Raw genomic sequence first — 98,799 nt, forward strand, 5'->3', positions numbered from 1 at the left:
TTTAATATGATTTGGTACACGTCAGTTTATATCGCAACTAAAAGATTTATGTTTTCTGTTATTTCACCAGGATGGACGTTATGGTATTTATTAAGTTTATTTTTTTGGAGGATTTCATTAAAATACTTAGTTAGATTTAAGAATATACTTATAGGGAGTTTTTTAATTGGAGCAGTGATAGGAGTAATACCAAGTGTAGGAAGCATGTTATCTATATCTAGGACTATAGTATTCTTACCTTTCTTTCTCTTAGGATATTATACAAAAGAAGAGCATTTAAATAAAATAGGGAACTTTAATAAATTATTAGCTATACAAGGTATTACAATTGTTCTTATATTTACTATATACATAGTTAATGTAGATTTATTTGATTACAAGTTTCTATATTACTCATATTCTTTTGAGGAACTTGGAATGTCATTAGGAATTGGAATAATTCTTAGACTTGTTTTATATGTAGCAGCAATACTATTTAGTATTTGTGTTATAGCATTGGTCCCAAAGAAGAGGAAGCCATTTACTAATTTAGGAAAGGCTACTATGAATATATATGTGTTCCATATATATTTAGTAATTTTAGTTTATCTCCTTATACCAAAGTGGAATATTGGAATAGTTCATAATATATTAATACTACTATCTCCGTTCCTTATTATTTACATTTTATCTAGAAAAAGTACTAATAAGGTTTATGAAGGAATTTTTTATCCAGTGAATAAAAGTATTGATACTGGAAAAAAATCTTATAAAAAATTTAAAGAAAAATAAAAAATTATATAAAAATTAAATTTCTATTATTTAAGAGGCTGGCTAAAACAGCTTCTTTTATATTTTTTACACACTAAATAATATATATTAATTCAAATAAAAAGTGTAAATTCCATAAAAAAATATATTTACAAGTGGATATATAATAACTATACTAGTGTATATACACTAGTATAGGGGGATTAAATATGGAAAGTAGTAATAGAATCAGAAAAATGGTATTTGCAGCAGTGCTTACAGCGATTGCAATTATTATACCAACACAATTTGGATTTTTAAAAATAGTGCTAGGACCTTTTACAGCAACTATAGCATCACACGTACCTATGTTTTTAGCAATGTTAATATCACCATCAGTTGCAATATTTGTAGGGCTAGGGTCAGCGCTAGGATTCTTTATAACAGCCCCAGCAGTAGTTGCTGCGAGAGCTGCAATGCACATAGTAGTAGGTTATGTTGGAGCGCTAATAATTAATAAAAATAAGAATTTTAAAAAGGCGATTATATTAACAGCACCAATACATGGAATTCTAGAAGGATTAGCAGTTATTCCTTTTGGTGTATCAGCATATGAATTTATAGTAGTTGTAGTTATAGGTACTATTCTTCATCATCTTGTTGATGGTGTATTATCTTATTCACTAGCTACTGCTTTAGCAAAAGCAAGAAGAAAAGATCTTTATGAAGTATTTACAAGCGAAATAGTTTAAGAAAAAATTTAATAATAAATGTTTAAAATATATATAAATTAAAGCGTAAAATCTATAATATAATATATAAATTGTAAACACATTTAAAATAATAAGCATAAAGGGAATAGACTTTCCTTTATGCTTATTATTTTTATCTATTACATTGCTTTTGAATATTTCATTATTACTATGCCATCTTCAATATAATAGGAATTAAGATTTAGGTCTATTTTAGGATTATTATCTAGGAACAACCTTCTTCCTTTGCCTAAAATAGTAGGTATTATTCCTATAATATATTCATCAATTATATTGTCCTTAATAAAGTTATCAATAAGGATTCCACCACCGAATAAATATATATTCTTACCTTCATTTTTTAAATCCATTATAGTCTTACATATATCTCCACTTATAAAATGGTAGTTATCATAGTCATTAATTTTTTCAGAAGTTGCAATATATACTTCTTTTTCTTTATAGTCTTCATGAAATCCTTGAATGCAACAATTTTTACCCATAACTACAATATCAATGTCTTCTAAAAATTTTTCAAAATTAAATTTAACTTCTGTATTAAGAGAAGAGTTGCCATCTCCAACCATCCATTCAAAGTCACCATCTTCTTCAGCTATATAACCATCTAAGCTCATTGCCAAGTTTAATATTATTTTTCCAGTCATATTATTTTACTCCTTAAATTTTTATCTCCATAGTATTTGTAAAAAAATTATATCATTAAATCTCTTTTTGTAGTTATTTATTTATATAAAGTAGACAATATGAATATTAGAAGTTTATAATTTATTTAATAAATAAATTATAATGGGGGCTTAAAATGATTAGAGAAATGGAATATAAAGATATTGATAGTGTTCTAGATATATTATCTGAAGCTATTAAAGAAGGTAGATCAACATTTAAGAGAAGGACACCTACAGTAGATGAATGGGATAAAGGACATCTTCAGGAATGTAGATTTGTTAAAGTAATAAATGATGAGGTAGCCGGATGGGTTGCGTTATCTAAGGGAAAGTTAACATCACCTGCTTATGATGGGGTATGTGAAGTAAGTATTTATATATCTTCTAAATTCAGGGGGCAGGGTATAGGAGATGAACTACTTAAGAGAGTTATAAAGGATAGTGAAAGATTTGGATATTGGATGTTAGAAAGTATAGTATTTTCTTATAATGTTGCAAGTATTAATTTACATATAAAAAATGGTTTTGAAATAGTTGGAACTAGAAAATCAATAGCGAAGGATATATTCAATAATTGGCAAGATGTTACGCTTTTAGATAGAAGAAGTGATTATTATTAAATGAGGTAGGCAACTTGCTTGCCCTTTTTACGTCGTATAAATTCACGGGATAAGATAGAAAAATATAAAAATTATAGTATTATAGTTATTTAAAAAATAAAGTGATATAATTCTTAAATAATGTAAATAATTACTATATAAAAAGGTTTGGAGGAAGAAATATGGACAATACATCGTTAATACTTGAAGGTGGAGGAATGAGAGGAGTTTACTCTGCTGGAGTTCTAGATCTGTTATTGGATAAAGGCATAAATATCAAGTATTGTATAGGAGTATCAGCAGGAGCATGTAACTGTGTTTCTTATATTTCAAAACAAAAGAAGAGAAATTATAGGGTTAACATAAATTATATTAATGATAAAAGGTACTTAAGTGTGAGAAATCTAATCAAGACTGGATCTGCTTTCGGAATGGATATGCTATTTAATTTAATACCAAATGAGCTAGAACCATTTGATCATGAAACTTTTATAAAATCAGGAACAAAGTTTTTTGTTGGAGCAACTAATTGCGAAACAGGGCTTCCAGAGTTCTATCAAATAAATGACTTTAATAAAGATGGATATGAGTCTTTAAAGGCTTCTATATCCCTTCCTTTTGTCGCAAAAGTAATTGAATATGATAACAAAAAGTTAATGGATGGGGGTATAGCAGCACCTATACCTATTCAAAAGGCGATAGATGATGGTATTGAAAAGCATGTAGTTATTTTAACACAACATAAAGGTTATAAAAAAAGCAAAACAAAGATTATGCCAGTAATAAAAAGAAAATATAAAAATCATACTGGACTTATAAGCGCTATGGAAAATAGATATAAGATTTATAATGATACCTTAGATCTATTAGACAGATTAGAAGAAGATGGAAAATGCTTTATCATTAGGCCAAGTAGACCTTTAGAAGTAAGTAGATTTGAAAAAGATAAAAATAAGTTAGAAGATATATATAATAGAGGATATGAAGATGCAAAAGCTCTTTCAGATGAGCTTATTAAGTTTTTAAATTAAAACTCGTGGAGGTAAGTTTATGAGAATATTTCATATGGGTGATTGGCACATAGGAAAACTTGTTAATGGATTTTATATGACTGAAGATCAGGAGTATGTAATTGAGCAATTATATAGAGCTATTGAAGAAAAGAAGCCGGATGTAATAATAATTGCTGGCGATTTATATGATAGGTCAGTTCCGCCAGTTCATGCAGTTGAATTATTAAATAAATCATTAATAAAGATAGTAAAGGAATTAAATACTAAAGTGATAGCTTTAGCAGGAAATCACGATAGTAATGAAAGAATAGAATTTGCTAGTTCACTTTTATCAGAAAGTGGACTATATATATTTGGCAATTTAAAAAGAAAAATAGATAAAATCACTTTAGAAGATGAGTATGGAAAAGTTAATTTCTATCCAATACCTTATGCCGATGTTCCATGTGTTAGAGACTTGTTTGAGGACGAAAATATAAAAAGTTATGATTTAGCTATGGAGAGGATAATATCAGAAATATCTAATGATTTTAATGAGGCAGAAAGAAATGTAGCTATTGCCCATGGATATGTTACAGGTATTAAAGGTGATGGGGTTGAAGAGTTAGTAGAAAGTGATTCAGAAAAGCCACTATCAATAGGAGGTACTGAATATATTAATTCTAAGCATTTTGAAAGATTTAATTATACAGCTCTTGGACATTTACATGGTCCTCAAAAGGTGGGTAGCGATAGGATAAGATATTCAGGATCTCTTATGAAGTATTCTTTTTCAGAAGTAAAACAACGTAAGGGAATAACAATAGTTGATTTAGATAAAAATGGAGATGTTAATATTGAAATTTATGAATTGAAGCCTAAGAGAGACTTTAGAATAGAAGAAGGAACTTTAGAAGAAGTTTTAAATAGATATGATAAGAATAATGAAAATAATGAAGATTATATAAAGGTAGTTCTAAAGGATAAAGGTGAATTATTGGATCCTATGGCTAAGCTTAGAGCAGTTTATCCAAATGTTATGGAACTTACTAGAGAAGTGAAGGTATTAAGAGAAGGCAATAGAAGAGTTGCTAGTGATATAAAACAAAAATCTAATATTTCATTATTTGAAAGCTTTTATAAAGATATAATGGATGAAGTTTGTACAGATGTTGATATAGATATTATGAAGAGAGTTATGGAATCTGCAGAAAGGGGAGAAGAATAATGATAATCAAGAAGATGATTATTTCAGCTTTTGGACCTTATGCTGAAAGGCAAGAACTAGATTTTGAAACTAACCTTGATGGTAAAAATATGTTTGTTATAACTGGTAATACAGGAGCGGGTAAAACGACTATATTTGATGCTATAAATTTTGCATTGTACGGGGAGGCTAGTGGGAGTGAGAGAGAAGGAAAGTCATTAAGAAGTGATTTTGCAGATCCAACTACACCTACAGAAGTTGAGCTTTGGTTCTCTTTAAGGGGAAAAGATTACTATATAAAAAGATCACCACAATATTTTAGAGCAAAGCAAAGAGGAGAAGGATTTACTGAAAGTAAGCCTTATGCAGAAATTAAATTAAAAGATAAAACTATATCTGGACCTAAGGAGGTCACTAGACAAGTTGAAGAAATATTAGGAATAACTTGTGATCAATTTAAACAACTAGTAATGATTCCACAAGGAGAATTTAAAAAATTATTAAATTCTGATAGTGATAAGAAAGAAGAAATATTTAGAAAGATATTTGGAACTAAGATTTTTTCAGATATTCAACAAAATGTGAAAAATGAAGCAAATAACCTTAAAAAGTCTATAGAAATAGTTCAAAGAGATAGAGAAAATAGGATACGTTCTTTTTCATGTAGAAATGAAGAAGATGAATTAATTAAATTAATAAATAATAAAGATTTAAATATTAACTTAATTTTAGATATGTTTAATCTTTCTATTAATAAAGATAAAGAAGAAGAAGAAAAGTTAAAGGAAAAAATAAATAGAATTAATGATGAAATTAATAATATTTCTAAAAATCTAGCTTTAGCGAAAGAAACAAACAAAAAACTAGAAGACTTGGAAAAGTATAAAGCTGAACTTGATAACTTAAATTTATTAAAAGATGAGTATAAATTAAAAGAAGAAAAATTAAGACTAGCTAAAAAGGCACAAACAGCTTTATCCTTTGAAGAAAAATATGAAGAAAAGAGAAAATCTCTTAATAAGGTAAAAGAATCTTTAAGCTTAAGTGAAGCTAATTTATTAAAGTATAAAGAAGAGTTAGAAAAGGCAGATTTAAAGTTTAAAGAAGAAATTAATAAAGAGCCTCTTAAAAATCAATTAAATAAGAAGCTAGATGAAATAGAAAAGTTAAAAGAAAAATCTTTAAATTATTCAACTAATAAAGAAAAGTTAGAGCTTCTAAAATCTCAATCTAAAAATGTTAGTGAGAGAATTGTAATTATTAATAAAAGTATAGAAAAAAACTCTAATGAAATTAAGATTCTATCTGATGAATTAGAAAAGATAAATAAACTAAAAGAAGAAGTTAATAAGTTAAAAATAGATGAGATTAATTATACTAGCAAGGAAGAAAAATTAAACAACCTTCTTACATCTTTAAATAAATGTATAAAAGAATCTTTAAGACATGAAAAGGGAAGTAATTTTTATGAGAAAGCTAATAAGGATTACTTAGATAAGAAAGAAGTATATGAAAGATTAGAAGATATTTTTAGAAGAAATGTCGCAGGAATATTAGCGAAAGAATTAAAAGAAGGAGAAACCTGTCCTGTTTGTGGTTCAACCCATCATCCATCATTAGCAGTTCTTGAAAATGAGAGTATAAATGAAGAGGGTGTAAAAGAAGCGAAATTAAAAGCAGAAGAAGCTTATACAACTAGAGAAAAATATTATAGAGAACTTACTAAAATTAAAGCTGAAATAGATTCTCTTAAAAATGATTATATTAAACCTTTATTTGTAGAAATATTTAATGAAGATACTAGTGAGGATTTAAATATTTGTATAGATAAAGTTAATAGTATTATAAGAAGTAATAATGAAGAGTTAAATAAGGTGAGAACTAAGAAAACTGAGATTGAAAAGGCAGTTTCCAAAGAATCAGAAAAGAATAAGCATAAGAAGGAAATTGAAAGTAATAATGAAATATTAAGAACTGAATTAGAAGCCAAGAATAATGAACTTGTTAATAAACAGGGAGAAGTTAAAACTCAAGAGGCTAACTTAGAAAATATAATAAAGGAATTTAATGGAGAAATTAAAACTATAGATGTTTTAGAAAAAGAAGAAATTCATATTATCAAAACATTAGAGAAGTTAAAGGAAGATTATAATAATGCTGAAAAGTACTTTAATGATACGAAAACTAACTTCGATAAAGAAAATGGGAATAAGATCTCCTTAGAATCTCAATTAAAGACTTCAGAAGAAGAGTTAAATGTTGCTTTAGAGACCTTTAAAAATAAGGTTATTGAATTAGGGTTTGATGGATATAAAGATTACTCTGAAAATAAAATTACAGTAGAAGCACTAGACTCACTAGAAAATAGTATAAATCAATATAATATTAAACTATATAATGCTGAAAAAGTTTATAATATTTCAGTTGAAGGATGCAAGGACTTAAAATTTGCAGATATTAATGCTATTGAAGAAGTTTTAAGATTAAAAAATGAAGAGAAGAGTAAAGAAGAAAAGTTAGAAAAAGATATTTATTTAAGAATAAATCAAAATATTAATATTCTTGAGGATTGTAAGAGGTTTAATAAAGCAATAGAAGCTGATGAAGAGAAATATAAAAATGTTGGGAAATTAGCTAAGATAATAAATGGGGATAACCCAAGGAAGATAAGCTTTGAAAGATATGTTCTAGCAGCATATTTTGAAGATATTATTTCTGCTGCTAATATAAGATTTTCACAGATGACCTGCAATAGATTTTTACTATTAAGAAAAGAAGAACTTGGTGATAAGAGAAAAGGACAAGGCTTAGATCTTGAAGTTTTTGATAACTACACAGGAAAATCAAGAGATGTAAAAACTTTATCAGGGGGAGAATCCTTTAAGGCATCTCTTTCTATGGCCTTAGGCTTAGCAGATGTGGTTCAAAGTCATTCAGGTGGAATACAACTAGATACTATGTTTATAGATGAAGGGTTTGGAACATTAGATCCAGAATCTCTAGATGCTGCAATTGAATGCTTAGTAGATCTTCAGGATGATGGAAGAGTAGTTGGAGTTATATCTCACGTTCAAGAATTAAAAGATAGAATAGAAGTGAAATTAGAAGTATCTTCAACTAACCAAGGAAGCAAGGCAGAATTTAGAATCTAACGATAGTGAATAAGTAAAAAGTAAGAGTGAATAAGTAATTAGGAGAGTAGATAGGTTTTTAAAAAATATAAATTTATCTACTCTCTTTTGATTTATAGTTATTTTTAATATCTTAAAAGTAAAGAACAGGTTGACCAAAATGTTCCAATAGACCATAGAATTACATTATCGCCTCTTTTTAATTTTCCGCTTTCAATGGATTCATATAAAGCTAGGAAAGGAGAGGTACAACCTGTGTAACCATATTTATCTCCTATGTAAGGAACTTTATCAGGAGTTACGCTAAATTCCTCTAAGAATCCATCTCTCATTCCTAAAGCAAATTGAGATATGCAGTATAAATCTATGTTATCTAGCGATAAATGATAATCATCTAATAATTTATTAATGCTTAATTTTGCTTCTTTAACAGAAAAGCTACCGTCAAATGGTGTCCAATTAATCATTTTTTCATGAGGGTTTATATCTTCATATATATTAGTCATACCACAAGAAGGATATTTTACCATATCCCAATTATCACTATTAGTTAAAGAATGAGAGCCAAGGAAGTCTGAATCCTTATCGGTTTTTTCTAATATTACAGCACAAGCACAATCCCCAAATATAGGATATGTTAATTCATCATTAGTACTACAATGGCGTGACCAACAGTCTGATCCAACAATTAATGCTTTTTTAAAATTATTATTAGTTTTTAAAATTCTAACAGCGTTATCAACTGCAACTATCATTCCTGCACAATTTACATTTGTATCTAAAACCATACAATCTTTTTTCCCTTTTATTGCATTATGAATCATAATAGCTTGTGGAGGCATTGTGTATTGTGGAATAATTGAAGAGAATATAATTAAATCTATATCCTCTCCTTTTAAGTAAGCTTTATTTAAAGCATTTTCACATGCTTTTATAGCCATTGTTATGTTATTTTCATCTTTATTGTTTATAACGTATCTAGTTTTCCTTCCATAAGCCTCTAATAATCTTCTAATATCCTTATCTTGTTTAAAAAAGTGTTCAATATAAAAATCATTAGAAACTTTGTTTTCAGGATGATAAATACCTACTGAATTAATTCTTATGTTGTCCATTTCTTCTCCTTTTCTAATCTATAATATTTTTAATAACTCTTATAATATATCGAATAAGAAGTTTTAAACTAAATATTACCAAAAATAAAATGTGTAAAGCAAAACAACTTTTTATTTGAATTTCACTTTTTTTATTATAAAATTAATATACATAGTAAATATTTATAATATTGAAAATTTTATGACTAATTTAATCTGAAAAAGTATATATAATGGGGAGATGTTTATGGAAAATGGGAAAGGTAATAGATATGGATTATTTGCATCTATACTTATAGCTTTAGGACCTATAATATGGTTATTTATTAATATATCTAATAAGGATTATGAGAAGATAACATTAAATGTAGTTGCTATTATACTTACATTTACTTTATTTCTATTTAACCTTAGAGCTTTTTTAAAAACATATGAGAAGAAAAATAATATTGCCTTAGAAATTATAAAAAATATAGTTTCATTTATATTTTTTATTTTGCTAATAGCAACAATGATAATTCTATTTATAGCATTTTATTTAGTAATATCAATAATACAGAAAGAATTGTTTGTAAAAGGAGATTATATGTTTTATCTTGTAAAATCTCCATACTCATATTTATTATATTTAATATTTTTTATTATAGCTAATTCAATAGCAGAGAAAATATCTTCTGCAAAAAAAGGATTACCTTTTTTCAATAAATTTGATAAATTTATTGCATTATCATTAATTCCAATTATATATATACTACTTACTAGTATAGTGGTAGTAACAGAAGAGGGGATTTATGATTATAGTTTCTACAATTTAAAGGGTAAAAAATATAGCTTTAGTGATGTAGAGTATGTAGATACTGGATTTAATGATGGATGGACAAATAGGGGAGAATTTTTTTATAATATTCAGTTTGAAGATGGTAAAAAATTAAAACTAGCTTATCCATCTTCATCTCAATTATCAGTTAAATATGAGCATGATACGTGGCAAGAATATGTTGATATAGATAAATATATTATGGATGCTGGAGCAAAAAAAGAGTCCAGTGAAAATGGAGTTGAATATGTAACTATGGATAAGGTTTATGTGGATAAGTTATTAAAGGTTGTTAGGAATAAGTAGGGATTAGGTAATAGTAAATAAGTAAGAAGTAATGGTGAATAACTAAAAAATAAGAGTTAGGGACTATGGGAAAGGACCATATCAGAAATTTTTGTTAGCAATAGGGGTAGGTTTATTGACAATATTAGTAGGAGGTATTACTCATGTTAAAAATTAGATATGTAAAAATAGAAGATAAAGAATTTTGGTATAGTCTTGATAAACACCTACCAAAGATTGAGTTTGATAATAAAATTCGCAACAAGCAGGGCTATGTTTTGTTAAATGACGATAAAGCAATTGGTTTATTAAGATATAATCTATTTTGGGATAATACACCATTTTGTACAATGCTTTTTGTTGATGTGAAGTATCAAGGCAATGGTTACGGAAGAAAATTGATGGAATATTGGGAATCGGACATGAAGGATCAAGGATATGGAATGCTTTTGACTTCCACACAGGTAAATGAAACTTCACAAAATTTTTATAGAAAATTAGGTTATAAGGACTGTGGTTGCCTTATAATTGATATTCCAAAATATGAACAACCGATGGAAATGTTTATGATAAAAGGAATATAAATTTTAAGTTGTCTGTGAATTAAAATGCCAACAAACTCAGTTTGTTATAACAATGATACCAATAAAATATCCAAAGTTTTTGGGAGCATATGCAGGCTTTAATAGTGATGGACTAAATGTGCTTAAATATTTAGTTAATAAATCATTAGTTAGATAAATGGAAATTTGGATGGTATAGGTTATTCATATAGTGGATGTGAGGTATAATAATAACATAAATAATTTATTAGATTGGGGGTAGCTCTTTTGGAGTGGATTGGATGGATTAGTTTAATTATTATACTTTGTTATTCTTCTTATCCAGATAAGGTAAAGAAGCTAGAGAAGAAAGTAAAATTATTAGAAAGAAATGAAAAGGGGGATTTTGAAATGTCAAAGATAATATCATCTCTTGTGGGAGAAAAGTGTAAGATTAAATGTAATGAAACACTTTCTTTTAATGGTTCATTAGATGTTGTAGCAAATGTTCTAGATGTAGATGATGAGTGGATTAAAATTTCTTATGTAGACAAAAAGGGTATTAGTAAAGTAAAGATAGTAAGAATAGAAGTTATTGATAATATAGAATTAATTTCAGAATAAATTTTTTAATTTAAATATTAAGGTCTTTTAAGTTGTGTATATTCATTGCTTAAGAGATCTTTTAATTTGAAAAAAATTAAAAGAAAAACTAATTTTTTATTTTTATAAATCATGTAACTAATGTTACCGAATTAATTTATTAATATCAATATAATGTACCTATGAAATAAATTAATAATAAAACCAAGGGGGATTTAATTCAATGGAAAACAAGATGTTTTGCTTTCAATGTCAAGAAACAGCAGGGTGTACTGGATGTACAAAGTTTGGAGTTTGTGGTAAATCACCAGATTTAGCAAGAATGCAAGATCTTTTAGTATATACAACAAAAGGACTATCAGAAATTACAACAAGACTTAGAAAAGAAGGAAAAGAAATATCAAAGGATATTAATCACTTTATTACAATAAATTTATTTACAACTATAACTAATGCTAACTTTGATGATGAAATATTCTATGAAAGAGTTAAAAGAGTTTTAGAAATAAAGGAAGAGTTATTAAATAGGTTATCAAACAAAGATAATTTATCAGAAGCTGCATTATGGACAGCATCTACAAGAGAAGAATATGATGCAAAGTCAACAGAAGTTGGTGTATTAGCAACTAAAAATGAAGATATAAGAAGCTTAAGAGAGCTTATAACTTATGGATTAAAAGGTTTATCAGCATACATGAAACATGCTAATGAATTAAGTTATGATAATGAAGAAGTTAATGCATATATGCAAGAAACTTTAGCTAAATTATTAAATGATAATTTAACAGCAGATGAATTAGTTGCTTTAACTTTAGAAACTGGTAAGGTTGGGGTAGACGGTATGGCTTTACTTGATAGTGCTAATACTGGAACTTATGGACACCCAGAAATCACAAAGGTTAATATAGGTGTTAAAAATAACCCAGGAATATTAGTATCAGGTCACGACTTAAAGGATTTAGAACAATTATTAGAGCAAACAAAAGGAACAGGAGTAGATGTTTATACTCACTCAGAAATGTTACCAGCTCACTATTATCCAGCATTTAAGAAATATGATCACTTTGTAGGAAACTATGGAAATGCATGGTGGAAGCAAAAAGAAGAATTTGAAAGCTTCAATGGACCAATTTTAATGACTACTAACTGTATAGTACCACCAAAGGATAGCTATAAGGAAAGAGTATTCACAACTGGAGCAGCAGGATTCCCAGGGTGTAAGCATATAGATGGTATAGATGGAGAAACTAAAGATTTCTCAGAAATGATTGAGCTTGCTAAAACATGCAAGGCACCTACTGAAATAGAACAAGGAGAAATCATTGGAGGATTTGCACACAATCAAGTAATGCAACTTGCAGATAAGGTTGTAGATGCTGTTAAATCAGGAGCTATAAAGAAGTTCTTTGTAATGGCAGGATGTGATGGAAGAGCTAAATCAAGAAACTACTACACAGATTTTGCTAAGGCTCTGCCACAAGATACTGTAATATTAACAGCAGGATGTGCTAAATATAAATATAACAAATTAGACTTAGGAGATATTGGTGGAATTCCAAGAGTATTAGATGCAGGACAATGTAATGATTCATATTCATTAGCATTAATAGCTTTAAAACTTAAAGAAGTATTCGAATTACAAGATATAAATGATTTACCAATAGCATTTAATATTGCATGGTATGAACAAAAGGCTGTAATAGTATTATTATCATTATTATATCTTGGAGTTAAGAATATCCACTTAGGACCAACATTACCAGCATTCCTTTCACCAAATGTAGCTAAAGTACTTGTTGAAAACTTTGGAATCGGTGGAATAACTAATGTTGAAGATGACTTAAAGATGTTTTTAGCATAATAAGAATATTTAAAAGTAATTATTAAAGTGTATTCTTTTGAATAACAGTTAAAAATATTAAGAAGATGATTTCTGTATTAGCAGAAGTCATCTTTTTTACTTTTTATAACTATCTACTTCTCATAAATTTAATAAATCAATCTTTTAGATTAATTAATATTAATTTTATTGATAAAACTGTAAATAATATTACAGCTACAAAAGATATAATATTTGAGGCATACTGAAGTGGAGATGCTACTCCCTTTATAAATGATCTTATACCGCCTATTGAACTTTGAAATGGAGATGTTTGTAATAACACAAGCATAGCACATCCTAAAATTGCATAAATTAAATTAGAATTTTTATTTTTTAAAATAAAGCACCTTTCTAAAAACAAAATTGAAAATAAATATTCATTCCATGTATCACTATATTATACTAAAATAACCATTAAATGAAATAGGAATATGATTTATTAAGTTTTTTATTTTTAGCAATGGCTCTGTTTATAATTGGACGTTGATTTATTATACTATTGAGAAGGAATTTAAAAATAGAACATTAATAGTTTATTTTCATGTAGTTATAACCCATAATTAATATATAATAAAAATGTACATTAGTTAGCTTTGAAAAAATATACTGTAGTTATTATTATAAATAGTTAAACATAATACTAAAAAACTTAAATAGTTTAGTAATTTTAAGTATGATTATAATTTAGAACTTAATATTATTAGATTACAAAGAAACTTATATTAATAGGGGGATACAAATGGAAAATGAAAATTTGAAAAATATAGTAATATCAATACCTGCCTCTGGAACTATAGATTTAATATATAAATATCAAATACACGCTCATCCTGATAAAGTAGGATATGAATACAAAGATGTGAAATACTATACCTTTAGGAAAAAGGGTGGAATTATGGATAAGTTATTTGAGATAGAAAAAATAATAACTATTAATCCATATAATATAGATGAGATAAAAGAATATAATTTAACATCAGAAATAGAAAATAGATTGAAAAAATATATTGAAGAAAGGCTAAAATCTTTTGAATTTGAACATAAGGGTATTAATTATAAATTCTATATATTAAATTATAAAGAAAAATTAGAACATAACCCTAAAAAACCTAGTCAGAATAATCATTGCTATATAACTTTAGATGAGTTACATAGTGGAAAAGAATTTGTAGATACAGTAAAGTTATCAGAAAGTGAAAGCATATCTATGAATCAACTTAATAATAAAGAAAATTTAATGTGGACATTTTTTTCAAATCCTAAGTATTGGTATGTAGATGATTTTTTAAATAGTGATAAAGTAAATGGTGAAATTTATTACTCTATTAATAAAGACCATAGAGATAAATTTAAAATAGGAGATAGAGGCGTAATAAGAGTAGGAATAGACTCTAGAAATAAATCGGAACTATATGGTAAAGAAAAAATGAAGTCAGGTATATATGCTGTAGTAAAAGTTATGTCTATACCAGAATTTATAAAAGATGATTATAGTGAGTTTTATGCAAATAAGGACGATATAAATATAGAAAAGTGGCGAATAAAAATAAAGATAATTAAAAATTTGATAAATTCTCCAATAATATTTAATGAAGAAAATAAAGTGAAATTAGATCAGGATAAGTATTTAATTAGTGGATTTCAAAGAGCTACAATGCCTTTGAAAGAAGAGGTGTTTTATAGGATACTTAAATTAATTAATTCAAATAACAGTACTAATATAAATAGATATGAAGAAATAATTGATATTAAAAACTTAGGAAATTCAATTGTTGGAATTGAATTTTTAAATGAGATTTATGAAAATACAAATATAGAGCAAAAAGAGAGACTAGTTAAAGTTATAGAAAGAGGGAGAATAGCAAATAAGATAAAGAAATACATAAAGTATAAATGTCAAATATGTGAATCATTAGGGCTGAATCCATATTCATTTAAGAAAAAGAATGGAGAATATTATGTTGAGACACATCATATAATACCAGTTTCAGATTCTAAGAACTCTAAATTATCGGTAGATAATTTGATATGTTTATGTCCGAATCATCATAGAGAATTACACTATGGTAATGTCAAGATTATAAATAATAATGATACGTATGTAGAATATAATTTAGATGGAACACAAGTTAAAATAGATAAAATAAAATTTAATAAATAATATTAATATTAGTCTAAAATAGAGCTTCAGCAATATATAATATTTAAAAGTTCTTAGTGTACACTTTATATTATAGTTTTACGTTAGCTTTTATTTTGTTCATGTGTAATTTATGATAGTATAATAGTGATAAATTGCTAAGTAATTTTTTAGTTAATAGTGACTAGTGAAAGAGTTAAGGAGATTTTTTATGATAGATGTTTTAAAAAAAACATGTTTCTTTAAAGGGATTCCTGAAAATGAAATAGAGGATATATTAAAAAGAGAACTATATTTAGTAAGAGAATATAAGAAAAATCAAGCTATAGCTAATCAAGGAGAAGAATGTAATAGTTTATCTGTAATACTTGAAGGAAAGGCTGTAATACAAACTATATATGAAAATGGCAAAGTATTAACACTAGCAAATTTTAATGTAAGTGATGTATTTGCAGAAGCACTTTTATTTTCAAAGGATAAGGAATATCCTGCAACAGTAATGGCAGTTGAAAATTGCAAAGTGCTATCTTTTCCTAGGAATAGCGTATTAGGAATAATGCAGAAAAATATTAAGTTTGCGGAAAATATGTTAGAATTGTTATCACAAAAAATAGTGATATTAAATAGAAAAATTAATCTAATAGAATTAGATTCTATTAGAAGGAAGATATGCAAGATATTATTAGATAATTATAAGAAAAATAATAGTTATATATATAAAATAGCTTCTAAGAAAGAACTTGCTGAGGAACTTGGAATTCCTAGACCATCACTTTCAAGAGAACTAATTAATATGAAGGATATGGGATTAATAGATTTTACTCTAAAGGAAATTAAAATTACTGATCTTGAAGCTTTAGAAGACGAATTTTTCTTATAATAATTTGGCGGTTTTCTAATTAGTGTTAATTTATAAAGCAAATAAAAAGGTTTTACATCCTATAACCTTTTTATTTGCTTTAATTATTAAAAAACCTTCTCTAGCAACAGTTACTAGAATATTTGAATAGTGCACATAGGACAATTTCATTTGTTTGACTCTCATTTAATCCCACTAAATAGTTAATTACAAAAATTCAATAATGTGTTAATGTATATATAGTATATATAATATTAATCATAACATGATTAATATGTTTGGAGGGGATTAATAGTGGTAAATGTTGTTGTAGGACCGAATTTAAGAAGGATAGTGCGAACTGGTCCATAAAAAGCATGTTTTCCTTCATAATCAAGGGGGAATTACTATTATAAAATTAATTAAATTCAATTATAATTCACAGGAACAAATAGACTCAATCCTTTTGTTAGAAAAAAAGTGCACACAATATGATAAAATAAAGTTAAATATAGGAATCGAACACCTTGCAAAAGAAAATGGAGATCATGCGATACTTTGCTACTTTGATAATGAAATGGTTGGTATTTTAACTTGGTACACAGATGATGGAATTGTAGCAAACATCAACGGGATGGTGCATCCAGAGTATCGTCGCAAAGGAATATTTAGCAATTTGCTTAAGTTTGCTAAAGAAGATATTAAAAAGCAAGGAATAAAAACTTTAATCTATAGATTTCTTAAAGATTCTGAATCTGGTTTCAGATTTGTTAGTTCTTTAAATGTTGAATTTGAAAGATCAGAATACTCTATGACACTTTCTAATTTACAAAATGAAAAGCGTTTAAGATATCTTGATTTATATTTAAGTTCTATGGAACCTGAGGATTTTGAGTTTGCCATAAAGTGCTCATCACAGGCCTTTGGTCATTCGGAAGAATGGTCACGCGAATTTTTTTCAAGGACGGACGAACCAAGTAATAAAACATACATCGTAAAGATAGAAAGTGAAAACGTAGGGCTTATTAGGATTAATTATTTAAGTCCAAATACAGCCGTAATTTACAGCTTCTGTATCATACCATCACATCAAGGAAAAGGAATAGGTCAGGATGTTCTTAGGAAAACTGTAAGTCTTTTGCTTGAAGAACAATGTACAAACATTAGGTTATCAGTAGTCACCAATAATGACCGTGCTTTAAATCTATATAAGAAAGTTGGATTTGAAGTAACTTCAGAATTCAAATATTACAAAGGTGATTTATAAACAGTATTTTCACTATTGTAGAAGTCATACAACTAATTACGAAAATATATATCATATTGAAGATATTAAAAAATCAGAATGTTTAAACTAAAATATATATACAGATTATTAAATATATGTTAGAATTATACTGTAATTTATTTAATGTGCTAAGAGATTTAGAGATAAGCATAAAAATAAGAGTGCTCTTATTTTTATGCTTTTTTGTCGTGTAAAAAGCAAATAATAAGAGGGATATAAGAAATTTTTATGGAGGTATTTATATGTATGATGTAGTAATAATAGGAGCGGGAATAATAGGTGCTTCTATTTTTAGAGAGCTAACTAAGTATAACTTTAAAGTTGCAATATTAGAAAAAGAAAATGATGTTTCAATGGGAACTACAAAGGCCAACTCAGCAATAATCCATGCAGGATATGATCCAGAGTATGGAACTTTAATGGCAAAGTATAATGTTATAGGAAATGAAATGTTTGATGATTTATGTAAGGAGCTTTCAGTACCTTTTATTAGAAATGGTTCATTAGTAATTGCTTTTGATGAAAATGATATGGAAGTAATAAAACATCTTTATGAAAATGGAATTAAAAATAATGTAAAAGATTTGAAGATACTAACTAAGGAAGAGGTTTTAGAGCTTGAACCTAATGTAAATGAAAATATTTATGGAGCATTATATGCACCAACAGCAGGGATAGTTGGACCTTTTGAATATACTATTGCTTTAGTTGAAAATGCTGTGAAAAATGGTGGAGAAGTTAAGTTAAATTCTGAAGTAGTATCAATAACAAAGGATGATATATTTACAATTAAATTAAAAAATGATCAGGAAATAAAAACTAAGTATGTAATAAATGCAGCAGGTGTTTATGCAGATAAAATTCATAATATGATTTGTGAGGAAAGTTTTACAATTAATCCTATTAGAGGGGAATATTATGTTTTAGATAAAGATGAAGGTAAAAACTTTCATAATACTATTTTCCAATGCCCATCTAAACTTGGTAAAGGAGTCTTAGTTGCACCAACAGTGCATGGAAACTTAATTGTTGGACCTAATGCACAGGATGTAGATGACAGGGACTCAGTAAAAACTACTTCTGAAGCCTTAGATTTTATAAGGAAAACAGCTACAAGAACTACTAATAAAATTAATTTCAGAAATTCAATTAGAAATTTTGCAGGATTAAGAGCAGATGCTAACATAGGAGATTTTATTATTGAAGAAAATGATAAAGTAAAAGGATTTGTAGATGTGTCAGGTATTAAGTCTCCAGGATTAACTGCAGCACCAGCTATTGCTTTGGAGGTAATTGATATATTAAAGACTTCGGGACTGAATTTTATAAAAAAAGAAGATTTTAATCCATATAGAAAACAAATTAGATTTATGGAATTACCTATAGATGAAAAAATTGAAATTATCAAAAAAGATAAAAATTATGGAAGAATAATATGTAGATGTGAAGAAATAACAGAGGGAGAAATCATAGATGCAATTAATAGATCCTTTGGAAGAGTTTCTTTAGATGGAATAAAGAGGCGATGCAGACCAGGAATGGGGAGATGCCAAGGCGGTTTTTGTGGACCTCGTGTCCAAGAAATAATTGCAAGAGAGTTAAATATACCACTTGAAAGTATAGTTCAAGAAAAAGATGGATCTTATATATTAACAGAAAGGTCAAGATAGGAGGGGGATTATGATATATGACTTAATTGTAGTTGGAGGAGGACCAGCAGGACTTGCTGCAGCATATGAAGCGTTTGTAAATGGGATAAAAAATATCCTAATTATTGAGAGAGATAAAGAACTTGGAGGAATATTAAATCAATGTATTCATAATGGTTTTGGACTTCATACATTTAAAGAAGAACTTACCGGACCAGAATATGCAGATAGATTTATTAAGCTAATTAAAAATACAGATATAGAAGTAAAATTAGACACAATGGTTTTAGAGATAGAAGAAGATAAAAAGATTCATGCTATAAATACAGAAGATGGATATATGATTTTAGAGACAAAATCTATTATTTTAGCTATGGGATGTAGAGAAAGAACTAGAGGAGCTATTGGTATTTCAGGAGATAGACCATCTGGTATATTCACAGCTGGTGCATCTCAAAGATATGTAAATATTGAAGGTTATATGCCAGGTAAAGAAGTAGTTATTTTAGGATCAGGTGATATTGGACTAATTATGGCAAGAAGAATGACATTAGAAGGGGCAAAGGTTAAGGCAGTAGTAGAACTTATGCCTTATTCAAATGGGCTTAATAGAAATATTGTACAATGTTTAAATGATTATGATATACCCCTTTATCTATCTCATACAGTAATAGATATAATTGGAGATAAGAGAGTAGAAAAGGTAATTATTTCAAAAGTAGATGAAAATAAAAAGCCAATTAAGGGAACTGAAATGGAATTTGATTGTGATACCTTATTATTATCAGTTGGATTAATACCAGAAAATGAATTATCTAAAAAGGTCGGTATTAATTTAGATAATAGAACTAATGGATTAGTGGTAACTGAAAGCATGGAAACTAATATTGATGGGATTTTTGCCTGCGGTAATGTAGTTCATGTTCATGACTTAGTAGATTTTGTGACAGAAGAAGCTAAGCATACTGGGAAGGCAGTAGTAAAATATTTAAATAAAACATTAGAAAAGAAAGATTATATAAATATTAAAAATGGAAATGGAATTAATTATACAGTTCCACAGAGAATATCTACTAATGATATAGATGATAAGCTAACTATATTTATGAGAGTTAATAATGTGTATAAGGATAAGGCTATAAAGGTAATGTCAGGAGATAATACAGTACAAATATTAAAGAGAAAACATTTAGCTCCAGCAGAAATGGAAAGAGTAGTAATAAAAAAAGAATTGTTAAAAGATCTAAGTGAAGAGATTGTAATATCTTTAGAGTAAGTTTAATAAGGAGGAGTAAAATGGAAAAAGAACTAATTTGTATATGTTGTCCAATAGGATGTCATCTTAAAGTAAATATAGAGGAAAATAAGGTAACAGGAAATAGCTGCAAAAGAGGATTAGATTATGGATTAAATGAAGTAAGTAATCCTGTTAGAGTAGTGACAACAACTGTTAAAGTTAATAATGCTAAGTTACCAGTGCTTCCAGTGAAAACTAAAGGAGAAATACCTAAAGGTTTAATATTTAAGTGTATGGAAGAATTGAAGAAAGTGGAAGTTAATGCTCCTATTAAAATAGGGGATGTAGTATTATCTAATATTTTAGGAACAGGAATAGATATTGTTAGCTGTAGGGATTTAAAATAAATTTAGAAAATAAATAATAATAGTTATAAAAGTAAGGTGTAATAATTAAATACCTTGCTTTTTTTATTCTTAGTAAAAATTAACTTTCATTTTACATATTAGTAATAATGTTAGATTTGACAACACCAAATAGTAGGGATAAAATTATATTACCTTTTTGGGGAAAAATAAGAAAAAAGTAGGTGTTGAAGATTATGAAGGCTATTTTAACAGTAATAGGAAAAGATAAGGTTGGTATCATTGCAGGGGTTAGTAATGAATTACTAAAACTAAATATCAATATCTTAGATGTTAACCAAACTATAATGGATAAGTATTTCACTATGATTATGATGCTAGATTTAAAAGAATCCAATGCAAGTTTTGATGAGATAAAAGGCTCATTAGTTGCTAAAGGAGAAAAGCTAGGAGTAAAGGTTAAGATTCAAAGAGAAGAAATATTTAACTCCATGCATACTTTATAATTTAGGATACGGAGGCTAAGATATGAATAGTAATAATATATTAGAAACCATTAAAATGATAGAAGAAGAAAAACTTGATATAAGAACTATAACTATGGGAATTTCTTTACTAGATTGTATAGACTCTGATGGAGATAAGGCAAGAGAAAAAATATACAATAAAATAGTTAGCAGTGCTAAAGACTTAGTTAAGGTTGGCAGAGAAATTGAAAATGAATTTGGAATTCCAATAGTAAATAAGAGAGTTTCTGTTACTCCAATATCTATTATTGCAGGTGCTACTGATGAAACAGATTATGTAAAATTTGCAGAAACTTTAGATAAGGCAGCAGAAGCTGTAGGTGTAGATTTCATAGGTGGTTTTTCAGCTTTAGTACAAAAGGGATATACTAAAGGCGATAAGATACTTATTAACTCAATTCCAGAGGCTTTAGCAAAAACTTCCAAAGTTTGTTCGTCAGTAAATGTGGGTTCCACTAGATGTGGAATAAATATGGATGCAGTAAGGGAAATGGGAGAGATAATTAAGAAGACAGCAGAATATACGAAAGAATCTAAAGGTTTTGGCTGTGCTAAACTTGTAGTGTTCTGTAATGCTGTTGAAGATAACCCTTTTATGGCAGGAGCCTTCCATGGTGTTGGAGAAGCAGATAAAGTTATAAGTGTTGGGGTTAGTGGACCAGGAGTTGTTCAAAGAGCCTTAGAAAAAGTTAAAGGTGAATCTTTTGATGTAGTGGCAGAGACTATCAAGAAAACAGCATTTAAAATAACTAGAATGGGACAATTAGTTGCTAAAGAAGCTTCAGAAAGATTAGGAGTTCCATTTGGAATAGTAGATTTATCATTAGCACCAACTCCAGCAGTAGGTGATTCAGTTGCTCATATATTAGAAGAAATGGGATTAGAAGTAGTTGGAACACATGGAACTACAGCAGCACTGGCGTTATTAAATGATGCTGTTAAGAAAGGTGGAGTAATGGCTTGTAGTCATGTAGGAGGTCTAAGTGGAGCATTTATACCAGTTTCTGAAGATGCAGGAATGATAGATGCAGTATTAAATGGATCATTAAACTTAGAAAAACTAGAAGCGATGACTGCAATATGTTCAGTAGGCTTAGATATGATTGCTGTTCCTGGTGATACACCAGCAGAAACTATAGCTGCTATGATTGCAGATGAATCAGCAATAGGTATGATTAATAATAAGACAACTGCTGTAAGAGTTATTCCTGCTCCAGGATGTAAAGTAGGAGATTTAGTTGAATTTGGAGGGCTATTAGGAACGGCACCAGTAATGCCTGTAAATAAATATTCATCATCATTATTTATTCAAAGAGGCGGAAGAATACCAGCTCCAATTCACTCATTCAAAAATTAATTATTTTGCTTAGCAAAATATAACTTTTGTGTATAATATAAATAGAACAATTATCTAAAGAGAAGACAGTTAATATTGTTTTCTCTTTTATTATTTTAGGGGGATTTATGAGGTGTGTTGTAATACATGGAAGTCCAAGGAGAGGTAATACTTGGGATGTGTTAAATATTGCAAAAGAGGAAATGAGAAAAAAGGGTGAAATTGAGTTTATAGATATTGAATTGCGTAAGGAAAATATACCTTATTGTAATGGATGTTTTTTATGTATTTATAAAGGTGAGGATAAATGCCCACATTATGAAAAGATTAATTATATAGCTAAAGAAATAGAAAGTTCAGATGCTATTATAGTTACTTCGCCTGTATATTCAATGCAAGTTAGTGGAATTTTAAAAACATTTATAGATCATATGTCTTACAATTTCCATAGACCAAGATTTTTCACAAAAAAGGCATTAGTAATTACTACTACTGCAGGGGCTGGGCATATATCTTCAGCAAAGTACATTAAAGATGTTTTGTATTATTGGGGATTCAACTTTGTAGAGATGATGCCAATAGCTTATAGGGGAATGGAATTAAATAAAAAAAATATAGAAGTAATTAAAAGTAAGTCAGGTAAGTTTGCTGAAGATCTAATGTCAAAGAAAATACATGATCCACAAATGAAATCTATTTTTATTTATAATTTGTGGAGAAAATTGGGAGAAAAGCCTTTTGGAGAAGGAGATGCAGATTATAGGTATTGGAAGAGTTCAGGACTTTCTAAATTTGTTTATCATCCAGATATTAAAATAGGAGTTTTAAAAAGAGCAATAGGAAATGTCGCATATAAGTTAATTGGAAATAAGTAAAAATTTGATGATAAGATTAGACTTGGGGGATTAATAATATGGATTTGATAAACTCTATATATCTAGAATGTAGTGAGAGATGGTGGAAATCAGATAGAACTTTCAAATTAGATATGAGAAAATATACTGATAAAGAAAAGAGAAGTAAAGAAAAGAATTTAGATAATTATATAGATTTAATAATTAAAAAAATAAATGAATTTCCTAAAGAAGATAATAAAAAGGAACATTGGGAAAATGAATTTAACAAAATTATTGATAACTTTATAGAAAGTGAAAAAGAAACTTTTAAACTTGGAATAATTAATAAAGGTATTAAGGATGATTTCTTTAATAGTACTAAAAGCTTTATAAAAGAGGCAAAACAATTTGATGAAAATTTGAGTTATATTGATATAGGTCAAGCTATGAGAAATGTCTGGATTGTTAATATACTTCAAGCAGCCTTTGGGGAAAAAGTCCAATTATCTAAATCTATATTTGGTTATAGTATGTTATATCCATATACAGATAATTATCTAGATAATACCAATATAAATGAAATGGAAAAGAAGAAATTTAATTGTAAATTGAAAAGAAGATTAAATGGAGAGCATATAGAAGGTAGTAACTCTCATGAAAAATCTGTTTATAAATTAGTTAGTTATATAGAAGAAGATTTTAAAAGAAATGATTATTGTGAATTATATGAAGCTCTACTTTCCATTCATGAAGGCCAGATAAAAAGTTTGAAGCAACAGGATATCCTTAGTATTCCTTATGAAGAAGATATTTTAGGTATATCTATTGAAAAAGGTGGATCATCAGTTTTAGTAGATGGATTTTTAACTAAAGGGAAGATAGATAAAGATGAAATATATTTTTGTATCTTTTATGGTTTCTTGCTTCAATTAATCGATGATTTACAAGATATTAAATCTGATATAAATAATACTCATATAACTATAATGTCTCAGTTGGTACCTAAATATAATCTCGATAAAATAGTAAATAAATTGATTAATTTCACAGTTAGTCTTTTAAAAGAGGAGAATTGTTTTAAAGGCGAGAATATACCAGAATTAAAAGAACTTATAAAAACAAATTGCATAATGCTTATATTATTTTCAGTAATATTTAGTAAGGAATTTTTTTCTGATGAATATATAAAGGTTATAGATGAATATTTACCATTTTCTATAAAATATATTGAAAAAATTAAATTTAAACTAAGGAAAAAATTTAAGAAAATAGAATTTGAAGAGGCAATTAATTATATATTAGAAATTAATTAAAATGGAGCTGTCTAAACAGCTCAAAAAAGATGTAGAATGTAAAATGTAGCATTATTCATGTATTTTAAAACAAATTAATATTAATGTATTTATTTTAGAAACTCCATAAGGAGTTTCTTCTTTAATTTTACATTATTTATTTTACATTGTGCGATAGCAATATCTTATTCATTAGATAAAGGTAAAGAAATATAGTTTTTAACATTTTCTAAGACAGAGTCGTCACCAACGTACACTATAATATCTCTATCATTTATTATAAAATAAGGGCCTGGGGATAAAAACATATCTCCATCTCTTTTTACTGCAATAATTGTTGCTTTGGTATTGTGCCAAAAATCTAATTCGCCTATACTTTTTCCAACAGCAAAACTATCTTTTTCAACTATACTTTCAAAAGGGATTATGGAGCCTACATTTCTTAACTGTGTAGCAAATTCAATTATATCATTTATATTTTTCTCTAGTTTATCATCAATTTCTTTTCTTTTCTTAATTAGTTCAAAAGTTTCACTATTTAAATATGTAAAATCTGCTTTGGTCTTAAACTTATTTAAAAATTCTTTAGCAGAATTTTTATCATTTATTATGATACCGCTCTTTTCATTAATTGTAACAACATTCATATCTTTTAGTAGAGCTAGAGATCTTCTAATAGTTTCTGGAGATACATTATAAATACTGACTAGTGTTGTTCTACCAGTTATTTTTTCTCCTTCAATAAATTGATTATTTACAATTCTATGAGCTATGTCAACAGCTATCTTAATATAATTAGGCGTTTTAGTTTGTTTAGACAATTTTATCCACACTCCTTCAATAAAAATTCTAACACACAATATAATAAAGTAAAGTATTTATTTGTATGAGTTTAAATCGATAATATCAATAAACAGTAGAATAATAATTACTTTTAATGCAGATAATTTAAATATATGAACAGTTAGGAAATACAACTATAATTTGTTAACTAATTGCCGGAGGTAGCTATTTCATTGAATTTAAATATTACTTATTCTATAATAAATTTAGTATATTAAATAAGAGGTATTTGTATGGAAAAGGATGGTTTATTTTTAGAAAAAGAAATTCTTAAAGAGAAAAGAAAGAAGATTAATGAAGAGCTTTTAGAGAAAAAAAGAAGTTTTGAAGTTATAGATAAAAAACTAAGGCTTTTAAGGAAAGAAGCAAGAGGAAGCTATAATGAGGAAAAAGAAACAACTGAAAAAATATATTCATTTTTAAAAAAAGATATTAGTAATTATGAAGAATCTATGAAGATACCGTATTTTGGAAGAGTTGATTTTAGAGAAAATAAAGCTCAAACAGAGAGTATCTATATAGGTAAACAATCTGTAAGTTCAAGTCAAGATGGAGAAGAAATAGTAGTAGATTGGAGAACACCAGTAGCAGATCTATATTATAGTGGAACAGGTGGATATGCATATTATAAATCTCCAAATGGAATAATAGAAGGTAACTTATCTTTAAAACGAAAATTCTTATTTAAGGAAGACTCCCTAAAGGAAATATTTGATGAAGGAATAAATGAAATTATTGTTAATAGTGGATTAGAAGAAAATGATTTAGTCGATGAGTTCTTAAAAATTAATTTAGAAGAAAGCAGAGGCAAAAAATTAAAGGAAGTAGTAGCTACAATTCAAAAGGAACAAAATGATATCATAAGATGGCCTAAGAATTTGCCTATAATAGTACAAGGATCTGCTGGCTCAGGTAAGACTACCGTAGCATTACATAGATTAGCTTACTTAATTTATAGATATTCAGAAAGCATTAGAGGAAAAGATATACTAGTTCTAGCTCCTAATAAATTATTTTTAGATTATATATCAGATATACTACCAAATCTTGGAGTGGATGAGGTCAACCAAACTACATTTCAGGATTTAGCATTAAAGCAATTAAAGGCTAAATCAAAGGTCAATGGTAAAGATGAAAAATTAAGAAATATTATTGAGGCTAATGATATAAATAAATGTAATTTCATTGTTAATTCCTCAAAAATCAAAGGGACTTTAATGTTTAAAAGTATGATAGATAGGTATATAGCTTTGTTAGACGGTGCTACATTAGATATTAACGATATTATAGTAGAAGATTATGTTTTATTCGGTAAGAGGGAAATAATGAGACTTTATTTAAAAGACTTAAAAAGTTACCCTATAAATAAGAGAAAAGATGAAATTAAAAGATATCTTCTATTAAAGCTAAAAGAAAAAATAGAAGTGCTTTGTTTACAAGTAGATAAAGATTGGGATATAAGAATAAAAGAAGTAAAAAGAGAATTAGAAGATTGTGATGAAAGACGAGAAAAGTTAATAAAGTTATATTCAGAAAGAGATACTATAAAGGAAAATATAAAAAATAATTCTAAGAAAATTATAAGTGAATATTTTAAGAATTGGAGAGGTATAACTTCAAAAGATATATATCATAATCTTTTTAAAAATGAAGAATACTTTGAAATTGCAACATTAGGTAAAATACCTAAGGAACTTTCAGAATTTATGAAAGAAGAATTGGAATATAATAGTGAAAATGGAGTAATAGACGAAGATGATTTAGCTCCACTTTTATATATAAATATGTTATTAGAGGGTGTTGAAGAAAAAGATAAATACTCTCATATAGTAGTAGATGAAGCACAAGATTATAATCCATTTCAAGTTTATTTAATCAATAAGTTAACTAAGGGAAACTCATTAACTTTAGTTGGAGATATAGCACAGGGAATTTATTATTATAAGGGCCTTAAAACATGGGAAGATATAATAGATAGGGTATTTGAAGGTAAAGCTACATATATACAATTAACGCAAAGTTATAGATCTACTGTTGAAATAATTGATTTTGCAGATGGAGCTTTAAGGTCACAAAATCTAAATTTAAAAAATGCAAAGCCAGTATTAAGGCATGGAGAGGAACCAAAAGTAATAAAATGTAATAGTGATAAAGAAGCTGTTAAAAAAATAAAAGATATAATTGCGGAAATAAAAAATAGAGGTAAAAGTAGCATAGCTATCATAACTAAAACATTAGATGAAGGTAAAAAAGTAGAAAAAATAATAAAGAAGGAAACTAGTCTAAAAATTTCCTTACTAAAAGGTAATGAAAAAGAAAATAATGATGATATAGTAATAATTCCATCTTATTTGACGAAAGGATTAGAATTCGATGCTACTATAATATATGATCCAAGTGAGGAAAATTATAAGGATAATATTTTAGATAAAAGACTTCTATATGTTTCATTAACAAGAGCCTTACATTATGAATATATTATAGAAATCAGTAAATTGTCTAAAATGATAAATTCTTAAAAAATTTTAAAACTTAATTAAAGAATATACCAAAGTAAAATATATATATAATAGTAATATTTATGATTGTTTAGAAAATGAGATTATGATAAAATATTTCCTGGAATCAGCGAATATATCGATGTTGGAGGCAGTTATATGGCACAAGAAAAATTAAAAGATAATATATATTGGATTGGAGTTAAGGATCCTGATTTAAAAATATTCGACATAATAATGGAAACTAAAAAGGGAACAACCTATAATTCTTATGTAATTGATGATGAGAAAGTAGCAGTAATAGATACAGTGAAAACTGGCTTTTATGATGAGTTTAAAAATAACTTAGTGTCAGTTATTGGTGATAAAAATGTTGATTATATTATAGTTCAGCATACAGAATTAGACCATAGTGGCTCTTTAATTAAGTTGATAAATGATTATCCGAATGCTAAGATAGTTGGATCTAAGGCAGCTATAACATATTTAAAAAATATTTTAAATAGAGAATTTAATTATGTTGATGCTAAAGAGGATATTAATCTTGGAAAAACTACACTTAAGTTTATTACAGCACCAAATTTACATTGGCCAGATACAATTTTCACTTATGTAAAAGAAAGAAAATTAATATTTACTTGTGATTTTACAGGTTCACATTATTGCCCTGAAGGTGGAATAACATCAAGTTTAAATGATGACTATTTTGTTGAGATGGAATATTATTTTAATTGTATAATGGGACCATTTAAGAAGTTTGTGTTGATGGGACTTGATAAGATTAAAGACTTAGAGATTGAATGTATGGCAACTAGCCACGGTCCAGTTCATGGGGCAAATATTGATAAAATATTAGATCTTTATAGAGAATGGGCAACAGAAGAAAAGATAAATGATAAAAAAATAGAAATATTTTATATTTCTGCTTATGGTAATACAGAAGAAATGGCTAAATTCTTAAAGGGAAAAGTAGAAGAAAAGGGATATATAGCAGATGTGACAGAAATCACATCAATTCCATTGGAAGAAAGTATAGCTAAGTTAGAAAGAGCAAAAGGGTTTATGATAGGATCACCTACAATAAATCAAGATGCTGTTAAACCGGCTTGGGACTTACTATCATTACTTAGTCCTATTATTAATAGAGGAAAGATAGCTATGGCTTTTGGATCTTATGGTTGGAGTGGAGAAGGAGTAAAAATGCTTACATCAAGACTTAAAGATTTAAAGCTTAAAGTAGTTGATCCAGGATTATCCTTCTGTTTTGTACCATCAGAGGAAGATTACAAAAAAGCTGAAGAAGCAGTTAATAAATTTATAGACTTATTATAGTTAAAAAGGATATTGTAAAACTTATTAAAGTTTTACAATATCCTTTAATTTTTCTAGTGGTAATTAGTTAAGAACAACATTCATATAATTAATTAAATATTAAAAAGCAATTTATTTTCAAATTTTAATCCCTAAACCCGTATTATTGGAATATCTATATATTAAACAACTAAAAAGAGGGGGGAAACTGCTTCTTAATAATTGCTACAGCAATTTAAAGGTAGGAAATGTATGAAAAAAGAATTAACTTCACAAGATGTAAAATTTAACTTTAAATTTATTGCAAATAAAGAAAAAGGCAGCGTAACAATGATACCAGAAATAGATGTTGAGTATGAAAAGATTGGAAGAGCCCTTAATATTAGCCAAGAGGGTTATAATATTTATTTGATAGATTCATTTTCAAAAGAAAAGCTAAAAAAACTTCAGTCTTATATAAGGGAGCAGTATAAATTTTTAGAACCTCCAAATGATATTTGCTATGTAGTTTTAGATGATTATAAAAGACCAGAAGTTTTATTTGTTTCTAATGGCAATGGTAATAAGTTAAAAGATGCAGTTGATAGAATAAGAAATAATTATATAGAACTAGTTGAAGAATTTTATAATTCTTCTACAGAAGATGAAAAAGATGAATTAATTGATGAAATACAAAATAAGAGAAATTCTTATATAAGTGAATTGATGGAAATGGCAAAAAAAGATAACTTCGAGGTGAAAGTGACTAATAAAGGTTTTGCCTTTATACCATTAATAAATGGTAAAGTAATAAGTGAAAGAGAATATGATAACTTAGAAAAAGAAAAAAAAGAAGTTATAGTAGCTAAGGCAACTGTATTAAAGAAAAAGGCAGAAGTTGTTTTAGGAAAAATAAAGGATATAGAAATAAAATCTATAACAAAATTAAAGGAAGTCTATAGTGATTTTTTAACAAAAGAAATGGAAGCTTATAAGGATGAGGTGCTTTTTGAATTTATAGATGATGATAATGCTTATGAATATTTAGAAAAGCTATTTATTCTTATGGAAAAAAATATAATAGAATGTTACACGATGGATATAGAGGATGATGAAGAAAAGTTATATGATATTATTAATAATTACAATATTCATTTATTAGTTGATAATAGTTTGACTAATCAGCCACCTGTAATATATGATGAAGATCCAAGTGTAAATAATTTAATGGGATTCTTAGAATATGAAAATCATAATGGAGTATATACAACAGATATTTCTTTGATTAATTCTGGATCCTTATTAAAAGCTAATGGTGGTTGCTTAATTATACGAATGAACTCATTAATTAATAATGGATATTCATATTACCATTTAAAGAAAGCGCTTATGACTAATAAAATAACTTATGATGCATCAAAGTCATATTTAGATATTATTTCAATTAACTCGTTAAAACCTCAACCTATACCTATAAATGTTAAAGTTATTCTAATTGGGGATATGAATACTTATGACACATTATATAATTTAGATGAAGATTTTGGAAAATTATTCCCTTTAAGAGCAGAATTTGATCCTATAGTAGATGCTAATGAGAATGCTGTAAATTATGTAAATCATGCTATAGATAATAAAATAAAAGAAAATAATCTTATGCAAATTACAGAAGAGGGAAGAAAAGAAATTATTAAATATTTAGCTAGAACTGCAACTAGAAAAACTAAAATAAATATAGATATAGCTGAAATTGATAAAGTTATGATTCTTGCCAATTATAATGCAAAGACAAGAAATAGTGAATTAATTGAAGGAGATGACATAAGAAAATTTGCATATTACAAAGAAAAAATAGAGGAAGAATATGATAAGCTTTATAAGGAAAATAAAATCATCTTATCAGTAACAGGGGAGAAAATAGGAGTAATTAATGGACTATCTGTATTGGATACTGGATATCATTCATTTGGTAAACCTGTAAGAATAACATGTATTGCACATAAAGGAACAGGTAGAATAATAGATATTCATAAAGAAAGTAAATTAAGTGGTAAAATTCATGAAAAATCTATAAATGTTATTAGGGGATTAATAAGTAGTATTATAGATTCATATGAAGGAATTCCTGTTGATTTCTATTTAAACTTTGAGCAATCTTATGGAATAATTGATGGAGATAGTGCTTCTGTAGCAGAAGTAATATGTATGCTATCAGCTTTGACAAAGAGACCTATAAATCAAAGTATTTCTGTTACTGGATCAATCAATCAGTTAGGAGAAGTTCAAGCTATAGGTGGAGTAAATGAAAAGATAGAAGGATATTTTAAAGTATGTGAATATATAGATAATTATAAAAATAAGGGAGTATTAATACCTTCATCGAATAAGGATGAATTAATTTTGATGCCAGAAGTAGAAAAAGCAATAGAAGATGGAGATTTTCATATATATACAATGGATACTTTAGATAATGCAATAGAAACTTTAATATTAAAAGAAGGAGAAACACTAGAAGATTTTTATTCTACTTTAAAGGAAGAAATTAAAAAATATAAAACAAAAAAATAAATATATTAGATAGAAAAGAATTAATATCTTAGTAGTATTAATTCTTTTTTTATTTTTTATAATAAAAGGCATAATTATGTTTGACTATGAATAAACTAATATGTTAAAATTATGGAAAAAGAAGGAAATTAATACTGCTATGGAGGAGGTGGATCTCTAAGGCAAATTGCTTTAGAGTAGTTTATATGTATCTTAAATTTGATAAAAAAGATGACAAGCTTATAGTTGGATTGATGGGGGAATTAGATCATCATAGTGCAGAAGAAGTTAGAGTTAAGATAGATGATAGAATAGAAAGAGATAACATAAAAAAAGTTATATTAAATTTTAGTGGTGTAACTTTTATGGATAGCTCTGGAATTGGAGTAGTTATAGGTAGATATAAAAAAATGCAAAATAGAAATGGGAAGTTATGTGTAACTGAAATAAATAGAGCGGTTAATAAAGTCTTTGAGATATCTGGTATGTATAAGATAATAGATGTTTATAGAAATATTGATGAAGCCATAGTGAATATTTAATGGAGGGTTTAAAATGGTTGATAATAAAGTTAGTATTGAATTAATGAGCAAATCCGAAAATGAGGGTTTTGCAAGAGTAGCTGTAGCCGCTTTTGTATCTCAATTAGACCCAACGGTTGAAGAATTAACAGATGTAAAAACAGCTGTTTCAGAAGCTGTAACAAATTCTATAATACATGGTTATGAAAACAAAAAAGAGGGTATAATCAAAATAGAAGCCAGTATAACTGGAAATGAGATAACTATAATTATTGAAGACTATGGCAATGGAATACAAGATGTTGAACAAGCGATGGAGCCATTATACACTTCTAAACCAGAATTAGAGAGATCAGGAATGGGCTTTACTGTTATGGAAACCTTTATGGATAAATTAGAAGTTATTAGTGAGTATGGAAAAGGAACAAAAGTTATTATGAATAAGAAATTTAATACAGTAAGTTAGGTGAAGTAGATGGAAAATGGAAGTGTAAGAAAAGAGGTGTATAATTACGAAGAGAATTCACAATTAATACCTCTAGCCAAAGCTGGTAATCAAGAGGCTATGAATAAGGTCATTGAGATGAATTTACCTCTTGTATCATCCATTAGTAAAAAATTTCTAAATAGAGGTTATGATTACGAAGATATATTCCAAATAGGATCTATTGGTTTAGTCAAGGCTATAAATAACTTTGATGATAAGTTTAATGTGAAATTTTCGACTTATGCAGTTCCTATGATAATAGGAGAAATAAAAAGATTTATTAGAGATGATGGAATAATAAAGGTTAGTAGGAATGTTAAGAGTTTAGCTAGGAAGCTACATTTTGCTAAAGAAGAATTAACGAAAAAACTAGATAGAGAACCAACTATTGAAGAGTTATCAGAGTATTCTAATATTGATAAGGAAGAGATAGTATTTGCCATAGAATCTTCAGTTAGTATGCAATATCTCTATGATACTATTCACCAAGATGATGGAGCTCCTGTATTGCTTATAGATAAATTAAGTCAAAAGGGAGAAGATGATACTGATATGATAAATAGAATTGCACTTAAGGAGGCATTAAGAAGTCTAGATAGTAAATCAAGACAAATTATAATGCTTAGATATTTTAAAGATAAAACTCAAGTGCAAGTTGCAAAAATGCTTGGAATTAGCCAAGTTCAAGTTTCTAGAATTGAAAAGAAAGTTTTAGGAATTATGAAAGAAAAATTAAAAGAATAAAAGTTCATTTTAAATGGAAAAATTATTTAATAAATTATAAAAAGCTTACTATATAAGTGGCTTTTATAATTCTAAAGAAAATTAAAAATTATTACCTTCGCTTTAGAAGGAGATAAATATTATATGCCTGCGACTTGGAGAATAACCAAGGATAAGACATATAATATTTATCTCCTTTTTATTTACAAAAAATTCCGGAGTTAATGTTTCAAAAAGTGGAATAATAAACTTAAAGAATTATAGAAAGGAGTAATCTTATGTCTAAAAATAAAAGACCAAGTGAACAACAAATATTAAAAAAGTTTAAAACTATTGCAGATCAAACAAATCCAAAGCCTAAAATTGCAAGGAATTGTGTAAGAGCTTTTTTAGTTGGAGGAGTAATCTGTACTATAGGCCAAGTATTTCAAGAATTATTATTAAAATATGGATTACCAGAAGATGATGTTAAGATGCTTCTTCCAATTATCATGGTATTTTTAGGGGCATTATTAACTGGAGTTGGAATATACGATAAAATTGCTTCTTATGGAGGTGCTGGTACAGTAGTGCCAATAACAGGCTTTTCAAATGCTATAGTTGCACCAGCTATTGAATTTAAAAAAGAGGGTTTTGTTTTTGGAGTTGCAGCAAAGATGTTTACAATAGCAGGTCCAGTACTTGTATATGGAATAGGAAGTTCAGTAATAATAGGAATAATATATTATGTAATTAAACTATTAACTTAAGGAAGGCGAAGAGTTATGAGTGATAATTCAAATACAAAGAAGATTGGAAAGCAAACAGTTAGGTTAGTGAATCCACCTAAAATTATAGCAACTTATTCGATAGTAGGACCGAAAGAAGGAGAAGGACCTTTAGGTAGCTATTTCGATGAAATTTTAAATGATGATTTATATGGAAAAGAGAGTTTTGAAAAGGCTGAAAGTGAAATGTTGTACAGTGCAATAACTAATGCTATAAAACGTGCAAATATAAAAGAGGAAGATGTAGATTATTTATTTGCAGGTGATTTATTAAATCAATTAACATCATCTTCATTTGCTGCAAGACAGCTGAATATCCCCTTTTTTGGATTATATGGTGCTTGCTCTACTATGTCAGAATCTTTAAGTGTTGCATCTATGATGCTAGATGGAGGATTTGGGAATTATGCTGTAGCAGCTACTTCATCTCATTTTAGTTCTGCTGAAAGACAATTTAGGTTTCCATTAGAATACGGAGCTCAAAGAAGTCCTTTGGCACAATGGACAGTTACTGGAGCAGGAGCAATGGTTCTTGCGAAAGAAGGTGATTTCCCAGAAGTTACCTATGTTACTACTGGTGTTGTAAAAGATTATGGAATTAAAGATCCTAATAATATGGGAGCTGCAATGGCTCCAGCAGCGGTAGACACAATATCAATACATTTGAAGGATACAGGAAGAGATCCTAGTTTCTATGATGCAATAGTAACAGGTGATTTAGGTAAGGTAGGCAAAGAGATAATAAGCAAATTGTTATTAGAATATGGTTATGACATTAGAAGTAATTATTTTGATTGTGGAGATATGATATTTGATGATAATATTCAAAAAACAGATTCAGGCGGAAGTGGATGTGGATGTTCAGCCGTAGTAGCATCAGGATACTTTTATAAAAAACTAATGAGAAAAGAAATTAAGAATTTGCTATTAGTATCTACTGGAGCATTAATGAGTACTACGTCATCTTTACAGGGAGAAAGTATTCCAGGAATTGCTCACGCTGTTGCAATTGAGTTTAAAAATTAGGAAGGAGGATCTATATGCCATATTTAAGTGCTCTTGTAGTTGGTGGAATTATATGTGTTATAGGTCAAATACTTATGGATACAACTAAATTAACTCCTGCAAGAATATTGGTGATTTTTGTTACTGTAGGAACTGTATTAGGTGCCTTTGGAATTTATGATAAAATAGTAGAAATAGGCGGAGCTGGTGCAAGCATCCCTTTGCCTGGATTTGGGAACTCATTGGCGAAAGGTGCGATAAAAGCTGTAGAGGAGAAAGGCTTAATTGGTGCATTTACAGGAGGTATAACAGGTACTGCAGCAGGAATTACAGCAGCAATTTTCTTTGGATATCTCATGGCTTTAATTTTTAATCCAAGGACCAAATAATAATGTATATATAAAATGCTAAATAATACTTTAAAAAAGCAACCTAACAATTTATACTATAATTGTTAGGTTATTGTTATTTAATATGATAATTTAAGAAAGGCGGAATTTAATGAAGAATTATTACGGCAAGTCTTGGATTAAAGTAGTAGAAGAACTTAATAGTAGTCTTCACAAAGGGCTTTATGAATATGACTGTAACATAAGACGAGAGAGCGAAAACAATAAAATAAACTTGCCACATTATAGAGGAGTTTTAAGACTTTTATTAGAAACTTTAAAGAAAAGATATTTACTTATTTACCTAATATTTATTATTTTCTTTTTAGTAAATAAATTTTATATAATGGGATCTATTTCAGTTATCTTATTAATTTTTAATGTTTCAATAAAGATTTGTAGTGCAATTAATAAGGAAAAGGAGATAGATATTCTGCAAAACTTAAATACATCTCAGGTTCTAGTCTTAAGGGAAGGTATTGAGAGATTAGTTGAGGCAGAAAACTTAGTAAAAGGCGATATAATTTATTTTAGAAAAAATTCTGTAATAGCTGCTGATATTAGGATTATAGATAGTGAAAATCTTAAAGTAGATGAAAAAGGAATTACTGGTGATAACCTTATAAAGGAGAAAGACTCAATAAAAATAGATTATACAGTATCTTCTATTAGTGAAATTTCTAATATGTTATTTAGAGGATCATTAGTTAAAGAAGGTTCAGGAAAGGGAATTGTTGTAGCCGTAGGAGAAAATACACAACTTGGCAAACTAGCTAAGATTAGAAGTAATACAGATAATAAAAAGGATATACTTCTGAAAATCATTGAAGATAATATCTTGAAAGTTATTTTATGCTTAATATTAGTACAAGTTATATTGATATTATTATTTCCTGGGAAATTAATAAATAAAACTGAACTTTTTGCAAAGGGTTTATTTGCTATTATTTCTATAGCCTTTCCAATCATAGTTTTATATTATGATAAAACATTTAGAAGAAAAATATTGATAGAAGATAATATAGAGTTAAATAATATTTCATCAATATGCTTATTAAATAAAGTGAAAATATTCTTTATGGAGAAAATAGGTAATGTTTCAAGAGAAGAACTTTATGTAGATAAATTATATACTAATGAACAATTATATAATTCAAATAAGGTTGATATTAGTGATATAAACATAAAAAGACTAATAGATATTTCTGTACTTTGCAATAATTCAAGATATAATAAAGAAAATGTTTTTTCAAAAGGCAATATATTTGAAATAGCTTATGTTAAATATGGAATAGAAAAGGCTGTACATAAAGATAAATTAGATAAGTCAAATAAAAGAAAATTTGAACTTGTTAATTATTCTGAAACAAATATTATTACTACTGTCAATAAGAGTACTAAAGGATGGAGAGCAAATTCGAGAGGAAGATTAGATAATATTTTAAATTGTTGCACACATATTTTAGTAAATGGTATTGAGAGAGAAATAAGTTCTGAGGATATAATGAAAATTAAATTAGCAGATTTAGGCTTTTCAAAAGAAGGATTGCTAACTGAAGCTTTTGCATATAGAAGTTTTAATTATGAACCTTCAAAAGATGAGAATATAGAAAGTAATTTAGTTTTTGTAGGAATTATAGCATTACAAAATCCTTTAATAGATGATGTTGTTGATGACATTAATAGTATGATAGATACAGGAGTCTTACCAATTATATTTACAGATGAAAATATTATTTCAGCTGAATTTTTTGGGAGAAAAATAGGGTTAATTACTAGTCAGGATCAAATTGTATCAGGTATTGAGTTAGAATCATTAACTGATGAAGAATTAATAAAAATAGTATCAAAGGCAAGAATTTACTGCATTGTTAATCCTGAGATCAGAAATAAAATAATATCATTATATAATAATGATGGCTATGAATTTGTTGCTGAAGGAAAAAGTTTAGCTGATTTATCTATAATAAGCTTAGCTAATATCGGTATAGTAAAAGGGAAAGCTTCTATACTTTTAAGGAAGATTGGGGATGTGTTTACGGAGAAAAGTAGTATAAAAGCCTTCTTCGATTTGAAATATAGAGAAAATGAAATAAATGAAGCAATGAAAATAGGATTAAGTATATATGCTATTATCACTATAGCAGAACTATTATTTTTTAATTTTCAATATTACTTAAATGATGGAGTTTTAATTAAAGAGTATTATATATTTATTTTAAATACATTTTTACTAACACCTATAATTCTAATCAATTCACTATGCGGTAATGAATCGTATAAGGGGAAAAAGGCAATTATAAGGGGAGCTATGTTTAGTTTAATTCCCATGGTTTCAATTTACTTTATAAGGGATAGCTACGATATATTAGGTTTTTTACTTATTGGTGGAATGGCTATTTTTGATACTATAATTAGCTGTAGTGTATTTGATAAAGAGAATTTCAAGTTTATTAAGTTGTTAATAGTTACAATTTTAATATATATAGTATCTTTAATAGGCTTAATTGTATTTTGGAAATTTAAATTTGATTTAATAATATCAGTAGTAGGAATATGGGCGTTATTTATTTTTAGTCTGGGAGATTTTATTGTTAAAAAGTGGTAATACTTAAGATGAGGTGTTGCCATTGAAGGATGAAAAGAATAACAATATACTACTTTACATATTTGTAGTTTTTATAATATCGAGTTGTACGTTTTTACTTTTTTATAAAAATAGATGGCTAGCAATAATACTTGTTAGCTGTTTTTTTATATATTTATTATTAATAAAAAATATAGTTTTTGCTATTATATTATCTCTATTTTTTGTAGTTCCAATATTTAATAACTTAATATATTATAATTTGGATGTAAATAATAATGAAGAAGTAAGAATAATATCTTTAAATAGTTACGGGGGGACAGGGGAAGTAAGGGGAAGAAAAGTGTACTTAACTGGTAATTTAAAAGACATTAAGCTAGGAGATAGAATAATAGCAAAAATAGAATTAAATAAGAATATTAGTATTGAAAAAGGATTGATAGGGGAAGGGAAAATTGAAGAATATGAAAAATTAAGTTTGGATATAAAAGGGCATATTTATAGAATGAGAGAGAGTATTTTTAATGCTTTGAGTGAGAAATTAGGAAGTAGAAGAGCTGCGTTAATTACGTCTATGTCTTTTGGATATACTGAATTTTTAGATAGAGAAGATGAAAGTACAATGAAAAATTTAGGAGTGCTACATGCAGTATCTGTCTCAGGACTTCATATGGTTTTAGTTTATTCATTGTTGAAAAAGATGCTAGGTGAAAAACTAGCTCCATTTATAGCTATAATTTATGTTGTTTTTACTGGGGCTGCTATATCCACAATAAGATCTTATATTATGCTTTTATGTTTAAGCTTAGCATTACCATTTAGAAGGACGTATAATCCATTAGCTGGACTGTCTTTAGCTGGGATAATCTTAATTATATATAAGCCTTACAGTGTATTTGAAGTTGGTTTTCAACTCAGTTTTTTATCTACACTGGGAATAATATTATTTAATAAAAAGATAAATAAATTGCTTTATAAGTTACCTAAGATATTAAGAGAGGGAGTAGCTATTAGTTTATCATCTCAAGTATTTACCTTTTCTTTTTTAGTTTTATATTTTAGAGAATTTTCATTAGGTTTTTTAGCAGGGAATTTGATTTTGATGCCTTTAATGAATGCAGTAGTAATTCTAGGTAATATATTAGCATTAACAGTAAAATTTACACTTATCTTTAACTATCTTTCCTTTATTACTTATTATGTAACACTCGCAATTGATTTAATTTCAGATAAATTATTAAGTATTTTGCCAAGTGTATTATATCTAAATGAAATAATTTCAATAAGTTATATTATAATTCTAATAACTATTTATTTTTATAAAAATGGATATAAGAATGTTATCTATTTTCCAATATCAATCATATTTTACTTATTTATAATAATATATAGTCCTATTCCAAAGTTTGAGTATTATAAAGAAGGGATAATTTCAATTAGTTATAAGGGTGAAAGAAATATAGTTGCTATTAAGGAAGGAGTTAATTTAGATAAATACAAGGCAATTTTACTTTCTAATAAGGAATATAAAGATTTTAAAAGGATAAATCTAAATAATAATGATATTAATATAGAAAAGAGTAATAGAGATATTTTATTAAGAAATGGAGTTAATGCTTATATTATAAAGCTATCAAGTGGGAAAATAGATGAAAATTATGATATAATAGACTGTAAATATAGTAACTATGTAAAAATTATTTTATTGAAAAATAAAGTTTTAGTAATTAATTAAGAGAGGTAGATTGCTTTGATAGATTTTGATGTGCTAGAAGGTGAAGTTAAAAAAGGTAAGATTGACAACTCTTATATTTTTTGTGGATTAGATGAAGAACTAATTAAAGAAGGAATAAGCTTAATTGTTAATAATACAGTGGATAAGTCCTTGCTTGATTTAAATTATATAAGATTAGATGGATTAACAACAACTTTCGATGAAATAATGAATGCATGTGAGACCATGCCTTTTATGGGAGAGAAAAAAGTAGTTGTTGTTTATAGAGCAAGTTTTTTAAAGGAAAAAACTGACGCGACCGGAACTAAGGTTTATAATGATATACTAAAATATCTAAAGGACTTACCTCCATATACTGTTTTAATTATGTATTATTTATTTAATGATAAGAGGGATACCCCTAAGAAAAGTAATAAAGTAAAATCTTTAGATAAGGTTTCGAAGGTAGTGTATTTTGATAAATTAAAAAAAGATAGATATTATAAAAAAGTAGAAGAAGTATTTAAAGAAAAAGGAAAAGAAATAGGAAAAGTTGAGTTAAGATATTTTGCAGAAAAAGTTCAAAATAACTTTGATATAATTAGGAGAGAGGCCGACAAGCTTATTTCATATGCTCAAAATAGAACTATAAGCAAGATAGATATAGATAAGCTAATTGCAAATTCCAGTGAAGATGATATCTTCGATTTAATAGATTTTATATCACAAAAGAAGGTAGAAAAAACTTTAGATTTGCTTTATGATTTGTTATCTAAAAGTGATCAGCATATGCTTATAATTTCTAATATAGAGAATAATTTTAAAAGACTTTATGAAATCAAAGTTCTAGTTCAAAATGGATCTGGAGTTAATGATATTTCTAGTAGATTAAAGCTTCCAACTTTCGTATGTGAAAAGTTAATTAATCAATCTAGTAAGTTTTCTATAAAACAACTTCAAAAAATTATGGAAATATGTTTGGAAACAGAAAATAAGATGAAAACAACTGGAGTTGATAAGAATATGGAAATGGAACTTATGATATTTAACATATTTATGACTAAGTAAATATAAATGAAGAATTATTGATAAAAACTCCTACGGGAGTTTTGTTTTTTAAATAAATAATAGCCGATCCAATGGGATCGGCTTCTTATTTGATTACGCCATAGCGTTTAACTTTGCAGCTAATCTTGATTTCTTTCTAGCTACCATGTTCTTGTGACATACTCCTTTTTGAGCAGCCATGTCTAAAGCTTTAACAGCCTTAGGGAAAAGAACCTTAGCTTCTTCTACGTTGCTTGCAGCAACAGCTACTTCAAATTTCTTTACAGCAGTCTTTAAAGCTGATTTGATCATTCTGTTTTGAGCAGTTTTTGCTTCAGTAACTTTAATTCTCTTTTTTGCTGATTTAATATTTGCCATTCTAAATTCACCCCCTTAATAATTTTATTAGGGTCTCTTTGCAGTTTTGGGGAAATCTGCGTTCGAGTTCGTTTTTAACATACTGTATTATATCATTGAAACTTTATAAGTTCAAGTATTAAATTGAAACATTAAGGAAAAATAAAAAGGATAATAGTATTTTTGGGAGGTATTTTTATGATTAATGTAAGGACAGATTTAGCTATAGAAGCTAGAGATATGTACACCAAAGAAAATAAAAGAGAGCTCGATGGAGTTATTGTAGATGAAGAACAAGAAGGCGATATAAAAATAACTACAGTAACTATTGAAAGTGATGAGGCTGGTAAAGAATTAGGAAAGCCTAAAGGTAATTATATAACAATAGATTTTCCTGAATTTACACCTTATGATGGTGAATCTATGGACAATGTTTCATTAGTTGTTGATAATGTTTTAAGTAGGCTAGTAAATATGCCAGAAGAAAAAACTGCACTAGTTGTAGGTCTAGGAAATTGGAATGTAACACCAGATTCATTAGGACCAAAGGTTACAGAAAAAATAATGGTTACTAGACATTTGAAGCAAGTTATGCCAGATGCTATAGATGATTCAGTAAGACCGGTTTGTTGTATATCACCTGGGGTACTTGGTATAACAGGTATAGAAACTGGAGAGATTATAAAATCATTAGTAGATAGAATAAAACCTGATATTGTTATATGTATAGATGCATTAGGTTCAAGAAAGCTTGAAAGAGTGAATAGAACAATACAAATTAGCGATACAGGAATATCACCTGGAGCAGGCGTAGGAAATCATAGGATGAAGATAAATGAAGAATCATTAGGAGTAAAAGTTATTGCTATTGGAGTGCCAACGGTGGTCCATGCAGCTACTATAGCAAATGATACTATAGACCTTGTATTAGATGGGCTTATAAGTAAAGCTGAAAAGGGAAAAGAATTTTATAATATGCTAAAGTCTGTTGATAAACTTGAAAAAAGCCAATTGATAAAGGAGGTATTAGATCCCTTTGTTGGTGATTTAATGGTAACACCAAAGGATGTTGATGCTGTAATTGAAGGATTAGCTAAAATAATTGCAAATGGAATTAACATGGCAGTACAACCTAATTTAGATATGGAAGATATTAATAAGTTTATGAACTAAAAAATTTTTTTAAAAATTATTAATAATTATGTAACTCTCTCAATATACTTATTAGAGGAAGGGGGAGTTGCATGTATTCATTAGGTCAAGGTTTAGCTAATAAGAAAAGAATAAAAAAAGGTAGGAAAATAGGAGCAAGCAATAACTTTAGTGTAGGGTATTTAATTATAATAGCACTCTTTGTAATATTTATTATAAGAGCAAAAAATGTTATAAATAATTATAATGATCCAGGGGGATATGCATACGTTCAGATGCTTAACTTTTCTATGCCGGTAGTTAAAACTCAAGTTTATGATGAAGGTGCATATGTAGAAAATAATCTTTCTTTAAAAAATGTTGTTTTAGAAGCTATTGGAATAAGAGGGATAAATGCGTATAACATAGTTGGTAGAGAAATAGGTCTATTTAGTAATCTATTTGGAGATTCAGCAATAGCATCATCTATAAAACAATTAACACCATTTTCATTGAAGACAGAAAGTATTGCTAGGATGACAGATGAAGAAATTGCTGAATTAAATAAGGTAAGTGCAGCGTATGACCCAAGTTTAAAGAAGACCTTAGATAATTCAAAGATTGAAGTTCTTATTTTTCATACTCATACAACAGAAAATTACTCAGAAAGAGAAAATTTAACTACGGATACTGATTTTAGTATAGTAGGAGTTGGTGAGGTATTAGCAAAAGAATTAGAAGAAGGTTATGGAATATCTGTAATTCATGATAAAACAAATCATAGTGTATCCTATAATGACAGCTATAAGAGGTCAAATGAAACTTTAAATAAGTATATGAATGAATATGGAGATTTTAAGCTAATAATAGATCTTCATAGAGATGGAGTAGATAGTGCTAAAGCCACCCAATTAAAGGATTTATACACTATCAATATGAACGAACAAAACTTAGCTAAGATTATGTTTGTTACAGGACAAAATAGTGAAAGATATGCTGCTAACAAAGCTTTAGTAGATGAACTATATAATACAGCTAATACATTATTCCCTGGAATAATTAGAGAGACTTATGAATATCCAATTGCTGCCACATCAATTAATCATAGTTTAAGTGATAACATGGTATTGCTTGAAGTTGGAGCAAATGTTAATACTGCACAAGAAGCAAAATTAAGCAGTAAATATATTGCAAGGATAATAGCAGAACATTTAAATAGATAAAACATGAATAAAAAATGGTTTTTATGAGCATCCTTTTAGATAGTAAAAATACTAGGGGGTGCTTTTTTGATTAATAAAAAAGTTGTAATTGGAACAATAATTTTCTTAATAATAGTAATATTAGGTTTTATTCAAATTAATATTATTAACACAAAAGCTTTATCACCTATAGGAAATGGTGAAGATAATTATGAATTAGTTAAGGAGGAATTTGGTAAGGATTTTGAAGAATTTATAAAAGATGATGCAGAAGTTAAAATTTATACTCCTAACGAAGAAATTGAAAATACAACTGTCAGAGTTTATAGTAAAGAATTTATAATAAATATGAATAATAAAATTACAGAAAAGTTCTATGAGTTTGGTGGATTTCTATATAATGGATTTAGTAGTATAATGGATAAAATAAGTGGTTCAAGAAATAATAATAAAGATAGTAATAATAATGAGAATAATAATAGTGATGAAGATTTAGATGCAATAATCAATGATTTCTTAGAAAATAAGAAAAATCAATGATTAGAACATATTAACAACTTCATATTTATATTGACATACAACCTAGGCGTTATGTTATAATTTAGCTTGAAAATTATAATGGGGGTGAATTGACTATTAGCTTAGTTTAGCAATAGTTTGATATATGAGTAGTAATAGACAAGAACGTATTAGAAATTTTTCTATAGTAGCCCATATAGATCATGGGAAATCAACCCTAGCTGATAGATTATTAGAAGCCACAGGAACTCTTACGCAAAGAGAAATGGAAGAGCAAATCCTTGATAATATGGAAATTGAGAGAGAAAGAGGAATAACTATTAAGTCACAAGCAGCAAGACTTGTATATAGAAGACCTGATGGAGAAGAATATATATTAAATTTAATCGATACTCCAGGACACGTAGATTTTACATATGAGGTTTCAAGAAGTTTGGCAGCATGTGAAGGAGCTATATTAGTAGTAGATGCAACTCAAGGAGTTCAAGCACAAACACTAGCAAACTGCTATTTAGCATTAAACAATGATTTAGAAATTGCACCGGTTATTAATAAGGTTGATTTACAATCTGCAAGACCTGATGAAGTTAAACAAGAAATTGAAGATATTATAGGTATAGAAGCAGAAGATGCACCATTAATTTCTGCAAAAACTGGTTTAAATATTGCAGATGTTTTAGAAACTGTAGTAGAAAAGGTTCCAGCTCCTACTGGAGATGAGGACGCTCCACTTAAAGCATTAATATTTGACTCTTATTATGATAGTTATAAGGGTGTTGTTTCTTATGTAAGAATTTTTGATGGCGTTGTAAAACCAGGAACAAAAATTAAATTAATGGCAACAAATAAAGTTTGTGAAGTAACTGAAGTTGGTGTATTTACACCTAAGGCACTACCAATTAATGAATTAAGAGCTGGAGATGTTGGATATATTGCAGCTTCAATAAAAAATGTTAGAGATGCAAGAGTTGGTGATACTATAACTGAAGCAGATAGGCCAACAGAAGAGGCACTACCAGGATATAAACCTGCTGTTCCAATGGTTTACTCAGGTATTTACCCAGTAGATGGAGCAAAATATCAAGAGCTTAAAGATGCTCTAGAAAAGCTTCAAATTAATGACGCTGCATTAAGTTTTGAACCAGAAACATCAATAGCATTAGGATTTGGATTTAGATGTGGATTCTTAGGATTATTACATATGGAAATTATCCAAGAAAGAATAGAAAGAGAATTTAATTTAGATATTATAACAACTGCACCATCAGTTATTTATAAAGTAATAAAAACTAATGGTGAAATAATTGAGCTTACAAATCCAACTAATCTTCCTGAAGCAACAGAAATAGATTATATGGAAGAACCAATAGTTAAGGCAAGTATAATAGCACCATCAGATTATGTTGGAGCTGTTATGGAGTTATGTCAAGAAAGAAGAGGAACTTTCATTGATATGCAATATTTGGAAGAAACTAGAGTTTCTATAAATTATGATATTCCATTAAATGAAATTGTTTATGACTTCTTTGATACATTAAAGTCTAGAACTAGAGGGTATGCTTCATTAGACTATGAGTTCAAGGGATATACTCAAACGGAATTAGTTAAACTTGATATTATGCTAAATGGTGATGTAGTAGATGCTTTATCTATGATAGTACCAAGAGAAAAGGCATATGAAAAGGGAAGAGGTATAGCTGAAAAGCTTAAAGAGATAATTCCAAGACAAATGTTTGAAGTTCCAATTCAAGCAGCAGTAGGATCAAAAATTATAGCTAGAGAAACAGTAAAAGCTATGAGAAAAGACGTACTTGCAAAATGTTATGGTGGAGATATTTCAAGAAAGAAAAAGCTGTTAGAAAAGCAAAAAGAAGGAAAGAAGAGAATGAGACAGGTTGGATCAGTTGAAATTCCTCAAGAAGCATTTATGGCAGTATTAAAAGTAGATAAATAATAAATTAAAAATGCTAAGTCCACTGGACTTAGCATTTTTTGATAGATAACTATAAGAGTAAGGTGGTAATATTATTAGAGTATATAAACATTTAAATGTTTATATACTTTATTATATAGAAAAAAGTATTAAGTGTTACAGTGACATTATCTTAGATAAGAGTTATTTATATACTCAAATAAACTTTTAAGATCACAACTTCTACCTATCTCTTTCAAATAATTAATAAACCTATAATCGTCTAATTCGATAAATTTAGATACTCTAGGGCTTATTCTAAAGTAGTTATTTTTCAAAAATTCCCTGCAGTACATATCTTCTAAATTAGTCATCCCATCCATTAAAAGTGCTAATAATGGAGATTTCATCTTAGCGAAAGGATGAAATGACCATTGGAGTATTCCCCACTTTTTAGTGCTCCCTGTTATTTTTTCAGGGCTATCTCCTGTTCCAATAGATAAAAGAACTATATCTTCTATTTTGTATTTTTTTAAAGATGCTAAAGTATATATAAGGGAAATTGCAGTAGGAGAATTGGCAACTACACCTCCATCTATATAATTCTTATATGATGGGAAATATGTAGGTGCAGCCGTACTAGCTAATATAGCATCTATTGCAGTAACATAACTTGTACTATTCTCTGATAAATTGTTAAAGAATACAGGTTGCCAAGAGGTAGTATTTGTATCTCCTAGATAAAATGCTGGAATAAAAATGAATTTTTTAAAGTCATTTATTTTAAAATTCTCATCGAAATAATCTGAAAGTATATTTTTTAAAGCTGTGTTACTATATTTGGGTTTTATAAAATTAAGTTTAGAGTTAGAAAAAACATCTTTTGATAAAACGCTAGAATATAATTTTTTTAAGGTAGCAATAGGAACACCTTTTGCAAGAAGAGCTGCTATTATGGAACCTGTTGAAGTACCTGTAAAAAGATCGATATCGTATAAGAAGTGTGGGTACTTATCAACTATTCTACTGAGAATTTCAATACTTAAAGCACCTTTAATTCCACCTCCATCAAATGAAAGTATTTTAAACTTTTTCATTATTATTACCCCTAAATAATTACTTATATATGATATTCAAAAAAATTTTTATTGACATAAATATAAAGGTAATTAATTCATAAATTTAAAAATATATTTAAATGTAAAGTAAATATGAAGAGGTGGATTTAATGTTAGAGGTAAATAGTAGGGATTTAAAAAAGAAAGGAAAAGTCTTAAGAAATCAAGGGATAATTACAGGAACATTAAAAAGAAAAAGTGGCAATATACTCAATATTCAGATGCTTGGTAATAACTTGGATACATTAATATCTAGAAGTGGGTTGAACATAGTTTTACAAATTAATTTTGGAGGAGAAATAATATCTACAAAAATAGATAGAGTACAAAGAGATGTTTTATTTCATAACATTATAAATGTAGATTTATTAGAAGCATAAAAATGAGATAAATGTTATATTCGTTGCGACCTCGCATTCGCTCCAAGTCGCAGGCATATAATATTTATCTCCTTCTAAACTGAAGGTAATAATTCCTCATTTCATTCAGAATTATAAAAGCTATTAACAGGGAATGTTTTCAGAACTAATCTAAAGAAAAAAATGGAGTTATTGTGATTAAGTGTATCTATTAATTTTACCGTGACTTGGAGTCAATCTGAGGTTATAAGTAAAATTACATAGATACACCTTTTTATTTATAGAAAAGCTTACCTTTCTATTTTTTATTCTTTCTGTATAATAAGGATAAGAGAATTTATTAAAGAAAGAGTTGATAATATGGATAAGAAAAAAGAATTGTCTCTTTATATACATATACCATTTTGTAAACAGAAATGTTTTTATTGTGATTTTCCTTCTTATGCATCTATAGATTACTTAAGGGAAGATTATGTAGATGCTTTATGCAAAGAAATAGAAGATAAGGCTAGTAAATATATTATAAAAAGTATATTTATTGGTGGAGGAACACCATCTTACTTAGAAACCAAAGAAATAGTTAAACTTTTAAAATCTATAAATAAGCTTAACCTTACTGAAAATATGGAGTTTACAATGGAATGTAATCCAGGTGCCTTGGAAGAGGAGAAGTTAAAAGCTATACTAAATGGTGGAGTAAATAGAATTAGTATGGGACTTCAGGCCGTTCAAAATTCATTGTTAAAGGACATTGGAAGAATTCATAGCTATAAGCAGTTTGAGGAAAACTTTAATTTGGCAAGAAAAGTAGGCTTTAAAAATATAAATGTAGACTTAATGTTTGGTCTTCCAAATCAAAAGGTTGATGAATGGAAGGAATCTTTAGAAGTAATTGCTAGACTAAATCCAGAGCATATTTCTGCATATAGCTTAATTATTGAAGAAGGAACAGCTTTTTATAAGCTTTGGGAAAAAGATAAGCTGATTTTACCTTCTGAAGATGAAGAAAGAACTATGTATGAGATAACTAAGGGAATATTAACTAAATACGGATATCATCAATATGAGATATCTAATTATTCTAAAGAAGGATTTGAATGTTATCACAACAAAGTTTATTGGAAATCTGATGAATATTTAGGTCTTGGATCTGCATCTACATCTTTTATAGATGGTAAAAGAATTAAAAATATAGAGAATGTAAAAGAATATATAGATAAAATTAATTCTGGAGAAGAAGTAATAGAGGAGACAACTATAAATACTTTAGAGGATAGTATGGAAGAGTTTGTCTTTATGGGGTTAAGAATTCTTAGTGGAATAAGCGTAAGTGAGTTTAAGGAGAGATTTGGGGTAAATATTGAAAGTATATATAAAGAAGTTATTGATAAAAATATAAATAAAAAATTACTGGTATTAGAAAATGATAAATTAAGATTAACTGAAAAAGGAGTAGAGTTATCTAACTCAGTAATGAGTGATTTTATATTATCTTAAATCGGATAGAAATATTAAGATATATTTAGAAAAATAAAGAAAATAAAGAATAATTTAATAAATTAAAACGAGATTATTTATTTTGTAAATAAATGAAATTGACAAAAAACTTAATAAGGAATATATTGATATTGTAGTCATTAGCACTCGATGATATTGAGTGCTAACAGATAGAGGTGATAATATGGCTATTGATGAAAGAAAAATAAAAATACTACAAGCTATCATTAATGACTATATCATAACTGGGGAACCAGTAGGCTCAAGAACAATAGCTAAGAGATATGACTTAGGAGTCGGGTCAGCTACAATTAGAAATGAAATGGCTGATTTGGAGGAAATGGGTTATTTAGAGCAACCTCACACTTCAGCAGGTAGAGTACCTTCCAATAAAGGTTATAGATTATATGTAGATGAATTAATGGGTACTGGAAGGCTAACTAAGGATGAAGAATTAAAAATTAAAGAATATTTAATTAATTCTGCAATGTATGAGGTAGATAAGATAGTAAAAGAAGCTTGTTCACTTCTTTCAGAACTAACAAATTTAACTACAGTAGTACAGACTCCTTCAGTAAGAAGTAGTTATATTAAATCAATTCAATTACTTCCGATTGATAATTATAATTTGGTTTCAGTTATAGTTGCAGATAGCGGTGTTATTAAAAATCATAGAATAAGAGTAAATAACATGCCAGAGCCTGAGACTATTCAAATGATAAATAATGCTTTAAATGTTAGACTTAGAAACCTAACTATTGAAGAAATTAATTTAGAAGTAATAAATAATCTTAAGCATGAACTTAAAGGTTTTGATGAAGTATTTAATGGTCTTCTACCAGCTTTATATGAAACTTTAAAGGAGTCTAATAATACAGAAGTATTCGTTCAAGGTGCAACTAATATATTTAATTATCCTGAGTACAATAATATTGAAAAGGCAAAGGAGATATTATCTTTAATAAATGATAGAGATAATCTATTAGATTTAATTGAACCTGGTACTGATATTACTATTAAAATTGGAGAAGAGAATTTCTTCCCAGAAGCAAAAGATTGCTCTATTATATCAGCTGAATATTCTGTAGATGGTAGACCTATTGGAAAGATTGGATTAATTGGACCAAAGAGAATAAATTATTCGAAGGTTGTAGCAATTATGAATGAAGTTATGAAAGAACTTAACAAAAGTTTAAAAAATCAAATTATAGAATAAGAGATGAGGTGTTTTTGTGGAGGATATAAAGGAGAGATTAGATAACCAAGTTGATTCAGAAGAAACTATTGAGGTTACTAATGAAATTGAAACTGAGATAATTGATGAATCAAATTCAGATATCGAATCAGATTCAGTAAATTCTTCAGACGATATGGCAGAGGGCTCTTCAGATGATATAGTTGAAGAAAATAATGATAAGGAAAATGAATTAAATATTATGCGTAAGTTAAAAGATGAAAATAAGAAATTAACAAATGAAGTAGATGCTTTAAAAGAAAGATTACTTAGATTAACAGCAGAATATGATAATTATAGAAAAAGAACTTCTAAAGAAAAAGAAGGTATATATACAGATGCTTGTACAGACGTTTTAAAAGAAATGGTACCAGTACTTGATAACTTGGAAAGAGCGATTTCTGTAGAAGGTAGTGTTGAAGATATTAAAAAAGGAATAGAAATGACTATTAAGGGTTTTAAAACATCTTTTGAAAAATTAGGTGTAGAAGAAATAGATGCTGATGGTGAATTCGATCCAAATTATCACCAAGCAGTAATGCATATACAAGATGAAAATCTTGGAGCAAATTCAATAGCAGAAGTATTCCAAAAGGGATATAAAAGAGGCGATAAAGTAATTAGATATACCGTTGTAAAGGTAGCTAATTAAATTTAAGACATATTACAAAACTTTTATATAGAAGATATATTTAGGAGGAAAATAAATTATGGGAAAAATAATAGGAATTGACTTAGGAACAACTAACTCATGTGTAGCTGTTATGGAAGGTGGAGAACCAGTTGTAATCAGTAACTCAGAAGGTGCTAGAACTACTCCATCAGTAGTTTCATTCCAAGCGAATGGAGAAAGATTAGTAGGACAAATCGCAAAAAGACAAGCGATTACTAATCCAGATAAGACAGTAATCTCAATTAAGAGACACATGGGAACAAATTACAAGGTTAATATAGATGGAAAAGATCATTCACCACAAGAAATATCAGCAATGATACTTCAAAAAATTAAAGCAGATGCTGAAAGCTATTTAGGAGAAAGTGTAACTCAAGCAGTTATAACAGTTCCTGCATATTTTAATGACTCTGAAAGACAAGCAACTAAAGATGCTGGTAGAATAGCTGGGTTAGAAGTTTTAAGAATAATAAACGAACCAACAGCAGCTGCATTAGCATATGGATTAGATAAAATGGACACTAACCAAAAGATATTCGTTTATGACTTAGGTGGTGGTACATTTGACGTATCTATCCTAGAACTTGGTGATGGTGTATTCGAAGTTTTATCAACAAATGGAGACACTAAACTTGGTGGAGATGACTTTGACCAAAGAATTATGGACTTTATAGCAGAAACATTTAAGGCTGAAAATGGTATAGATTTAAGAAATGATAAGATGGCACTTCAAAGATTAAAAGAAGCTGCTGAAAAAGCAAAGATTGAATTATCTTCATCAATGCAAACAAACATAAACTTACCATTTATAACAGCAGATGCAACAGGTCCAAAGCATATAGATATGAATTTAACTAGAGCTAAATTTAATGAAATTACTCATGACTTAGTTGATAGATCAATACAACCAATGAAGAAAGCATTATCAGATGCAAATCTTTCATTAAGCGATATAGATAAGGTAATATTAGTTGGAGGATCTACAAGAATTCCAGCAGTAGTAGATGCTGTTAAGAACTTTACTGGAAAAGAACCTTCAAAGGGAATTAACCCAGATGAATGTGTAGCAATAGGTGCTGCTATACAAGCAGGTGTATTAACTGGAGAAGTTAAGGATGTATTATTATTAGATGTTACTCCATTAACATTAGGAATTGAAACATTAGGTGGAGTTGCTACACCACTTATTGAAAGAAATACTACAATTCCTACTAAGAAGAGTCAAACATTCTCAACTGCAGCAGATGGTCAAACATCAGTTGAAATTCACGTAGTTCAAGGTGAAAGACAAATGGCAGCTGATAATAAGACATTAGGAAGATTTACTCTATCTGGAATAGCTCCAGCACCAAGAGGAATTCCTCAAATCGAAGTTACATTTGATATAGATGCAAATGGATTAGTTAAAGTATCAGCTTTAGATAAGGCAACTAATAAAGAAGCTAATATCACTATTACAGCATCAACTAACTTAAGTGATGAAGAAGTTGAAAAGGCAGTAAAAGAAGCAGAAAAATTTGCTGAAGAAGATAAGAAGAGAAAAGAAAAAATAGAAGTTAAGAACAATGCTGATCAAGTGTCATACCAAACAGCTAAGGCTTTAGAAGAATTAGGTGATAAGGTATCAGCAGATGATAAGGCTAAAGTTCAAACTAAATTAGATGAATTAAACAAAGTAAAAGATGGAGAAGATCTTGATGCTATAAAGAATGCTATGGAAGAATTAAATAAAGAATTCTATGCAATATCATCTAAGATGTATGCAGATGCTAATCCAAATGGAGCAGAAGGTGCAGGTTTCGATCCAAACAACATGGGAGGAGCAGGAACAAATAGTGCTCCACATGATGACAATGTAGTAGATGCGGATTTTGAAGTAAAAGACGATAAATAGTTGTAACCTATTAATCTAGTATATATAATATATGAGGGAAGGCAAAAGTCGTCTTCCCTTTTATAAAGTTTAAAAAATGGTGGTGAAAATAGATGGCAAATAAGGACTATTATGCAGCCCTTGGACTTGAAAAAGGAGCTTCAGATGAAGAAATAAAAAAGGCCTTTAGAAAGTTAGCTATAAAGTATCATCCTGATAAAAACCAAGGTGATAAGGAAGCTGAAAATAAATTTAAAGAAATAAATGAAGCATATCAAGTACTTTCAGATCCAGATAAGAAAGCAAAATATGATATGTATGGAACAGTTGACTTTGATGGTAGTGGTTTTGGAGCTGGTGGATTTGGCGGCTTTGATTTTTCTGATATTGGAGGATTTGGTGATATATTTGAAAGCTTCTTCGGCGGCGGAGGCGGCGGAAGAAGAAGAAATGGTCCTCAAAGAGGTTCTGATTTAGAATATACTATTAATTTAACTTTTGAAGAAGCTGTTTTTGGTGTTGAAAAAGAAATATCAATAGATAGAAGTGAATCTTGTGAAACTTGTAAGGGAAGTGGAGCAAAGGCAGGTACATCTAAGAAAACATGTCCAACATGTAATGGTCAAGGGCAAGTAAGAGTACAAAGACAAACTCCTTTAGGAAGTTTTGTAAGCACTTCAACTTGTAATACTTGTGGTGGAAGTGGAACAGTCATAGAAGAGCCATGTACATCTTGTCATGGAAGAGGTCATGTAAGAAAGACTAGAAAAATTAAGGTTAATATACCAGCAGGTGTTGATACTGGAAATGTTATGCCTTTAAGAGGACAAGGAAATCATGGAACTAATGATGGCCCTCCAGGAGATTTATACGTAAGAATTAATGTAGCCCCTTCAAAGAAGTTTGTAAGAAAAGGAAATGATATATATATAGATACTCATATTTCTATGGGTAAAGCCGCTTTAGGAACAGAAATAACTGTTGCTACTGTAGACGGAGATGTTAAATATACCATTCCAGCAGGAACTCAATCAGGCACATTATTTAGATTAAAAGGAAAAGGAATACCTAGAGTAAACTCATCAGGTAGAGGCGATCAATACGTAAAAGTTATAGTAGATATTCCTAAGAATTTAAATGAGAAACAAAAAGATGCTTTAAAGGCCTTCATGGAAGCGTGTGGAGAAAATGTTGGTGAAGGAACACCACAAAAAAAAGGCTTAAAAGATTTATTTAGAAAAGAGAATTAGCGTATGCTAATTCTCTTTTTTGTATAATCATAGATTAATTGTATTTTTGATTAATAATAAACTACTGTGTGTAAACTACATAATAAAATAAAAAAAACATAATAATAATAGTAATGATAATAGGTGATTCTTATTGTTATTATATGAAAATCAAATAAATAGTTAGCTTTTTTAATGTTATTATTTACAGTAGCAGAAATTAGTTAAGAGGTGGCAAAATGGAAAATTTAAAAGAAGTTCTATATGGAGAGATTGAAGGATTTAGAGAAAAAGGTCATAAATTTGTTAATGGTGAAATGAACTTAATGCAGTTTAAACATGACTCTGGAGGTTTTGGGGTTTATGCTCATAAGGGTGGAAAGGAATTTATGATAAGACTTAGAATTCCTTCAGGGATAATGAGAATAAGTGAAATGTTAAAAGTGTATGATTTTGCAGAAAGATATGGATTAGAAAAGATTCATTTTACAACTCGTCAAGCAATTCAACTACACGGATTAAGTATAGATGAAATTTGTGATTTGATGAAGGAAGCTTTAGATAATGACATATATACTAGAGGTGCAGGTGGAGATTATCCTAGAAATGTAGCTATGTCTCCATTATCGGGAGTAGATTCTAAAGAGGCTTTTGATGTTACTCCGTATGCAGTTGCAATAGGAAATTATTTTTTAGAAAGAATTTATACATATAAGCTACCAAGAAAACTTAAAGTTTCAGTTTCAAGTGGAGAAGAAGATGCTGCACATTGTACAGTTCAGGACTTAGGTTTCGTAGCAGTAAATAAAGATGGAAAAGAATATTTTGAAATTTATTTAGGTGGGGGATTAGGACAAAATCCTAAGATGTCAGTAAAATATCAAGATCTAATTGAGCCTAAAGACATTCTATACTATGTAGAAGGTATGGTTAGGATGTTTATTGCTGAAGGTGATTATGAGAATAGAAATAGGGCGCGTATAAGATATATATTAGACAGAATGGGAGAAAAAGACTTCTTAGATTGTTATGGAAAACATGTAAATGAAGTTATGAAAGAAGAAAAACTAGATATAACTGTAGAGCCTAAAGTTTATAATAAAGAAGGAACAGAAATTGAACTAAAGAATTCAAGATTATTCAAACAAAAACAAAAGGGTCTTTACACAGTTTATCTACATCCGATTGGCGGGCAATTGCCAATTAAAGATTTAAAATTAATTATAGATTTAATAAGCAAATTTGAAGATGTTGAGATTAGATTAGCTATGTCTGAAGGTATCTATTTTAGAAATTTAAATGGAAATGAAGCAGAAAAATTATTAGATTTGACTGAAAGTATGGGGGCTAAGACTAAATTTGAACAAAGTATATCTTGTATAGGAATTCCAATTTGTCAAATAGGATTATGTAATAGCCAAGGAACTTTGAATGCGGTTATAGATTATTTTAAAGAAAAAAATTATAGACTAGACATCTTACCTAAAATGCATTTTTCAGGTTGTCAAAACTCTTGTGGAGTTCATCAAATAAGTGCTATAGGCTTTACTGGAAAGAAAAAAAGAGTTGGAGATAAGGTGGATGAATGCTTTACTTTATTTATCGGTGGAGCTTATGGTGTTGGTGATACTAGACTTGGAGTGGAGTATGGAGATCTTCCAGCATCAATTATTCCAGAATTCTTACTTGAACTTGCTAAGAATGTAGAAAATGCTAATTTAGAATTTATCAATTATGTATCTGATAAGGAAGATGAATTTAGAGAATTAGTTAATAAATACGCAGTATAATTCATTTAATATGTTATCCTAAGTTCAAAAGATGTATTTTAGAAGTAATCAATATTTGCAAATAATAGTTATTAGATTTATAATAGATATATAAAATATGGTTATTTTAGAAAAAATTAAAATATAAAATTAATTTAGGAGGAAGATAAATGAAAATGGTAAAGTTTCAAGGAGCACCAATTACATTAGAAGGAAGTGTACTATCAGTAGGAGATAAGTTACCAAACTTTAAAGTTACTACAAACGACTTAGGAGATTTCACTGAAAAAGATTCAAAGGGAGTTAGAGTATTTTTAACAGTCCCATCAATAGATACACCAGTTTGTGATATGGAAGTTAAAACTTTCAATGAAAAAATTGATGAATTAGAAGGGGTAACTTGTTATACTGTTTCAATGGATTTACCTTTTGCTCAAAGTAGATGGTGTGCATTAGAAGGTGTAGAGAAGGTTAAGACTCTTTCAGATTATAAAGATAGAAGTTTTGCACAAGCTACAGGAACATATGCAAAAGAACTTGGATTATTAACAAGAGCATCTTTTGTAGTTGATTCAAATGATAATGTAACTTTCGTTGAGTATTTAGATGAAATAACAGATCAACCAAGTTATGATAAGATTTTAGATGCAGCTAAGTTAGCAAAATAATATGTTGATTTAGAGTCATATTTTTATGTAAATTAATAACAGTATTTAAGACGCTAAGAAATTAGCGTCTTATTTTAGTTTGGAATTATTTAAAAAAAGATATTAGAATAAACTTTTTAAGTTAATACCTAGACAGAAAGTTAACATAAGTGTAAAATATTAAATTAGTCAAATATCTTTGAAAGGACTGATTTTAATGGAAGGAACATGGATTGAAGTTAGAGTTATAACTAAAAGTGAAGCTCTAGAACCAGTTTCAGGAATTTTTTATGGATTAGATTGCAAGGGAGTTGCAATTGAAGATCCAAATGACATATTAGATAGAGAGCAAGGACCACTAACTTGGGATTTTGCAGATATAAATGTATTAGAACATAAAGGTGAAGTAGCTGTAGTTAAAGCTTATTTCTCTGAGGAAGATAATATAAATGAAGTATTAGAATATATTAATGAAAAAATGAATGAACTTAAAGACCTTGGAATAGACACAGGACTAGCAAAGGTTGAAAGTGAAAAAATGTACGAAGAAGATTGGGCGAATAATTGGAAAAAATACTATAAACCTACTAAAATTGGAGAAAGAATAGTAGTAAAGCCTATTTGGGAAGAATATGAAGCAAAGGGCGATGAATTAATATTAGAACTTGATCCAGGGATGGCCTTTGGTACAGGAACTCATGAAACAACAAGAATGTGTATTCAAGCTTTAGATAAATATGTAAAAGAAGATACTACTGTTTTTGATGTTGGATGTGGGTCAGGTATTCTTGCAATTGCAGCAGCTAAGTTAGGAGCAAAAATGGCTGTAGGGGTAGATTTAGATCCAGTTGCTGTTGAATCTGCAAAAGAAAATGTAGAATTTAATAAATTAGATAATATACAAATCTTATATGGTAACTTAGTAGAAGTAATAGATGGAAAAGCAGATGTAGTGGTTGCTAATATAATTGCTGAAGTAATTTGTATATTAACAGAAGATGTGAAGAGAGTATTAAAGGAAGAGGGATATTTTATAACTTCTGGAATTATTCACGATAGGGTAGATATGGTTACGAGTAAGCTACAAGAAACAGGATTTGAAGTAGTAGAAATAAACAAAGATGGGGAATGGAACTGTATAGTTGCCAAATTAAAATAGTTTTAAGGAGATTGTTCGATGCATAAATTTTTTACTCCTAAAGAAAATTTTATAGAAAGTACAGCAAAAATTTTAGGTGATGATGTAAAACATTTATATAAAGTGTTAAGGCTAAATGAAGGGGATAAAATAGTCTTAAATAATTGTGATGGAGATGAGTTTTTAGCAGAGATAAGAACTATTACAAAGCAAGAGGTAATAGTTAATATAGAAGAAAAACTTGAAATAAATAATGAAAGTGATGTTAAGATATATTTATTTCAGGGGTTACCAAAGGCTCAAAAGATGGACTTAATAGTTCAAAAAGGAACAGAACTAGGTATAACTGAATTTATACCTACTTTGACAGAAAGAGTAGATATAAAACTAAAGGGTGATTTTAAAAAGCTAGATAGACTTAATAGAATAGCTTTAGAAGCTGCAAAACAAAGCAAAAGAACTATTATACCTAAGGTTTCTGAACCTATTTCTTTCGAAGAAGCTTTAATGAAAATGAAGTCTTTAGATTTGGTTGTAGTTCCTTATGAAAATGCAGAAAACTTTGGAATAAAAACATTATTTAATGATAAAAGTATTGATACATCTAAAATAAAAACAGTTGGAATATTAGTTGGTCCAGAAGGTGGATTTGAATTAAACGAAATAGATATACTAAAAGAAAATGGTGCTTATATAGTAACTTTAGGAAGTAGAATTCTTAGAACTGAAACAGCAGGTTTCGTTGCTACTTCTTTAGTTCAATATGAGCTTGGAGATTTAGGAGGAAATTAATGATGAAAGTTGCATTTTCTACTCTAGGATGTAGAGTTAACGTATATGAATCAGAAGCTATGGCTGAAAAGTTTATAAGAGAAGGATATGAAGTTGTAGAGGCTAGTGAAAAAGCAGATGTATATGTAATAAATACATGTACAGTTACTAATATGGGAGACAAGAAGTCTAGACAAATAATAAGTAGAGCTAGAAGATTAAATGAAAATGCTGTAATTGCTGTTGTTGGATGTTATTCTCAAATAGCGCCAAAAGAAGTTTCAGATATCCCTGGTGTTGATGTAGTTTTAGGGACAAGAAACAAGGGCGATGTAGTTTACTATGTAAATAAAGCAAGAGAAGAAGGTAAATCACAAGTTCATGTAGAAGGTGTTCTTAAAAATAAAAAGTTTGAAGAACTTAATATTGAAGAATATCAAGATAAAACTAGAGCTTTCTTAAAAATTCAAGATGGGTGTAATAGATTTTGTACTTATTGTATAATTCCTTACTCAAGAGGATCAGTATGCTCAAAGGATCCTAATAAGGTAATAGAAGAAGTTAATAAATTAGCTGAACATGGATTTAAAGAAATTATATTATCTGGAATTCATACAGCATCATATGGATTAGATTTAGAAGGCAATGTGAATCTTATAAATATTATTGAAGAAATAGAAAAAGTAGAAGGCATAGAAAGAATCAGAATAGGTTCTATAGAACCTGCATTCTTTACTCCAGAAGTAATAGAAAAGATTAAAGGCTTTAAAAAACTTTGCCCTCACTTCCATTTATCATTACAAAGTGGATGTGATGCAACACTTAAAAGAATGAATAGAAGATATACTGCAGAAGAGTATGCAGCAAGCGTTGAATTATTAAGAGAGACATTACCGGATGTTTCTATTACTACAGATGTAATAGTAGGCTTCCCAGGGGAGACAGAAGAAGAGTTCAATGAAACGTATGAATTTTTAAAGAAAATTAAACTTACTAAAACTCATGTATTCAAATATAGTCCAAGAAAAGGAACTAAAGCTGCTGATATGGGCGATCAAATAGATGGTAGCATCAAAGAAAAGAGAAGTAAGCTTTTAATTGAATTAAGCAATAAAAATGAAAAAGAATTTATAGAAAAGTACATTGGAAAAGAAATGGATGTTTTAGTAGAAACTGAGCTTAAATCACAGCCAGGAGTATATGAAGGATATACAAGAAACTATATTAAAGTTCATGTACCTTGCACATGTGCCGATGTAACTGGTAAAATAGTAGATATAGAGATAGAAAAAGCAGAAAATGAATATGGAATAGCAAAACTGTTATAGAATGAATAATGCGTAATGCGTAATGCATAATAAAGGAAATAATTCGGCAGAAGCTGAATTATGAAAAATTTTAAGAAACTCAGCCGTGCTGAGTTTCAACAACAATTATCAATTATCCATTATGCATTATAAATTAGTTTGAAGGGTGGTGATTTTATGAGTTGTATTTTTTGTAAAATAGTAAACGGAGAGATTCCTAGCAAAAAAATATATGAAGATGATAAAGTACTAGCATTTCATGATATTAGCCCAGCGGCTCCTGTTCATTTTTTAGTAATTCCTAAGGAACATATTGCAAGCGTGAATGAATTAAACGAAAAAAATGCTGATGTTATTTCACACATATTCTTAGTTATTAATAAGATAGTAAGAGAATTAAACATTGCAGAAACAGGCTATAGAGTGGTTAATAACTGCGGAAAAGATGGCGGTCAAACGGTAGATCATATGCATTTCCATGTATTAGGTCAAAGGGATTTAAAATGGCCACCAGGCTAAATTGTTTCTATCAAATAGTTGACTTTAGGGGTTAACTATTGTATAATATAGCGTGTGTTATTAAGCCCGTAGCTGAGTTAAATTAATTAATTTGAGCTAGCGGAGGGAGGGATAATAGATGTCAGAAATAAAAGTTGGAGAAAACGAAACACTTGAAAGTGCATTAAGAAGATTCAAGAGAAAATGTGCTAGAGCAGGAGTTCTTTCAGAAGTTAGAAAGAGAGAACACTATGAAAAGCCAAGCGTGAAAAGAAAGAAAAAATCAGAAGCTGCTAGAAAGAGAAAATTCAAGTAGAATAATTTTGATTTAAATTTCAATGTAACTTAATTAATTAAGTAAGCTATTATTGGAGGCTATATTTATCCAATAAGTCTAAGTGTATTATTTAATACATTAAGGTTGAGGACTATAGTTTATATGTTTATCAAAAAAAGTGTAAGAATGTTTATACTTGAATTGAGGGAATAAATGAGATTGTATTTATACAAATCTTGTTATAGTACCTTCCTCAGCAGTAAATAAAAGAATAATAAAATTATTAAAGAAACGGCTACACCATAAGTGGTTAATAACATTTGTAACTTTATAAGATTAATATTAGCTGATAAATAAAAGCAAAAGGAATTTATTCCTTTTGCTTTTTGCTTTTTATAAGTAATTTTCTATATATTTTTATCATAAAGTACTATGAGTGAAAATATAAGGAGAGAAAAATATGAAGGATAAGATTGAAAAAGGTAGAGAGCTATTAACGGAAAAATTCGATTTTCCAAAGGATGTAATTTTGAATCTTCCGAAGATAACTATTATAGGAAATGATGAAATTACTATAGAGAATCATAAGGGCATTATATTGTTTGAAAGAAATATAATTAAGATAAATACTAAGGTTAAAATTATCAATATTGAGGGAGAAAATTTTGAAATATTGTATATTGGAGATTCGACTATAACAATAAGCGGAAAATTCAAATCAATTAGTTACGAGGTGTAGTATGGCGACTGGGGTTTTTGAAAGTGGTAGAGTCATAGTTGAAATTAACATATTAAGACCTGAAAGACTTTTAAACATATTATGGAGTGAAAATATCAATATTATTAATGTGAAAAGAATTGATGTAGCAACAATTAGGATAACGATAGATTATGAAGATTATGATAATCTAATAACTACAGTTAGAAAACTGAATGGAAAACATAAAATAATAGGTAGTAAAGGAACTCTATTTCTTATAGGAAAATTAAAAGGTAAGTTTTTCTTAGCTATAGGGGGAGGACTATTTGTTGTTTTACTTTTATATTTCTCAACATTTGTATGGAGTGTAGAAATTACAACGAGACAAAATGTATCTCCATATGAAATAAGACAACAACTTTATTCAATTGGAGTTAAGCCGGGAATAAGTAAGGAAATGATAGATTTTAAAGAGATAGAGAAAAAATTAGAAAACATGAACTCTGATATATTATGGCTTAGAGCGAGAGTTGAGGGGTCAACATTAAAGATAGTTATTGAGGAAAAAGTAAATCCTCCAGAAATAAAGGAAAAAGAATATGGTAATTTAGTTGCAAAGATGGATGGAGAAGTAAGTAGGGTTTATACATTTTCAGGAAGGGCATCAGTCCATCCAGGGGACTATGTACACGCGGGAGATATAGTAATACAAGGAATAAATGGGAAGGAAGAAGAACCTTATGAGGTTACTCCAGATGGAGTAATAATGGCAAATACATTTTACGAAAAGAGTATGCTTGCAAATGTTAGTGGTACTGAGGTTAAAAGAAGTGGAGAAAAAGATAGCGACATTTACTTATCTTTCTTTGGGAAAAAAATTTATCTTAAAAAAGCTATAAAAGGCTTTGTTGAATATGATAAAATAGAGGAAAGTGGAAAGTTAGTTACAAAAGTAAATTATTATGAAAAAAAAGAATTTCCAATAGAGTTATCAAAAGAAGAGATAATAAATAATTCCGTAAAAGCATTAGAAGAATCTCTTTATAACAACTTAACAAGAGAAGCAAAAATTGTTGATAGAATAGTTACTACAAAAGAAGATTCAAATGAAGGGTTAATAGTAAATGTAGTTTTTATAGTAGAACAAAATATTGTTAACAACGAACCAATTGATTATTAAACTATGTGGTTAAAGGAGGATAAACTTGTTATTAAAGAAGGATAAGAAAAAAGATGAGAAGAAAGACACGAGAGGATATAAAAGAGTTCTTATATATGCAACGGTATTTTTAATTACTTATGTAATTTTATTAACTACTATTTCACCCAAAAAGCATAACTTAGAAGTTGGAGATATAGCAACTGTAGATATTAAAGCACCGATAGATACTGTAGATGAAATAGCAACACAAGAAAAAATAGAAGAAGCTATTGCCAAAGCAAAGGGAGATATGCAGTACACCGTAAAAAGTGAAGTTAAAACTCAGGCGGTTGATAATATAACTAAATTATTTAATAAGGTAGCAACTGAAGTTGCTTCAAATAAAGATAGCAAGGAAAAGCTTACAGAAATAAAAAAGGTTGATGAATTTAGGCTTACAGATGAAGAATATAATATATTATTATCTATAGAAACTTCAAAGGTGTCAGATATTCAAAGTAAAACATTAGAGGCTTTAGATATGGCCTATAAAAATAATATAGAAGAAAATGATTATGAGGCTTTGCAAAAGGCCAAGGATTTAGCAAGTCAAGCACTTATTAGCTATAATTTAGAGAGAAGCTTAGAAGATACATTGAAGAGTATAGTATATTCTCAAATAAAAGCAAATCTTTTTATTGATACTGAAAAGATGGAAGAAAATATAAAGGAAGCGCAAAAAAATGTTCAGAAGGAAATAATAAAAAAGAATCAAATTATAGTTAAAGAAGGAGAACCTATAACTGAAAGGCAAATAGAGTTATTAAATGAACTAGGATTGTTAAATACGGGCATAACAAGAAGTTATGTATTATCCCTTATATCATTAGCGGTACTAATTGCTTTAGTGTTATTCCTAGAATATACTTATCTATATAGGGAAAGAATGGATATATTTAAGAGTAATAAGCTAATAATATTAATAAGTAGTATAAATATTATTAGCCTCATGCTGTCTTTAGGTTTAAATATAATATCACCTTATTTAATACCAAGTATATGTGGAGCAATTTTAATGACTGTACTTATAGATTATAGGGTATCACTAGTTATTAATTTAATGAACTTAGTATTTGTTTCAATAGTTGTTAGCTTTGATCCAGCTGTTATTGTTTTATCGATGATAGGTGTTGTTTTAGGATCAATAGCAGTCAAAAAGGTTCAACAAAGAAATGATATTATTTATTCAACTATATATATTACTGCTGTGTTAGCTATTTTAGTTATGTCTGTAGGAATGATTTTATCTAATAATTTAATGGAAAATCTTATTCAAGTATTGTATACTTCTGTAGGAGTAATAATATCAGGAATATTATCCGTAGGGCTCCTACCATTTTATGAATCAATTTTTGATGTGGTAACTAATATAAAGTTATTAGAATTATCAAATCCAAATCAACCACTTATGAAAAAACTTTTAATGGAGGCTCCTGGCACATATCATCATAGTATGATGGTGGCTAATTTAGCAGAAGCAGCAACTGAGGCAGTTGGGGGAAATCCAGTATTAGCAAGGGTTGGAGCTTATTATCATGATATTGGAAAAACTAAAAGACCATATTTCTTTGGAGAAAATCAATTAGGAAAAGAGAATCCTCATGATAGGATTACTCCAAACTTAAGTACATTAATTATTTTATCTCACACTAAAGATGGAATAGAAATGGCTAAAGAGCATAATATACCTAAGATTATTCAAGATATAATAGTACAACATCATGGGACAACTTTAGTTAAATATTTTTATTATAAGGTTAAGAATTCTGCTGAAAATCCTGATGATGTTAAAGAAGAGGACTTTAGATATTCAGGACCAATTCCAGATACTAAAGAATCTGGAATATTAATGCTTGCAGATAGTGTTGAGGCATCAGTAAGATCAATCCCTGAGCCAACTAAGGATAAAATTGAGAATATGGTAAACAATATAATAAATGATAAGATAAGTACTAATCAGTTAATCAATTGTGATTTGACTTTAAAAGATATAGAAATAATAAGAAAAAGCTTTTTAAAAACTTTAGATGGAATATATCATCATAGAGTAGAATATCCAACTGAAAAAAAGTAAAGAATTATACTTTATAAGAGTTTATATAGGAGGGTATTAACCCTCCTATAATTATGTATAAGACTAATTATAATAAAGGAGTAAAATATGTTATATACTGAAAATAAACAAGATAAAATAGAAGTAACTGAGGAGTTTATAAATAAGGTTTCAAAGGTTTGTGATTTTGCCTTAAAAGAAGAAGGCGTAGATATTGATTATCAAATATCATTACTATTTGTTGATAATAATGAAATAAGAGAAATAAATAATGAAACTAGAGGAATAGATAGAGAAACAGATGTACTATCATTTCCTATGTTAGATTTTGAAGAAAATAAGGTTTATAAAGATATGTATTTAGACTTTGATTTTGATGAGACATTTAAGGATGGAGATGAATTAATACTTGGTGATATGGTTTTATCTTTAGAAAAAGCTTTAGAGCAAAGTGAAGAGTATGGGCACTCATATGAGAGAGAAGTTAGTTATTTAATAGTTCATTCAATTTTACATTTACTTGGTTATGATCATATGATAGACGAAGATAAAAATAAAATGAGAAAAAGAGAGGAAGAAATATTAAATAAATTAGATATTAGGAGATAATACTATATCAAGGGGGAAGTTTATGAAGATTAAAAAGTTGGTGGAAAGCTTTAACTATGCTATAGAAGGTATTATTCAAACTGTTAGAACTCAAAGGAATATGAAGATACATTTATTTGCAGCTTTATGTGTCCTTGTTGCATGCTTTGTAATAGATATATCAAAATTGGAGTTTCTTATATTAGCAATTACAATAACTATGGTATTGGCTGCCGAAGTAATAAACACTGCTATAGAGGTGACTATAGATATGTCTACAAATCACTATCATCCATTAGCAAAAATAGCTAAAAATGCAGCTGCAGGAGCTGTATTAATTACAGCAATAAATGCTTTAGTAGTGGGGTATATTATATTTTGGGATAAGATTTCTTTAATTTCATATGATGTTATTCATAAAATGAAACAATCAGAACCTTATATGGTATTAATCGCGTTAGTAGTTGTTGTTATAGTAACATTAATAGTAAAGTCTATTTTTGGAGAAGGAACTCCATTGAGAGGTGGAATGCCTAGTGGTCATAGTGCCTTATCATTCTCAATAGCAACTGCAATTTCTTTAGTAACGGAACAACCTATATGTATAATGCTTAGTTATTTAATGGCATTAATCACAGCTCAAAGTAGAGTGGATTCAGATACTCATTCAATTTTTGAAGTGATTGTAGGAGCTTTATTTGGTACTTTATTAACATTATTTATATTTGTTATTTTTAAAATTTAATTTTTATAAATTGATGATAAATTTATGTAAGAATGCTATAATTTATTAAAGAAAATTTATAAAATAGTTATTTTTAAATATCCCAAGTAAGAAATACTTATATTGGGCTAAAACTAGGAGGAAAAATGTTTAAATCAGGATTTGTAACGATAGTTGGTAGACCTAATGTTGGGAAATCGACTCTATTAAATGAGATAATGGGAGAAAAGCTTTCTATAGTATCAAACAAGCCTCAAACAACTAGAAATAATATACAAACAATATTAACTGGTGAGGATCATCAAATTGTATTCGTTGATACTCCAGGAATTCATAAACCTAAGCATAAATTAGGTGAATATATGGTTAATTCAGCAAAGGATTCAATTAAGGAAGTTGATCTTGTATTATTTTTAATAAACCCTGAGGAAGAAATAGGAAGAGGGGATAAATTTATAATTGAGACCTTAAAAACTCAGAAGGCACCAATATTTTTAGTAGTAAATAAGATAGATGAATTCACTCAAGAAAGAGTGGCAAAAACTCTTCAAATGTATTCACAAGAAATGGAGTTTAAAGAGATAATTCCAATATCAGCTTTAAAAGGTAAAAATGTAGATAGATTAGTTGAATTAATGATAGAAGCTATGCCGGAAGGACCTAAATACTATCCGGATGATATGATAACTGATGTTCAAGAAAGATTTGTAGTATCAGAGATAATTAGAGAAAAGGCTTTAAGAACATTAAGAGAAGAAATACCTCATGGTATAGCAGTAGATATAATTCAAATGAAACAAAGTCCTAGTGGTACATGGCATATTGAAGTAGATATGCTTTGCGAAAAAGATTCACACAAAGGAATCATAATAGGAAAAAATGGGCAGTCTCTAAAGAAAATAGGAGAAACTGCAAGATATGAAATAGAAAGATTCTTAAATGCGAAAGTTAATCTTAAGATATGGGTAAAGGTTAGAAAAGAGTGGAGAGATAATCAAGCCCTATTAAAGGAGCTAGGATACAAGAAGGTAAAGAAATAAGGGGATGATTTTTCTGTCACTACATAAGGTGAATGCTGTAGTTATTAAGACTATGGAATTTAAAGAAAATGATAAATTAGTATGGCTATATACGGATAAATTTGGAAAGATAACAGCTATAGCAAAAGGGGCTAGAAAGAGTAAGAGTAAATTTTTATCTATTACATTGCCCCTATGTTATGGAGAGTATGTTTTATTTAAAGGGAAAAATTTATATAATCTACAAGAAGGTAAGATAACAAATTCTTTCCAAGGGTTATTAGATAATTTAGATAAGCTTACGTATTCATCTTATATTTGTGAACTAATAGATATATGTGTTGAAGAAGGAGAGATAAATCACCATTTATTTAAGAGTTTCTTAACGTGTATGTATTTACTTAATACAGATGTGTTAGATTATGAAATGTTAATTCGATCCTTTGAACTTAAAATTTTAAAAGAAACAGGATATGACTTGAATTTAGATAGTTGTGTGAAGTGTAGGAAAAAAATTTCTGTATCTAACTATATATCCCTTTCTAATTATGGAGGGGTATGCGAGGAGTGTCCTAGGGAACATGGTATTTATATTTCTAAACCAGCATATAATTCAATAAGGTTTTTACTTAAGACACCTATGGATAAAATTTACAAACTAAATATAAAAGATGATGTTAAAAAAGATATAAGAAAGATAACTACTTTCTTAATATCTTCTAATTATTCTAAAAAACCAAAGAGCTTAGAAATGTTAAATTATATAAAGGAGTGAGTATAGATGGAAATAACTTTAGAAAAAGTAGATCAAGTGAGAGAAAGAACAGGAGTTACATATGCAGAGGCGAAAAATGCGCTTGAAGTAACAAATGGTGATGTATTAGAGGCTATTATTTATATCGAGAATATAAAAGAAGAAGATGCTGAAGCTAATAGTAAATTGAAATCAGAAAGTTTAGATGAATTTAAAACTTGGATTAAAGATTTAGTTAACAAGGGTAATGTAACTAGAATTAGAATAAGTAAAGATGGAAAAGAAATAGTAGATGTACCTGTAAATGCAGGAATAGCAGCAGGAGTTATTGCAGTTATTTTCCCAGCACTTTTAGCTTTTGTTGTAATTGCTGGTGTAGTTACACAAGTAAAAGTAGAAATAACTAAAGCTGATGGCACTGTTGAAGTTGTAAATAAGTATATTAGTAAGGCTGTAGTAGATATTAAAGATGCAGCAACTGATATGGCAGAAAAAGTTAAGAATAAGGTTGATGAAGTAAAGAATGATAAATTCTCTTCTGATAATCATAAGGAATCTAGAGACGATAAAACAGTAGATAGTAATTCATTTACATATACTGTTAAATTTGACGAAGATGAGGAAAATGAAGTAAAATAAAGATAAACAGTAGTAAGATAAGAATAAAGTGAAAGAAATGGGAATATTCAGCTAATATGATTGATTATTCAGAAAATTAAGTATAGTCAAACTTTTATAAAATGATATAATTAGTATGTGATATCGAAGTAATCAAAATTATCTGAATATTCCTAGTAAGGCTGTAAAAGCTAGAAAGAGGGATAAATTTGAAGTTATCAGAAAGGCAAGAAGAAATAGTTAAGATAGTTAAAAAAGGACAGCCTGTTACAAGTGAAGCTTTAGCTGAAAGACTTGGAGTAACAAGAGCCGCTTTAAGAGCAGACTTAGCTATTTTAACCATGATAGGGATATTAGATGCTAAACCTAAGGTTGGTTATGTTTACTTAGGAGAAGCACAAAGTACTAGGGTGTTAGAAAATATATCTAAGGTTCTAGCTGGAGAAATAATGTCAAAACCAGTTACGGTAAATGAAGAAACTACAGTGTATGATGCAATCGTATTCTTATTCTTAAATGATGTAGGGACCTTATTTATAGAAAGTCATGGGATTTTAGTAGGCGCTGTTTCGAGAAAGGATTTCTTAAAAACTGCTATAGGGGGAACTGATATACATAAGGTTCCTGTTGGAGTTATAATGACAAGAATGCCTAATATAGTATGTGGGTTTGCAGATGATAGTGCTTATGACTTGGCAAAAAAGATAATTGAACATGAAATAGATAGTATTCCGATAGTTGAGAAAATAGAGACTTCACAAACAGAAAAAGTTAAACTAAAGATTATTGGGAAAATATCAAAAACTAACATAACCAAACTATTTGTAAAATTGGGTGAGGGTAATTAAATAATTATAAGTTAGCTACAGTATAAAAGTACTGTTAGTATATATATCAATTCGTTTGAACGGAGGAGTATTGAGATGGAGACAAAGAAGTATGTTTACCTTTTTAATGAAGGGAATGGGTCAATGAAAAACCTTCTAGGAGGTAAAGGAGCAAATTTATCAGAAATGATTCTACTAGGAATCCCAGTACCACAAGGATTCACAGTTACTACAGAAGCTTGTAATAAATATTACGAGGATGGAAAAGTGATTGCACCAGAAATTATCGAAGAAATTCATCAAAAAATATCTGATTTAGAAGAGCTTACAGGCAAGGAATTTGGAAGCTTAACTAAACCATTATTAGTATCTGTAAGATCAGGTGCTAGAGTATCAATGCCAGGTATGATGGATACAGTTTTAAATCTTGGCTTAAATGACAAATCAGTCGTTGCTATGGCAGACTTAACAAATAATCCAAGGTTTGCATACGATTCATATAGAAGATTCATTCAAATGTTTTCTGATGTTGTTATGAATATTGAAAAGAGATTATTTGAAAATCTAATAGATGAGTTAAAAGAAGAAAAGGGTGTTGAAGTTGACACTGATTTAACTGCTGATGATTTAAAGCTTTTAGTTGAAAGATATAAAGCTCTTTATAAGAAAGAAAAAGGGGAAGAATTCCCTCAAGATCCTAAAACTCAATTAATTGAATCTATAACAGCTGTATTTAGATCATGGAACAATCCAAGAGCTATAGTTTATAGAAGATTAAATGATATTCCAGGTGAATGGGGTACAGCAGTAAACGTTCAAGAGATGGTATTTGGTAATAAGGGAGAAACTTCAGGAACAGGAGTTGTATTCTCAAGAGACCCTGCAACTGGAGAAAATGTAATATATGGTGAATACTTAATGAATGCTCAAGGTGAAGACGTTGTTGCTGGTATAAGAACACCACTACCAATATCTAAATTAGAAGATCAAAATCCAGAGATATACAAACAATTCACTGATATTGTTAATACATTAGAACATCACTATAGAGATATGCAAGATATGGAAATAACTATAGAAGAGGGTAAGTTATATTTCTTACAAACAAGAAATGGTAAGAGAACTGCTCAAGCAGCATTAAAAATAGCTGTTGATTTAGTTGAAGAAGGAATGTTAACTAAAGAACAAGCTATATTAAAAGTTGAACCAAATCAATTGGATTCATTACTTCACCCAGCTTTCCATACTGATGATTTAAAGAAAGCTACACCTATAGCAAAAGGTCTTCCAGCATCTCCAGGAGCTGCATGTGGTAAGATTGCATTTACTGCAGAAGAAGCTAAGGAAAGACATGAAAAGGGAGAAAGCGTAGTTTTAGTAAGACTTGAAACTTCACCAGAAGATATTGAAGGTATGATAGCAGCAGAAGGTATATTAACTGTAAGAGGTGGTATGACATCTCATGCAGCAGTTGTTGCTAGAGGAATGGGAACTTGCTGTGTTGCTGGATGTGGAACTTTAAAAGTTAATGAAGAAGCTAAGACTTTAGAAGTTAATGGAAAAGTATATACTGCAGATGATTATATTTCTATAGATGGATCAACTGGTAACGTTTATGGAGAAGCTGTTAAAACAGTAACACCAGAAATATCAGGTCATTTTGCTACATTTATGGCATGGGCAGATGAAATAAGAAAATTAAAAGTTAGAACTAATGCTGATTCTCCAAGAGATACTGTTCAAGCAGTTGAATTTGGTGCAGAAGGTATTGGTTTATGTAGAACTGAGCATATGTTCTTCGCTGAAGATAGAATATTAGCTGTTAGAGAAATGATAGTTGCTAAGAATGAAGAGCAAAGAAGAAAAGCTCTTGAAAAATTACTTCCAATGCAAAGAGAAGACTTTGTTGGAATCTATGAAGCATTACAAGGAATGCCAGCAACTATAAGATTCTTAGATCCACCACTACATGAATTCTTACCTCACAATGATGAAGATATTCAAGCATTAGCTGATGAACTTGGAATAACTTTTGAAGAGTTAAAAGCAACAGTTAATGAATTACATGAATTCAATCCAATGATGGGTCATAGAGGATGTAGATTAGCAGTTTCTTATCCAGAAATAGCTGAAATGCAAACTAGAGCAGTAATTGAAGCTGCAATAGAAGTTAAGGCTAATAAGGGTTATGATGTAGTTCCAGAAATAATGATTCCACTTGTTGGAGAAATTAAAGAATTAAAATATGTTAAAGATGTAGTAGTTAAAACTGCAGATGCAATAATAGCAGAAAAAGGAGTTCAATTAGAATACAAGATTGGTACTATGATTGAAATTCCAAGAGCTGCATTAACAGCAGATGAAATTGCTAAGGAAGCAGATTTCTTCTCATTTGGTACAAATGACTTAACTCAAATGACATTTGGATTCTCAAGAGATGACGCTGCTAAATTCTTAGGAAGCTACTATGAAAATAAAATTTACGAACAAGATCCATTTGCTAAGTTAGATCAAACTGGAGTTGGTCAATTAGTTAAAATGGCAGCTGAAAAAGGAAGATCTGTTAAGAGCGATCTTAAGCTTGGAATATGTGGAGAACACGGTGGAGATCCATCATCAGTAGAATTCTGCCATAACATTGGATTAGACTACGTTTCATGTTCACCATTTAGAGTACCAATTGCTAGATTAGCAGCTGCACAAGCACAAGTAAGAAATAAAAGATAATAATTAAAAAAAGCTACCCACAGGGTAGCTTTTTTAATGCATAATGAATAATGCGTAATGCATAATTATGGATGTAATTCGTTCCGAATTACTAAAATATATATTTTAGAAACTCCTAGCGGAGTTTCTTCTTTAATTTTACATTTTTCATTATTCATTTTACATTGTGCCATAGCACATCTTATATTTTAACGTTGTAATGAAGTCTAATTGAGTTTATAAGTTCGTAGGTAAAATCTAATTGATTTTTACTTTTGTTAAGACTTTTTTCCATTAAGGATATAAAGGAATTTTTATTGCATTTCTTTATGTTTTTATAGTAATCTCTAGATAATTTCCAGAACTTTTGAGGAAAAGCAATATAGGCTAAGATGAATTTTAGATCTGAATCAGTTAATTCATTTTCAGTTCTGTACGTATCTAATATTTGTAGAGTTAAATCAATTTGCCAATTAGTATTTTCTCTCTTTAATAATCTTCTTAAAAAGTAGGATATATCCCTAGCTGAAAAATCCATTTTACATTTATCAAAATCTATTAGTGAAATACTATTATTATTAATTAAAATGTTTTTATTTACATAATCTCCATGGCAAAGTGAGCGTGATAGATTATCTAAATCAATAGAGGAAGATACTTCAAAAGATAATTTAGCAAGCTCTAAATTTTCATCTATATTATCTAAAAAAAGTTTTGAAAATCTATCATCATACTTATGAGCATTATTTATACTAAGTAATAATTGATGAAAATGTTTTGTTATAGTTTCACTATAATTTTCAAACCCTTCCCTCCTAGCACTACCTTCTATTGGTAAAAAGTTTCTAGAAGTTTTATGTAATCTTCCGAGAGTCTTAGAAGATAATAAGATATGATTTAAATTATCAAAATCACATTTTTCCCCATCAAGCCAAGGAGTTAAAATAAATAACATACCTTTATACTTAACATATCTACTTCCTGTAATAGTTGGAAGTAACTTTGGAACATCAATTCCATTTCTAAAGCACCATTCCATTGTTGAATAGACATATAAAAGATTTTCTTCATTATAGTAAACTTTTTTTAAACAATATGTCTTGTCATTAGAATCTATTTTATAAACTGCCCTTTGTTTTTCTGTGTTCTTAAATTTTACATTAATGATAGAAGAATTCTCCAAGTTATAGTAAATTAGAATCTCATTTTTTAATTCATCTACAGGAAGTAACTCGTCTTTTACATTAAGCGATAAGTTTTCCATTATTCTCTCCTTAACAATTACTTATTATTAAGATATTAGTAAAAAAAAGAAAATATTCTAGGTATTAAATATATTATTAATAAATATGTTTAAATAGAGGAAAATAGAGAAAAATATAGAATATGTAATATAGAGGTGAGATATATGAATGTAAGAGAAAAAATGGAAGGTTTTGAAAGGTTGACATTGATCCCACAAGCACAATTTAGTAGCGAAACCTTAGGAAGAAAAAGGAAGGAAGAGCAAATTGACCCGATGAGAACTTGTTTTATGGTAGATAGAGATAGAATAATTCATAGTAAATCTTTTAGACGTTTAAAACATAAGACTCAAGTTTATATAAAGACTTTTGGTGACCATTATAGAACAAGATTAACTCATACATTAGAAGTATCTCAAATAGCAAGGACAATAGGATTAGGAATTGGTTTAAATGAACAATTGATAGAAGCAATAGCAGTTGGCCACGATTTAGGTCATGCAGCTTTTGCACATAATGGAGAAGAAGTGTTAAATGCTTTTCTGGATGAAGGTTTTAGGCATAATGAACAAAGTGTTAGAGTTGTAGAAAAATTAGAGAAAAACGGAAAGGGCCTAAATCTATCTGAAGAAGTTATTGATGGTATACTACATCATAGCGGCTTAAGTAACAATAGCAATAATAAAGCGAAAACATTAGAAGGAAGAGTTGTTAAAGTTAGTGATAAAATTGCCTATTTAAATCACGATATAGATGATTCTATAAGAGCAGGACTTTTAAGTGAAGATATATTACCAAAAGAAGTAATAAAGGTACTTGGAGAAAGTCATTCTAAGAGAATAGAAACTTTAGTTAGAGATGTAGTATTAAATACTACAGAAGCTATAGAAAATAATGAAATTGATATAGCGTTTAGTAAAGAAGTTTGGGAAGCTATGACAGAGCTTAGACGCTTTATGTTCAAAAATGTATATTTAGGAGATATTTTAAGAGTTGAAAGAGATAAGGCAAAATTCGTCTTGGAAAACTTAATTAATCATTATTATACTCATGAGAATGAACTTCCAGGAATATATAAAGAAATAGCAGAAGAAGAAGGTATAAAAAGAGCAGTTGCAGACTATATATCAGGAATGAGTGATGATTATTGTTTAAATACATTCAATTCTATTTTTGTTCCGAAATTAGTAATCTATTAATGATAAAAATAATTAAGGATGCAGGAATTTTAAAATTGATAAAGAATATAGATAAAGAAGTTTTAATAAAAAATAATAAAAATATTTATTTAAAGAAGGATATTAATAAAAAATGTCGAAATAAATATAAGTTGACGAAAATTATAAGTAAGGAGGTGAATCTCCTTGCAGATTTCTGAAGAGATTCTAGAAAAAATTAAAGAAGAAAATGACATAGTAGATGTAATATCTGAGTCAGTTAGGCTAAAAAAGGCTGGAAGAAGCTTTTCAGGATTATGTCCATTTCATAATGAAAAATCGCCTTCTTTCTCTGTTTCACAAGAAAAACAAATATATAAATGTTTTGGTTGTGGTGAATCAGGAAACGTAATTACTTTTGTTATGAAAAATAAAAATATGAATTTTATAGATGCCGTTAAATATTTAGCAGATAGAGCTAATATATTATTAGAAGATGAAAATAGAGTAAATCCAACAGCCAAAAAAAAGGAACTACTTTATAAAGTAAATGTAGAAGCGGGTAGGTTTTTTTACTCAAATTTAAGGTCTAATAAAATAGCTATGGAATATTTTTTAAATAGAGGAATAAGGCAGGAAACTATAAAAAGATTTGGTTTAGGATATGCAAAGGATAGTTGGAACAGCTTATTATTTCATTTAAGAAAACAAGGCTTTAGTGAAAATATATTATTAGAAGCTGGGCTAGTTTTGACTTCACAAAAAACAGGAAATAAATATGATAGATTTAGAAATAGAGTAATGTTTCCAGTTTTTGATTATAGGGGTAAGGTAATAGGTTTTGGTGGAAGAGTCTTAGACGATTCTAAACCAAAGTATCTAAACTCACCTGAAACATTAGTTTTCCAAAAGGGAACTAATTTATATGGTTTAAACTTTGCAATCAAAAGTAATATGAAGGAAAGATACTTCATTATGGTTGAAGGATATATGGATTTAATAACTTTGCATCAGTATGGAATTACTAATGTAGTAGCCTCATTAGGAACTGCATTGACAGTGAATCAAGCAAGGCTATTAAAAAGATATGCAGATAAGGTTATTATATCTTATGATGCAGATATTGCTGGGCAAGCAGCGACTATGAGAGGATTAGACATCTTAAAGGATGTAGGATTTGACGTAAGAGTATTAAGCATACCACAAGGAAAAGATCCTGATGAGTATGTTAGAAGTAATGGAAAAGAAGCATTTATTAAATTAATAAATGAAGCAGAAGGCTTAGTAGATTACAGAATAAAAAAAGCTGGAGAAAATATAAATTTTAAAGATAGTAGTGATTTAGCGAAATATGGGGAAATAGTTACTGAAATTTTAGCTAAAGTAAATCCAGTTGAAAAAGATATCTATATTAAGAAGATATCGGAGAATACAGGTATAAGAGAACAAGCATTATATGATTTATTAGCAAGAGAAATGACAAAAAATATGAAAAATCAAGAATTTATGAATAATAAGGAAGAAAATGGAACAAAATTATATAAGGAGCCTACTTTTGTAAAGGCAGAGAGAGCTTTATTAAAACTATGTTTGAATGAAGAATATTATGATTACATTGTAAATTTAATAAACCAAGATGAGTTAATTCTTCCAGAACATAAAGAGATTTTTTCTATCATTAAAGAAGCTAAAAAGGGAAATATAAATAATATAAAAACTTTTTTAGAATCAAAATGTACAAATATAAAAACTATTGAGGAAGTTGTTAAAATAAACGAACAACAAGTACTTGTAGGAAAAGATAATAAGAAATTAATTCAAGATTTGATAAAACAAATAGATGTTTATAAATTAAACCAAAGATTAAAAGAATTAAAACAAAAGCAAAAGCTTTTAGAAGCGCAGGGTAAAATTGAAGAGTCAATACAAATTGCTATTGAATTAAAAAATTTGATGAGAAGCTAAAGAGAGGTGTAGGTACAGTTGGCAATAACGGAAGGAGGTAGAAATATGTTAGATGAAAAAACAAAAGCTAAGCAGGTTAAGAAGGATAATGAAGAAAGAAGTAATAAAATGAATATAGTGAAGAATCTGCTTGATAAAGGAAAAAAGAGTGGAACTTTAACATATAAGGAAATAATGGATGAACTTGAAAGTGTAGAGTTAAGTCCAGAACAAATTGAAAAAATATATGAAGTATTAGAGTCTATGGGGATAGAAGTTATTGGTGAACCAAATGGTGAAGAAGAAATAGAAGAAGAATTAGACTTAACTATTCCTGAAGGTATTGCTATAGATGATCCAGTTAGAATGTACTTAAAAGAAATTGGAAAGGTTCCTCTATTGTCATCCGAAGAAGAAATAGATTTAGCAAATAGAATTGAGCAAGGTGACCAAAGAGCTAAAAAGAAATTAGCTGAAGCAAACTTAAGACTTGTTGTAAGTATTGCTAAAAGATATGTTGGAAGAGGAATGTTATTCTTAGATCTTATTCAAGAAGGTAACCTAGGCTTAATTAAAGCTGTAGAAAAATTCGATTATAGAAAAGGCTTCAAATTCTCAACTTATGCTACATGGTGGATAAGACAGGCAATTACAAGAGCAATTGCTGACCAAGCAAGAACTATTAGAATACCAGTTCACATGGTAGAAACTATAAATAAGTTAATAAGAGTTCAAAGACAATTATTACAAGAGCTTGGTAGAGATCCATTCCCAGAAGAAATTTCAAAGGTTATGGATTTACCAGTAGATAAAGTTAGAGAAATTCAAAAGATTGCTCAAGAACCTGTGTCACTAGAAACACCTATAGGTGAAGAAGAAGATTCACATTTAGGTGATTTTATACCAGATGATGATGCCTTAGCACCAGCAGAAGCAGCTGCATTTACAATGCTTAAGGAACAACTAATCAATGTTTTAGATACTTTAACTCCAAGAGAAGAAAAGGTATTAAGACTAAGATTTGGTTTAGATGATGGCAGAGCAAGAACTCTTGAAGAAGTTGGTAAAGAGTTTAATGTTACTAGAGAAAGAATAAGACAAATTGAAGCTAAAGCACTTAGAAAGTTAAGACACCCTTCAAGAAGTAAAAAATTAAAGGATTATTTAGATTAGCACCTACTGGTGCTAATTTTAATTTAGCAAGGAGAAGAAAAAAATGGAACTAAGCAAAAGATTAAATTTTATAATTGATAATATTGAAAATACATCGATTTTAGCGGATATAGGAACTGATCATGGATATATTCCTTTATACGCTACACAAAATGGTTTATGCAATAAGGCTATTGCTATAGATATTAATAAAGATCCTTTAGATAAAGCTAGACTTAATGCAATTTTAGAAGGAGCCGGAGATGAATTAGAATTTAGACTTGGAAATGGATTCCAGCCTATAGAAGAAGGTGAAGTGGAAGTTGCTATAATAGCTGGTATGGGAGGAAATTTAATAAGAGATATACTTGAAGAAAGTATTGATAAAGTAAGCTCATTAAATTATTTAATACTTGTACCTGCACAAAATCCAGAAGTGCTAAGAGAATATCTTTATAATAATGATTACGAAATAATAAAAGAAGACCTTTGTGAAGAAGAGGGAATATATTATGAGCTTTTTAAAGTTAGAAAAAAAGCGGGAGAATCAATTGGACTAGATCCAATTTATTATGAAGTTAGTCCTAAATTATTAATGCAAAAGCATCCATTAATGAAAGATTATTTAAATTCTAAAATAGAAAATTATAAAAAAATACTTAGTTTTATAACAGAAAGTACTATAACTGCTAAAGAAAGAAGAGCGTCAGTAGAAGAAAAAATTAATATAATTTCAAATATGATGAATTATTTATAAGGAAGTATGATTATGAAAAGGGTTAAGGATATTATTGAAATAATGGAGGAATTTGCTCCAATAAACTTAAAAGAGGATTTTGATAATGTTGGCTTAATGGTTGGGGATAAAGAAAAAGAAGTTAAGAGGATTCTTTTATCTTTAGATTGTACATTAGAAGTAATTGAAGAAGCAAAGAAAAAGGATGTAGATTTAATTATAACACATCATCCATTATTATTTAAAAAGCCTAGTAGTATCACAACTGATACATTAACTGGGAAAAAAATAATTGAACTAATAAAAAATGATATAAATCTTTATTCAAGCCATACCAACTTAGATTCAGCTAGTGGTGGACTAAATGAAACTATAGTAAATATATTGGGTTATGAATCAAAAGAACTTATTGAGGTTAATAAGAATGCAAGAAATTCAAATGAAGGTCTTGGAAGAATTATTAGATTAGACGAAGAGATAACTTTAGAAGATTTAGTAAAACAAGTTAAAGAAAAACTTAATATTGAAGGTTTAAAAGTAGTAAAAGCTTCTGAAAAGGTAAAAAATATAGCTGTTATTAATGGTAGTGGAAGTAGCTTTTTTGATATAGCTTATAGAAAAGGTGCAGATTGCATAATAACAGGAGATACAACTTATCATTTCGCAAGTGATTATAAAGAAATGGGAGTATCTATTATAGATACTGGACATTTTTTATCTGAATGGATTGTATTTTTAGAAGTAATAAATAAATTGCAAGATAAGCTGAAGGATATAGAAATTATTGTTTCAGATTGTAGTAAGGATCCATATACTTTTGTATAGAATAAAATAGGCATCATATATTTGATGCCTATTTTAACTTTTTACAATTACTTAGCATATATTATTAATAAGAGAATAATTTAGGAGATGTGCTATGGGGAAATCTTATTATAAAAGAAGAAAAGGATCATGGTCAAAAGTATTCCAAGATGGAATTAAGGATATATTCGATGGCATAGGAAAAAAGATTGGTGAGGGAGGCCCTATTTTTTTTAGGAACTGTATTAATCCTGCAGCAAGGCTAGTTATTTTCATACTATTAATACTTACTCTTTTACTATCAGGAATAGGGTTTTATACATGGATTATTTTAATTATGTTAGTTATAATACTTCAATTTGTTTAAATTGTAAAAAAATTCATTTGTATTATTTCGAAAGATGTGTTAAGATAATTTTTGCGAGTAAGACATGCAATCGCTGCTAGACCTAGATCTAGTAGAGGAAAGTCGGAGCTCCATAGGGCAGGGTGCTGGATAACGTCCAGTCAAGGCGACTTGAAGGAAAGTGCAACAGAGAGATACCGCCTTAAGTAAGAAGGAATACATTCTAATAAATTAGAATGTATAAGTTCCACTAGTCAAATCATAGATTTGGAGTGTCACTTAAGGTAAGGGTGGAAAGGCGAGGTAAGAGCTCACCAGCATCATGGTGACATGATGGCTATGTAAACCCCACCTGGAGCAAGGTCGAATAGGGAAACATTTAGGAGTTGCCCGCTCCGTTTCCGGGTGTACCGCTTGAGCTTATTGGTAACAATAAGCCTAGATAGATGATTGCTTAATACAGAACTCCGCTTACGGCTTATCTCGTACATGGAAAACACTAGCTTAACGGCTAGTGTTTTTCTTTTTTTTTATTAATAAAAAATTATTTTATTAAGGTAAATATTAACATGATTATTATACATAGCTCAACACATAATATGATATGAAATGAATTATAGGTGGTGATTAAATGAGAACACTTTCTGAAATAGAAAATCTATCATTAGCAGTAGTACTAAAAATGGAGTCTGATGGCTTGATTATGCAAAGAGCAATAAATACTCTAATATCAGATGAGGATTTGAAAAGGCAATCGGAAGCTAGTATATTGGCATCAGAGGGAAGAATTAAAGCTATACAACAATTTATAGTTGAGAATAAAATACCGGTTGCTAAGGAGGAATAGATATTATGAGAAACATGATAGGGAATCTTATAAAGAACAATGCAGATATAGATGATAAACTAATAATTTCTAGTATGCTTTCAGCAGCAAAGGAAGCAGCAGATATGTATCTTAACTCAGCTTTAACAAGTAGTACACCTGAATTAAGAGCCATATATTCGGCATCGTTAATACAAATGGTTGAAGGACATACAGCACTTACTGAATTAAGTGTTACTAAGGGGTGGATTAAGCCATATGATACTCCTATACAACAATTAACATGTTCTTATAATGAATCAAACAACGTTATTAATGAAAAATAAATAGTTATATTTATAAGAGCTCTAGAAATAGAGCTCTTTTTTCTTATTTCACAATATGCAGTTTTAATGCAAGAAGAATTAGCTAAAAAAGAAGAATATTATTACATTATAGGTAAAAGTTATACAGAATAGCTGTCCACAAATATGGTTAATATAGTATTGTAAACATATTAAGGAGGTGAAAGATATGGCTTCAAATAATAATGGAAGAAATAAAAACTTAGTTCCAGAAGCAAAATCAGGTTTAAATAGATTAAAAAATGAGGTTGCTTCTGAAGTTGGTATTTCTAACTATGAATCAGCTGATAAGGGTAACCTAACTTCAAAACAAAATGGAAGTGTTGGTGGAGAAATGGTTAGAAGAATGGTAGAACAATATGAGAAGCAAATAAAATAATATTTAATAATGATTCTTTAATATAGTTCAAATAAAATACATTCGTAAATATATAATAAATATGATTAAATATAATTTAATTTTATTTATATTAATAGCATAATAAGGACTAGTAATTTAACAAATTACTAGTCCTTCTATTTATGTTCATAAACATCTCATTTGAATTGAAATGATTTGAAAAATTATAATAAGAAGGTTCTACTATGCAATACTTAGGCATACAATGTACCACTAAGCAATATTTAGGAGGTGCAAGTATGGCAGAAAGACTAAGAATAATAATAGAGTTTTCTAAGAATAAAGAGAGGGAATTAAAACTTTATAGTAAGTTATTAGAGTACTCTGTCCCATCCGTAGCGGTTAAGGATATGCTATTAGGATTAATACCTTTACCTGATATAAAAGAAGCAAGTGTTGTCATAAAAGAAGAGTAATATTGATACAGTGGGGATAGTATAGTGAGATATTTATGGAGAATAATTTTAAAAGGTTAAGAATAGTGGAAAGAAGTGATGGAGAGTAATGAGTAAGATAATGAAGTTAGTAAATTTCATATTTAAAAAGAAAGTAAATTTACTTGACGATAAATTCGAATTTAGACTCAATTCAAATGAAAAGATTTTAATAAAAAAATATTGTGATTTGAAAAATATCTCAGTTAGTGAATTCTTTAGAACTTTAGCTATGAAAGAAATAGATAACTTTATTGATATGAATGTTTAAATTGTTAACATAAATGTACACATAAGCATATTATGTTTATATAAATATCTAACTATACAACCTTGGAGGTGTGATTTTGAGTAATTTTTGTGAGGTTTGCAATAGATTTGCTGAGATACTGGGAGCTGAAATATTAAGTAAAGATAATAATGTATGTACAGTAACCTTTAGGAGAAATATAAGAGCAGAAATATTAGGTAGAAGAACAAATTCACCACTTGCTTTATCAGCACTATTTTCTTTTGAATGTCCAGATAGAAATGGTAGAACTCTAAATCTAGGAGAAACAGTTATACTTCAAAATGAAATAAATGACTTTATATCTGTGTTAAGAGAAAAAGGAATAATAGTGACTGCATTGCACAATCATTGGCTATTTGAAAATCCAAGATTAATGTATATTCATTTTGAATCCATTGATAGACCTTTAGATTTTGCAAGAAAGGTAGCTGAAGCTTTAAAAGTTCTAAGAAAATAGAATAATAAATATTAGGAAATTTCATTTTTAATATATAATATACTTTAAAAGTAAAATATGTTATATATTTGTTAAAAACAAATATATAAATATGTAAGAAAATGTGTAAAAGTATTGACTATATGTATGTATAGAAATAAAATAAAAGAAGGACTTGTTAATAAGTAAATATCCACCCACATTATTAACAAGTCCTCACAATCAATAATGAAAAGATAACACCTAATAGCTACAATATTAGGTGTTATTTTTCGTTAAAAGTAATATATATAGTTGAATTAAATGTTAGAGACAATATAAATATAGAAAAATAAGAATTTAAGAATAATATTTAGAGTATGTGGAATAATAATTGCATTGAAAAAAATAGAGGTGAAAAGAATGCTAATTATTATAATGATGGCATGGCTAATAGGAATAACTTTAATTCTTATATTCTTTAGAGGCGCAACTAGGAAAGAAAAAGAAATGGAAATAAATACTGCAATCAACTTAAATAAGCGTAATATGAGATAGTACGTAAGAATCCTAGAGATAGGATTCTTTTTTATTTTAAAAATAAATAGAGACAAATATAAATATAAGTTATAACTAAACCCTTGTATAAATATGATGTAATATAGAAATTATCTGAAAATTTTTATTGATTAAGATATATTAGGGGGAGGTAGTGGTATGGAAAATATATTTACTATATTTATAGTTGCTTTAATAGCTGAGAGTGTTTGGGAAACATTAAAGATGATATGGCAGCAAGGAAAAATATCAATAGATAGGATAGGTGCTTTAGTAGTATCTCTAGTTATATGTATAGGTACTAGACTAGATATATTGAGATTACTTGAAATAGATACTATAATACCATTTTTAGGGGTAATACTAACTGGTATTTTAATTTCGAGAGGATCTAATTTTGTGCATGATTTATTGGTGAGAATAGGGCAAGGTAAAGATAATATAAAAAGTGAAAATATTAAATAAGACGATATTTATGATGAATAAAAAGAAATGACAGAGTCAGGTAGAAAAGCAGTATGTATAAAATCTACCTGACAAAATAATTAACTAATAACTATATGATAGATTAAGGACAAGTTTTATGTCAAATAAAAAAATATTAAAAATAAATAATTGATAATAAATAATAAATGTTATTAATAGATACTAATTGCTTGATTTATAAAACTAGAATACTTATACTAAAAATAAACAATACTATAAGAAAGGCTGGTTTTATGAAAGATTTATTTACACCTTACGAAATGAAGGGGCTTAAATTAAAGAACAGAATAGTTTTTCCTCCTATGTGCCAGTACTCAGTTGATAAGAAGGATGGAATAGCTACAGATTGGCATTTTATTCATTATGTAAGTAGGGCAATAGGCGGAACAGGATTAATCATTATTGAAATGACAGATGTTGAGCCAGATGGACGTATTAGTGATTACGATTTAGGGCTATGGCGCGATGAGCAAATAGAACCTTTAAAGAGAATAGTTGATGAATGTCACAAATATGGAGCAAAGGTAGCAATACAGATTGCTCATGCTGGTAGAAAGGCAGAGGATGCAAAAGTTCCAGTGGCACCGTCAGCAATACCTTATGACGAGACGTATAAAACACCAAGAGAATTAACTACAGATGAAGTAAAGGAAATGGTAGAAAAGTTTAGGATGGCAGTTAGACGCGCAGTTAAGGCTGGTTTTGATGCAATTGAAATTCATGGAGCACATGGATATTTAATACACCAATTTCATTCGCCATTAACTAATAAGAGAGAGGATGAATATGGAAAGGATTTGACTAAGTTCGGGTCGGATATAATAAGAGCAGCTAAAAGCGAGATGCCTGAAAATATGCCATTAATTATGAGAATTTCTGCTGTTGAGTATGTAGAGAATGGATATGGGATAGAAACTAGTATTAAACTGGCAAAAGCATATGAAGAAGCTGGAGTGGATATATTTCATATAAGTGCTGGAGGGGAGGGAGCAATTGCGCCTTCAAGAGACCCTGGTAACCATGCTGCATATCAACTTCCATATGCTAAAGAAATAAAAGAAAATGTAAATGCAGACATAATTGCTGTAGGTAGGTTAGAAGAACCAGAGCTTGCTAATTCAATAATAGGAAATGAAGAGGCTGACCTAGTAGCTATAGGAAGAGGTATGTTTAGAAATCCTTATTGGACTTTAGACGCAGCTATAAAGCTAGATAAAAAAACACAAGTTCCTAATCAATATATGAGAGGTTTCCCAAAAAATATTAAAGAGGAATAGGTGATGAAATGAGAAGTATAAAGTATCCTGCTATTTATAAACATTTTAAAAATAATTATTATGCTGTAATGGGTGTAAGTAAGCCCATTGAAGATAATGGCTTAATGACAAATGAAATTAAGCTACAAGCTTATCATACAGAATCAAATAATGATATAAATATATATAAATCTGGAGATTTATATTATCATGACGAAAATTTACAGGAAAGTTTAGTTTTATACAAGGCTCTTTATGACGATAAAGGAATTTACGCTAGACCTATAGATATGTTTTTAAGCGAAGTAGATAGAAATAAGTATCCAAATGTAGAGCAAAAATATAGGTTTGAATTATTTAATTAAGTTTAGAAAGTTGCTAATATCAAATATTAGCAGCTTTTTTAGTCTAAAAATATTTAATAGATTTATTTAATAAGAATTTACATATTAAATAATGAAAAAACAGAATACATATGGTAAAATATAGATAGCATTATATATAAATAATGAATTAAAATAACAAGAAAAAAGAATAATAATAAGTTAATTATAGGATGTTATTTTGTAAGTTAGAGTATATTAGAAATGAATTAACAAAAATGATTTCTAAATATAGGACTCTTTGATACTAAATAATAAATACCTTAGTGATGGTTATATAAGTGGAAGGGGAATATATGGATAATAAAAAGATAATGTTTGCCATATGTGATGATTCAAAAAAAGATAGAGAAAAACTAATTAAACTTATATATGAATATATAGATAAGAATAACATATATGCAGACGTTGATGAGTTTGCTTCTGGAGAAGATCTATTAAAAAGCGACTTTCAGAAATATGATATTATATTTTTAGACATTTTTATGGATAATATAGATGGTATTGAAGTAGCAAAAATACTAAAGAAGAGTGAAAATAATATAAATATAGTTTTCACAACAATTAGTGATGATTTTGCTTCGGAATCTTATGATGTATCAGCTCTTTACTATATGATAAAGCCTGTTAATAAGAAAAAATTATTTTTATTAATGGATAATTTCTTATATGCTTATTATTCAGTTCGGTTCATAACTGTGAAAGTTGGGCGTATGGAAACATATATATCGTTAGATGATATTATATTTGTAGAAGCTTCAGGGAAAAAAAGTATAATACATACAAAAAAAGGACCTATAGAATCATCCACTAGCTTAGCAGAGATGAATAAAATATTATTAAAGCCAGATTTTATAAAGCCAATTCGTTATGCAATTGTCTCGGTTCGTGAGATTGTTAATATTCCAACTAATGTTCTTTTGATGTCTGATGGAACTGAAATACCAATAAGCAGAAATGAGCGAGATAATATAAAAAAGGCTTTTTGTGATTATAAATGGAAAAAAATGAGAGAGTGGATGGCAGTAAATTAGAATGAATATTTTAATATGTTTTTTTTGTATAATAGTACATATACCGGGTATTGTACTTCGTTATTTGCCATTTTCGAATGAGATTGGTAAACAACAAAAGATGAAACTTATTAAATTATATACTGTATTGCTAACTATAAATTTTATTATATGTTTAATAGTTCAGTTAACTAGAGGAATAGATGTAATATTTTATAATATAAATATATTAAGTTTTTCTATATTAATGTTGGCAGTTAACATTATAGTGATAAAAAATAAGATTTATGAGCATTTATTTGTATTTGGAGTAGCTGAAACAATAGCTATGATACTTATATCAATTTCAGTTTACATACAAGAGATTTTTTATGTACAAGATATCCGTATAAAAATGCTTATAAGTAATATAGCGATAATTCTAAATTTTTTAATATTGTATATTCCAATTAAAAAAATAATAGTGAATATTTTTTCACCATTTTCAAATTATGATAGTATAAGTTACTGGAAAAAGTTATGGGTTGTGTCTATTTCACTTTTTTTAGCAGGCTTTCTTTTAACACCTCTAAATAAATACAATATAAGTTTAACAGAACTTATAGGGATGGCGTTTATTGGACTAGCCATTTTAATTATTTCTAAAGGTACTACTCAAGACTATAATAAAAGTTTGAAAATGGAGAAAATTTTACAACAGCTCCATTGGCATAAAGATTATTATATGGCGTTGTCTGAGAATGTACAAGATGTAAGAAAGGCTAGGCACGATTTAAAATATCATATTTCAACTATTACATGGTTTGTTGAAAATGAAGAATTTGAAAAGTTAAGAAAGTACTTAGAAGAGTATAAGAAAACTTACAAAATAGATTCATATTTGCCTTATAGTGGGAATTCGGTTATAGATGGAATTATTAATCATTATATGGGTATTGCAAAAGAACATGGTATAAGATTTGAAGTAAAATGTTCCTTTAATAATTTAAAAGTTAGAGATGTGGACTTATGTACTCTATTAGGTAATATTTTAGAAAATGCAATAACTGCAAGTAAAAATGCAGAAGGAGATAAATTTATTAATCTTTATTCAGAAAATGATGATTTTCAATTTGTTTTAATAGTAGATAATAGTTTTGATGGAGTTGTTATTAGAAAAAGAGGAAGAATAATTTCAAAGAAAAATAATTCTGAATCTGGAATAGGAATTCCTTCAATGGAATCGATTTGTAAGAAATATAATGGATATTGTACATTCGAAGCAGAGAATAAAGTTTTTCATTCTAGTTTTATTTTAAATAATGGTATTGATAATCAAAAAAATATTTTATAGGATGTTGTCCTTTGGGACAACATCTTTTTGCGTTGCAATAGTCTGAATATTCGATAAATTTTATTCCCTATGTGTTATTTTTATTCCTTAAATGTAAAAAAAACAGAAAAAAATGGTATAAATAAAATGTAGTAATACAAAAATAATAAGTTTAAATTGTTCATTAAGTTTTGAATAAATGACAATTTAATAATGCAATTAAAGGGGATGAGAGATTATGGTTAAAAGGGTTATAAGCAGTATTTTATCGGTTACATTTTTAACTAGTTGTATTACTTTCTCTAGTAATGGTTCGCGTGTAAAAGCAGATGATATATCGACACTTACTAGTAATAGGCAAATAGTATATAGTGGTGAAAGTAATACGATAAAAGAAGATAATGTTACTACATCAAAAATTATTGAAGAAACAGGTACTGAAAATGTATTTGATATTACACTTCAAGTAACTACACAGGAGGATATTAGAAACATAAGTATATCTCCTGATGCAGCAACAGTATTGGTTCTTGATAGATCAGGAAGTATGGAGAGAACAGATGGAGATTCAACTTCTCGTTTTAAAGAAATGCAAGATGCCGCAAATGCTTTTTTAACACAGTATGCTAAAGTAGAATCAGGGAGTAGTGCAAAAAGATTAGTATCTATTGTATCTTTTTCTAGTGATGTGAAAAATGAAACTTATGATAGTCGAAATAATGTTAATAATTGGATTAATGTTGTAAGTGATTTAAATAAAGCAACAGAAATAATAGATGATCTTGATTATCCAGTTGGGGGAACTAATATTGAAGGCGGATTGATAATGGCTAACAATATTATAGCTGATGGGAAGAATAAAGAGACTCTTAAAGGGATAACAAATATTAATATTATTCTATTAACAGATGGTTGTCCTACATTCCATGCAAGTAGCAATACAGATAGTCTTAATACTATAAAAGGTGTAGAAGGTGGAAGCAATGTAGCATTTACAAGCGACTGGAAGCCTGTAGGTGGTACAGTCAATAATATATCAGCCAATTCTAGTAATATTTCTAAAACAATTAAAGAGAATGGTATAAATCTATATACTATTGCATTTTCAACACAAGATGCAATATTTTATACAGAAGATCCTGATAAAGATGATGGACATAAGAAACAAGATAACAATGGTGTTTATGTGGATTTAAATCCAAGTACTTGGATGGCAACTTTTGCAACACGTAATTTCTTAGCTAATAATGCCAGCGAGTTAAGTCAGCAATTTACAAAAATTAATCAATTAATTGCTTTAAGTGCTAAGGCTTGGAAGGTTTCTGACCCTATGGGAGATAATATTACTTATAGTAATGTTATTGATGAAAACTCTAATAATGCATATAGCTTTGATAAACAAACCAATACTTTGAATTGGGATTTAAAGAGTAGCACACCAGCTATAAGCCCTGAAACAGTTAATGGTGCTACAGTTACAACATATACTTATACATTAAAATATAGAGTTACTTTGGATACAACTAATAAAGGGTATAGTTATAATTCTGTTGATACTAATAAAACTACAACATTAGATTATTATCTATTCTCAACACAAAATAATACTCAAAGTGTAGAATTAAAACATACTAATTTTTATATTCCAAAAGTAAAGGGATTATTTGGAGAATTTAGTTTTACTAAGGTTGATGAAAATAATGATGCAATGAAAGATGTTACATTTACACTTACTGGAACTGCAACAGGATCAGAAAAATCAGTAGTAATGTCAACAACATCTTATTCAGATGGAAAAGTAAGTTTTACAAATATACCAGCAGGAGAATATACATTGACAGAAACAGCACCTGATGGCTATGTACAACCAGATTCATGGAAAGTAGTAGTATCTTATGGAAATGTCACTAAGGATTCTAAATTAGGCGATAGGATAGTAAATTATCCAACATATAGAGATATATCTGTTAAAAAAGTTTGGGATTTACCATCAGATAAAAAATATGAATTGCCTGAAAATGTAACTATTAAGCTTTATGCAAATAATAAAGATACTGGTAAAACATTAGTTTTAAGTGGAAGTAATAAATGGACAGGTAGTTTTGATAAACTTCATTATCTTGATGAAAATGGTGTTGTAATAAACTATTCAATAGAAGAAGTTGAGGTAGCAGGATATAATAAGCCATCTATTTCAAGAAGTAAAGATGGAAATGAATTTACAATTACAAATGAATACAATCCAGAGCGTATAGAAATTAGTGGTACAAAAAATTGGGTTGATTCATCTGGTAATCCAATTCAAGGCACTGTTCCAAAGATAAAAATTACTTTACAAAGAACTACATCAGATAAGTGGGAAAATGTTAAAACTATTACATTAGCACATCCAGATACTCAATATACTTTTGAAAATCTTGAAAAGACAGCTACTAATTCAAAGGAATATAAGTATCGTGTAAGAGAAGCTGAAGTAAAGGGTTATGAACCAACATATGATGAAAACTTAGATATAACTAATACCTATACTCCAGGTGAAACAGAATTAACTGTAAATAAAGTATGGGAAAATGTGAATATAGAAAGTGATACTTTACCAGAAGTTAGATTAATACTTTATCAAGATGGCAAAGTATATGATAATACTAAAGTTCTAAATGAAGAAACTGGATATACTTATAAATATACTAGTCTACCTAAATATGCTACTACAGGTGATGAATATAAATATACCGTTAAAGAAGAGGTGCCAGTAGGAACAGTTGGATATTCTAGCACTCAAAATATTAACTCAGATGGAAGTGTGACTATAACAAATACTTTCAATACTGAAAGGGTTAATATCACAGGAGTTAAAAATTGGGTAAATGTTCCTAAAGGTGCAATAGTTCCATCAGTTACATTACGTCTATATCAAAATGGAGTAGAAATAAATTCTATTACATTAGGTAGCGGAGTAAAAGTAAGTGATTCTTATGTATTCGAAGATCTTCCTAAATATTCTACTGATGGTACAGAATATGTTTATACAGTAATTGAAGACACTATTAATGGATATGAATCTAGTGGTGAAGGAAATGATTCGAATAAATATGTAATTAATAATACATTTGCTAATGAGAAAGTAACAGTTATGGGTCAAAAAAATTGGAGTGGTGTAGAGGATACATCTATTGTACCTACAATTACAGTTACATTAGAAAGTTCATTAGATGGAGATACTTGGACACCGGTTGAAGGAATGACTAAAGTATTAGCAGCTGGAGAAAGTTCATATAAATTTGAGGATTTACCTAAATATTCATTAGATAGTAGAGAATATAAGTATCGTGTGGTTGAATCTCCTGTAAATGGATATGTATCTTCTAATAATGGTGACTACAATATTTTAAATACCTATACTCCAGGGGAAACTTCAGTCAAGGTTACTAAGACATGGACAAATGTTAATCCTGACACAGATACTGTTCCAAAGGTTACAATCTTATTAAAACAAAATGGAACAAATATTGATAGCATAGTTTTAGATAAAGAAAATAACTACACTCATACATTTAAAGGTTTAGCTAAATATGCACCAACTGGAGAAGCATATGAGTACACTGTTGATGAAGTTCTAGAAGATGGTATTGTCGGTTATTCTAAACAAATAACATCAGGAAATGATGGATTTGTAGTTGATAATATATTTGATACTACAGATATAGATATAACATTTAATAAAGTATGGGAAGGAATTGCTGCAGGTGATGAAGTTCCATCAATTACATTACATCTTTATCAAAATGGAGTAGAACTTGAAGATAAGGTTATTACATTAGATGGTGGAATAAAAGGAAATAGAAGAGAAACTTATGTATTTGAAGATCTTCCTAAGTATTCTACTGATGGTAAAGAATATGTTTATACAGTAAAAGAAGATAGTATTACTGCATATGAATCTAGTGGTGAAGCAAATGCATCAAATAACTATACAATTACAAATACCTATACTCCAGGAAGTATCAGTATAGATGGTGAAAAAACTTGGAGCGGAGAAGGTGTTACAGATGAAGTTCCTACAATCACTATTAGATTAGAAAATTCAATAGATGGAGAAACTTGGGCTTTAGTTGAAGGAAAAGTAGTAGAATTAACAGCTGGAAATACAGAATATAGATTTGATAATTTACCAGAATACGCATCTAATGGAATGGAATATAAATATCGTGTAGTTGAAGATAAAGTTAAGGGATATGAACCTTCATATGATGAAGATTACAATATTACAAATATATATACTCCAGGAGTAACTTCAGTTAAGGTTACTAAGAAGTGGACAAATGTAGATCCTAATAATGATAAAGTTCCAGAAGTGAAGATTATCTTAAAGAAAAATGGAGAAGAAGTTGATAGTATAGTCTTAAATAAATTTAATGATTATACACATACATTTGAGGATTTAGATAGGTATGCACCAACTGGAGATGCTTATGTATATACTGTTGAAGAAGTTCTAGCAGATGAGGTTAAAGGTTATACTAACGAAATAACATCTGGCGCTGAAGGATTTGTTGTAGAAAATATTTTTGATCCTGGTGAGGTAGATATTACATTTACGAAAGTATGGAAAAATATTTCAGAAGACATAGAAGTGCCAGCAATTACATTACATCTTTATCAAAGTGGAGTAGAGCTTGAAGATAAGGTGATTACATTAGCTGGAGGAGTTAAAGAAGGCGGAAGAGAAACTTATGTATTTAAAGATCTTCCTGAATATTCAACTGATGGTACTAGATATGTATATACAATAATTGAAGATCGTGTTGATGGATATATACCTAGTGGTATAGCAGAAGCATTAAATAACTATACAATTACAAATACTTATTATGGTGGAGAAAAGATTGCTATTAATGGTACAAAAACTTGGGTTAATGTAGAAAATATTAATAAAGTTCCTGATATTACTATAAGAGTTCTTAGAGATGGAGAGGAAATTCATAATATAGTTGTTCCAAGTGGTACTAGAAAATATGAAATAGCATTAGATAACATGGTTAAATATGCTCCAGATGGACATGAATATGTATATGAATTAACAGAAGATAAGATTGAGGGATTTGAATCTGAAAGAGAGGGCTATAATTTCACAAATACTAAGATTATTGAAGAAGGTGTTTCTGGTATTAGTGATATTAATATAGGAGGTAGTAATAGTAATATAAATACTGGAGATAATAGTATGATGATACTATATGCTAGTTTAGCAGTAATTTCTCTTTCATTAATTTCAATGATTACTTTAAGAAAAAGAAGAAAAACTATAGAAAAGTAATAAATATAATTTTCTATAGTAGATAAATTAATAGAATAGACACACTGTTTATAAAATTATATCAGTGTGTCTATTTATTTGTAATAATTTTATTAAATTTACTATAGGTATCAAGAATTAAGTAACTTTTAAAGGGAAAATAATTTTAATACAATAAAATATTTGAGAACTTTTAATATTGTTAACATTACCCTCATTTTCCGTGTGTTAAATTTATAACTTACATATAAAAAATGAAATTATAAAATGTAAAGAGGTATAAATCATAAATTTCATCATAAATTTAATTGAAACTATAATTCAATTAAATTGGTAATTCAATAAATTTTTAGGAGATGAGGTGTTATGATTAAAAAAATTATTAGTAGAATTTTGACAGTTACTTTATTGGCGAGCTGTATTACTTTTTCCAGCCATAAATCTGTAGTAGAAGCTGAAGAATTAGAAGTAAATTTAAGTAATAGTCAAATAGTTGAACAAGGAGGAGAAAATAAAGTAGATTCAGACAAGGTTACTACTTCAAAAACTATTGTAGAAACTGGAGTTGAAAATGAGTTTGAAATAACTTTACAAGTAACTACAGAAGAGGATATAAAAAATATTAGTTTATCACCAGATGCAGCAACAGTATTAGTACTTGATAGATCAACAAGTATGAATGAAAGATCAGGAAGCACCACTCGTTTTCAAGCTATGAAGACAGCTGCAAAAGGCTTTTTAACAGAGTTTGCTAATGTCGAAGCTGAAAGTAATGCTAAAAGATTAGTTTCTATTGTATCTTTTGCTACTGATGTAAAAAATGAAACTTACGAATCAGGAGAAAATATATGGATTGATGTAACTAGCAACTTAAGTTCTGCAGAAGGCAAAATAAATAGTATTCAAAATCCTAATGGATGGACCAATATAGAAGGTGCATTATTAATGGCTAACAATATTGTAAAGGATGGAAAAAGCAAAGGTCTTCTTAATGGAAGTGATGGAAATGTGATAAGTAATATTAATATTATTTTATTAACAGATGGTTCTCCTACTGCCTATGCTAGCAATAGTAATTCAACCAGTATTAATACTATGAGTGGTGTAACAAGTGGATCAACAAATTCATCAACAACTGCCACTTGGAAGCCTGTAGGTGGTACTGTAAATGGTGTACAAGCAAATACTAATAATATTGCAAAGACTATTAAAGACAGTAGAGCAAATTTATATACTATTGCATTTTCAACTACGTCTGTGGGATTTTACTATGACAATAGTAGGAGTGTACAATTAAATCCAAGTACATGGATGTCAACTTTTGCAACACGTAATTTCTTAGCTAATGATGCATCTGAATTAACTGAGCAATTTGAAAAAATTAGTAAATTAATTGCTTTAAGTGCACAAGCTTGGAATGTTACAGATCCTATGGGAGAAAATATTATCTATAAAGAGATTGAAGAAGAAAGTGGAAATAACTCATATAGCTTTGATAATAATATTTTAAAATGGGATATCAAAAATAGCGATTCAGTAGAAAGTACTACAGAACAAGGGAATAAAAAATATACCTATACGCTAAAATATAGAGCAATTCTAGATACAACTAAAGAAGATGTCAATTATGATTATGTTGCAACAAATGGAGAAACAATATTAGATTATTATTTATTTTCAAAACAAGGCGAAGATGAAAGTTTAGAATTAAAGCATGCTAATTTTAATGTTCCAAAGGTAAAAGGATTATTTGGAGGATTTAATTTCACTAAGTTTGATGAAAATAATAAGGTTATGAAAGATGTTTCATTTACACTTAGTGGAACTGCAACAGGATCTAATAAAGCAGTAGTAAAGACAGTAATATCTGACTCAAATGGATATGTATCTTTTAGTAAAATTCCAGCAGGGGTATATACCTTAACTGAAGCAACACCAAGTGGATATATAGCAGCAGGCCCTTGGAATGTAGGGGTAGCCTATGGTAATACTACTAAAGATGCTACTTTAGGTGATTCGATAATCAATTATCCAGCAGCTAGAAATATTAATGTTGAAAAGAAATGGAGCGGATTACCGGATGGTAAAACAGATTTACCAGAAGGAGTAACTGTAAGGCTTTATAAAAATGGCGTTGAAACTGATAATTCATTAGTTTTAAATAAAGTTAATGAATGGAAGGGAAGCTTCACTAATCTTCCTTTTATTGATGAAAATGGAGTAATAACTTATTCAGTGAAAGAAGATAAGGTATTAGGATATGAAACAGCCATTGAAAGAGATGAAAATGGAAATAAGTTTACAATTACAAATTCATATAATCCAGAATTGATAAAAATTAGCGGTATTAAAACTTGGGTTGATGAATCAGGAAATAATATTGAAGGAGAAGTTCCAGATATATTAATCACATTACAAAGAACTACAGCAGATAACTGGGATGATGAAAGTAAAATAGAGGATGTTGAAAGTATTACTTTAATAAGTGGTGAAACTCAATATATCTTTGAAAACCTTCCTAAGACAGATACTAATTCTAATGAATATAAGTATCGCGTTAGAGAGTCAAAAGTAAATGGGTATGAATCAAAATATAACGAGGAATTTGATATTATTAACACATATTCTCCAGGAGAAACTGAATTAACTGTAAATAAGGTATGGAATAATGTGGATGTGGAAAATGACATCTTACCAGAAGTTACAGCAGTATTATATCAAAATGGTAAAGTATTTAGAACTGAAGTTTTAAACAAGGTGAATGGATATAGATATACTTTTACTAACTTGCCTAAGTATGCAAAAACTGGTGCTGAATATATATATACTGTTAAAGAGGATATGAAAGAGGGAACAGTTGGTTATTCTAGTGAAGAACTAGTTAATGAAGATGGTAGCGTAACTATAACTAATACTTTTGATACGACAAAAGTTGATATTTTAGGTTTAAAGAAGTGGGAAAGTGTTCCTATAGGTGCAGAAGTACCATCAGTTACTTTACGCCTTCATCAAAATGGAGTAGAAATTAAAGTGATTACATTAACTAGTGGAATAAAAGAAAGTGAAGAATATTCATTTAAAAATCTTCCTAGATATTCTACTGAGGGAAAAGAGTACACTTATACAGTAATCGAAGAAACTACTAATGGATATATATCTAGTGGTGAAGGAAATGTATCTAATGATTATATAATTACTAATACATTTACTAATGAGAGTATAACTGTTATGGGTGAAAAAACTTGGAGCAATGTAGAAGATAAAGATTTAAATACTGTACCAATAATTACAATTAAATTAGAAAGTTCACTTGATAAAGGAGAAACTTGGTCAGAAGTTGCAGGTAAAGTAATAGAATTAACAGCTGGTAATACTAAATATGAATTTGAGAATTTACCAAAGTATGCTTCTGATAGTAGGGAATATAGCTATCGTGTAGTTGAAACTCCAATTACAGGTTACATTACTTCAGAGAATGGAAGCTATAATATACTAAATACCTATACACCAGGAGAAACTTCTATTAAGGTTACTAAGAAGTGGACAAATGTAGATCCTAATACAGATAAGGTTCCACAAGTTAATATTATATTAAAACAAAATGAGGCTGAAGTTGATAGAATAGTTTTAGACAAAGAAAATGAATATACTCATATCTTTGAAAAACTAGATAAGTATGCTCCAACTGGAGAAGAATATATATATACTATTGAAGAAGTTCTATCAGATGATGTTGTGGGTTATACTAAGGAAATAATATCAGGAGAAGATGGATTTGTAATTGAAAACATCTTTGATAGAAATGCTACAGTAGATATACCATTTATTAAGATATGGGAAAATGTTACTGATAATTCAAAGGTACCAGAAATAAAATTACACCTTTATCAAGATGGAGTAGAGCTTAAAGACAAAGCTGTTACATTAAAAGGTGGAATAAAGGAGAATAGAATAGAATCTTATTTATTTAAGGATCTTCCTAAGTATGCTACTGAAGGAAAGGAATATGTATATACAGTAATTGAAGAAACTGTTATGGGATATAAATCAAGTGGTGAAGCAAATGCTTCTAATAATTATACAATTACTAATATATTTACACCTGAAAGTATAGATATCAGTGGTAAAAAGACTTGGAGTAATGTTAGTGAGGAGGATTTAAGTAAGGTACCAACTATTAAAATTTTATTAGAAAGTTCAACAGATGGAATAATGTGGGCTCCAGTAGAAGGAAGGGTATTAGAATTAACAGCTGGAAATGCTGAATATAGCTTTGATAACCTACCTAAATATTCAGTGCAGGGAAATAAGTATAAATATAGAGTGGTAGAAGAAGCTATTAATGGATATAAAGCTTTATATGATTTAGAATATAATATTATAAATATCTATACTCCAGAAGAAACTTCAGTTAAGGTGACTAAGAAGTGGACAAATGTAGATCCTAATACAGATAAGGTTCCAGAAGTTGAAATTTCATTAAAGCAAAATGGAACTGAAATCAATAGTGTAGTTCTAGATGAAGAAAATGGTTATTCTCATACATTTGAAAATTTAGCTAAGTATGATATAACTGGAGAGGAATATATATATACTATTGAAGAAGTTTTATCAGATGATGTAATAGGTTATGAAAAGAATATATCATCAGAAAATAATGAATTCACAGTTGAAAATATATTTAATAAAGATGCTATTGTAGATATACAATTTAATAAAGTATGGAAAAATATTTCTGAAGATTCAGAAGTACCAGAAATAAAACTACATCTTTATCAAAATGGAGTAGAACTTAAAGATAAGGTTGTTACATTAGATGGTGGAATTAAAGAAAATGGAAGAGAAAAATATGTATATGAAAACCTTCCTAGATACTCTACTGATGGAAAAGAATATGTATATACTATAAAAGAAGATAGTATTAATGGTTATACATCTAGTGGAGAAGCTAATGAAGCTAATGAATATACAATTACAAACACTTACGATGGTGGAGAAAAGGTTCCTAGTATTAGTGATGTTAAAACTGGAGATAATAGTATGATGATTCTGTATGCTAGTTTAGCTATAATTTCTCTTTCACTAATCTCTATAATGGTTTTAAGAAAAAGAAGAAGGACTATGGAAAAGTAATAAATTTAATTTTCTATAGTAGATAAATTAATAGAATAGACACACTGTTTATAAAATTATATCAGTGTGTCTATTTATTATATAAAGTGACAAAATTTAATATAATAAAATTTGATGAAAATATGGTAAAATGGTATATATATTGTTAAAATTATGTAAGGAATCGAAGTTTGAGTATAAATATAATAAGAGTATTAAAATCTTACTATTTATAAAATAAAAATTACATTAATAAAATTTACTGGAGGCACTGTCAATGAGAGAACTTTTAAGGAAGACACTTATATTAATTTTTTTAGGTATTTTTATTTTCTCAACCTATAATCTTTATAAAATATTTAGTGAATATAAGGGAAATAAAGAAGTATATAATGATATAAGTGAGATAGTTGTAAAGGAAGATAAAGAAGTTAAAATAAAAAATGATGAATATGCTGCTCTAAAAGAAATTAATGAGGATTATATTTTTTGGATAAACATTCCTGAAACTAATATAAACTATCCAGTAGTTAGGTCTGAAAATAATGAAGAATATTTATATAAGAATTTTAAAGGAGAAGCAAATAGTGGCGGAAGTATATTTCTAGATTCTAGAAATGAATCCTTAGAAGATGAAAATATTATAGTACATGGGCATAATATGAAGGATAAAAGTATGTTTGGTACTTTGTCAAAATTATTAAGTTCTGATTATTTAAGTAATAATAAAAAAATATATATACACTTAGAAAACAAGATATTAGAATATGAAATATTTTCAGTTTATGTAAATAATGGAGACTTTAATCCTTACAAAACTAATTTTAGTACTGATGAAGATTTTAATGAATATATAAATAGTGTTAGAAGAAAATCTTATCAAACTTTAGATTATCTTGAAGAGGGTAATAAGAATATATTAACATTATCTACATGCACGAATGCTACTGGTGAGGAAAGAACATTAGTACATGCTAAGTTAAAAGCTGAAAAAGAAATTTAAATAAAAAAGTTAATAAATAAAATGAAGAGGATGGAGAGGCATTAATAGCTAGCATCCTCTTTTTAATATAGAAAATTTTAATAAAATAGTTTTAAATGGAAAAATATTTAGTTAAAAATATATTGGTTTATCATTTTTAGTAAGTCTACTATATAAAATATAAGTAGATAACTAAGTAAGGAGTAGTCATATGAAAAATAAAACTCTATATGAAGTATTTATTGGCTTATTATCCTTAATGGGAATAGTAATGATAATCTTAGATTTGATGTATAAGCTTCCTATAATAGTAGTAGAAAGCTTCAATTATATTAACTTAATTATTACTATTATTTTTGTA

At 28.5% G+C, this 98,799-nt stretch carries 88 protein-coding genes and 1 other RNA gene (1 of these 89 cut by a window edge); 82 read left to right on the forward strand and 7 right to left on the reverse strand.

All coding sequences use genetic code 11. The features are described 5' to 3' along the window. Both QK892_RS04310 and QK892_RS04315 read left to right on the forward strand, forming a co-directional pair. Positions 1–771 carry the 3' portion of an acyltransferase family protein gene (locus QK892_RS04310; protein WP_317272301.1) on the forward strand. The gene continues 243 nt to the left of window position 1, outside the view, so only the last 771 of its 1,014 coding nucleotides appear in the window; its start codon lies off the left edge, out of view; the stop codon is at positions 769–771. A gap of 188 nt (positions 772–959) precedes the next feature. Continuing rightward, entirely contained in the window at positions 960–1,481 is a 522-nt protein-coding gene (locus QK892_RS04315; protein WP_317272302.1) for an ECF transporter S component, read from the forward strand. Positions 1,482–1,621: 140 nt separating this feature from the next. Here the strand turns inward: QK892_RS04315 and QK892_RS04320 are convergent, their stop codons facing one another. Then, positions 1,622–2,146, reverse strand: a complete 525-nt coding sequence (locus tag QK892_RS04320; protein WP_317272303.1) for a dihydrofolate reductase family protein — start codon at positions 2,144–2,146, stop codon at positions 1,622–1,624. Positions 2,147–2,301: 155 nt separating this feature from the next. On the opposite strand from QK892_RS04320, the gene QK892_RS04325 reads away from it, so the two are divergent. From QK892_RS04325 to QK892_RS04340, 4 genes are all read left to right on the forward strand, one after another. Next, on the forward strand, positions 2,302–2,787 hold the full coding sequence (locus tag QK892_RS04325; RefSeq protein WP_317272304.1) for a GNAT family N-acetyltransferase: 486 nt from the start codon (positions 2,302–2,304) through the stop codon (positions 2,785–2,787). Positions 2,788–2,948: 161 nt separating this feature from the next. After that, a complete protein-coding gene (locus QK892_RS04330) occupies positions 2,949–3,797 on the forward strand; it encodes a patatin-like phospholipase family protein (RefSeq protein ID WP_317272305.1) in 849 nt (282 codons plus the stop codon). A gap of 19 nt (positions 3,798–3,816) precedes the next feature. Further along, on the forward strand, positions 3,817–4,986 hold the full coding sequence (locus QK892_RS04335) for an exonuclease SbcCD subunit D (protein ID WP_317272306.1): 1,170 nt from the start codon (positions 3,817–3,819) through the stop codon (positions 4,984–4,986). After that, the gene (locus QK892_RS04340; protein ID WP_317272307.1) at positions 4,986–8,117 is read left to right on the forward strand and encodes an SMC family ATPase; all 3,132 of its coding nucleotides are present in this window, start codon (positions 4,986–4,988) and stop codon (positions 8,115–8,117) included. Before QK892_RS04335 ends, QK892_RS04340 begins: the two co-directional genes overlap by 1 nt. Positions 8,118–8,221: 104 nt before the next feature. On the opposite strand, the gene QK892_RS04345 is transcribed toward QK892_RS04340, so the two are convergent. Then, a complete protein-coding gene (locus QK892_RS04345) occupies positions 8,222–9,211 on the reverse strand; it encodes a ketoacyl-ACP synthase III (RefSeq protein ID WP_317272308.1) in 990 nt (329 codons plus the stop codon). Positions 9,212–9,437: 226 nt separating this feature from the next. Between QK892_RS04345 and QK892_RS04350 the strand changes: the two genes are divergently transcribed. The 4 genes from QK892_RS04350 (at position 9,438) to hcp (ending at position 13,298) form a co-directional block, all read left to right on the forward strand. Beyond that, a complete protein-coding gene (locus QK892_RS04350; RefSeq protein WP_317272309.1) occupies positions 9,438–10,313 on the forward strand; it encodes a hypothetical protein in 876 nt (291 codons plus the stop codon). A 143-nt stretch (positions 10,314–10,456) separates the two neighbouring features. Then, complete coding sequence (locus QK892_RS04355; RefSeq protein WP_317272310.1) at positions 10,457–10,876, forward strand: GNAT family N-acetyltransferase; 420 nt, start codon at positions 10,457–10,459, stop codon at positions 10,874–10,876. A 246-nt stretch (positions 10,877–11,122) separates the two neighbouring features. Continuing rightward, complete coding sequence (locus QK892_RS04360; protein ID WP_317272311.1) at positions 11,123–11,458, forward strand: hypothetical protein; 336 nt, start codon at positions 11,123–11,125, stop codon at positions 11,456–11,458. A 202-nt stretch (positions 11,459–11,660) separates the two neighbouring features. After that, positions 11,661–13,298, forward strand: coding sequence for a hydroxylamine reductase (gene hcp / locus QK892_RS04365; protein WP_317272312.1), 1,638 nt, complete (start codon positions 11,661–11,663; stop codon positions 13,296–13,298). Between the two features lie 136 nt (positions 13,299–13,434). On the opposite strand, the gene QK892_RS04370 is transcribed toward hcp, so the two are convergent. Further along, on the reverse strand, positions 13,435–13,608 hold the full coding sequence (locus tag QK892_RS04370) for a hypothetical protein (protein ID WP_317272313.1): 174 nt from the start codon (positions 13,606–13,608) through the stop codon (positions 13,435–13,437). A 450-nt stretch (positions 13,609–14,058) separates the two neighbouring features. On the opposite strand from QK892_RS04370, the gene QK892_RS04375 reads away from it, so the two are divergent. The 10 genes from QK892_RS04375 (at position 14,059) to QK892_RS04420 (ending at position 24,848) form a co-directional block, all read left to right on the forward strand. Beyond that, positions 14,059–15,480: an HNH endonuclease gene (locus QK892_RS04375; protein ID WP_317272314.1), complete on the forward strand. Its 1,422-nt coding sequence runs from the start codon at positions 14,059–14,061 to the stop codon at positions 15,478–15,480. A 190-nt stretch (positions 15,481–15,670) separates the two neighbouring features. Beyond that, positions 15,671–16,339 (forward strand): Crp/Fnr family transcriptional regulator, encoded by a 669-nt coding sequence (locus QK892_RS04380; RefSeq protein ID WP_317272315.1) that lies wholly within the window; start codon positions 15,671–15,673, stop codon positions 16,337–16,339. Between the two features lie 424 nt (positions 16,340–16,763). Then, positions 16,764–17,564, forward strand: coding sequence for a GNAT family N-acetyltransferase (locus QK892_RS04385; RefSeq protein WP_317272316.1), 801 nt, complete (start codon positions 16,764–16,766; stop codon positions 17,562–17,564). 263 nt (positions 17,565–17,827) lie between these two features. Further along, positions 17,828–19,255 (forward strand): NAD(P)/FAD-dependent oxidoreductase, encoded by a 1,428-nt coding sequence (locus QK892_RS04390; protein WP_317272317.1) that lies wholly within the window; start codon positions 17,828–17,830, stop codon positions 19,253–19,255. Positions 19,256–19,265: 10 nt separating this feature from the next. Further along, a complete protein-coding gene (locus QK892_RS04395) occupies positions 19,266–20,510 on the forward strand; it encodes an NAD(P)/FAD-dependent oxidoreductase (protein WP_317272318.1) in 1,245 nt (414 codons plus the stop codon). Between the two features lie 20 nt (positions 20,511–20,530). Next, positions 20,531–20,878 carry a DUF1667 domain-containing protein gene (locus QK892_RS04400; protein WP_317272319.1) on the forward strand — a complete coding sequence of 116 codons (348 nt, stop codon included), beginning with the start codon at positions 20,531–20,533 and terminating at the stop codon, positions 20,876–20,878. A 194-nt stretch (positions 20,879–21,072) separates the two neighbouring features. Further along, on the forward strand, positions 21,073–21,342 hold the full coding sequence (locus QK892_RS04405; protein WP_317272320.1) for an ACT domain-containing protein: 270 nt from the start codon (positions 21,073–21,075) through the stop codon (positions 21,340–21,342). A 22-nt stretch (positions 21,343–21,364) separates the two neighbouring features. Beyond that, positions 21,365–22,720 (forward strand): PFL family protein, encoded by a 1,356-nt coding sequence (locus tag QK892_RS04410; RefSeq protein WP_317272321.1) that lies wholly within the window; start codon positions 21,365–21,367, stop codon positions 22,718–22,720. 107 nt (positions 22,721–22,827) lie between these two features. Next, on the forward strand, positions 22,828–23,574 hold the full coding sequence (locus QK892_RS04415) for a flavodoxin family protein (protein ID WP_317272322.1): 747 nt from the start codon (positions 22,828–22,830) through the stop codon (positions 23,572–23,574). A gap of 38 nt (positions 23,575–23,612) precedes the next feature. Continuing rightward, entirely contained in the window at positions 23,613–24,848 is a 1,236-nt protein-coding gene (locus QK892_RS04420) for a hypothetical protein (protein WP_317272323.1), read from the forward strand. A gap of 164 nt (positions 24,849–25,012) precedes the next feature. Here QK892_RS04420 and QK892_RS04425 read toward each other — a convergent pair whose 3' ends face one another. After that, positions 25,013–25,648 (reverse strand): TrkA C-terminal domain-containing protein, encoded by a 636-nt coding sequence (locus QK892_RS04425; protein WP_317272324.1) that lies wholly within the window; start codon positions 25,646–25,648, stop codon positions 25,013–25,015. Positions 25,649–25,903: 255 nt separating this feature from the next. Here QK892_RS04425 and helD point away from each other — a divergent pair, with 255 nt between their 5' ends. The 12 genes from helD to holA all read left to right on the forward strand — a co-directional run bounded on the left by helD (position 25,904) and on the right by holA (position 41,266). After that, positions 25,904–28,189 carry an RNA polymerase recycling motor HelD gene (gene helD / locus QK892_RS04430; protein ID WP_317272325.1) on the forward strand — a complete coding sequence of 762 codons (2,286 nt, stop codon included), beginning with the start codon at positions 25,904–25,906 and terminating at the stop codon, positions 28,187–28,189. Between the two features lie 138 nt (positions 28,190–28,327). Further along, complete coding sequence (locus QK892_RS04435; protein WP_317272326.1) at positions 28,328–29,500, forward strand: FprA family A-type flavoprotein; 1,173 nt, start codon at positions 28,328–28,330, stop codon at positions 29,498–29,500. A 231-nt stretch (positions 29,501–29,731) separates the two neighbouring features. Then, positions 29,732–32,026, forward strand: a complete 2,295-nt coding sequence (locus QK892_RS04440) for an AAA family ATPase (protein WP_317272327.1) — start codon at positions 29,732–29,734, stop codon at positions 32,024–32,026. 185 nt (positions 32,027–32,211) lie between these two features. After that, positions 32,212–32,547, forward strand: coding sequence for an anti-sigma F factor antagonist (spoIIAA, locus tag QK892_RS04445; RefSeq protein ID WP_317272328.1), 336 nt, complete (start codon positions 32,212–32,214; stop codon positions 32,545–32,547). A gap of 13 nt (positions 32,548–32,560) precedes the next feature. Continuing rightward, positions 32,561–32,992: an anti-sigma F factor gene (spoIIAB, locus tag QK892_RS04450; RefSeq protein ID WP_317272329.1), complete on the forward strand. Its 432-nt coding sequence runs from the start codon at positions 32,561–32,563 to the stop codon at positions 32,990–32,992. A 9-nt stretch (positions 32,993–33,001) separates the two neighbouring features. After that, the gene (gene sigF, locus QK892_RS04455; RefSeq protein ID WP_317272330.1) at positions 33,002–33,757 is read left to right on the forward strand and encodes an RNA polymerase sporulation sigma factor SigF; all 756 of its coding nucleotides are present in this window, start codon (positions 33,002–33,004) and stop codon (positions 33,755–33,757) included. Between the two features lie 257 nt (positions 33,758–34,014). Then, the gene (spoVAC, locus tag QK892_RS04460; RefSeq protein ID WP_317272331.1) at positions 34,015–34,485 is read left to right on the forward strand and encodes a stage V sporulation protein AC; all 471 of its coding nucleotides are present in this window, start codon (positions 34,015–34,017) and stop codon (positions 34,483–34,485) included. 15 nt (positions 34,486–34,500) lie between these two features. After that, a complete protein-coding gene (spoVAD, locus tag QK892_RS04465) occupies positions 34,501–35,529 on the forward strand; it encodes a stage V sporulation protein AD (protein WP_317272332.1) in 1,029 nt (342 codons plus the stop codon). A 14-nt stretch (positions 35,530–35,543) separates the two neighbouring features. Further along, positions 35,544–35,897, forward strand: a complete 354-nt coding sequence (gene spoVAE / locus QK892_RS04470; protein ID WP_317272333.1) for a stage V sporulation protein AE — start codon at positions 35,544–35,546, stop codon at positions 35,895–35,897. A 112-nt stretch (positions 35,898–36,009) separates the two neighbouring features. Then, positions 36,010–38,505 (forward strand): P-type ATPase, encoded by a 2,496-nt coding sequence (locus tag QK892_RS04475; RefSeq protein ID WP_317272334.1) that lies wholly within the window; start codon positions 36,010–36,012, stop codon positions 38,503–38,505. A gap of 13 nt (positions 38,506–38,518) precedes the next feature. Further along, positions 38,519–40,219 (forward strand): ComEC/Rec2 family competence protein, encoded by a 1,701-nt coding sequence (locus tag QK892_RS04480; RefSeq protein WP_317272335.1) that lies wholly within the window; start codon positions 38,519–38,521, stop codon positions 40,217–40,219. A 15-nt stretch (positions 40,220–40,234) separates the two neighbouring features. Further along, positions 40,235–41,266 carry a DNA polymerase III subunit delta gene (gene holA, locus QK892_RS04485; RefSeq protein ID WP_317272336.1) on the forward strand — a complete coding sequence of 344 codons (1,032 nt, stop codon included), beginning with the start codon at positions 40,235–40,237 and terminating at the stop codon, positions 41,264–41,266. Positions 41,267–41,359: 93 nt separating this feature from the next. On the opposite strand, the gene rpsT is transcribed toward holA, so the two are convergent. After that, positions 41,360–41,623, reverse strand: coding sequence for a 30S ribosomal protein S20 (gene rpsT, locus QK892_RS04490; RefSeq protein WP_317272337.1), 264 nt, complete (start codon positions 41,621–41,623; stop codon positions 41,360–41,362). Positions 41,624–41,800: 177 nt separating this feature from the next. On the opposite strand from rpsT, the gene gpr reads away from it, so the two are divergent. The 4 genes from gpr to lepA all read left to right on the forward strand — a co-directional run bounded on the left by gpr (position 41,801) and on the right by lepA (position 46,408). Further along, positions 41,801–42,775 carry a GPR endopeptidase gene (gene gpr / locus QK892_RS04495; protein ID WP_317272338.1) on the forward strand — a complete coding sequence of 325 codons (975 nt, stop codon included), beginning with the start codon at positions 41,801–41,803 and terminating at the stop codon, positions 42,773–42,775. Positions 42,776–42,846: 71 nt separating this feature from the next. Continuing rightward, positions 42,847–43,956, forward strand: a complete 1,110-nt coding sequence (locus tag QK892_RS04500; RefSeq protein ID WP_317272339.1) for a stage II sporulation protein P — start codon at positions 42,847–42,849, stop codon at positions 43,954–43,956. Positions 43,957–44,022: 66 nt separating this feature from the next. Continuing rightward, complete coding sequence (locus tag QK892_RS04505) at positions 44,023–44,475, forward strand: hypothetical protein (RefSeq protein ID WP_317272340.1); 453 nt, start codon at positions 44,023–44,025, stop codon at positions 44,473–44,475. Positions 44,476–44,599: 124 nt separating this feature from the next. Next, entirely contained in the window at positions 44,600–46,408 is a 1,809-nt protein-coding gene (gene lepA / locus QK892_RS04510) for a translation elongation factor 4 (RefSeq protein ID WP_317272341.1), read from the forward strand. A gap of 146 nt (positions 46,409–46,554) precedes the next feature. Here the strand turns inward: lepA and QK892_RS04515 are convergent, their stop codons facing one another. Beyond that, positions 46,555–47,463 (reverse strand): patatin-like phospholipase family protein, encoded by a 909-nt coding sequence (locus QK892_RS04515; protein WP_317272342.1) that lies wholly within the window; start codon positions 47,461–47,463, stop codon positions 46,555–46,557. A 131-nt stretch (positions 47,464–47,594) separates the two neighbouring features. Between QK892_RS04515 and QK892_RS04520 the strand changes: the two genes are divergently transcribed. The 24 genes from QK892_RS04520 to ppdK all read left to right on the forward strand — a co-directional run bounded on the left by QK892_RS04520 (position 47,595) and on the right by ppdK (position 71,967). After that, positions 47,595–47,864 (forward strand): hypothetical protein, encoded by a 270-nt coding sequence (locus QK892_RS04520; RefSeq protein ID WP_317272343.1) that lies wholly within the window; start codon positions 47,595–47,597, stop codon positions 47,862–47,864. Between the two features lie 339 nt (positions 47,865–48,203). Further along, the gene (hemW, locus tag QK892_RS04525) at positions 48,204–49,340 is read left to right on the forward strand and encodes a radical SAM family heme chaperone HemW (protein ID WP_317272344.1); all 1,137 of its coding nucleotides are present in this window, start codon (positions 48,204–48,206) and stop codon (positions 49,338–49,340) included. 184 nt (positions 49,341–49,524) lie between these two features. Further along, entirely contained in the window at positions 49,525–50,556 is a 1,032-nt protein-coding gene (gene hrcA, locus QK892_RS04530; protein WP_317272345.1) for a heat-inducible transcriptional repressor HrcA, read from the forward strand. A 16-nt stretch (positions 50,557–50,572) separates the two neighbouring features. After that, entirely contained in the window at positions 50,573–51,226 is a 654-nt protein-coding gene (grpE, locus tag QK892_RS04535; protein WP_394855002.1) for a nucleotide exchange factor GrpE, read from the forward strand. Between the two features lie 58 nt (positions 51,227–51,284). Continuing rightward, entirely contained in the window at positions 51,285–53,141 is a 1,857-nt protein-coding gene (dnaK, locus tag QK892_RS04540; protein WP_317272346.1) for a molecular chaperone DnaK, read from the forward strand. 92 nt (positions 53,142–53,233) lie between these two features. Continuing rightward, positions 53,234–54,370: a molecular chaperone DnaJ gene (gene dnaJ, locus QK892_RS04545; RefSeq protein WP_317272347.1), complete on the forward strand. Its 1,137-nt coding sequence runs from the start codon at positions 53,234–53,236 to the stop codon at positions 54,368–54,370. Positions 54,371–54,588: 218 nt separating this feature from the next. After that, complete coding sequence (locus QK892_RS04550) at positions 54,589–56,139, forward strand: nitrite/sulfite reductase (RefSeq protein ID WP_317272348.1); 1,551 nt, start codon at positions 54,589–54,591, stop codon at positions 56,137–56,139. A 149-nt stretch (positions 56,140–56,288) separates the two neighbouring features. Then, positions 56,289–56,786, forward strand: a complete 498-nt coding sequence (gene tpx / locus QK892_RS04555; protein ID WP_317272349.1) for a thiol peroxidase — start codon at positions 56,289–56,291, stop codon at positions 56,784–56,786. Between the two features lie 196 nt (positions 56,787–56,982). After that, entirely contained in the window at positions 56,983–57,924 is a 942-nt protein-coding gene (gene prmA, locus QK892_RS04560; RefSeq protein ID WP_317272350.1) for a 50S ribosomal protein L11 methyltransferase, read from the forward strand. 18 nt (positions 57,925–57,942) lie between these two features. Further along, positions 57,943–58,695, forward strand: coding sequence for an RsmE family RNA methyltransferase (locus QK892_RS04565; RefSeq protein WP_317272351.1), 753 nt, complete (start codon positions 57,943–57,945; stop codon positions 58,693–58,695). Positions 58,696–58,697: 2 nt separating this feature from the next. Then, on the forward strand, positions 58,698–60,002 hold the full coding sequence (gene mtaB / locus QK892_RS04570) for a tRNA (N(6)-L-threonylcarbamoyladenosine(37)-C(2))-methylthiotransferase MtaB (protein WP_317272387.1): 1,305 nt from the start codon (positions 58,698–58,700) through the stop codon (positions 60,000–60,002). Between the two features lie 60 nt (positions 60,003–60,062). Further along, positions 60,063–60,134: a bacteriocin-like protein gene (locus QK892_RS18480; protein WP_410745877.1), complete on the forward strand. Its 72-nt coding sequence runs from the start codon at positions 60,063–60,065 to the stop codon at positions 60,132–60,134. A gap of 24 nt (positions 60,135–60,158) precedes the next feature. Continuing rightward, a complete protein-coding gene (locus QK892_RS04575; protein WP_317272352.1) occupies positions 60,159–60,500 on the forward strand; it encodes a histidine triad nucleotide-binding protein in 342 nt (113 codons plus the stop codon). Positions 60,501–60,618: 118 nt separating this feature from the next. Next, positions 60,619–60,795: a 30S ribosomal protein S21 gene (gene rpsU / locus QK892_RS04580; RefSeq protein WP_003441547.1), complete on the forward strand. Its 177-nt coding sequence runs from the start codon at positions 60,619–60,621 to the stop codon at positions 60,793–60,795. Between the two features lie 421 nt (positions 60,796–61,216). Further along, a complete protein-coding gene (yqfC, locus tag QK892_RS04585; protein ID WP_317272353.1) occupies positions 61,217–61,495 on the forward strand; it encodes a sporulation protein YqfC in 279 nt (92 codons plus the stop codon). A gap of 1 nt (position 61,496) precedes the next feature. After that, positions 61,497–62,636: a sporulation protein YqfD gene (gene yqfD, locus QK892_RS04590; RefSeq protein ID WP_317272354.1), complete on the forward strand. Its 1,140-nt coding sequence runs from the start codon at positions 61,497–61,499 to the stop codon at positions 62,634–62,636. A gap of 25 nt (positions 62,637–62,661) precedes the next feature. Further along, complete coding sequence (locus tag QK892_RS04595) at positions 62,662–64,731, forward strand: HD family phosphohydrolase (RefSeq protein WP_317272355.1); 2,070 nt, start codon at positions 62,662–62,664, stop codon at positions 64,729–64,731. Between the two features lie 87 nt (positions 64,732–64,818). Continuing rightward, a complete protein-coding gene (ybeY, locus tag QK892_RS04600; protein ID WP_317272356.1) occupies positions 64,819–65,319 on the forward strand; it encodes an rRNA maturation RNase YbeY in 501 nt (166 codons plus the stop codon). Positions 65,320–65,341: 22 nt separating this feature from the next. Further along, positions 65,342–66,043, forward strand: a complete 702-nt coding sequence (locus QK892_RS04605; RefSeq protein WP_317272357.1) for a diacylglycerol kinase — start codon at positions 65,342–65,344, stop codon at positions 66,041–66,043. 125 nt (positions 66,044–66,168) lie between these two features. Continuing rightward, positions 66,169–67,062, forward strand: coding sequence for a GTPase Era (gene era / locus QK892_RS04610; RefSeq protein ID WP_317272358.1), 894 nt, complete (start codon positions 66,169–66,171; stop codon positions 67,060–67,062). A gap of 4 nt (positions 67,063–67,066) precedes the next feature. Beyond that, positions 67,067–67,816 (forward strand): DNA repair protein RecO, encoded by a 750-nt coding sequence (recO, locus tag QK892_RS04615; protein WP_317272359.1) that lies wholly within the window; start codon positions 67,067–67,069, stop codon positions 67,814–67,816. Positions 67,817–67,822: 6 nt separating this feature from the next. After that, positions 67,823–68,434: a DUF4342 domain-containing protein gene (locus tag QK892_RS04620; protein ID WP_317272360.1), complete on the forward strand. Its 612-nt coding sequence runs from the start codon at positions 67,823–67,825 to the stop codon at positions 68,432–68,434. Positions 68,435–68,622: 188 nt separating this feature from the next. Next, positions 68,623–69,261 (forward strand): helix-turn-helix transcriptional regulator, encoded by a 639-nt coding sequence (locus tag QK892_RS04625; protein ID WP_317272361.1) that lies wholly within the window; start codon positions 68,623–68,625, stop codon positions 69,259–69,261. Between the two features lie 75 nt (positions 69,262–69,336). After that, positions 69,337–71,967: a pyruvate, phosphate dikinase gene (ppdK, locus tag QK892_RS04630; protein ID WP_317272362.1), complete on the forward strand. Its 2,631-nt coding sequence runs from the start codon at positions 69,337–69,339 to the stop codon at positions 71,965–71,967. A gap of 181 nt (positions 71,968–72,148) precedes the next feature. Here the strand turns inward: ppdK and QK892_RS04635 are convergent, their stop codons facing one another. After that, positions 72,149–73,210 (reverse strand): CotS family spore coat protein, encoded by a 1,062-nt coding sequence (locus QK892_RS04635; RefSeq protein WP_317272363.1) that lies wholly within the window; start codon positions 73,208–73,210, stop codon positions 72,149–72,151. 144 nt (positions 73,211–73,354) lie between these two features. Between QK892_RS04635 and QK892_RS04640 the strand changes: the two genes are divergently transcribed. The 22 genes from QK892_RS04640 to srtB all read left to right on the forward strand — a co-directional run bounded on the left by QK892_RS04640 (position 73,355) and on the right by srtB (position 98,459). Beyond that, positions 73,355–74,389 (forward strand): deoxyguanosinetriphosphate triphosphohydrolase, encoded by a 1,035-nt coding sequence (locus tag QK892_RS04640; RefSeq protein WP_317272364.1) that lies wholly within the window; start codon positions 73,355–73,357, stop codon positions 74,387–74,389. Between the two features lie 165 nt (positions 74,390–74,554). Next, entirely contained in the window at positions 74,555–76,312 is a 1,758-nt protein-coding gene (gene dnaG / locus QK892_RS04645) for a DNA primase (RefSeq protein ID WP_317272365.1), read from the forward strand. A 45-nt stretch (positions 76,313–76,357) separates the two neighbouring features. Continuing rightward, positions 76,358–77,464, forward strand: coding sequence for an RNA polymerase sigma factor RpoD (gene rpoD / locus QK892_RS04650; RefSeq protein WP_317272366.1), 1,107 nt, complete (start codon positions 76,358–76,360; stop codon positions 77,462–77,464). Positions 77,465–77,507: 43 nt separating this feature from the next. Then, a complete protein-coding gene (locus QK892_RS04655) occupies positions 77,508–78,200 on the forward strand; it encodes a tRNA (adenine(22)-N(1))-methyltransferase (protein WP_317272367.1) in 693 nt (230 codons plus the stop codon). A 12-nt stretch (positions 78,201–78,212) separates the two neighbouring features. Beyond that, entirely contained in the window at positions 78,213–79,004 is a 792-nt protein-coding gene (locus QK892_RS04660) for a Nif3-like dinuclear metal center hexameric protein (RefSeq protein ID WP_317272368.1), read from the forward strand. A 94-nt stretch (positions 79,005–79,098) separates the two neighbouring features. Beyond that, positions 79,099–79,350 (forward strand): hypothetical protein, encoded by a 252-nt coding sequence (locus QK892_RS04665; protein ID WP_317272369.1) that lies wholly within the window; start codon positions 79,099–79,101, stop codon positions 79,348–79,350. A 54-nt stretch (positions 79,351–79,404) separates the two neighbouring features. Further along, positions 79,405–79,819: RNase P RNA component class A (gene rnpB / locus QK892_RS04670), an RNA gene on the forward strand. Positions 79,820–79,960: 141 nt separating this feature from the next. After that, positions 79,961–80,176, forward strand: a complete 216-nt coding sequence (locus QK892_RS04675; RefSeq protein ID WP_317272370.1) for a hypothetical protein — start codon at positions 79,961–79,963, stop codon at positions 80,174–80,176. 5 nt (positions 80,177–80,181) lie between these two features. Then, the gene (locus tag QK892_RS04680) at positions 80,182–80,481 is read left to right on the forward strand and encodes a spore coat protein (RefSeq protein ID WP_317272371.1); all 300 of its coding nucleotides are present in this window, start codon (positions 80,182–80,184) and stop codon (positions 80,479–80,481) included. Between the two features lie 187 nt (positions 80,482–80,668). Beyond that, positions 80,669–80,878, forward strand: a complete 210-nt coding sequence (locus QK892_RS04685; RefSeq protein WP_317272372.1) for an alpha/beta-type small acid-soluble spore protein — start codon at positions 80,669–80,671, stop codon at positions 80,876–80,878. A gap of 260 nt (positions 80,879–81,138) precedes the next feature. Then, the gene (locus tag QK892_RS04690; RefSeq protein WP_317272373.1) at positions 81,139–81,315 is read left to right on the forward strand and encodes a hypothetical protein; all 177 of its coding nucleotides are present in this window, start codon (positions 81,139–81,141) and stop codon (positions 81,313–81,315) included. Positions 81,316–81,403: 88 nt separating this feature from the next. Next, positions 81,404–81,604 carry a DUF6290 family protein gene (locus QK892_RS04695; protein WP_317272374.1) on the forward strand — a complete coding sequence of 67 codons (201 nt, stop codon included), beginning with the start codon at positions 81,404–81,406 and terminating at the stop codon, positions 81,602–81,604. A 76-nt stretch (positions 81,605–81,680) separates the two neighbouring features. Continuing rightward, positions 81,681–82,082 carry a DUF1259 domain-containing protein gene (locus QK892_RS04700; protein ID WP_317272375.1) on the forward strand — a complete coding sequence of 134 codons (402 nt, stop codon included), beginning with the start codon at positions 81,681–81,683 and terminating at the stop codon, positions 82,080–82,082. A gap of 381 nt (positions 82,083–82,463) precedes the next feature. After that, a complete protein-coding gene (locus QK892_RS04705; RefSeq protein ID WP_317272376.1) occupies positions 82,464–82,598 on the forward strand; it encodes a hypothetical protein in 135 nt (44 codons plus the stop codon). A gap of 159 nt (positions 82,599–82,757) precedes the next feature. Continuing rightward, positions 82,758–83,063, forward strand: a complete 306-nt coding sequence (locus QK892_RS04710) for a hypothetical protein (RefSeq protein ID WP_317272377.1) — start codon at positions 82,758–82,760, stop codon at positions 83,061–83,063. Positions 83,064–83,317: 254 nt separating this feature from the next. Further along, a complete protein-coding gene (locus QK892_RS04715; protein ID WP_317272378.1) occupies positions 83,318–84,361 on the forward strand; it encodes an NADH:flavin oxidoreductase/NADH oxidase in 1,044 nt (347 codons plus the stop codon). Positions 84,362–84,369: 8 nt separating this feature from the next. Then, positions 84,370–84,705: a DUF1653 domain-containing protein gene (locus tag QK892_RS04720; RefSeq protein ID WP_317272379.1), complete on the forward strand. Its 336-nt coding sequence runs from the start codon at positions 84,370–84,372 to the stop codon at positions 84,703–84,705. Between the two features lie 314 nt (positions 84,706–85,019). After that, positions 85,020–85,757 carry a LytR/AlgR family response regulator transcription factor gene (locus QK892_RS04725; RefSeq protein ID WP_317272380.1) on the forward strand — a complete coding sequence of 246 codons (738 nt, stop codon included), beginning with the start codon at positions 85,020–85,022 and terminating at the stop codon, positions 85,755–85,757. Between the two features lies 1 nt (position 85,758). Next, positions 85,759–87,069, forward strand: a complete 1,311-nt coding sequence (locus QK892_RS04730; RefSeq protein ID WP_317272381.1) for a sensor histidine kinase — start codon at positions 85,759–85,761, stop codon at positions 87,067–87,069. Positions 87,070–87,286: 217 nt separating this feature from the next. Next, the gene (locus QK892_RS04735) at positions 87,287–92,365 is read left to right on the forward strand and encodes a Cna B-type domain-containing protein (RefSeq protein WP_317272382.1); all 5,079 of its coding nucleotides are present in this window, start codon (positions 87,287–87,289) and stop codon (positions 92,363–92,365) included. A gap of 345 nt (positions 92,366–92,710) precedes the next feature. Further along, positions 92,711–97,477 (forward strand): Cna B-type domain-containing protein, encoded by a 4,767-nt coding sequence (locus tag QK892_RS04740; protein WP_317272383.1) that lies wholly within the window; start codon positions 92,711–92,713, stop codon positions 97,475–97,477. A gap of 256 nt (positions 97,478–97,733) precedes the next feature. After that, on the forward strand, positions 97,734–98,459 hold the full coding sequence (gene srtB, locus QK892_RS04745; protein WP_317272384.1) for a class B sortase: 726 nt from the start codon (positions 97,734–97,736) through the stop codon (positions 98,457–98,459). The last annotated feature ends 340 nt before the right edge of the window (positions 98,460–98,799 follow it).

The organism is Clostridium lamae, from assembly GCF_033043255.1.
In the GTDB taxonomy this organism is placed as follows: domain Bacteria; phylum Bacillota; class Clostridia; order Clostridiales; family Clostridiaceae; genus Clostridium; species Clostridium lamae.

Bases quoted from the DNA above. Each gene is read 5' to 3' on its own strand.
- QK892_RS04315 (WP_317272302.1), top strand. From the start codon at position 960: ATGGAAAGTAGTAATAGAATCAGAAAAATGGTATTTGCAGCAGTGCTT.
- QK892_RS04320 (WP_317272303.1), bottom strand. From the start codon at position 2,146: ATGACTGGAAAAATAATATTAAACTTGGCAATGAGCTTAGATGGTTAT.
- QK892_RS04325 (WP_317272304.1), top strand. From the start codon at position 2,302: ATGATTAGAGAAATGGAATATAAAGATATTGATAGTGTTCTAGATATA.
- QK892_RS04330 (WP_317272305.1), top strand. From the start codon at position 2,949: ATGGACAATACATCGTTAATACTTGAAGGTGGAGGAATGAGAGGAGTT.
- QK892_RS04335 (WP_317272306.1), top strand. From the start codon at position 3,817: ATGAGAATATTTCATATGGGTGATTGGCACATAGGAAAACTTGTTAAT.
- QK892_RS04340 (WP_317272307.1), top strand. From the start codon at position 4,986: ATGATAATCAAGAAGATGATTATTTCAGCTTTTGGACCTTATGCTGAA.
- QK892_RS04345 (WP_317272308.1), bottom strand. From the start codon at position 9,211: ATGGACAACATAAGAATTAATTCAGTAGGTATTTATCATCCTGAAAAC.
- QK892_RS04350 (WP_317272309.1), top strand. From the start codon at position 9,438: ATGGAAAATGGGAAAGGTAATAGATATGGATTATTTGCATCTATACTT.
- QK892_RS04355 (WP_317272310.1), top strand. From the start codon at position 10,457: ATGTTAAAAATTAGATATGTAAAAATAGAAGATAAAGAATTTTGGTAT.
- hcp (WP_317272312.1), top strand. From the start codon at position 11,661: ATGGAAAACAAGATGTTTTGCTTTCAATGTCAAGAAACAGCAGGGTGT.
- QK892_RS04370 (WP_317272313.1), bottom strand. From the start codon at position 13,608: ATGCTTGTGTTATTACAAACATCTCCATTTCAAAGTTCAATAGGCGGT.
- QK892_RS04375 (WP_317272314.1), top strand. From the start codon at position 14,059: ATGGAAAATGAAAATTTGAAAAATATAGTAATATCAATACCTGCCTCT.
- QK892_RS04380 (WP_317272315.1), top strand. From the start codon at position 15,671: ATGATAGATGTTTTAAAAAAAACATGTTTCTTTAAAGGGATTCCTGAA.
- QK892_RS04390 (WP_317272317.1), top strand. From the start codon at position 17,828: ATGTATGATGTAGTAATAATAGGAGCGGGAATAATAGGTGCTTCTATT.
- QK892_RS04395 (WP_317272318.1), top strand. From the start codon at position 19,266: ATGATATATGACTTAATTGTAGTTGGAGGAGGACCAGCAGGACTTGCT.
- QK892_RS04400 (WP_317272319.1), top strand. From the start codon at position 20,531: ATGGAAAAAGAACTAATTTGTATATGTTGTCCAATAGGATGTCATCTT.
- QK892_RS04405 (WP_317272320.1), top strand. From the start codon at position 21,073: ATGAAGGCTATTTTAACAGTAATAGGAAAAGATAAGGTTGGTATCATT.
- QK892_RS04410 (WP_317272321.1), top strand. From the start codon at position 21,365: ATGAATAGTAATAATATATTAGAAACCATTAAAATGATAGAAGAAGAA.
- QK892_RS04415 (WP_317272322.1), top strand. From the start codon at position 22,828: ATGAGGTGTGTTGTAATACATGGAAGTCCAAGGAGAGGTAATACTTGG.
- QK892_RS04420 (WP_317272323.1), top strand. From the start codon at position 23,613: ATGGATTTGATAAACTCTATATATCTAGAATGTAGTGAGAGATGGTGG.
- helD (WP_317272325.1), top strand. From the start codon at position 25,904: ATGGAAAAGGATGGTTTATTTTTAGAAAAAGAAATTCTTAAAGAGAAA.
- QK892_RS04435 (WP_317272326.1), top strand. From the start codon at position 28,328: ATGGCACAAGAAAAATTAAAAGATAATATATATTGGATTGGAGTTAAG.
- QK892_RS04440 (WP_317272327.1), top strand. From the start codon at position 29,732: ATGAAAAAAGAATTAACTTCACAAGATGTAAAATTTAACTTTAAATTT.
- spoIIAA (WP_317272328.1), top strand. From the start codon at position 32,212: ATGTATCTTAAATTTGATAAAAAAGATGACAAGCTTATAGTTGGATTG.
- spoIIAB (WP_317272329.1), top strand. From the start codon at position 32,561: ATGGTTGATAATAAAGTTAGTATTGAATTAATGAGCAAATCCGAAAAT.
- sigF (WP_317272330.1), top strand. From the start codon at position 33,002: ATGGAAAATGGAAGTGTAAGAAAAGAGGTGTATAATTACGAAGAGAAT.
- spoVAC (WP_317272331.1), top strand. From the start codon at position 34,015: ATGTCTAAAAATAAAAGACCAAGTGAACAACAAATATTAAAAAAGTTT.
- spoVAD (WP_317272332.1), top strand. From the start codon at position 34,501: ATGAGTGATAATTCAAATACAAAGAAGATTGGAAAGCAAACAGTTAGG.
- spoVAE (WP_317272333.1), top strand. From the start codon at position 35,544: ATGCCATATTTAAGTGCTCTTGTAGTTGGTGGAATTATATGTGTTATA.
- QK892_RS04475 (WP_317272334.1), top strand. From the start codon at position 36,010: ATGAAGAATTATTACGGCAAGTCTTGGATTAAAGTAGTAGAAGAACTT.
- rpsT (WP_317272337.1), bottom strand. From the start codon at position 41,623: ATGGCAAATATTAAATCAGCAAAAAAGAGAATTAAAGTTACTGAAGCA.
- gpr (WP_317272338.1), top strand. From the start codon at position 41,801: ATGATTAATGTAAGGACAGATTTAGCTATAGAAGCTAGAGATATGTAC.
- QK892_RS04500 (WP_317272339.1), top strand. From the start codon at position 42,847: ATGTATTCATTAGGTCAAGGTTTAGCTAATAAGAAAAGAATAAAAAAA.
- lepA (WP_317272341.1), top strand. From the start codon at position 44,600: ATGAGTAGTAATAGACAAGAACGTATTAGAAATTTTTCTATAGTAGCC.
- QK892_RS04515 (WP_317272342.1), bottom strand. From the start codon at position 47,463: ATGAAAAAGTTTAAAATACTTTCATTTGATGGAGGTGGAATTAAAGGT.
- QK892_RS04520 (WP_317272343.1), top strand. From the start codon at position 47,595: ATGTTAGAGGTAAATAGTAGGGATTTAAAAAAGAAAGGAAAAGTCTTA.
- hemW (WP_317272344.1), top strand. From the start codon at position 48,204: ATGGATAAGAAAAAAGAATTGTCTCTTTATATACATATACCATTTTGT.
- hrcA (WP_317272345.1), top strand. From the start codon at position 49,525: ATGGCTATTGATGAAAGAAAAATAAAAATACTACAAGCTATCATTAAT.
- dnaK (WP_317272346.1), top strand. From the start codon at position 51,285: ATGGGAAAAATAATAGGAATTGACTTAGGAACAACTAACTCATGTGTA.
- dnaJ (WP_317272347.1), top strand. From the start codon at position 53,234: ATGGCAAATAAGGACTATTATGCAGCCCTTGGACTTGAAAAAGGAGCT.
- QK892_RS04550 (WP_317272348.1), top strand. From the start codon at position 54,589: ATGGAAAATTTAAAAGAAGTTCTATATGGAGAGATTGAAGGATTTAGA.
- tpx (WP_317272349.1), top strand. From the start codon at position 56,289: ATGAAAATGGTAAAGTTTCAAGGAGCACCAATTACATTAGAAGGAAGT.
- prmA (WP_317272350.1), top strand. From the start codon at position 56,983: ATGGAAGGAACATGGATTGAAGTTAGAGTTATAACTAAAAGTGAAGCT.
- QK892_RS04565 (WP_317272351.1), top strand. From the start codon at position 57,943: ATGCATAAATTTTTTACTCCTAAAGAAAATTTTATAGAAAGTACAGCA.
- mtaB (WP_317272387.1), top strand. From the start codon at position 58,698: ATGAAAGTTGCATTTTCTACTCTAGGATGTAGAGTTAACGTATATGAA.
- QK892_RS04575 (WP_317272352.1), top strand. From the start codon at position 60,159: ATGAGTTGTATTTTTTGTAAAATAGTAAACGGAGAGATTCCTAGCAAA.
- rpsU (WP_003441547.1), top strand. From the start codon at position 60,619: ATGTCAGAAATAAAAGTTGGAGAAAACGAAACACTTGAAAGTGCATTA.
- yqfC (WP_317272353.1), top strand. From the start codon at position 61,217: ATGAAGGATAAGATTGAAAAAGGTAGAGAGCTATTAACGGAAAAATTC.
- yqfD (WP_317272354.1), top strand. From the start codon at position 61,497: ATGGCGACTGGGGTTTTTGAAAGTGGTAGAGTCATAGTTGAAATTAAC.
- ybeY (WP_317272356.1), top strand. From the start codon at position 64,819: ATGTTATATACTGAAAATAAACAAGATAAAATAGAAGTAACTGAGGAG.
- QK892_RS04605 (WP_317272357.1), top strand. From the start codon at position 65,342: ATGAAGATTAAAAAGTTGGTGGAAAGCTTTAACTATGCTATAGAAGGT.
- era (WP_317272358.1), top strand. From the start codon at position 66,169: ATGTTTAAATCAGGATTTGTAACGATAGTTGGTAGACCTAATGTTGGG.
- recO (WP_317272359.1), top strand. From the start codon at position 67,067: ATGATTTTTCTGTCACTACATAAGGTGAATGCTGTAGTTATTAAGACT.
- QK892_RS04620 (WP_317272360.1), top strand. From the start codon at position 67,823: ATGGAAATAACTTTAGAAAAAGTAGATCAAGTGAGAGAAAGAACAGGA.
- ppdK (WP_317272362.1), top strand. From the start codon at position 69,337: ATGGAGACAAAGAAGTATGTTTACCTTTTTAATGAAGGGAATGGGTCA.
- QK892_RS04635 (WP_317272363.1), bottom strand. From the start codon at position 73,210: ATGGAAAACTTATCGCTTAATGTAAAAGACGAGTTACTTCCTGTAGAT.
- QK892_RS04640 (WP_317272364.1), top strand. From the start codon at position 73,355: ATGAATGTAAGAGAAAAAATGGAAGGTTTTGAAAGGTTGACATTGATC.
- rpoD (WP_317272366.1), top strand. From the start codon at position 76,358: ATGTTAGATGAAAAAACAAAAGCTAAGCAGGTTAAGAAGGATAATGAA.
- QK892_RS04655 (WP_317272367.1), top strand. From the start codon at position 77,508: ATGGAACTAAGCAAAAGATTAAATTTTATAATTGATAATATTGAAAAT.
- QK892_RS04660 (WP_317272368.1), top strand. From the start codon at position 78,213: ATGAAAAGGGTTAAGGATATTATTGAAATAATGGAGGAATTTGCTCCA.
- QK892_RS04665 (WP_317272369.1), top strand. From the start codon at position 79,099: ATGGGGAAATCTTATTATAAAAGAAGAAAAGGATCATGGTCAAAAGTA.
- QK892_RS04675 (WP_317272370.1), top strand. From the start codon at position 79,961: ATGAGAACACTTTCTGAAATAGAAAATCTATCATTAGCAGTAGTACTA.
- QK892_RS04680 (WP_317272371.1), top strand. From the start codon at position 80,182: ATGAGAAACATGATAGGGAATCTTATAAAGAACAATGCAGATATAGAT.
- QK892_RS04685 (WP_317272372.1), top strand. From the start codon at position 80,669: ATGGCTTCAAATAATAATGGAAGAAATAAAAACTTAGTTCCAGAAGCA.
- QK892_RS04690 (WP_317272373.1), top strand. From the start codon at position 81,139: ATGGCAGAAAGACTAAGAATAATAATAGAGTTTTCTAAGAATAAAGAG.
- QK892_RS04695 (WP_317272374.1), top strand. From the start codon at position 81,404: ATGAGTAAGATAATGAAGTTAGTAAATTTCATATTTAAAAAGAAAGTA.
- QK892_RS04705 (WP_317272376.1), top strand. From the start codon at position 82,464: ATGCTAATTATTATAATGATGGCATGGCTAATAGGAATAACTTTAATT.
- QK892_RS04710 (WP_317272377.1), top strand. From the start codon at position 82,758: ATGGAAAATATATTTACTATATTTATAGTTGCTTTAATAGCTGAGAGT.
- QK892_RS04715 (WP_317272378.1), top strand. From the start codon at position 83,318: ATGAAAGATTTATTTACACCTTACGAAATGAAGGGGCTTAAATTAAAG.
- QK892_RS04720 (WP_317272379.1), top strand. From the start codon at position 84,370: ATGAGAAGTATAAAGTATCCTGCTATTTATAAACATTTTAAAAATAAT.
- QK892_RS04725 (WP_317272380.1), top strand. From the start codon at position 85,020: ATGGATAATAAAAAGATAATGTTTGCCATATGTGATGATTCAAAAAAA.
- QK892_RS04730 (WP_317272381.1), top strand. From the start codon at position 85,759: ATGAATATTTTAATATGTTTTTTTTGTATAATAGTACATATACCGGGT.
- QK892_RS04735 (WP_317272382.1), top strand. From the start codon at position 87,287: ATGGTTAAAAGGGTTATAAGCAGTATTTTATCGGTTACATTTTTAACT.
- QK892_RS04740 (WP_317272383.1), top strand. From the start codon at position 92,711: ATGATTAAAAAAATTATTAGTAGAATTTTGACAGTTACTTTATTGGCG.
- srtB (WP_317272384.1), top strand. From the start codon at position 97,734: ATGAGAGAACTTTTAAGGAAGACACTTATATTAATTTTTTTAGGTATT.